Raw genomic sequence first — 114,409 nt, 5'->3', positions numbered from 1 at the left:
CTTTCTGGTTGGCTGTGTGCATTTTCAGGGCATCTTCAGCCATTTCCTGAATTTTGCGCCGTTTGGCCTGCTTTGCGCCCAGCTTTGAAATGGTAATTTCAAAACCGTTCAGTGCGGAAACATTCTCGGAAAAGGTCGTATCGGATTCAGTCAGGGGTTCAGGCGTGGCTGCCGGTTCTGGCGCGGGGGCAGCCATGCCGGTAGCGGGAAGAAGGGTAACAGACGCACAGAGGAACCATACGGCGGATTTTTTCATATTGTCGGCTTCCTGACGTGTAACATTCGGTCTGTTTTACTGATCGCATCGGCAGTTTATCAGTTTCCTGAAGCCTTACAAAGGCGATCCCGATCTTGAATGAAGGGTGTGCGGGCGTTGGAATCGCTCATGAATTTGAGAACAAATGCAGGGATTACAATAATTATGGATTAAAATTCTCCATATAAAGTAAAAATATTATTCCTCAATGGTTTAGTGTGCTTATTTATAGTTATTGTTTTTATTTTCTTTGTGTATAGTTAATAACAAACATAAAATTATACATATTTTCGTAATTTTGTAAGTATTGTTTAATTCTGTAGTTATATCAGAACCTGACGGACCCGCCCATGCCAGCCGTATGGATGAAACGTCATGCGCGCGCATGCATGGGCGGGTTCCGTCCGGCTGACCTATACGATGGGGCGGTGCTGGGGCTAGTGTGTGGCCGCCCGCGTTCCGTGCGGCTTGTCATCATGTTTTGCGGATGCCCCGAATGCCTACTGTTGTCCGGTTTCTTTTGTGTTTTGCGGCGCTGGCTGCATTTTCTGGTGTTATGGGGGGCGCGCTGACCACTCATCTGCCCGATCATTTCTTTGCCGAGGGCGGACGTGACATGGCGCGTCAGGCAATCCAGATGCAGATGTGGCACGCCCTTGCCATTATCGGTATTTCCGTTCTCATGATCCAGCAGGGCTGCCGGGTGCTGATTTCGCTATCGGGCAGCCTTATGGCGGCGGGTACGCTGCTGTTCAGTGTGGGGGTGTCGCTTACGGCTTTCTGGGGCATCCATCCCGGTCCGATCGCGCCTACGGGCGGGACAATGCTGATGCTGGCGTGGCTGCTGCTGGCTGTGGGAGTGCTGCGGTCGTGACGCAGGTGGAAGCGACATTGCCGCCATGGCCGGTTCGTAGCGCCTATCTGGCGCCGCCGGATTTTGAATCGGTGCTGGAGCAGGAGCTCCAGCGCAAGGGGGCTGGCGATCTGTGCTGGCATGGGCGTCTGGCGCTGTCCGCCGTGCCGCCGGTGAACAGTCTGTGGGCACTGGAGACGTGGCGTGAGCCGGAAATGCACGATGTCCCCTCCATCAAGGGGGCGGCGCGCATCATGCGGGCGATCCAGCGCAACTGGGCAGGATACGTGCCCATGCTGCATCGTCGCAGCGCCCTGATAACGGATGCCCTGCCGCCGCTACGCCCCAAACCCTTTACGTTTCCCGCTGCCGCGCCGACAGCCCATCTGGGGGCATGGACGCTGCTTTGCGCTGATCGGCTGCTGCTGTCGCGGACAAAAACCTCGCCTTTCGTGAATGGTGAGGTTCCGTTCGTTGAAAACCGCACCGATCCGCCGTCGCGGGCCTATCTCAAGCTATGGGAAGCCCTGCTGCGGCTTGGTCGCTGGCCGGTGGCGGGGGAGACCTGTCTTGATCTCGGGGCCTGTCCGGGCGGATGGACATGGGTTGCCGCAGGTTCCGGGGCGCAGGTTACGGCCATCGACCGCTCACCGCTGGCGGATAATGTCGCCAGCCTGCCCAATGTAACCTGCCGGTATGAAAGTGCGTTCGGCCTTGACCCGGAAAGCTGCGCGCCGGTGGACTGGCTGTTTTCGGATATCATTGCCTATCCCGCGCGGCTGCTGGCGCTGGCGCGGCGGTGGATCGCATCGGGACGCGCCGGCCGGATCGTCATGACCATCAAATTTCAGGGCGAGACTGATCATGAAACGGCGGAAGCCTTCGCCGCCATTCCGGGTGGTCATGTGCTGCATCTGTGGCACAACAAACATGAGCTGACCTTTTTCTGGCAGCGCGACCCATCATGATTGCGGGCGCAGGCGGCTGAACAGCCGCTCGGCCACCTCCACCACCGCAATGGCCAGCAGGCAGCAGACCAGCGCCGCCGCCATCACGATCATCTGTTCCTGTGTGGTGGCGTCATTGGCGCCCGCCAGCCGGTAGACGGCCAGCCACATGCCCGTCCCGGCGATGTGGTCGACCAGGCCCGCCACGGTTGCGCTGAACCGCAGGCTGAGCAGGAACAGGGCGGTCAGCGCAAGAACGGCCAGTGTCTTGTATAGCGTGCGGGCGACGGAGGGCGTGGGACCTGCGTGTGTGGACATGGTCTCCCCTTGCGGTAATGGACAGGGCGGAATGTCAGGTGTTCAGGATGCCGCGCGCGGTACGGACCACATCGGCCAGCGTGCCCGGCTGGAACGGCGACTGAAGCCCGGCAGAACGCACCAGCCGGGTAAAAGGTTGCGCGCCACCCTGCGCGCACAGGTCGACATAGGCCGCCATCGCGCCCTGTGGGTCGGTGCGGCTGCGTATCCAGAACTGCATCGCGCAGCACAGCGCCAGAGCGTAGTCGATATAATAGAAGGGTGAGCGGTAGATATGGCCCTGCGCCTGCCACCGACCACCGGCTGTGGGGTGGGGCAGGCCGCCATAATTGCGCCACGGCAGGTAGCGCCGTTCAAGTGTGCGCCAGACTTCATGCCGCTCGGCCGGGGTCATGGTGGGGCGGGCGTAGACCTCATGCTGGAAGTGATCGACACAGACACCATAAGGCAGGAATGACAGCGAGGAGATCAGGTGCATCTGCCTGTAACGCTCGCCCTGACCCGGTTCCACCATCAGGTCGATATGCGGCCATGTCAGGAATTCCAGCGCCATGGAATTGATCTCGGCGGCATCCATGGTCGGCCACAGCAGGTCCACGGCGGGCAGGCTGCGACTTTTCCAGTTCTGGTAGGCATGCCCCATTTCGTGGGTGAACACGTTTATGTCGTGCTGCGTGCCGTTGAAGTTGGCGAAAATGAATGGCATCCCCACGGTGGGGAAGGATGTGCAGAACCCGCCGCCCGCCTTGCCCGGCCGGTTGACCAGATCAAGATAGCCGCCCTCGCGCATCTGCCGGAAAAAAGGACCAAGATCGCCATCCATGCACTCGAACAGGGTCTGGGCACGGTTCAGCAGCAGGTCATGCCCACCCGCCGGGCGCGGATTGCCGTGCGGGTCGATCAGGGGCTCGTCCCATGAATACAGGACTTCCCACCCCATCGTCTCGCACCGCCTGCGCAGGATGTCATGCACCAGCGGCACCACATGGGTCAGCACATCATTGCGAAAACGCGCGACATCCGCCGGACCGTAATCCACCCGGCGCATGCGGCGGTAGGCCAGTGGGATATAGGAATCATAGCCCAGCGTTTCGGCCATGCCATGACGCAGCCGGACCATCTGGTCGAACAGGTCGTCCAGTTGTGGGGCGTTGCGTTCAAAGAATGTCCAGCGTACCTGCTCCGCTTCGCGCCGGACGGCCCGGTCGGTGCTTTCGGCATAAGGGGCAAGGCCGGACAGGTTGACCTGTTCGCCGCCAATCTCCAGCTTCGCACCCGCCAGCAGCGCGGTATAGGTGCCGCTTAGGCGGGCTTCTTCTTCCAGTGCGCCGGTAATGCGGGGATCGAAGGTGGTGATGTCCGTGCGCCACAGTTCCAGCGTGTGCGGCGTAATCTCCTGCGCTACCGCAACGGGATCGGGATATTCCAGCAGCCTGCGTTTGAGTGCCACCTCATGCGCCGTTACGTAGGGGGTCAGGGCATCGGCATGGTCACGTTCGGCTTTGGCTGTCGGGCTGGTCGTATCCTGCGCGAAGCGCAGATCCACAAGTGCTGACCAGCTTTCGTAATCGCGGCGGATCGTATCGAACAGATGCGCCGCATCCGCTACCGCCCCCTGATCCAGCAGGGTGGAGACCTGACCAAACCGCAGGGCAAGGGCGTCGCGCGTGGGACGGGGGAAATCCAGACTGTCAAAATGGCGGAGCATGCGGGCAGGGTGCCATGGAAGGCGGCTGCTCGTCCATGCCCCTGTCCGCTATCTGTTATCTGTGGGAAGACCGGAGCTGTGTCGCGCAGAACCATACGCACAGCGCGCCGAATGCAGCCAGACCGGCAAGGTTGACCAGCAGCGCGGATGTGCCCGGCGGCAGTAGCGACAGCGGACTGTCCCGCCCGCTCAGCGCAGAAAGGCACGCCAGCGCCACTCCCATCAGGCTTTCCCCCACGATCAGCCCCGATGCGATCATGGTGCCCCGGTGGCTGGATGCGCCCGCGTTCAGGCGTGTGACGATGTGTCCCAGGATCGCCCCGACGGCCAGCGTCATGGAAATGTTCATGGGCAGATAAATGCCGATGCCCACCGCCAGCGGCGGCAGCGCACCACGGCCCGCGCGGCGCAGGGCTGCGTCAATGCCGATCAGCACGCCACCGGCTCCCGCCCCGATCAGCAGCATGGTCCAGTCAAGCTGATGAAGGAAAATGCCGGATGTAATCATCAGGATCAGTGCGGGTTGCGGGGCGGCCAGCGCCTGTGACGCGTCCATCCCCGCATGTGGCATCGCGCCAACGAAACCGTATGTCTGGTACAGCACATTCAGCACGGGCGGAATGACAATGGCCCCGCTTATGCAGCCGATCAGCAGGGCGGCTTCCTGCTTCCATGGCGTCGCGCCGACCAGCCTTCCGGTCTTGAGATCCTGAAGGTTGTCATTGGCGATGGCGGCGGATGCGGTAACGGCAGTCAGGGCGTAAAGGCAGAAGGCGATGGCGAAATGCTGCCCGTCCACCCCGGCGAACAGTCCCGTGGCGCGCAGCAGCACGAACAGGCTGGACATTCCGATCGCAGCCAGAATGACCACCCCGGAAATGGGGGAGGAGGATGACCCCACCAACCCGGCCATGTATCCACAGGCGGCCGCCACGAACAGCCCCAGCCCGGCGCACCATGCAACACCCGCCACCGTGGCGGCCAGTGCGGGCAGCGGGCCGACACGCCCGGTGGAGAAGGCGAGGAACATGCCGCCGATCAGGACCAGCACGATCCCGGCCACGGCACGTATGGCGCGTGGGGACAGGTCGGTTTCGGTACGCGGCACATGGGTACCTGTGGCACGACGCACCAGCAGCGCGCGCGCGCTCAGCATAAGCGGGCGGCCCATGCGCAGCACGGTCCATATGGCTGCAACGCCGATCAGCCCCGCCCCGATGAAGCGGGCCTTGTCCTTCCATATCTGGGCAGCGAAACTGCCCGCATCCATCCCGGCGGGATGGGGCAGGAGATGGGACATGACCGGAATGGATACTTCCCACGTCAGCAATGCGCCCAGCAGCATCGCCATCCCGCCTTCCAGCCCGACCAGATAGCCCGCCCCCAGCAGGGCGGGCGAAAACCCGACCGACAGCCGGAATGCGGTCATCCCCCATGTGGCCGTAGCCGTGATCCCATCGCCCAGCAGGCGCAGGCCGGTGGATGTGAACGTCAGCACCGCCGCCAGAATCCCACCCTGTACCAGGGCACGTACGCTGCCACGGTTTTCATGGCTGGCGCCCGCACGCAGGATTTCGGCTGCGGCAACGCCTTCAGGGAAGGGCAGGGCCGGGTCGTCCAGCATGACCCGGCGCAACGGTATGGTGAACAGCACGCCGGTCATACCCCCCGCCGCCGTCAGCACCGCCGTCTGGATGAAGGGAAAATGCTGCCATACGCCCGCCATGACCAGCGCGGGCAGGCTTGCGAACACGCATGCCAGCGTACCCGCGGCGGAGGCCTGTGTCTGGACCAGATTGTTTTCAAGGATCGTGCCACCGCCCAGTATCCGCAGCACCGCCATGGAAATGACGGCGGCGGGGATGGACGTGGCGACCGTCAGGCCGATGCGCAGGCCAAGATAGATGTTCGACGCGGTGAAAACGACCGTAATGAGCGCACCGATCACGATGCCGCGCCATGTCAGTTCCCGCACGGGTGATGGGTAATCGGCCAAGGGGCAGCCTTACATCTTGCGGAAGGTGGGCATGACCAGATGGGCGCGGTTGAAGTCAAGCTGCGCCTTGGTCAACTGGAAGCCGATCTCGATATGATACTGGTCGCTGTGGATATGCCGCGATACGGGCAGGGTGATGGGAATGTTCCGGGTATGGGTCAGGTCCTGCATGCGCCCGTCTTCAAAGGAGACGTAGGCCACGAATTCCTTCTTGCTCTTGATCTCCCCATTGAACACGACCGCGACGAAATACGGGATGTTGACGAATTCCGCCTTCGATGCCGGGCCGCGTTCCACATGCAGGCCGATCTTCATGTTCGTCATCACGCTGCGCTGGGCGCCTGCCTCGCACGATCCCACCACGCGCGTCAGGCTGGCCCGCGCCACAAGGTGCGTCACGTCATGGTCGTTGCCCGCATACTGATAATAGTCGGCGGCCTCGCTGGGGACTTCCACAACGGGGCAGGCTGGCGCGAAATCAATCGAATCGCTGGCGTTCGAGCACGCGCCAACCAGCGCAAGCATGGGCACCGTACAGAATGTCAGGGCCATGCGGCGCAGGCGTGATAGCGGATGGGCAGGAATCATGCGGCTATTCCGGGTTGGTCAGGTGTGAACAGAATCCCGCCCCGTCGGGTATGATACAGGCACGACATGCACGCGACAGGGTAACGGGGGGAGGACAGACACGGCAGAATACGTTAGGGTCAACGGGAAAATGGCTTGCGTCATTGCCACGGTTTGCGTAGGGCCGGACCATCGCACGGGATACCGGCGCCGGACTCTAGCAGATCGCGGTCCGTATCCTATACCGCTCGCCGGACGTTTGGGGAACACCATGCCCGACCAGATGATTCATACACCCGATACAACAGCCCCCGCCGAGACACTGCCCCGTGTCCTGAAAGTACTGCTCGCAGGCCCGCGCGGCTTCTGTGCGGGTGTCGATCGCGCCATCCGCGTGGTGGAAGAGGCGATCCGCCGCTATGGCGCGCCCGTTTATGTCCGCCATGAGATCGTGCATAACCGCACCGTGGTCGAGGCGCTTGAGGCGCAGGGCGCGATCTTCGTCGAGGAACTCGATGAAGTGCCCGCCGATGGTCAGGTCGTCTTTTCCGCCCATGGCGTGCCCAAGACCGTGCCCGCCGAGGCCGAACGCCGCAACCTGCTGTATCTGGATGCAACCTGCCCGCTGGTGTCCAAGGTCCACCGGGAGGCCGAACGCCACTTCGCCGATGGTGGTCCCGAAAGCCGCCATATCCTGATGATCGGCCATGCCGGCCATCCGGAGGTCGTCGGCACGATGGGCCAGCTTCCCGCGGGTGCCGTCACGCTGATCAATGATGCGGAAGAAGCGCGCACGGTCCAGCCCGCCGATCCCTCGCGGCTGGCTTTCATTACCCAGACCACGCTGTCGGTCGATGACACGGCGGAAATCGTTGACATCCTGCGCGACCGCTTCCCCCTGATCGAAGGCCCGCGGCGCGAGGACATCTGCTACGCCACGACCAACCGGCAGGAAGCCGTCAAGGCGATCGCGCCGGGCTGTGATCTGGTGATCGTGATCGGCTCGCCCAACTCGTCCAATTCGCAGCGCCTGCGTGAAGTGGCCGAACGCAGCGGTGCGCCGCGTGCCCTGCTGGTGCCGCGCCTGAATGCGCTGGACTGGTCGGCGCTGGATGGTGTCGGCACGCTGGGGATTACGGCCGGTGCTTCCGCGCCGGAATCGCTGGTGCAGGAAATGGTCGCGGCCCTTGCCAAGCGTTTCACGCTTGAGATCGAGGAAATCACCGTGAAGGAAGAAAACGTGGCCTTCCGTCTGCCGGCGCCGCTGGGCTGATCCGTATCACCGCATGGCTGTCTATACCGAAGTGCCCGAAGAAGCGCTTGCCGCGTTTCTGGAGGGCTATGACATCGGCAGGCCCGTTTCCTGCCACGGCATTGCCGAAGGGGTGGAAAACAGCAATTTCCTGCTGAAGACCACACAGGCGACCTTTATCCTGACGCTGTACGAGCGTCGGGTGAACCCTGATGAACTGCCGTGGTTTCTGGGGCTTATGCAGTATCTGGCCCAGCATGGCCTGTCGTGCCCGCTTCCCGTGGCGGACCGGCAGGGCCGGACCCTGCGCACCCTGTCGGGCAAGCCTGCCGCCATTACCACCTTCCTGCCCGGTGGGTGGTCGCGGCAGGTCGATACGGACATGTGCGCCCAGGTGGGGGGCGCCATGGCGCGGCTGCACCTGCTGGGGGAGGGGTTCGTGGCCGAACGCCCCAATTCCATGGGGCCGCAGTCATGGACCGGCCTGCTGGAAGCGTGCCGGGCGCGGGGCGATGAAGTGCGCCCCGGACTGGTGGCGGAAATCGAAACGGTGCTGGCGCGCGTGCTGCCCGCGTGGCCGGGCGTGGGGAATAACCCCAGCCTGCCGCGTGGACAGATCCATGCTGACCTGTTTCCCGATAACGTTTTTTTTCGTGACGGAAAGCTGTCGGGCCTGATCGATTTCTATTTCGCCTGCACCGACTGGTATGCCTACGATCTGGCCATTGCCATCAATGCGTGGTGTTTCGATGCAGACCGGCGGTTCATGACGGACCATGCGAAAGCAATGGTGGAAGGCTACCGCCATGTCCGCCCGCTGGAAGCAGCGGAGGAGGCCGCATTGAGTACGCTGGCCACGGGGGCTGCCATCCGCTTCACCCTGACGCGGCTGTATGACTGGATCAACACGCCGTCCGATGCGCTGGTTACGCGCAAGGACCCGCTGGATTATCTGGTGCGCATGGAATTCTGTGCCGCCCGCATGGGTGAAAGGTTCCTGCCATGAGTGACGACATCGTAACCGGGGGCGCGGTTGAGGTGGAAAATCCGTCTACCGGGACCGACCTGGTCGAGATATGGACCGATGGCGGCTGCAAGCCCAATCCCGGCCCCGGCGGCTGGGGCGCGCTGCTGTGTTTTCGCGGGCAGGAGCGCGAGCTTTCGGGCGGTGAGGCGGAAACCACCAATAACCGCATGGAACTGACCGCTGCGGCTGAAGCACTGGAAGCACTCAGGCGTCCCTGCCGCGTCGTGCTGCATACCGACAGCGAATATGTCCGCAACGGCATCATGCGCTGGAGCACGGGCTGGGTCCGCCGCAACTGGCGCAATGCTTCGGGCGATCCGGTGGCCAACATGGATCTGTGGCGCAGGCTGCTGGATATCAGCGCGAAGCATCAGGTCGAATGGAAATGGGTGCGCGGCCATTCCGGCGATGAAAATAACGAGCGTGTGGACCGTCTGGCCACCGCCGCGCGTGACGCGCTGGGCATTCCCTATCCCAAACGCGGGAAGTGATGTCTGCGCCGCCCGCCATCCGCCTTGAAGGCGTGGGGCTGGATTTTGGCAGCGCGCCCCTTTTCCGCAATCTGGACCTGCGTATCGGTGCGGGTGGCATTACCGTGCTGCTCGGGGCCAGCGGGGTAGGCAAAACTTCGCTGCTGCGCATGCTGGGCGGTCTGGAAAAGCCGGGTTATGGCCACGTCGTGGCAGATGATGGCCTGCCGCTGGCTGGCCGCGTTGCATGGATGGGCCAGCAGGACCTGCTGCTGCCATGGGCCAGTATTGCCGATAATGTCATGCTCGGCGCACGACTGCGCGGGGATGCGCCTGATCGCGCCCGTATGGCCCATCTGCTCGAAAGCGTGGGGCTTTCGGCACATGCGGGCGCACTGCCTGCCACCCTGTCCGGTGGCATGCGGCAACGTGCTGCGCTGGCGCGTGTCCTATATGAAGATCGTCCCGTGGTGCTGATGGACGAGCCGTTTTCAGCACTCGACAGCATCACGCGGGCGCGGATGCAGGATCTGGCCGCCCATATGCTGGCCCGGCGCACGGTCGTGCTGATTACCCACGATCCGCTGGAAGCGTGCAGGCTTGCCGATACCATGCTGCTGATGAGCGGTTATCCCGCCACGATAGAAGAAATGACAGTGCCCGCCGGGACGGTGCCACGCGCCGTGGACGACCCCGCCGTTCTGTCCGCGCAGTCGCGGCTGCTGCGGCGGATGCTGCAATGACGGCCACCATGCTGTCGCATGCCGGACGGGTCATCCGTCCGCTTGTTACGTTGGCGGGGCTTGTCGCCGTGTGGTGGGGACTGGCGCGCTGGGGGCATATACCGCCCTATATGTTGCCCGGCCCCGATGCGGTGGTCCATGCGCTGTGGACCCAGCGCGGGCAGCTTGGCCCCGCCGCACTGACCACGCTGGAAGAAACCCTGCTGGGTCTGCTGCTGGGGATAGGGGCAGGTAGCGCACTGGCGATCGGCATGGCGCTATGGGCGCCGCTGCGGCGATGGGTCATGCCGATGGTTCTGCTCAGTCAGGCGGTGCCTGTTTTTGCGCTCGCACCGCTGCTGGTGCTGTGGTTCGGATTCGGCATGGCGTCGAAAGTGGTGATGGCGGTTCTGGTCATCTTCTTTCCCGTAACCTCCACACTGGGCGATGGCCTGCGCCAGACCGAACCGGGGTGGATGGACCTTGCGCGCACCATGGGGGCCACGCGCCTGCGGGTGCTGCTGCATATACGCCTGCCTGCGGCCCTGCCGTCCTTTGCATCGGGTGTGCGCATGGCGACGGCCATCGCGCCGATCGGGGCGGTCGTGGGGGAATGGGTGGGGGCGTCCTCCGGGCTGGGGTTCCTCATGCAGACGGCCAATACCCGTTTCCAGACAGACCTCATGTTCGCGGCCCTTGGCGTGCTGGCGGTCATGACGGTGCTGCTGTGGTGGCTGGTGGACAGGGTGCTGGCCCATGCACTGTACTGGCAGCACCCGCATGTCGATGTTGACTGAAATGTTGTAACACGTCACCACCAACGAACCGTGCAACCCATGCAGGACAGGATGCCCATGACCCGCCCCATCATTCTTGATCTGACACCCGGCGCGCAGGCTATGGCGGCCCTGCTGGCTGCCGTGCAGGTTCCCGATCATGTGCGGGTGGTGCAGGTGCTGTTCAGCGGGGAAGCCGCAGGAGTGGAAGCCGCGATGACGCAGGCACGCGACCTGCTGGACCGGCACGGTCTTGCGGATGTCGGTGTTCATGCTGGCTGTCCGGGACCGCTGGTGCATGCGGGCGGGGCGGTAAAGTCGGTGCCGCAGGGCGAGCCGGGTCTGGCCGCGCAGTATCTGGTGCGGGCCATCCGTGCCTGTCCGCCAGATGGCGTGACGGTATGCTGCACCGGCCCGTTGACCACGCTGGCGCTGGCGATGGTGCAGGCACCTGATATTGGCGCGCATCTGCATGGGGTGATCGCAAGCGGCGGGGTCTTGTATTCGCCAGGGGATGCGACACCAGTTGCCGAACGCAACATCGCCGCCGATCCGGAAGCCGCGGCCACCGTCATGGCGGCAGGTGTGCCCCTGACCCTGATCCCGCTGGACTGCACCAGCCGACTGAACGCGGATGCGGTATGGATGGAACAGCTTGCCCCGATGGGGGCCGCGCCCGCTTCGGTCGCGGGCCATGTGCATGCGTTGCTGGCCGCCGCCCGCATGGGTCGTGGCGGCGGCAACGGGGTCGATATTTCGCTGCGTGCGACGGCCCCCCTGCTTGCGCTGCTGGCGCCGGGCCTGTTTGGCGGCCATCTGGCGCATGTGGATGTGGAATGTCGGGGCACGTTCACGCGCGGCATGACGGTGGCGCGTCGTATCGGACCGCCGGACGTGCAGCCCAACGCCCTTGTCCTTGAGCGCATGTCCATTGATGCCGGGCGTGGCCTGCTGCGCGACCTGCTGCTCGCCGCGCGGAAATGACCGGATGTGATGGCGGCAGGTTTGCGTAAAAATACAACGATCTGATGCAAACTTGGCCAACAGGTGCTCATGACGGTTGCAGAACCGGCATGCGGTCCAGTATTGGTCCGGGCATTCCGGTGTGCCTGCGGGCGCGAATGTTGTGAACTGTGATGCGTGTGCGCCACGGAGGTCTTCTGTATGGATCGGTCTGCAACGTCCCCTTCAGCCCTGACGGGGGCGGTCAAGGGTAATGGGGATGCCGTATTCGCCACCATTGTCCGTTGCGCCGCGGTCCTGATCCTGCTGGGTCTGGGTGGTATGGTGGCGGTCATGGCGTGGGGCGCGCGGGCCGCGTTTGCCCGGTTTGGCCTGGGTTTCGTGCTGGACAAGGCATGGAATCCCGTAACCCAGCATTTCGGCGCGGCCGCCCCGATGTTCGGAACGCTGGTGACATCGCTGCTGGCCATAGCACTGGCCGTGCCGCTGGCTTTTGGCATTGCGGTATGGCTGACGGAAATCGCCTCTCCGCGTATTTCCGGGGTGATCGGTACGCTGATCCAGCTTCTGGCGGCGGTGCCATCCATTATTTTCGGCATGTGGGGCTTCGCGGTGCTGGTGCCGTTCATGGCCCATTATGTCGAACCGTTTGCCAATCATACGCTGGGGCATGTGCCGGGAATTGGACAACTTTTCCATGGTGCGCCTTACGGGACCGGTTTTCTTACCGGCGGCATGATCCTTGCGGTCATGATTACCCCGTTCATTTCCGCCGTGATGCGGGATGTCTTCCTGTCCATGCCCGCCGTGCTGAAGGAAAGCGCATACGGACTGGGCATGACCCGATGGGAAGTCGTGCGGCGCATCATCCTGCCGTGGTCGCGCACATCCGTCGTGGGGGGCATCATGCTGGGTCTGGGGCGTGCACTGGGGGAGACGATGGCCATCACCTTCGTCATCGGCAACGCCAATCATATCGGCTGGTCGCTGTTTTCCCCCGGCAATACGATCGCATCCCTGATCGCGCTTGAATTTCCTGAAAGCGCGGTGGGCAGTCTTAAATTTTCATCCCTGATGGCTGTGGGTTTCCTTCTCATGCTGATTTCCCTTGCGACGCTGGTCTGTTCGCGGCTGCTGCTGCGCACGCGGGCGGCAGGCTGAACCATGGCGGGTCAGGAGAGCGTGGCGGCGACCACCGTGCTTATGGATACGGATTGCTGTTCATCGGGGCGCTGGCAGGGCAATACCCTGTCGGACATGCGCAGGCGCATGGTGGACCGGATTGCGACGGGCCTGTGCTGGGCGGCGACCGCGCTGGTGCTGCTCATGCTGTTTTCCATCCTGTTCGTGCTGATACGCAACGGGATCGGTGGCCTGCGCTGGGTGACTTTCGTGCATGTGACCCTGCCGCCGGGGCAGGCGGGTGGTCTTGCCAACGCCATCGTCGGCAGCCTGATCCAGACGGGGCTTGCGGTGCTGATCGGTGCCCCGGTGGGGCTGCTGGTCGGGATATACCTTGCCGAGTTCACATCCACGGATGGGCGACTGATCAACCTTGTCCGTTTCGTATCCGACCTGCTGCTTTCCGCCCCGTCCATTCTGGTGGGACTGTTCATTTACATGGTCGTGGTGGTGCCGACTGGCCACTTCTCGGGTCTGGCCGGGGCGCTGGCCCTGTCCATTCTGGTGGTGCCGGTCGTGGTGCGCACGACCGAGGACATGCTGCGCCTTGTGCCCCTTTCGATGCGGGAGGCTGCGATCGCACTGGGCGCGCCCCGCTGGCGGGTCATCCTTTTCGTATGCCTGCGCGCCGCGCGCGACGGCGTGGCCACCGGCATCCTGCTTGCGCTGGCCCGTGTATCGGGTGAGACGGCGCCGCTTCTGTTCACCTCGCTGGGGAACATGAACTGGTCGGTATCCCCCGCAGCCCCCATGGCCAGCCTGCCCGTGACCATTTACCAGTATGCCGGCGCGGCCTATGCAGACTGGACCGCCCTTGCATGGACGGGTGCGCTGCTGATCACGGCGGGTATTCTCATGATCAACATAACCGTGCGGCTGGGGCTGGGACGTAACAGGAAGTGAATATGACAGTCGTGGAAAAGAACCCGGCGCCAGCAGCGATTTCCGTGCGCAATCTGGATTTCTATTACGGCGCGAATCATGCGCTGAAGAATATTTCCATCGATTTCCCGCAGGGGCAGGTGACGGGCATGATCGGGCCTTCGGGATGTGGCAAGTCCACCCTGCTGCGCGTGCTGAACCGGATGTACGATCTCTACCCCGGCCAGCGGGCGACGGGGGAAGTCATTTTCGATGGCTGCAACATCCTTGGCCCCAGGGTAAACCTGAACGTGCTGCGTTCACGCGTTGGCATGGTGTTCCAGAAGCCCACGCCGTTTCCCATGTCGATTTACGACAACATCGCCTTTGGCGTCCGGCTGCATGAACGCCTTGACCGCGCGGCCATGGATGGCCGGGTGGAAGACGTGCTGCGCCGTGTCGCCCTGTGGCCGGAGGTGCGCGACAGGCTGCATGATTCGGCTGCCGCGCTGTCCGGTGGCCAGCAGCAGCGCCTGTGTATAGCGCGCACCATCGCTACCCGACCCGAAGTGGTGCTGCTGGATGAACCCACCAGTGCGCTTGATCCGGTCTCGACCGCGCGGATCGAGGAACTGCTCGATGAACTGAAGGCCGATTTCACCATCGCCATCGTCACCCACAATTTGCAGCAGGCCGCGCGCTGTGCCGATCAGGTGGCCTTTTTCTATATGGGCGAAGTGGTGGAAGTGGATGGTGCTGACCGCATGTTCACCGCGCCGCGCGAAAAGCGGACGCAGGACTATATTACCGGGCGATTCGGATAACGGGCAGGCATAGCTGCTCCTTACATTTTGTAGCAAGTTTGCCCACATTGAACGCATCGGCTGTTGTAGCGTTGTGATTGTAGACCTTGCATGGCCACTCCGTGGCAGGCAGGGTAGAGAACAAGTTATAACAGGAGTAGACTTGGTTCCCATGATGAAGAAAATGATTCTGACCGCCACCCTGATCGGTGGTCTGGCGGGCCTGTCCGGGCAGGCTCTTGCCGCACACCACGCACCCCCGCACGGGGGCTGCATGCCCGGTGGTCCGGGTGGGTTTGGCGGCATGGGCATGCCGTTCCTTGCAAATGTGCAGCTGACTTCCGCGCAGCATAAGAAGCTTCAGGCGATCCTGAAGGACGAGCATCCTGACTTCCATGCGGACATGGAACAGGAACACCAGCTCCATAAGCAGATCCAGGAACTGCTGGCGACGCCGGGCAAGGTCGATCAGGCCCGTATCGAAGGCCTGCAGCAGCAGATCGCGACCCTGCACCAGCAGCATGAAGCCGCACATCTGCAGACCGCGATCCGTATCCACGATATCCTGACGGCGGACCAGCTTAACCAGATCCGTGAGACCGAGGAGAAGGTTGACAGTCTGCACGAGCAGCTGCGCGCCTTGACCGCGCCGCCGCCGCCGGAAGATGACAAGAAGTAAGTAACCACCCCTCCGCCGCCCCGCGCGGTCAGGGTCGATACGGCTGTCCGGTACGTCCGGGCAGCCGTTTTTCATGGGAAAAGCGCACAATGCTTGACAGGGCAGGGTGCGCGGGATAAATCCGCCCGACAATCAGGCACGTCACTTCGCGAGGGTTCGCGCAGTGGCGCGTCCTCTTTTGGGGAAAAACGTTGTTCGAGACGCTCTCAGGCAAGCTTTCCGGTGTGTTCGATGGTCTCGCCAAGCGCGGGGCCCTGTCGGAAGCGGATGTTACGGAAGCCATGCGCGAAGTGCGTCTGGCCATGCTGGACGCCGACGTGGCGCTGCCTGTCGTCAAGGATTTCGTCAACAAGGTCCGTGAACGCGCCGTAGGGCACGAGGTGCTGGACAGCATCTCTCCCGGTCAGGCTGTCGCCAAGATCGTCAATGACGCGCTGATCGACGCGCTGGGTGGCGCGGGCGCGGTTCCGCTCAACCTGAACGCCGTCCCGCCCGTGCCGATCCTGATGGTCGGTTTGCAGGGATCGGGCAAGACCACCACATCGGGCAAGATCGCCCGCCGTCTGGCGCAGCGTGAGCGCAAGAAGGTCCTGCTGGCCAGCCTTGACACGCAGCGCCCCGCCGCCCAGTTGCAGCTCGCCCAGCTTGCCGAGCGCGCGGGTGTCGCCTCGCTGCCCATCATCGCGGGCCAGACCCCGGTCGAGATCGCGCAGCGCGCGATGGAAGTCGGACGGCGCGAGGGGTATGACATCGTCATCCTCGATACCGCCGGTCGTCTGTCCATCGACGAAGCCCTGATGGACGAGGTCCGCGCCATCCGCGCCGAAACCAGCCCGGCGGAAACGCTGCTGGTGGTCGATGCGATGACCGGGCAGGACGCGGTCAATACCGCCAAGGCGTTTAACGAGGCCGTTGGCGTTACCGGTGTCGTCATGACCCGTATGGATGGCGATGCCCGTGGTGGCGCGGCCCTGTCCATGCGTGCAATTACCGGCGCGCCAATCAAGCTGACCGGTTCGGGCGAAAAGCTTGACGCGCTGGAAGAATTCCACCCCGAGCGTGTTGCAGGCCGTATCCTTGGGCTGGGCGATATCGCCGGGCTGGTGGAAAAAGCTGCCGATACCCTGGATCATGAGGAGAGCGAAAAGCTCGCCCTCAAGATGATGCAGGGCAAGTTCGATCTGGACGATTACGCGGCCCAGATCCGCCAGATCAACAAGATGGGGTCCATTTCCGGTATCCTCGGCATGCTGCCGGGCATGGGCAAGCTGAAGGATGCGCTGGGGGACAAGGAGCTTGATACCTCCGTCCTGACCCGTCATCAGGCCATCATTTCATCCATGACCCGGGCGGAGCGGCGTCAGCCCTCCATCATCAAGGCGTCGCGCAAGAAGCGCATCGCCGCCGGGTCCGGTACGACCGTGCAGGAGATCAACCGTCTGCTCAAACAGTATGACGCGATGGCCTCCATGATGAAGCGGTTCAGCAAGTTGGGAGTGAAGGGACTGATGCGTCAGGGTCTGTCCGCACTCATGCCAAAGGGGGGGCGTCCCCCCGGCGGCGGCGGGCGTCCGCCTTTCGGCTGACCCTGAACGTCGTTCCCGTTTTTCTTTTGTCTTTTTACTGTCTGGAGAAGTCTTAATGAGCCTCAAGATCCGTCTCGCCCGCGCCGGTGCGAAGAAGCGTCCGTACTACCACATCGTCGTGGCTGACAGCCGTTCCCCGCGTGATGGCCGCTTCATCGAGCGCGTTGGTTCCTACAACCCGATGCTGCCGTCCGACCATGCCGAGCGCGTGCGTCTGGTTGCCGAGCGCATCACCCACTGGCTGTCCAACGGCGCGCAGCCGACCGACCGTGTCGCCCGCTTCCTGGGCAATGCCGGTCTGGCGCCGAAGCCGACCTGGAACGAGCAGCCCAAGAAGTCCGCGCCCAAGAAGCGTGCGCAGGAACGTGCCGCCGCTGCTGCCGCTGCGGCAGCCTAAGTCGCGGTAACGGTAGACAGGCAGGAAAGGCAGGGCAGTCATCCCATGAACCGCGATCATGTCCTGATGGGTGTGGTGGGTCGTCCGCATGGCGTGCGGGGGCTTGTGCACGTGCACAGCTATACCGCCGTGGCGGAAGACCTGTCCGGCTATGACGGGCTGGTTGATGATCTGGGTCGCCCGTGGCGGCTGTCGTGGCATGGCAACGGCATCGCCCGGCTGCATGACGCGGCAGGCAACGCCATTGATAGCCGCGAAGCCGCGCAGCAGATGGTCAACCGCAAGCTGTACGTGCCGCGCACCAGCCTGCCCGAACCCGAGGAGGACGAATTCTATTTCGCCGATCTGGTCGGGCTGGACGTGCGTGAGCAGGGAACGGAGCGGGTGATCGGCCGCGTGGCCGCCGTGCATGATTACGGTGCGGGCACCAGTCTCGAAATCGATGGGGCAGGGGGCAATCTCCTGCTGCCGTTCACCCGGGCCTGCGTGCCGGTGGTGAATGTGCGGGCGGGACATATCGTCGTCTGCCAGCCTGATGAGATCGAGGTTCCGGTCGAATGTTTTCCGGGCACCGATACGCACGGAGACGCGACATGACGTGGCAGGCGACGGCGCTGACGCTGTTTCCCGACATGTTTCCCGGTACGCTGGGGCAGTCGCTGGCCGGGCGGGCGCTGGAACGTGGCATCTGGTCGCTGGATGCGCGCGACATGCGTGAATACGGGCTGGGACGGCATCGGGTAGTGGACGATACGCCATTCGGCGGCGGGGCTGGCATGGTCATGCGGCCCGATGTCGTGGCGGCGGCCATTGCCGGTATCGATCTGGCCGGGCGACCGCTGGTGTATCCCACGCCACGCGGACGACCGCTGAAACAGGCGGATATCCGTCGTTATGCGGCGGGTCCGGGTGTTGTGGTGCTGTGCGGTCGCTATGAAGGGGTGGATGAGCGCGTGCTCGAAGCCTCCGGCGCGGAACAGGTCTCGATCGGGGATTATATCCTGTCGGGCGGGGAAGTGGCGGCGACGGTGCTGCTGGATGCCTGCGTGCGGCTGCTGCCGGGCGTGATGGGATCGGGCGAAAGTGCGGTCGAGGAAAGCTTTGCCGACGGTCTGCTTGAATATCCGCTTTATACCAAGCCGGCACAATGGGACGGGCGCGACGTGCCCGAGGTCCTGCTGTCCGGTCATCATGCCGCGATCGCCCGGTGGCGCCGCGCGGCATCCGAGACGGTGACGCAGGCGCGTCGGCCGGATCTGTGGGCCGCCTATCAGGCGGGCGCAGGTCAAGACATTCCCCGGGTCGCAGGCATCCGTGCCGATGCGGACCGGCTGAACTGAACATGAAATCCTATCGAACGAGGACCGGATCATGAACATTATCCAGAAGTATGAGGCGGAAGAGATCGCCCGCCTGACAGCTATCCGCGCGGTGCCGGAATTCGCGCCGGGTGACACCGTGCGCGTTGGCGTCGAGGTTGTCGAAGGCACCCGCAAGCGCGTTCAGGCCTATGAGGGCGTTGTGATCGCACGCTCCAACAAGGGCCTGAACAGCAACTTCACCGTGCGCAAGATTTCCAACGGTGAAGGCGTGGAGCGTGTGTTCCCGCTGTATTCCCCCACCATCGCGGAAATCCACGTCGTGCGTCGTGGCGTCGTCCGTCGCGCGAAGCTGTATTACCTGCGCGGCCGTCGCGGCAAGTCCGCCCGTATTGCCGAGCGCAAGCGTGAGGTTGCAGCACCCGCCGCGACCGCCGCTGCCGAGTAATATGCCGACCCTTCGCCCGTTTCATGCCTTATGGCGGAAGCGGGCGAAGCTTTTTGCCTGAGAATTTGCGGCTGCCTGTTGCGTGCGTATCGCGTGCGTGATGGCGGCCTGTTTCCGTCCGGGAGAGGAAAATAAAATGGCCCCGCGTACATTGTTCGACAAGATATGGGACAGCCATGTGGTCGAAACGCTCCCGGACAGGACGGCCATTCTTTATATCGACCGTCATCTCCTGCACGAGGTCACAAGTCCGCAGGCATTCGAGGGATTGCGCCTGAGCGGCCGCAGGCTGCGTCACCCCGAGGCGACGATTGCGGTTGTGGATCATAATGTTCCCACATCTGACCGGACCCTGCCGATTGCCGAAGCCGACAGCCGCAACCAGATCGAAACGCTGGAGCGCAACGTAAAGGAATTCGGCGTACCGTATTTCCCGCTGCTGTCCGCGCGGCAGGGGATCGTGCATGTGGTCGGACCGGAGCAGGGCATTTCCCTGCCGGGCATGACCATCGTGTGCGGTGACAGCCATACATCCACCCATGGCGCGCTGGGGGCGCTGGCATTCGGTATCGGCACGTCCGAAGTCGAACATGTGATGGCGACCCAGACCATCCTGCAGAAGCCTGCGAAGAACATGAAGGTGGTGGTCGAGGGGCAGGTTGGCCCCGGTGTGACCGCCAAGGACATCATGCTCGCCATCATCGGGCATATTGGCACTGCGGGCGGTACGGGGCATGTGATCGAATTCGCGGGTTCCGCCATCCGCGACCTCGACATGGCGGGCCGCATGACGGTGTGCAACATGTCCATCGAGGCCGGTGCGCGCGCGGGTCTGGTGGCGCCCGACGAAACCACGTTTGAATATGTGCGTGGCCGTCCCTTCGCGCCGAAGGGTGAAGCGTTTGATGAGGCGGTCGCCTACTGGAAGACGTTGGCTGCCGACGAAGGCGCGCATTACGACCGCGTGGTCGAACTGCGGGCCGAGGACATCACGCCGGTCCTGACCTGGGGCACCAGCCCTGAAACGGTTATTTCAGTCACCGGCAACGTGCCCGACCCGGCGGCGGAAGCCGATCCGTCACGTCGCGCGCAGATGCAGCGCATGCTGGACTATATGGGGCTTGAGGCCGGCCAGAAGATCGCGGGCACGCCCGTCGATGTCGTGTTCATCGGGTCATGCACCAACAGCCGGATCGAGGACCTGCGTGCCGCGGCGGTAATCGCGTCGGGTCGCAAGGTGGCTGACGGCGTGCGTGCGATGATCGTGCCCGGTTCGGGCATCGTGAAGGCGCAGGCGGAAGAAGAAGGGCTGGATAAGATCTTCCTCGATGCCGGATTTGAATGGCGTGAGGCGGGATGTTCGATGTGCCTTGGCATGAACCCCGACCGGCTGACGCCGGGGCAGCGTTGCGCGGCCACATCCAATCGTAATTTTGAGGGCAGGCAGGGCCCCGGTGGACGGACGCATCTGCTCTCGCCCGCCATGGCCGCGGCGGCAGCCGTGACCGGGTGCCTGACCGATGTGCGGGAGCTGATCTGACATGGATAAATTTACGGTTCTGACCGGTATCGCGGCGCCTCTGCCCGAAGAGAATATCGATACCGACAAGATCATTCCGGCGCGCTTTCTCAAGACGACCAAGCGTTCGGGACTGGGCGAGCATGCGTTCGACAGCATGCGCTATCTGCCCGATGGATCGGAAAACCCGGATTTCGTGCTGAATCAGGAGCCGTATCGCAAGTCGGAAATCCTGATTACCCTTGATAATCTGGGCTGTGGTTCGTCGCGTGAACACGCGCCATGGGCGCTGCTGGATTTTGGCATCCGCTGCGTGATCGCGCCGTCCTTTGCCGATATTTTCCATAACAACTGTTTCAAGAACGGCATCCTTCCCATCGTGCTGCCGCGCGCGGTGTGCGAGGAACTGATGGCAGACGCCCGCATGGGCGGCAATGCCCGGATCACGATTGACCTGCCGCGTCAGGTGGTTGTCCGTCCTGATGGCAGCGAAGTGCCGTTTGAGGTTGATCCGCTGCGCAAGCACCTGCTGCTGGAAGGGCTGGATGATATCGGCCAGACCCTGCAGCATGAACAGTCTATCGAGACCTTTGAAAAACGCCGTGCGCAGGCACAGCCATGGATTCCCGGTATCGTCCTTGATTAAGGGACCGGGTGGCCGTGGCCGCCCGTATACGGGACTGATCAATTAACAGACAGATTATTCGGATGGGAAACGTCATGTCCGCACCCAAGAAGCTCCTGATCCTGCCCGGAGATGGCATCGGCCCTGAAATCATGCACGAAGTCCGGCGCATCATGGACTGGATGGCGCAGGCGCGTGGCATCCGTTTCGATGTGAGTGAGGATGTCGTGGGCGGCGCGTCGCTTGCGGTGCATGGCCAGCCCATCACGCAGGAAGTCATCGACGCGGCGCGTGCGGCGGATGCGGTGCTGTTCGGTTCGGTGGGGGACCCGAAATGGGCATCCGCCGGGTTTGACCGCAGGCCGGAGATCGCGATTCTCAAGCTGCGGCAGGAACTGGGCCTGTTCGCCAACCTGCGCCCCGCCAAGGTGTTCGATTCGCTGGTTGATGCCAGCACGCTCAAGCCCGATGTCGTGCGTGGACTGGACATCATGATCGTGCGCGAAACGGTGGGCGGCATCTATTTCGGCACGCCGCGCGGGATCGAGACCCTGCCGGATGGTTCGCGTCGCGGGATCAACACCGAAGTCTACACCACGGCGGAAATCGAGCGTGTGGCCCGCGTCGCCTTCGATCTGGCCCGCAAGCGCGACAACCGCGTGTGTTCGGTCGAGAAGTGCAACGTGATGGAAAGCGGCCTGCTGTGGAAGGAAGTCGTGACCGACCTGCATGCCCGTGAATACGCGGATGTGGAACTGACCCATATGCTGGCCGATAACTGCGCCATGCAGATGGTGCGTAACCCGCGCCAGTTCGACGTGATCGTGACGGGCAACCTGTTTGGCGACCTGCTGTCCGACCTTGCGTCCATGCTGACGGGCAGCCTTGGCATGCTGCCGTCGGCAACGCTGGGCGCGCGGGGCGAAGACGGGCGCATGCCCGCGCTGTATGAACCGATCCACGGCAGCGCGCCGGATATCGCGGGGCAGGGCAAGGCCAACCCGCTGGCGCAGATACTGTCGTTTGCGATGCTGCTGCGTTATTCCTTCGACATGCAGGAAGATGCGGCCATGATCGAGACGGCCGTCTCCAGCGTGCTGGACAAGGGGCTGCGCACGCCCGACATCATGAGTGCCGGTCGGACGGAAGTGAATACGGCAGGCATGGGTACGGCGGTAGTGGCAGAGCTTGAACGCCTGAACGCAGCCTGACACGGCTTCCTGCCACAGGGTGGAAATGAAACGGGCTGGCACGGAATACCGTGCCAGCCCGTTGTGTTTTTACAGGCCGGGCTTCAGGACGTAGCCCTTGCCCCGGACTGTCTGCAGGAAGCGGGGTTCGCGCGGGTCGGGTTCGATCCGGCGACGCAGCCGTGTTACCTGCACGTCCACGGCGCGTTCGCCAATTTCTTCCATGTCCAGCGTTGTGGCGATGTCCGTGCGGGACAGGATCTCGTTCGGGTGCCGCGCCAGAACGGACAGTAATGCCGATTCGCCGCCCGTCAGATGGACGACATTGCCCGCACTGGATAACAGGCCACGCACCGGATCGAATTCCAGATCCCCCAGCCGCACGATACGCAGGTTGCTGCTGGGTGCGGGCGGCACGAAACGGCGCAGATGCGCCTTCAGCCGCAGCAGCAGTTCACGCGGCTCGAACGGTTTGGCCAGATAATCATCAGCGCCTGCTTCCAGCCCGATGATCCTGTCTTCCGGTTCGCCACGCGCGGTCAGCAGCAGAATGGGGAAATCCAGATTCTCGCGCCGCAGTTCGCGCGTCAGTTCCAGCCCGTTTTCCCCCGGCATGGTGATGTCGAGTACAAGCGCGTCAGGCTGCATGAAGCCCAGAACCTGCCGCGCTTCCTGCGCGGAGGAGGCGGCGCTGACACGAAAACCCTGCTCGCTCAGATACCGTTGCAGCAGGCGACGCAGGCGTGGATCATCATCAACCACCACCACATGCGCATCCACGATCATGCTGTCATGGGGCAGGGACGTGTCGCACGCTGTCTGGATCATCGGGAACTCCGGTCGGGAGAAGAAAAGGAATCGGTGGATACGCCGGGCATATCCGATTCGTCTATCAGGCCACGCATGACGCGGCGAAAGCCATCAACCGCCTTGCCACCCGCCTTGCGGTATACGCGTAACAGCACTTCACGCTGCAGGGAAAACAGGTGGCTTTCAATCTCCGCCCCATGCGGGCTGAGGTAAAGCCTGCGTTTGCGCCTGTCCTCCGGCGCGGTTTCCTGCCGCAGCGCGCCCATGGCCAGAAGTTCGCCCAGCGCGCGGCTCATGCTCTGTTTGGTAATGCCCAGAACGTCCAGCAACGCGCCCACGGCTATGCCCGGTTGGAGCGCCACGGCCTGCATGATGCGGTGATGCGCATGTCCCAGCCCGTATTCCTGCAGGGCCGAATCGATCACCCCTGTAAAGGCGCGGCAGGCTACCATCAGCAGGTCCTGTGCCTGCCGCATGTCCTCATCACGCAGGAACAGGAGTTCCACCCCCGCACCCGCCTGCGTGGGGCGGGTAGGGGATGGCGGACGGGAAGGCGCCGTCACGTCAGGAACCGGTTCAGGCGATGCGACCGGTCAGGCGGTTGCGCAGGTGTGTGATACGTCCGACCTCGGCCAGGCGACGGTCTAGGAATGCCTCAACCGAAGCCGGATTGCCTCCGCGCGTAAGCCAGAACAGGAGCGTGGAGATATAGACACCGCTGAGCGTGATGCGTTTGGTCACATATGTGAAGCCGGTGGATGTATCGCCCGCTGCCTGCCATATCGCGTTCACGCTTCGCCCCAGTGTCCGCGCAAGGATGCGGCCATGGGTGGGGACCAGCAGTGTGGCCAGAGCCTGCCGTATGGCGGCGCGGTGCGGGGCTGCGTGTTCCAGCCGGAACATGATGGCCGCACGCACCCGCCGGCTGATCTTGCGGCTGCGGAAGCTGTTGGTCGCCGCCAGCATTTCCCGGTCCAGCATGTCGAAACAGGCTTCGGCCACCTGCGCCATGCCATCGGGGAAAAGGATATCCGCGTTTTCATCCACGCACTGTTTCAGCAGGATGATGGTCCATGGCTGGCTGCCCGCGCGCGGGTCCGCCAGAAACCGGCGCAGCAGCGCATCACTTTGCGGTGAGTGAGGGAGATCGGGCGGCACCAGCGACGACGTTGCGGCGGCGAGCAGGACTGAAAGATTCATGCGGGTTCTCCGTAACGCGTCATTTCCGTATCGAATCCCATCCGGCCCAGGTCGGTCATGCGCATGGGGTACAGGATACCATTCAGATGATCATATTCATGCTGGAATACATTGGCCAAAAAGCCCGATGCAATGCCATGAATTTCCTGCCCGTCCGCATCCAGCCCGCGATAGGCGATGCGCTGGTAGCGCGGCACCCACCCCCGCAGGCCCGGAATGGACAGGCAGCCCTCCATCCGGTCCACCATTTCATCGTCCACCGGCTCCAGCACCGGATTGATCAGGGCGGAAGGCGGCAGCGGCGTTTCATCCGGCCCGGTCGCGCGGCTGGCGGGCAGGTGATACACGAACAGGCGCAGGCTGTGATGGACCTGCGGGGCGGCCAGTCCCACGCCGCCCGCATCCAGCATGGTGTCGATCATGTCCGCCACCAGCGTGCGGATGGCGGGGGAGGACGGGACAGGCACGGGCTGTGCGTGCTGGAGCAGAACGGGATGGCCCATACGGGCGATCTTGAGCAGCGTCATGACGGGGTAACGCCTTTGATGTTTATGACCGGATGTGTATGACAGCCTTCCCGCCCAAAACGGAGCGTGAAATTCATTGCCGCCGCGTGCGGGAATGATTTGTGTTGCGGGAAGTGAGTGTGATATAGGTGCGGCCCGTTTGGGAATCGCACGAAGGGAATAGCCTCGGGCGGATGTTCCCCAAGTTTCAGTTTCATGCGCCGCCCATACCGGATGGCCGATCAGGAGTTGATGACCCAGTGCAGGTTCTCGTTCGTGACAACAATGTTGATCAGGCCCTCAAGGCCCTCAAGAAAAAAATGCAGCGTGAAGGCATCTTCCGCGAAATGAAGCTGCGCCGTCATTACGAAAAGCCGTCCGAGCGCAAGGCGCGTGAGGCTGCTGAAGCCGTGCGTCGCGCCCGCAAGATGGAGCGCAAGCGTCTGGAGCGTGAAGGCTTCTAAGCCTGACCGTTATCGGGATTCGGGTCTGACCCGCGAAAAAGCCGGCTTCCGCAAAGGAGCCGGTTTTTTTGTGTCCGGAGAGTACAGCCATGGGCATGGAGTTCCCCCACAGCACCGAGAATACACCCCCGCCCGGCAGGTGGCGCAGGCTGCATGAACGTCTGGTCCGGCGTATCCTGCCGCGTTCCCTGCTGGGGCGCATGCTGCTGATCGGCTTCATCCCGCTGCTGGTGACGCAGGGCATCTCGCTGGAACTGTTTTACGGCAATTATCTGCAGATCGTCTCGCGCCGCCTGTCAGGGGACATGGCAACCACCATTTCACTGACACTGGACATGCTCGAACGCTATCCGTCGCCTGCCGACCGGCGGTGGATTCTTGATGACGTGGGCAGGCGCGCAGGCCTGATCATGACGTTGCGTGAAGGCGAAAGCCTGCAACGAAGCGGCACCAACCACGTCCTGGGGCCGATTGACGACGATCTGGTGCGTGACCTGCGCGGCACAGTGCGCTGGCCGACTTTTGTGGACTGGAAGCAGCCCCATCGGCGTCTGGTAATTCTTGTACAACTGCCCGAAGGCGTGCTGCAGGTCGTGGCTCCGCGTAAAAGGCTGGACGTGGCACCGGTATGGCTGTTCGTGGCATGGGCATCAGGCAGTGCACTGCTGCTGTTCCTGATCGCGGCGGTATTCATGCGTAATCAGGTCCGCGCCATAAGGCGGCTGGCCCGGGCGGCTGAACTGTTCGGGCTGGGGCGGGATACGGTGCCCATCGTGCCCGATGGCGCGCAGGAAATCCGCAAGGCCGCCATTTCCTTCAATCGTATGCGTGACCGGATCAACCGCTTTGTGGAACAGCGCACGACTGTTCTGGCGGGCGTGTCGCATGACCTGCGCACGCCGCTTACACGCCTGCGGCTCTCACTGGCCATGTTCCCACGTACGGGCATGGTCCGGGCGGAGAGCCTTCAGCCCGATATTGCCGACATGATTGGCGATATCGTGGAAATGGAACACATGATCGAAGGCTATCTATCCTTCGCGCGGGGAGAGGGGGCGGAAATCCCCACCGTCATCCGTGTTGAGGACATGTTCGAGGAGATCGTGACCGCCATGCGCCGTGTGGGCGCGCATGTCGCCATCCGTGCGGTCAGGCCATCGGAACTGACCATCACGGGGCGCAGTAACGCCCTGCGGCGTGTATTGAGCAATGTGATCGAAAACGCGCGCAGGCACGCAGACCGCATCGAACTGTCGGCCGAACGCGGGCGCAGGCAGGTTGTCCTGTATGTCGATGATGATGGCTGCGGGGTGGAGGAATCCCGGCGCGAAAGCGTATTCCGTCCCTTTGAAAGCGGGGAGGAGGGCGGAACGGGCCTCGGTCTTGCCATCGCGCGTGACATCATTCACGCCCATGGTGGGCATATCGGGCTGGAAACAGGCCCGCTGGGCGGGGCACGGGTCAGGATCGTGCTGCCGGAATAGGCCGCCAGCGCGTCGCTACGTCAGGGCAGGCTGTTGCCCGCACCACCATGGCCCGGACCGCCATTCATGCTGTTCATCGGGCCTGTGCTGCCGCCATAGGTGCTGCTCATCTGGCTTAGCGGGTTGTAGCGGCCCACGTTGCCCAGGATCTGCTGCATGATGTTGATCTTGGTGCCCGGCGTTGGCGTGCGCCCCGATGCCATGCTGACGTAACGGGCGTCATTCTTGTGCAGCACGCGCAGGTTGCGCAGGATGCCGTCCTGATCGAAGGTCAGGACCACCGCGTCCTGCCTGCGCACGCGCGGAAAGCTGATGGGGGCCAGCACCTGCGTCATGGACGCATAGACCCAGGTATTGTCATCAAACGTGGCATGGGCGGTGGGGGAGCCAAGGGCATCCATCACGTCCGATCGCGTGGTGACGCCGGTCTTGAGCTTGTTGTAGTCATCCGCTTCAACCAGCGAACCACGCTGCACGACCCCCGGCTTGAAGAGCGCGCAGCCCGACAGTCCGATCCCAGCCCCGATGACAGCGCATGAAAACAGGCGTAATGAACGGGAGCGGGGCTGGTTGTCCTTGGGTGACCTCATGGTCGGGAAAATATCCTGCAATAAGGGCATGGCGCATGATGCGGTTCGTCTTCCGGTGCCCGATTGGGAAAATGAAGTCAATCGCAGATCGCCCTGCCGGTGGAAAAACACGGATGCAGGACAATATTTCCCCCATCACCGCATGCGGGCATGGCCCGTGAACACACGCGCAGGAGCAAGACACATGGATGCTGAATTTTCCCGCCCGGTTGCCGTGGGGCGCATCCCCGTCCGCGGCATGGAAACCGTGATCGAGGCTTCGGATGATGAATGCCGCAGGCTGGCGAAACGGCTGGGAATTCCGGCCCTGCGCAACCTGTCGTGCCGCTACCGGCTGGCACCGGGGCGCGATGGGGAGGTACTGGCCGAGGGCTGGCTGACCGCGCATGTGACCCAGGAATGCGTCGTAAGCCTGGAACCGTTCGAGGATGTGCTGGCGGAATCGTTCACCGTGCGCTGCATTCCGTCGGAACGCTTCCGTGAGGATGACGAGATCGACCCCTTTTCCGTCGATGAAGTCCCTTATGAGCGCGACAGCATCGATCTGGGTGAACTGGCGACGGAAGAACTTTCTCTCGCCCTTGATCCCTATCCCCACAAGCCGGGGAGTGCGATTCCGGAGGAATTTATGGCCGTTGAAGAAGGCGAGCCGGAAGAAACCGTGCGCAGGCAGCCTTTTTCGGCTCTGGCCGAGTTGAAAAAAAAGCAGAACTGACGCAAAGGAAGGGGCAGAAGCGGGGGGCGCCCGGCAGACTGTCTGCGCATCATGTCTTGCGTAAGGCTTAAGGGTCTGCTAGAGCGCCCCCCTCAATTATTGATAACTGACCGGTGTAACGCCACGAGGGTGTGCCTGCCGGTTGTGATCCAGATCGGAGGGGCCCGGGCCCATGGCTGTACCCAAGAGAAAAACCTCGCCGTCCCGTCGTGGCATGCGTCGCAGCCATGCTGCGCTGACTGTTCCGGCGCACGCGGAATGCTCGAACTGCGGCGAACTGAAGCGTCCGCACCACGTCTGCAGCCACTGCGGACATTATGACGGCCGCGAAGTCGCGTCCGCAGGCAAGGCGCTGAAGACGGCGGTCCGCGCCTGATACGAACGCGCCACTGGCGTCATTACCCGGTAACGGCGCGATCCATGCGGATCACGCCGGCGGGCGGTCATGATGCCGCCCATCTGGGTTGCGCGCGGGTTACGGTCATTCCAATGTGTCTGTCCCGTATCTTGCGCGTTTCTTTCTTACCCGGCACAAGACGAGCATGAGCGAGACAGGTTCCTCCTTTTCCGAGACTGGGTCCTACACCCTTGCCGTGGACGGTATGGGCGGGGATGGCGGATCGGAAGTTGTAGTGGCCGGACTGGCGATTGCGGCAGACCGACATCCTTCAGCCAGAATCCTTCTGGTCGGGGATGAGGCAAAGTTGACCGGCCTTCTGAGCCGCTACCCACGTGCGGCCGCCATCTGTACAATCCGTCCGGCCGGTTCGGCCATTTCCATGGACATGAAACCCACGGCGGCATTGCGCGTGCGCGATTCGTCCATGCGGCTTGCCATGGACGCCGTAGCCCAGGGCGAGGCGCAGGGTGTCGTATCCGCTGGCAATAGCGGGGCGATGCTGGCGCTGGCCAAGATCGTGGTCAAAACCCTTCCCGGCATCACCCGCCCTGCGATGGCGGCCATAAGCCCCACCACGCGCGGCGATGTGGTGATGCTCGATCTCGGGGCCAATGTCGCCTGCGACTGGCGCAACCTTGTCGAATTCGCCGTGATGGGTGAAGCCTTCGCCAAGGCCGTGCTTGGCCTTCCTGCCCCTACGATCGGCCTGCTCAATGTCGGCTCGGAGGAACTGAAGGGCGACGAACGGCTGCGTCAGGCCGCTGAAGTGCTGCGTGGCAGTTCGCTGGCCAAACAGTTCCACGGTTTTGTGGAAGGGCACGACATTACCGCAGGCACGACCGATGTGGTGGTGACGGACGGCTTTACCGGCAATGTGGCCCTGAAAACCGGGGAAGGGGCGCTGAAAATGGCGTTTACCCTTTTGCGGCAGGTCTTTACGTCCAGCCTCCTTGGCCGGATCGGTTATCTTCTGGTGCGTCCCGGTCTGGAACGCATGAAGGAATGGCTTGATCCGCGGCGCTATAATGGCGCGGTTTTCGTGGGTCTGAACGGGGTCGTGGTCAAGTCGCATGGCGGCACGGATGCGGAAGGTTTCGCCGCAGCCGTTGACGTGGCGATCGACATGGTCACACACCGCTTTAACGATGGCATCCGTGACCGGCTGGCCCGTATGGGAAGCCTGACCACGGTAAAGGCCAGTCCCGATCAGCCGCAGGCGGTTCCTGCATCCTGACGCTGTAGCATCCGGTGTGGCGGGCAGGTCGCAATGTCTGTTCCCACCTGTGCATGTGAGTTGATATTGGTGGAAAAACAGGCATGACGGCGAAACGCTCGCTTCTGTCCGGGTTCGGCGGTTATCTGCCTGAGCGGATCGTTACCAACGATGAACTGGCCTCCCGGCTCGATACATCCGATGACTGGATTCGCGGTCGCACCGGTATCGGTCAGCGTCATGTTGCAGGGGAAGGGGACACGGCGGTGTCCATGGCGGTGCAGGCCGCACGGCAGGCGCTGGATTACGCGGGCGCCACGCCGGACGATGTTGACGCCATAATCGTCGCCACCAGCACGCCGGATCAGGCTTTCCCCTCCACTGCGGTACGTGTGCAGGCGGAACTGGGTGCTACCTCCGGCTTCGGATTCGATCTGGCCGCCGCGTGCTCGGGTTTCATCTACGCGCTGTCGATGGCCGATTCGCTGATCCGCAGTGGACAGGCCCGTTCCGCGCTGGTGATCGGTAGCGAAGTTTATTCACGCATTCTTGACTGGTCCGACCGGGGCACCTGCGTGCTGTTCGGTGACGGGGCCGGTGCGGTGTTCCTGACCGCGACGCAAGACGCAGGTGAGGGCACGGGCATCCTGTCCACACATCTGCATTCCGACGGGCAGTATGGTGATCTGCTGTATGTAGACGGAGCGACCGGCAGGCACGACATGCCCGCCCACCTGCGCATGCAGGGGCGCGAGGTGTTCCGGCATGCCGTGGGCAAGCTGTCCGCTTCGGTTGATGAGGCGCTGGCCGCCAACAATCTGACCCATGCGGATGTCAAATGGCTGGTGCCGCATCAGGCCAACCTGCGCATTATCGATGGTGTGGCCCGCAAGCTGGCCCTGCCCGCGGAACGGGTGGTGGTTACGGTGGACCGGCATGCGAACACCTCCGCTGCGTCCATCCCGCTTGCCCTGAACGAGGCCGTGCGGGACGGGCGTATCCAGAAAGGCGACCTTGTGCTGATGGAAGCGCTGGGCGGTGGTCTGACATGGGGTTCGGCGCTGGCGCGGCTGTAATGCCATTTCGATGCAAAATTGCAACGAATAGTCGATAAAAGCCTCTATCCCCCCACGACATTCAATTGACGATAGTGGCGCGCATGCATAACGTTTGCGTATGAGCACCGTGACGCGCGCCACTCTGGCAGAACAGATATATGATCAGGTCGGCCTGTCCCGCCATGAATCCGCCGATATTCTGGAAGATATTCTGGAGCGGATGGCACGGACACTTGAAGCCGGCGACAGCTTGAAAATAAGCGGATTTGGCACGTTCTCTGTCCGGCAGAAGGGACAGCGTACGGGTCGCAATCCGAAAACGGGCGTGGAGGTGCCGATTCTCCCCCGCTCCGTTCTTGTCTTTCGCCCCAGCCAGCTACTTCGTGCCCATGTTAACGGGCAGGCCGCTGAAGCGGGTGAAGCGGAAGGAGACGAGGCATGAATACGGATGACGACCCGCAGGTGCCGGACGCGGCACATCAGGACGTAGCCGGTATCATGGACGGACTGCCGATCTATGATGTCGCCCGCGAACTCGGGCTGGCCCAGCATGTCATGCGCATGTGGGAATCCCGGTTTCCACAGCTCAACCCACTGCGTGGTCAGGGCGGTCGGCGGTATTATCGGCCGCAGGATATTGCGGTGCTGCGCGAAATTGCCGATCTGCTGTACGTCCGCAAGCTGTCGATTGCCGAGGCGCAGGACGTGCTGGCAGGTGCCGCGCCGGGCGCTGAAGAAGCCGCACTGGACGCGCCGCAGGCTGCTGCCGCATCGGAAGATTTCTCTGAACAGGCGGTATCGCCTGCCCCGGAAAACGTCGATACGCCTGCACCATCTGTGGAACCGGCATATATCGAATCCGTGGTCGTGGCCGATCAGGAAACAGTCGTCGAGGAAGTGGTCGTCGAGGAAACGGTTGCGTATGTATCCGCGCAGCCGGACGCCGATACCGCCGACGATACTGTAGCCGCGGGAAAGGACGCTGCACCGGCGGCGCAGGGGGAGGAATCTGCCGAGGCCGAAATCCCGCTGGAACAGATCGTCATGATCGAGCTTGAGCGCATGCAGGCGGAAAATACCATGCTGCGTGAAAGCCTGCGTGGCGTGCTGGTGGAACTGCAGGCCCTGCGCGCAATGGTGCCTGCCTGATTTAATCAGTTTTTTCAGTTTTGGGGCAGAACATGCCTTGCGGTCCCCCCGATGGACTGCTACACCCTGCCCATCGCAGACAGGCGGGCAGTAGCGCAGCCTGGTAGCGCATCAGTCTGGGGGACTGGGGGTCGTGGGTTCGAATCCCGCCTGCCCGATATCCCTGTCTGCGATAAAGATTCCAAGCGAAAGCTTACCGAAGCATCCTTGAAAAAGGATGCTTTTTTTGTGCCTGCAATGCTTCCGGCCGCCTATTCGCGGGCACGGCTCCAGTTCAGCCACAGCATGTGCAGCACGGCCATGATGGCAGGCCCGACGAACAGCCCCAGAATGCTCCAGCTTTCCGCGCCGCCCAGAATGCCGGTCAGCACCCAGAGGAAGGGAAGCTGCGTGGACCCGCCGATCAGGGCGGGACGGACCAGATGGTCGGCCAGAAAGATCACGGCAATACCAAACAGCACGATCGCCACGGCGGGCAGCATCGCGCCGGTATTGATAAGCAGCAGAAGGGCAACCGCGCCGATGGCAATGATGGCGCAGAAAGGTACCATGGCGGCCACGGCGGTCACGACCCCGAACAGGAAGGGATGGGGCGCACCCGCAACCAGGTAGGCCAGCCCCATCAGCATCCCTTCACCGATTCCCACCAGAACCAGCCCTGATACCGAACCGTGGACGGAGGCGATGATCTGCAGCGCGATCCGTTCCCCCCGTTTGCCAAAGGCGCGGCGGGAGACATTAAGCGACTGACGGATGACGGAATCGCCATCCTTGAGCAGGAAAAACAGGGTCAGGATGGCGAAGGCGAACAGCAGCACCCGATGCAGCACCTGCGATCCGACCTGCTGTGTCATCTTGACGCCATGCCCGATATTGAGCGAGCCAAGCAGGACCGAAACATCGGCAGGCTCCTTCAGGTGGTCATTCCACCATGCTTCCACGGCCTGCCGTCCATAGGGCAGGTGGGCAAGCCATTGTGGCGCGGGAATGCCGGAACGGCGCGCGTCATTAAGCAGCCTGAACACCCCTTCCGCTTCCCGTCCGGCTTCAAGCGCGAACAGGGCCAGTGGGCCGATGAAGATCAGCGCGATGACCAGCGTGAACACGATCGGCAGCATGATCTGATGGGCGCGTGATGGCCACCGTCGTCGCGCGCGGGCGTAAAGCGGCCATGAAGCGATGGCGAAGATGCAGCCCCAGATCAGCGATGGCAGAAAGCCCCGCACCGTGTACAGCGCCAGCAGGACAAAAAACAGCGCCAGTATGGCCCGCGCGATCCGTTGGGTGCGCTGGGTTTCATGGAATGAACGGAAGATGCGCATCGTGGATGCGGGATCGGTCCTGTTGTCCCCCACGGGGGGCTTGAGACGATCCTGATCCGCGTTGTGGGGATCCGTCATGGTCATTCCTCTGGAAAGCTGGCCGGGGCCTGTACGGGCGCGGGGTGGAACGGGAACAGACCCGCGAAGGCATTAATCCTATGTCGGGGCGGCCGTTTCAACGGCCCATAGGGAAAAAGCATGAATCAGGGCCGCTTCCTTAAGGGAATCGAAACGTCCTGTCGCGCCACGATGCCCGGCTTCCATGTTCGTGCGCAACATGACAGGGCGGTCCGAACGGTTATGGTCGCGCAGGCGCGCCACCCATTTTGCCGGTTCCCAGTAGGTCACGCGCGGATCGGTCAGCCCACCCATCGCCAGTATGGCAGGGTAGGCACGAGGGGCGACCTGTTCATAGGCCGCATAGCTGGCGATCAGGTCATAGGCCTGCGCGTCCTCCAGCGGATTGCCCCATTCGGGCCATTCCGGCGGTGTCAGCGGCAGGGAGGCATCGGACATGGTGTTCAGTTCGTCCACAAACGGCACGACAGCCACGATCCCGGCAAACAGGTCGGGACGCATGTTGGCGATCGCGCCCATCACCATGCCGCCCGCCGAACGTCCATCCGCCACGATACGGCCTGCCCTGCCGAAACCCGCGTCGATCAGGGAGAGCGCACAGGCGATGAAATCGCTGAACGTATTGGGTTTGTTACGGCCGCGGCCACCAAGGAACCAGTTCCATCCCTTTTCCGATCCGCCGCGGATATGGGCGATGGCGTAGAACCATCCCCGGTCAACCAGACTGAGGACGCGGGTGGAAAAGACCGGGTCGATGGCATGCCCGTAAGCGCCGTAGCCATACAGGAGAAGCGGGGCCGATCCATCAATGGGTGTATCGTGTCGTCCCAGCACGGTAACGGGCACCTGCTCACCATCCGGGGCGGTCGCCATCAGGCGCCAGCAGCGGTATTGCGCGGGGTCATGACCCGAAGGCACGGCCTGCTGCTTGAGCAGCCGGTCATTGCCCGTAACCATGTCGCGTGCATGCCATGCGCGTGGGGTGGTTGGGGACTGGTAGACGTAGCGCAGTTCGGTGGTGTCGTATTCGTAGCCCCCTGCGAAGGTCAGGTCGTAGGCGGCCTCATCGGGTTCCAGCGCGCAGGTGGCGCCATGCAGGTCGCGGGTTACGATGCGCGTATTGGCATCGCGGCGTTCCCGCCATGCAATATGTCCCGACCACACCATGCAATCCGTAATGTAGCGACCCGGATCATGGTCGATCAGGTTACGCCAGTTATCGCGACCGGGTGCCGTATCCGGTGTGGTCATGAGCTTGAAATCATACGCACCATCGGCATTGGTCAGGATGATGAACCGCTCATCCTGATGGTACAGGCTGTACATCAGCCCGGTCTGGCGCGGGGCTGCGCAGATGGGGGAAGCGAGCGGGTCATGCCCCGGCACCAGCCAGGATTCGGACGTGTCGTGATTGCCGCTGGAAATGATGATCCACCCGCCGCTGCGCGTGGCGTCAACGCCGACGAAAAAGCCGGGATCGGCTTCCTCGTAAACAAGGGTGTCTTCCTGTGTGCCGATCCTGCGGCGGTAGACACGGGCAGGGCGGCCATGTTCATCACGCCATACCCAGAATATGAACTGGCTGTCGGGTGAAAAGACGAATGCGCCGCTACAGTTTTCCACCGGGGGCAGGGTTTCGGCCTCGTCCCCGATGCGGCGGATGCGGATGCGGTAGATTTCGGACCCCTGCGTATCTTCCGCATGGGCGAACAGGGCGTGGTCCGGGCTGTGACCGGCGGTGGCGATGGCATAATATTCATGCCCCTGCGCCGCCGCGTTGACATCCAGCAGAACCTGTTCCGCCTGCGGCTGGGCTGCGGGATGGCGTTTATAGACCGGATACTGCGCACCGGCCGTATAGGCGGTCTGGTAGAAAAACGGGCCATGCGGCATAGCGGGATAGGTATCATCCTGCTGGATGCGGCCCTTCATTTCTTCCACAAGCTGCGCCTGCAACGCCTGCGTGCCCGACAGGATGGAATCCGTATAGGCATTTTCCGCATGCAGGTGTTCAGCAATATCCGCCCGCAGCAGGGTGGGATCGCGTAGGACGTTCTGCCAGTTGTCATCCTTCATCCACGCATATTCATCCTGCCGGGTGCGGCCAAGCTGCGTGATGGTGCGGGGTATCTTGCGGGGTGTCGGGGGGATGGTCATCGCATGGTCCTTCCGCGATTGGGCCAGGTTGGAGCGGGCTGCGTGTGTGGCCAGAAAATCAGGCCAGTTCCGGCGTGGACCAGCCTGTCAGGCCACGGCGCAGGCGCTGGCCTTCCGGACTGGTGGCGTCAATCATGCCCGTGCGCAGGAACAGATCGATCAGCACAAGGTTGACATTGAACTTGAACGCATCGGTATCGCGCACCAGCATGAAGGCTTCCTGTATCGGGATCAGGCGGAATTCCTCCACCTCCCCATCCGCGGGGGTGGGTACGAAATCAGGGGGCAGTTCCAGCTCGAAACAGTGCAGCACATCGCGGCGCAACCCTTCGGGTCTATCCAGCGCGTAGCGTATTTCGGTTGTGGGGCGGGCGCGGCTTACCAGTTCCTCTGGCAGGCTGGCTTCCTCCGCCGCTTCCTTAATCAGTGCCTGCCATACCGTATGTCCCGCCGGAATGCCGCCTGCCACCAGATGATCGAGCTTGCCCGGATCAAGCCGCTTGGTCATCGAGCGTCGCGCGATCCATAGGTGCAGTCCATCCGCAAGGCGAACGACACCATTAAGGTGCACGCCCGCAGCCATAAGGCCGAACAGCGGCAGCGCCCCACGATCGATACGCGCCACGGGGGGCCGGGCCATATCGGTCCAGACATCGAACAGTTCGTGATGGGAGCGATAGACCCCTTCACGCGCCATGGTCTCGCCCACCTGTTCCAGGCGGGAGGGATCAGCCAGCGTGACGGTATCACCCGCAGCGGTCATGCCGTGGCGCAGCAGCGCGGGCAGCAGGGTGGGACTGACCCATCCCGCAGGCGTGTCGCCAAGGCGGAATTCCAGCCGTCCACCGGGCAGGACCGCCGTGTTGCAGGCGGCGATATGACGAAAAAAACCATCAAGGCTGCGTGACATGATTCATCCCTGTCCTCTGGGCCATGGCTGGCATACCGGCTGCCCGGTAGGCTGACAATCCTGCCCCCGTACTTATGGGCGCAGGGAATATGGGTTGCAAAATGCCGGGCACATGCCCCATGCCGTGCATATGGCTGCTACCGACATGACCCGGCCCAACACGCCGGAGCGTTCCGCCGCCGCGACCCTGCGCGGCCTGTTCCCCTATCTCTGGCCCCGAAACGATCCGCGCACGCGCCTGCGGGTGGTGTGCGTCTGCGTCCTGCTCGTGCTGGCCAAGATCGCGACGATCGGCGTGCCCTACGCCTACAGCCGCGTGATTGATGCGCTCCAGCCCGTAGTGGGGAAGGCGGCGATGATGCCGCTTGTGCTGATTGTCGGATATGGGCTTCTGCGCATGGCAGCGGCGGCGCTGGGTGAGTTGCGTGATGCCCTGTTCGCCCCGCTGCGCTACCGGATCAGCCGGATCGCGGCCATGCGCAGCTTTACCCACATGCACCAGCTCTCGCTGCGGTTTCATCTCAATCGCCAGTCGGGCGGTGTCACGCAGGCGATCGCGCGCGGAACGGAAGCAATCGAGACGGTGCTGCGCGTGGGCGTGTTCAACGTGGTGCCCACCATGATCGAGGCGCTCATGGTCATCGTCGTGATCTGGCGGCTGTTCGACTGGCGGTATGCCGTTGTGATGCTGGCGGCGGTGGCGGCGTATGTGGTGTTTACCATCCAGTTCACATCATGGCGGATCGGGTTGCGCCGCCGGATGAACGCCATCAACAGCGAAGCAGGCTGGAAGGCGTTGGACAGCCTGCTGAACTACGAGACGGTAAAGTATTTCGGTAACGAGGAGCACGAACGCAAACGGTATGAGGACGCACAGCGCCGTTACGAACGCGCGGCCGTCCGGACCCAGATTTCACTCAATGGGCTGAATTTCGGTCAGGCCGCGATCATCGCCATCGCCCTGATTACCGTCATGCTCATGGCCGGACATGATGTGGAAACCGGACGTATGACGGTGGGGCGCTTCGTGCTGGTCAATACCTACCTCACGCAGCTTTACCTGCCGCTGAACTTTCTGGGCAGCGTTTATTCCTCGCTACGCAATTCGCTGGTTGATCTGGAACATATGTTCGCCCTGATGGATGAGCAGGCGGACATTACCGATTCCGAAGGGGCCATCTCCCTGCCTGCCAGACTGGATGAGGCTCCTGCCGCCGATATCCGTTTCGAGGACGTGCATTTCAGTTACCACCCGGACCGCGAGATCCTGCGTGGCGTAAGCTTTCATGTGCCAGCGGGGCACCGTGTCGCCATTGTCGGTCCCACGGGGGCTGGCAAATCCACCATAAGCCGCCTGTTGTTCCGGTTTTATGACGTGACGGCAGGCCGCATCCTGATTGACGGACATGACATACGCCAGTGCAGCCAGGCGGCCCTGCGCGGTGCCGTGGGCGTGGTGCCGCAGGATACCGTCCTGTTCAACGACACCATCGGCTACAACATCGCCTATGGCCGGCTGGGCGCCACGCAGGCGGAAATCGAACAGGCGGCGAAGCTGGCCTGTATCCATGATTTCATCGTCACGCTGCCCGAAGGCTACGCCACCCGCGTGGGTGAGCGCGGGCTGAAACTGTCGGGTGGGGAGAAGCAGCGTGTGGCGATCGCGCGCACCATCCTGAAAAATCCCCGTGTGCTGCTGCTGGATGAGGCCACAAGCGCGCTTGACACCCGCACGGAACAGGAAATCCAGACCGCCCTGCACACGGTGGCGGCCAACCGGAGCACCATCATCATTGCCCACCGGCTGTCCACGATCATCGATGTTGATGAAATCCTCGTGATGGGGCAGGGGCGGATACTGGAGCGCGGCACGCATCGTGCGCTGCTTGAACGCGGTGGCCAGTATGCCCAGATGTGGGCCGCACAGGCGGAAGAGGATGCTGCCGAGCCATGAGCCGTTCCCGCGTGCTTGTTACCGCACCCATGCCGGTCCCGTACTGGTCAGGCGCGGCAAGGCAGTCCATATCAGACCGAACGCTAGAAGGAGCCGCGACATGACGGACACGAACAACCAGCCCCCCGAAGGGGACGCCATCCCCCCCGAACTGAGCCATTGCGGCGCGGTGGTGGACAAGGCCATCGAATACATGCTGGGCGAGAACCTGCCGCCGGTCGCCATCGCCTCCGCGCTGCTGGGCGGCTCGCTTGGCCTGCTGTCGCGCACCATGGGGCGCGAGACGATGCAGGCCATGCTGGAAAACGCGCTGCACAGCGTGCAGGCGGGCGAACTGCACCCCGATCACGACCGCAAGGCGGGCTGACGGATCGGCCCGGAAAGGGGTGAAACGGATCGTCCCGCCCCCTTTCCGGGACAAAAAATGCCGAATCATGCTTATGCACCTTGACTGTTGGCGACGGTTTGGCGATAAGCCGCGCCTAATCAAGATGATCCTTGCCGGGCATTTATGCCTCGGCCCAAGTTATATCCGAGGATGAAAAAATGTCTCGCCGCTGCCAGATCACAGGCAAGGGTGTGCTGACCGGAAACAACGTCAGCCACGCCAACAACAAGTCCCGCCGTCGCTTCCTGCCCAACCTGCAGGAAACATCGCTGCTGTCCGATATCCTGGGCACGGCGGTTCCCCTGCGCATGACCACGAACGGCATCCGCACGGTCGAGCACAATGGCGGTCTGGACGCGTTCCTGCTGTCCACCCCGAACCGCAAGCTGCCGCCGGAAGCCCTGACGGTGAAGCGCCGCATCCTGCGCGTTCAGGAAAAGAAGGCCGCTGTGGCCTGAAGCACTGCAGGCCGCCATGCCGCACCCCACGGGGGCGGCAGGTGGCCCGGTGCCCTGTAAGCCTGACTAAAGTCTGGCGCATTGTTCCGCTGTGCCGGTCTGCATCGTCCAGGTTGAAAAAGACTGGGGGCGGAAGCAGCTAACGGTTCCGGCAGGCGCGAAAGGGACAATTCCCGTTCGCGCCCGTGTTGTCTTGTGGAGGTAATCCCGTGTCCGCCCAGTCCGACCTTTCCCTGATTCGCAATATCGGTATTACCGCGCACATCGATGCCGGCAAGACCACCACGACCGAGCGCATCCTGTACTACACCGGCGTATCCCATAAGATCGGTGAAGTGCATGAAGGCAACACCACCACCGATTACATGGCGCAGGAGCGTGAGCGCGGCATCACCATCACCTCCGCCGCCGTGACGTGTGAGTGGGAAGGCCGCCGCATCAACATCATCGACACCCCGGGCCACATTGACTTCAACATCGAAGTCAACCGCTCGCTGCGCGTGCTCGATGGCGCGATCTTCATCATTGAAGGCGTGGCCGGTGTGCAGCCGCAGTCCGAGACCAACTGGCGTCTGGCTGACCGTTACAACGTGCCCCGCATCATCTTCATCAACAAGCTGGATCGCACCGGCGCCAACTTCTACAACGCGTTCGACACGCTGAAGGAGAAGCTGGACATCATCGCGATTCCGCTGCAGCTCCCCATCGGCGCCGAAGAAAACTTCGTTGGCGTGGTGGACCTGATCGAGATGCGCGCCATCGTCTGGGAAGGCGGTGAGCTGGGTGCGAAGTTCCATTACGAGGAAATTCCCGCCGATCTGAAGGAAAAGGCCGCCGAAGCCCGCCAGAACCTGCTCGACACCGCTCTGTCGGTTGATGATGCGGCGATGGAAGAATACTTCGACAAGGGTGACGTGGACGTTGCGACGCTGAAGCGCTGCATCAAGAAGGGCACCATTGCCGGTGACTTCCGCCCCGTCCTGTGCGGCACGGCGTTCAAGAACAAGGGTGTCCAGCCGCTGCTCGACGCCGTGATCGACTTCCTGCCCGCGCCGAACGACGTGGAAGGCATCCGCATCGCCCCGCCGGAAGACGAGGAAGTGGATGAGAACAAGCTGCCGATCATCCCGGTCGATCCGAACGGCAAGTTCGCTGGCCTGGCCTTCAAGATCATCAACGACAAGTATGGCACGCTGACCTTCGTGCGCGTCTACCGTGGCGTGCTGAAGACCGGTGACACCGTGCTGAACACGACCAAGGGCCACAAGGAGCGTATTGGCCGCATCTATCAGATGCACGCTGACAAGCGCGAGGAACTGTCCGAAGTCCATGCTGGTGACATCGCGGCATTCGTCGGCCTGAAGGACAGCCAGACGGGTGACACGCTGGCCGATCCCGCCGATCCGGTGGTTCTGGAACGCATGACCTTCCCGATCCCCGTCATCGACATCTCGGTCGAGCCGAAGACGAAGGACGGCGTCGAGAAGATGACGCTGGCGCTGCAGAAGCTGTCGGGTGAAGATCCCTCCCTGCGTCTGAAGACCGATCAGGAAACCGGCCAGACCATCCTGTCGGGCATGGGTGAACTGCACCTCGACATCATCATCGACCGTCTGCGTCGTGAATATGGCGTGGATGCGAACATCGGCGCGCCGCAGGTTGCGTATCGTGAAACTATCACGCAGACGCATGTCGAGACCTACACCCACAAGAAGCAGTCGGGTGGTTCGGGCCAGTTCGCTGAAGTGAAGATCGAGTTCGCGCCGGTCGAGCGTAACGAAGGCATCTCCTTCGAGAACAAGGTCGTCGGCGGCACCGTGCCGAAGGAATACATCCCGGCCGTGGACAAGGGCATTCAGGCGCAGGCTACGACCGGCGTGCTGGCGGGCTTCCCCACCGTGGACTTCAAGTTCACGCTGCTGGACGGCAAGTACCATGATGTCGACTCCTCGGCGCTGGCGTTCGAAATCGCGGCGAAGGCCTGCTTCCGTGAAGGCATGAAGAAGGCCGGTCCGGTCATTCTCGAGCCGATCATGGACGTGGAAGTGACCACCCCGAACGATCACGTTGGTGACGTAGTGGGTGACCTCAACCGCCGCCGTGGCATGATCCAGAGTCAGGAAACCGCCGGTTCCACCGTCATGGTCCGTGCAGCGGTGCCGCTGAAGGAAATGTTCGGCTACATCTCGCACCTGCGTTCGATGACCAAGGGCCGTGCATCCTTCACGATGCAGTTCCACCACTACGATCCGGTGCCCCGCAACGTTGCGGAAGAGATCATGGCGCAGTCCGCCTGATCTTTCCGAAAGGAAGCATCAAATGGAAACCGGCTCCCGAAAGGGGGCCGGTTTTTTTGTGGCATCAGGCAGCGGGTGCTGGATGAATACGCATCAACGATACCTGGTGTATTGGCCCGTCACTGCCGCTGGTATGGTCGGAAAGAGGGTCTTTTGTTTGTGAAGCTTTGTGCCTGCGTCATTCCACCGCATGGCAGGGGCGACGGGTATGGCATCCTGTCATTAAAGAATTTCTGGAACGTCCCCTGACGGCGGACTCATTCTAAAATGATGAATTAACTCTTATCGGGGCGTAACTCTGGCCCACTGGTTTTCCAGTAACGTGATCTTCCCGTCTTCCAGCAGCTTTTCCAGATGGGCATGCAGGTTAAGCCGGGCCGCGCGGCGCAGGCCGGGCCGCAGGTTATGGTACATGCTGTCCACGATCTCATCGAGTGTGCGCGGACTGTCCGGCAGAAGGGCCAGAATGCTTTCCTCGCGCGCGATCCTGTGGGCAATCAGGCCTTCAATGCATGTTTTTACATGCGGTATGGCGGGGCCATGGGCAGGCAGAAGCAGGTGGCTCTCGCGCCGCAGCAGATAGTCCATGCTGTCCAGAAACTGCCGGACCGAGCCATAGGGGGCGGGGGGCACCATGGTGGTGGACCACCCCATGACGTGATCGCCGGTGAAGATAATCCCGTCCGCCGTTTCCAGACAGATATGGTCGGTGGCGTGCCCCGGTGTGTGCAGCACGCGCAGGCCGGCTATCCGGTCGCCATCATGCAGGCCGATGTCGGGTGTGAATTCCGGTTCGGCGCTCAGATGAAAACCACACACGGGCACGCCCAGCCTCGCGCCTAGGGGGCGGGCGCCATCAAGGTGGTCGTGATGGGTGTGGGTCAGGATAATGTGGGTTACGCGGCGGTCGCCTGCAGCCCGGACCAGAGCATCCAGATGGGCGGGGGCATTGCTGCCGGGATCGATGATCGCGCAGCCTGCGTCATGATCCACCAGCCAGCTATTGGTGCCATTTCCCGTCATCGGGCCGGGGTTATGCGCGACAACCCGCCTTATGGTGGCTGATTGCGGCAGCGCCACGCCATAAGGGGGCGGCGGTTCACTGATCCGCCACCCGTTGCGTGATGCGACGCGGTCCTCAGCCAAAGGCGCCGACATGGTGCATGACGCCGTTGCTGATTTCCCGTGTCATCTGGAACAGTCGCTGCATGGGTTCAAAAACCTCGGTGTATTCACGACTATAGGTACCTTCCTGCCGGGGGCCGTGCGGTTCGTGGAAATCGAGGTCAAAACTGCCATCGGACCGGTAGGGGAATATCTGTTCCAGTTCGGTCAGCACGTTTGGCACTTCAAGGCAAAGTACCTTCATGGTCAGCACATCACGGGTAAAGGCATGCCGGGGCGAGAAATAGGGTATCCGTGTTGAAAGCAGCCAGATCTGTTCGATGATGGCGATACGGATGGCATGCAGCAGCAGTTCATCGGGCTGCATGCGCGGTGCTTCGGGCCATGCACGGCGCAGCGCCAGATGGTCGGACTGGATGCGGCGGAACATGGCCTGTGTGCTGGCCCAGAAATCAAGGTTTTCCAGACCGTGCATAAGCGACAGGCATGATTCCTGACGTGCCGGGTCTTTCTGCGCGGTGGCGCGTTCCAGCCACAGATCGGGGTCCAGCAGGCGGATGACACCGCGCAGCACGCCATGGTCGGAATGGGCCAGCGCATGGGCGGCAAAATCCATGGCGCGGCGGAAGCGCGGGCTTTCGGCCAGGTATTTTTCAAATGTTTCAGGATGACGGGCCGCCGCCGTGCCCAGCCCCTGCAGCGTGTTCGCGCACCACGCAAGCTGTTGCAGGATGGCGTTATTGGGGATGGCCCGCAACTGGCTGGGATGCTTGATGCGGGTGATGGTGGAGGCGGCATCGCTCTGCCGCGCGGAAGGACGCGAACCGGTCTTGTCGATCAGCGATGGCCCGAACGCCCCCAGCAGCGCGGCATAGCCGGGGTCTTCCACCAGCGCGGTCATGCCATTGGCGATGGTGGAGAAGAAATCGGCCGAGAAGTCAGGTTCGTCATAAACCGGGTCGCGGTCGAGCGACGTGGTGGCAAAGGCGTGTTCGGCAATGATGCTGACCGTCGCATCCGCAAGCGCCTGCGTGCCGAACAGCAGGTAGCCGTCACCCCCCTGAAAGGCTGTTTCCTCGCGCATCTGGATGCCTGCGCGGATATAGCGGGCGCGGGCGTGCGGCGGGGAAAGATAGTCGAAACGGTCCGCCAGCCGGTAGGGATGCGCGCCGCGACCGATGCTTTCGCCATGCGTGTCGAACAGGATCACCTCTACAAAGGCGAGATCCCATTTGCGCAGCAGGTCGCACACCTTGATGCGCAGCCGTTCGATCAGATAGGTGGCCGCGAGCTGGCCGACATAACGCCCCGAATCGGAAAAGCCGAACTGAAGGCTGAGCTTGCGCGTGCGGTGCAGGTAGGCGCGCCAGTGGGGGGAGCGCAGGGCTTCCTCAATGATCTGTTCGCCATTTTCCAATGCCTCCTGCGTTTCAAACAGGGGCGAAATCTCGATCATGTCGTCCACGCCATACAGGCGGGCAAGCCACAGCGCGGTCAGAAGCGTGTAGCCGGTTTCGGTTTCGGCGATCAGGAAACGGATGGGGCTGGTACGGTCGATATGGCGCAGGATCTGGCGCACCGTCATCATGAGCCGCCCGGCGCTGGCCTGTTCCATGAGCAGGGAGCCGAAATCGATCTCGATGGGGGTGACGCTATCCAGCGCTTCGTTCATGCGGCTGATCAGGGCGCGCCGCTGGGCGGGAATATCGGGGTTGTCGGTAATGTTCAGCCGCTGGCGGGCGATATTGTGCAGTTGTGTCGCGTTCAGGCGGGTATGGGTGTGCGCCGCAGCCAGCCCATGCGCCATGAAGCCCGCGCGCGCGACGGCAAGGGTCATCTTGTCTTCAGGTGTTGCGGCGTCGATGGCTTCACCAAAGGCGGCGCTCAGGTCGTTGCTGCTGGTCAGCGCTTCCGCGCTGCGGTTGATCAGCACATCGGCAAAGCGCGATACGGCTTCTGGATCCGCATCGGTGGGGCAGGCGGCGATCTGGTCGGCAACGGCGTCGAGTGCCGTGCGCACGCGCTGCTGCAGGTCATTGGCGCAGGATGTAACGGGTTCGATCTGGTCATGCAGGCGCGAAAGCTGAAGCTGCTTCATGCGCAGGCGCAGGCGCAGCGTGTCCCACCAGCCGATATCGGTCCGGCCATCGGTGTCGTAACCAACCCAGCTTGTCATGATGACGGGACGCGGGGCCAGGGTAAACCACAGTTGCGGCCAATGGCTGCGCGCTTCGGACAGCAGGATCGTGTTCAGCCGGTCCAGTGCGTTGCGTCCTCGCAGGATGGCCTGCGTGGCAAGGCTGAATTCCTCATCCAGCGTGGGTGGCCCGGCGCGGCGATGGGTCAGGAAGGCCGGGACATGCGCGGGCGGCGCGTCAGGATTGGCGGAGGCGAGTTCGGCCAGTGCCTCATAGACCGGATTGGCCAGCGCGAAGGTAGGGTGGGCGGTAAAGACGGCGGCGAAGCGGCTGCGTTCGATCGCGGCGCGGAAGCGGGCGATGGGCACCGGGCTGTCATCGGGGTCGGGCTGCACGATGTGCTGCGCGACCGTGTGCATGCGGGTGTTGACCGTCTGGTCGTCCGGGCTGTCCAGATAGGTGGCGATATGGTGCGCGCGCCCGGCAAAGGCGCGGTCACGCAGCAGGCGCACGATTTCTTCCACCTGTCCTACCGGCAGGTCGCCACTGGCCATCTGCCGGCTGATCTGGCGCGCAAGCGCCATGACCGGGCTGCCCGATGCGGTTTCGTCATGGCTGGCGATCAGTCGATCGGCCTGCGCGAGCAGATCGGACACATTCCGGGCAGCGGCTTCGGTCATGGTGTTGTCCTGTCATGGAAGTTCGTCATGGTTTTCACCAAATCCCATGTTCGGATGCGCGCTGCAATGTCTGGCGTATCATATTCACGTCTATTTGGCGTGTTGTGACGAGTGTTGCTTGGGCTGGAGGGAAGACAATGGTATCAGTAACTTCATGAACGGTATTCCACAGTCGGACCAGGATGCGCGGCGGATACTGCAGCGCTACAAACGGTCCGCCACCGGCCTGCTGGCTGGCATGGCCGCGTTGACGGTGGCGGGTTACGCCCTGCCGCAGATGGGCTGGCTGGCTGAACGGCCATGGCTTGAAATCCTGCGCTCCGGCACGAAGGCGGGGGTGGTGGGTGGTCTGGCCGACTGGTTCGCCGTGACGGCCCTGTTCCGCAGGCCCATGGGGCTGCCGATTCCGCATACCGCCATCCTGCCCGCGCAGAAGGAACGGCTGGCGCAGGCGCTGGGGCGGTTCGTATCCACCAATGTCTTTACGGAAAAGGAAGTTGCCGCCGCCTTCGCGCGGATCGACCTGCCATCCCTGATCGGGACCATCCTGCAGGAGCCGGAAACGGCGGAGATGGTCAACCGCGCCGTGCTGGGTTCCGTGCCGCATATGCTGGACCGGTTGGAAGACGGGCGCGCAAGCCTTGCCATCGCCCGGATGCTGCCGGTGCTGCTGGGGGGGGAGGAAATCGCCCCCATCATTACCCGCAGCCTGCGCGCCATGGTGGAAGGCGACTGCCATCAGGAAGTGCTGTCCTTCCTGCTTTTGCGGCTGAAGGAAGGGCTAAAGGCCAAGGAACCCGCCCTGCGCGCCATGATCGAGGATCGTGTGCGTGAGCAGGGGGGCAGGGTGCTGGGCTGGGCGATTGGCGGTTCGATTGCCACCAAGGTCCTGCTGGCCGCCAGTCAGGAACTGGACCGCGTCGACCCGCAGAATTCGGAACTGCGTGAGGGTTTCACCACATGGGTCCGCACGGAAATCGACCGGATCGAGCAGGATGCGGAACGGCGGCGCGAAATCACGGACGCCGTGCTGGGCGTGCTGACGCATGACAGCGTGCGCGGCTGGAGCGGCGATGTCTGGCGCCGCCTGCGTCGCATGATCGAGGAGGATATGCGCAAGGGGGAAACAAGCTGGGTTGCCTCCCTCGTGCGCGATGCACTGCACCGGCTGTCGGAGCAGATGTATCATGACCCCGGCATGCGCAAGCGCATCAATGATGGCGCGCGGGGCATGATCATGGGCAGCCTGCCCTTCCTGCGGGACAGGATGTCGCGTTTTATTTACTCGGTGGTTAACGGCTGGGATGCCGACAGCCTGAGCGAGCGGCTGGAGCTCAGGGTAGGCAAGGATCTCCAGTATATCCGGCTGAATGGCACGCTGGTGGGTTTTCTGGCCGGGTGTGGCCTGTCCGTGCTATTGGAACTGATATTCGGAACCGGGATCGGGTAAGGCATGGCCGTAGTGTACGATAGGACTTGACGACGCACGGCTGGTGGCCCATCTGAGACTTCATGAAACAGTACTGTTTCGGTCCAAATAGAAACCCGGGCCAGACGTACGGGAGAATGGAATGCTGAAACTGTCGAAACTGACCGATTATGCCGTGGTGGCGCTGGTCCGGCTGGGGCAGAAGGACGAAGTCACGACTTCGCCTGTCCTGTCGCGTTCGACGGGCATTCCCGAACCGACGGTGGCCAAGGTACTCAAGATTCTGGCAACGCAGGGCATCGTGATCTCGCAGCGCGGCGCACGCGGCGGCTACAGGCTGGCCTACCCGCTGGAGGAAATCTCCATCGCGGCGGTGATCCAGGCCATTGACGGCCCCATTTCCCTGACTACCTGCGTGGACGGGGGGGAATGTGATGCGCGCTCCACCTGTGGGCTGGGCGGGCAGTGGGACATGGTCAACGCCGCCATCCGCAACGCGCTATCAGCCATCACGCTGGCCGATATGAAGAACCATACAGTCCTCGACAGGCTGGGCGGACTGGGCAATCCCGCGCCATCCATGCTTGTCGGACCCGAGGCCACGGCCTGAAACAAGGGGGAGAGGAAAGAGACATGCCGGCAGTAGCCGAAACCCGCAAGGCGGTCGAAACCCTGGGACAGAGCACCTATAAATGGGGGTTCGAAACCGATATCGAAATGGATATCGCGCCCAAGGGCCTGAACGAAGATACGATTCGCCTGATTTCCAGCCGCAAGCAGGAACCGCAGTGGCTGCTGGAATGGCGGCTGAAGGCGTACCGGTCATGGCTGGAAATGCGCGAGCCGACATGGGCGAAGGTCCATCATCCCCCCATCGACTATCAGGACGTGCATTACTACGCCGCACCGCGCAAGAAACCCGGCCCCAAATCGCTGGAGGAGGTCGATCCGGAACTGCTGCGCACATATGAAAAGCTCGGCATCCCGCTGCATGAACAGGCGATGCTGGCTGGTGTGGAAGTGCCCGAAGGTCAGGAAGCCCGCGCCCCCGTGGCGGTCGATGCTGTGTTCGACAGTGTTTCGGTCGCCACCACCTTCCGCAAGACGCTGCAGGAAGCCGGCGTGATCTTCTGCCCGATTTCAGAAGCGGTGCGCGAGCATCCCGAACTGGTGCGCCAGTATCTGGGCAGCGTGGTGCCGGTGACGGACAATTTCTACGCGGCATTGAATGCGGCAGTATTTACAGACGGTTCATTCGTCTACGTGCCCAAGGGCGTGCGCTGCCCGATGGAACTGTCCACCTATTTCCGTATCAATGCGCGTAATACCGGGCAGTTCGAACGCACCCTGATCGTGGTGGAGGACGGTGCGTCCGTCTCCTACCTTGAAGGATGCACCGCGCCGATGCGCGATGAAAACCAGCTTCATGCCGCCGTGGTCGAACTGGTGGCGATGGATGATGCCTCCATCAAGTATTCCACCGTGCAGAACTGGTATCCCGGTGATGAAAACGGGAAGGGCGGCATCTACAATTTCGTGACCAAGCGCGGCGCATGCCGTGGCGCGCGGTCCAAGATTTCATGGACGCAGGTGGAAACCGGCTCGGCCATCACGTGGAAATATCCGTCGTGCATCCTGCAGGGCGAGGGATCGGTGGGCGAGTTCTATTCCGTTGCTGTGACCAACAACCACCAGCAGGCCGATACCGGGACCAAGATGATCCATATCGGGCGCAACACGCGTTCGACCATCATCGCCAAGACCATCAGCGCGGGCCAGTCCGACAGCACCTATCGCGGGCTGGTGCGGATGATGCCCAAGGCATCGGGCAGCCGCAACTTCACCCAGTGCGACAGCCTGCTGATCGGTGATCGCTGCGGGGCGCATACCGTGCCCTATATCGAAAGCCGCAACATGTCCGCGCGCGTGGAGCATGAGGCGACCACTTCCAAGATATCGGAAGACCAGTTGTTCTATTGCCGCCAGCGCGGCCTGTCGGAAGAAGACGCGGTCGGGTTGATCGTGAACGGGTTCTGCAAGGACGTTCTGAAGGAACTGCCCATGGAATTCGCGGTGGAAGCCCAGAAGCTTCTGCAGATCAGCCTTGAAGGCAGCGTGGGCTAACAGGGATTGAAAGACGTGAGCAAGCAATTCGTAAGCATTGATGGCCTGTGCGCCCGCATTTCGGACGGTGGGACCCATAAGGAAATCCTGCGCGGTGTCGACCTGCAGATTCCGGCGGGTGAGGTCCATGCCATCATGGGCCCCAACGGGTCGGGCAAGTCGACCCTGTCCTATGTACTGGCGGGCCGTGAGGACTACGAAGTCACGGGCGGCGGCGCCACGTTCAAGGGGCAGGACCTGCTGGCCCTTGAGCCGGAGGAGCGCGCAGCCCTTGGCCTGTTCCTCGCCTTTCAGTCCCCTGTGGAACTGCCGGGTGTGAACAACGCCAATTTCCTGCGTACTGCCGTCAATGCGGTCCGCCGCGCGCGCGGGCAGGAAGAACTGGATGCGGTGGCTTTCCTCAAGGCGGTGCGCAAGGAAACCAAGCATCTGTCCATGTCGGACGAGATGCTCAAGCGCAATGTGAATGTCGGCTTTTCGGGCGGTGAGAAGAAGCGCAACGAAGTGCTGCAGATGCGCATGCTCCAGCCTTCCTTCGCCATTCTGGACGAAACGGATAGCGGACTGGACATCGACGCGCTGCGGATCGTGGCCGAAGGCGTGAATTCCCTGCGCGCACCGGATTTTTCCGCCCTTGTCATCACCCATCACCAGCGCCTGCTGGACTATATCGTCCCGGACCGCATCCATGTGATGGCCAGGGGCCGCATCATTCATAGCGGTGGCCCGGAACTGGCCAAGCAGCTTGAGGCGCAGGGCTACGCGCGCTTCCTGGCGGAGGCAGCGTGAACGCCATCACACCGGTCGGGGTCAATGCCTCAGCCTTCCTTGACCGGGGTGCGGTGGATGCCGGGGTAAAGCAGCGCACGGCAGCGGATTTCCTGCGCCATGCGGGGCTGCCCCGCGCGGGTGTGGAGGCATGGAAATACACCAGCCTGCGCGCGCTGGCGGATGTGCCTTTCGCAACCGCTCAGCGGGATGTGGATGGCGCCACGGTTGATACCCTGCTGGCGGAGGTGGAGACGATCTCCGGCCTCGGTGCCGGTGCTGACCGGGTTGTGTTCGTAAACGGCTATTTCGATGCAGCCCGCTCACGTCTGCCCAAGGGTGTGAAGGTATCAACGCTTGCTCAGTCGGGCGCGGTTCAGGACGATATCGACCCGGCAGGCGATGTTACGACGGCGCTGAATACCGTCATGGCGCGCGACGGTCTGGTGCTGGTCGTGCCCGAAGGGGTTGATGCAGGCTGCCTGCTTCTGGCCAGCATCGGGCTGACGGCGGAAGATGCGCCGGTATCCTTCCACCCGCGCCATCATATCCGTGTGGAAAAGGGCGGCAGGCTGGCGGTGCTGGATGCGGCGGTGGGGCAGGGATATTACCTGCACAATCCGCTTTATGACATCGTGGTTGCGGATGACGCCTATCTGTCCCATGCGCGGATTCAGGCTGAAGACCGGCAGGCGTTGCATCTGGCCGTCAGTCATGCGCGCATTGCGGCGGCGGGCGTATATGACAGTTTTACCCTCACGCTGGGGGGCAGCCTGTCGCGGCATGAAGTGCATGCGGCGCTGACGCAGGCCGGGGGAAGCGTGCATGTCAATGGCGCACAGTTGCTGATGGGCCGCCAGCATGGCGACCTGAGCAGTGTGATTACCCATGCGGCCCCTGAGTGCATATCCCGGCAGACGGTCAAGAATGTCCTGTCGGATCAGGCGCGCGGTGTGTTTCAGGGCAAGATCCTGGTGGACCGGATCGCCCAGAAAACCGATGGCTACCAGATGAATCAGGCGCTGCTTCTGTCGGAGGGTGCTGAAATCGACGCCAAGCCCGAGCTTGAAATCTATGCCGACGATGTAAAATGCAGTCATGGCGCTACCGTGGGGGCGCTGGATGACGACCAGATTTTCTACCTGCGCAGCCGTGGCATTTCAGGCGAGGCTGCGCGTTCCATCCTGATCCGCGCCTTCCTGCACGATGTGGTGGACCAGATTGATGACCAGCGGCTGAAAGACAGTCTCAACCTTGCAGTGGAAGCTTGGTGGAAGCGGGAAGCGGCATGATGGACCAGATGGTGACCGGTAAGACCGATGCGGGTAACAGCCTGCGGCATGTCCGGGCGGATTTTCCCATCCTGTCACAGAAAGTGCATGGCAAGGACCTTGTATTTCTGGACAGCGCCGCGTCCGCGCAGAAACCCCGGCAGGTCATCGATAGCATGGCCGACACCATGCGCACCCAGTATGCCAATATCCATCGTGGCCTGTACTGGATGAGCGAACGGACCACTGAAGCGTATGAAGCCGTGCGCGATCAGGTTGCGGTGTTTCTGGGTGCTGGCGCGCGGGAAGAAATCGTTTTCACCCGCAACAGCACCGAGGCCATCAATCTGGTGGCCCATTCCTATGGTTCGCTGCTCCGGCCGGGGCAGGTGGTGCTGGTGTCCGAGATGGAGCATCACGCCAACCTCGTGCCATGGCAGATGCTGCGTGAGCGCATGGGCATCGAACTGCGCGTTACCCCGGTAACGGATGATGGTGCGCTGGATATGGATGCGCTTGGCCGCAACCTGTCCGATGGGCGGGTGGCGCTGGTTGCGATCACCCATATGTCCAACGTGCTGGGCACGATTACCGACGCCCGCGCCATTTCGGACATGGCGCATGCCGCAGGCGCGAAGGTGCTGTTCGATGGCAGCCAGCTTGCGGTCCATCGCCGGGTGAACGTGCGCGAACTGGATGCCGATTTCTATGTCGTGACCGGGCACAAGCTGTATGGTCCGACAGGGATTGGCGTGCTGTGGGCACGGCGCGAGATACTGGAGGAAATGCCCCCCTTCCTTGGTGGTGGCGACATGATTGCCAGCGTCTCGTTCGAGCGTTCGACATGGGCACACGTGCCGCACAAGTTCGAGGCCGGGACACCCGCCATTATCGAGACCATTGGACTGGGCGCCGCCCTTTCCTATATCGAATCCATCGGGTTCGACCGGATCGGTGCGCATGAAGATGCGCTGACGGCCCATGCGCTGAAGGTGCTGGGGCAGATCAGCGGCCTGAAGGTGGTCGGGACCGCGCCGCAGCGCGGGGGTGTGATTTCATTTACCATGGCGGACGTTCATCCGCATGATATCGCCACCCTGCTGGACCGGAACGGGATCGCCGTGCGGGCGGGTCATCATTGTGCCGAACCCCTCATGCGCAGGCTGGGCCTGTCGGCTACGGCGCGGGCCAGTTTCGGCATTTACACCACGCCCGAGGAAATCGACATGCTGGCCGCGACGCTGGAACAGATACGCGGCTTTTTTGTCTGACGTGTGATGGCGCAGGACGATCTGTATCGCACCGTTGTGCTGGAACGGGCCAAAACGCCCCGCCATGCCGGTAAACTGGATATCGCCAGCCTGCATGCGCAGGGGGTGAACCCGCTTTGTGGGGATCGCGTGAACCTGCATGCGCAGGTCGATACCCATGGCCGTATCGGGCAGGTGCGGCATGAAACACGGGGATGCGCCATCTGTGCCGCATCCGCTGACCTTATGGCCGAACGGGTCATGGGGCAGGACACGGCACAGGTAAAACGGATTCACGCCGCGCTGGCCACGGCGGTCGAAACGGGCGAGGCCCCGGATGGACTGGGTGAGCTTTCGGTTTTTGCACCGCTGCACCGGCATCGTTCGCGCATCCGTTGTGCGATGCTGCCGTGGTCGGCCCTGATTGATATGCTCAATGACGATAAAGACAGGTGAAGGTCTCATGGACGAGAAAAATCAGGTAGAGCCCGCCATCGGCATGGCTGAGGGAGCCGGGCATTTCTCCCTTGAGGCCAATGATGACGCATCGCTGGAAAAGACCGACCCCGTCTCGGCCTGGACGCCCGATGGGGAACAGGCGGTCACCCCCGCTACTGGCGGTTCGCCCGATGAAGATAGCGTCATTGCGGCGATTGCTACGGTGTATGACCCGGAAATCCCGGTCAACATATATGAACTGGGCCTGATCTACGCCATCGACCTGCATGATGATGGTTCGGTCAAGGTTGAAATGACCCTTACGGCCCCGAACTGCCCCAGCGCGCAGGAACTGCCCCTGCAGGTGAAGGAAGCCGTGGAGAAGATCGATACGGTCACCAGCGCAACAGTTGAAATCGTATGGGAACCGCCGTGGGACATGTCGCGTATGAGCGAAGATGCCCGCCTTGCCCTGAACATGTTCTGAACCCAGCAAGGGGAACGTGCCATGACCGAACAAAGCACCACCACGACCACTGCCCCCCGCCGCCGTGCGCTACCGCCGCTTATGTCCCTGACCGAGCGGGCGGCACAGCGGCTGGAAAAACTGTACCAGACCAACCATGCCGGACATCTGCTGCGCATCGCGGTTTCCACCAAGGGCTGTTCTGGCCATGCCTACGACATGACCTTTGTGGAACAGGCCGGTCCCGGTGATGAGGTGGTTGTGGACAAGGGCGTTACCCTGCTGGTCGACCGCAAGGCGACGCTGTTCCTGATCGGCTCGGTGATGGATTATGAGGTCAGGCAGCTCGAATCCGGTTTCACCTTCAGCAACCCCAACGAAAAGGGCCGCTGCGGCTGCGGCGAGAGCTTCCACGTCTGAGGCGCGCCCTTATAGGGGCAGCCACAGGCAATCCGCACGCGCATGTGGATGATGGACTGAATGCTGGTTCAGAAACATTGTGGGGATCGGTCGGGGAGAAACATTTCCCCGGCCTTGCCCAGCCTGATCTAACGGCGGTTCGCTCTTGTCGTGCCAGACAGGGTCAGTACGCATACGGATTCGACTTCCGCTGACCACAGGAACTGGTCGATGACCGTCAGGCTTTCCAGCCGGTAGCCCATCTGCTGCAACGGCGTCAGGTCGCGTTGCAGGGCAGCGGGATTGCAACTGACATAGATGATGTGGCGCGGTTTCCCTGCCACGATCTGCGCCATCTGTGCACCGGCCCCCGCATGCGGGGGGTCCAGCACCACAGCTCCAGCACGGCCCAGTTCGGTGGCCATGACAGGCTGACGGTTGAGATCACGCAGGGCAGGCAGCACCCGCGTGCCGCCACTGGCCTGTTTCAGGCAGGCAAATGCCGCCCGATCGCCTTCATAGGCCAGAACCTTGGCGTGCTGCGCCAGCGCAAAGGACAGCGTGCCGCAGCCAGCGTAAAGCTCGATAATCCCGGCTTTCAGGCCCTTGCGGGGCAGCCCGGCCAGAACGGCAGCCTTGATGGCGTCCTCTCCCTCGCGGGAGGGTTGCAGGAACGCACCCGGCGGCGGCACGACACGCGCCGTATCAAAATGATGAAAGACCGGGCCGGTAAGGGCGAGCGTTTCCGGCGGCTGGGTGCGCAGGGAAATACGCGGTATGCCATGTGTCTTGCTGAACTGCGCCAGAATACGGCGGTCATTGGCGTCCGGCGTGCCATCCATGGCAATCAGCAGGTCAGGGCCGCTATCCAGCAGGTTGATCTGGATATCCCCACCCGCATGCACCGCAGGCAGGGAATGGAGCATCTGACGCAGCGGGTCGAGCAGCGCGAAAATCGTCGGGTCCAGCAGGGCGCATTCCGTCATGTCCACCACATCGCCCCGGCGGCGGTGCAGGCCCAGCACGATCTGTCTGTCCATCCGGCGGAACGCCAGATCGACGCGCCGCCTGCCATGGGGGCTGACCTGTCGGGTAGCGGGGGCGGGAAGGGTGGTGAAACCGGCACGTTTCAGTGCTTCGGTTACACGTGCCGCTTTCCATGCCATCATGGCAGGTAGCGCCATGTGCTGAAGGCGGCAGCCACCACAGGTCCCGAATAGTGAACATACCGGCGTTACGCGGTCGGGCCCCGGCGTCACGACCTGTTCCAGCACACCCTGCGTACCGGTCTGGCTGGCCAGCACGATTTCGTCGCCCGGCATGGTGCCGGGCACGAATACCCGCCCCTGTGGGGTCTGGGCTATGCCATCCCCATCATTGCCAAGCGCCACCACCCGGATGGCCTCGGCTCCTGAATTTTCCATTACTCTTGTTGCCTGAACGCGCTGGCTGATTATTCGTCAGTCGGGATCACGGGCTTCTCACGGCGCGGAAGCTGCATGAAGGCCGGGATGTCATCACCGAATCCGGTAACCGCCATGTCCGGTGCGGCAGGCAGCAGGCCGGAATCGCGTCGGTTGGGCGCGGACGAAGCCGTATTGGCCGCGGCATCAGGCTTGCGGCCCCTGCCACGCGGCGCAACCGGCGCTTCGGTTGCCGGTGGTGCAACCGGTGCGGCTGCCGGGGCCTGCTGCTGGGCGGCAGGTGCTGCAGCCTTGCGACGGCCCGTGCCCTCGTTACGGGGCTTGCGCCGTCCATTGGCGGGACGCGGTTCGTCAGACCATTCGAGATTATCCACGCCTTTGACCTCGATTCGGGGGATGGGCTTACCCGTCAGCTTCTCGATGGCCTGTACCAGACCTTCTTCATCCGGGGTGGCCAGACTGTAGGCGTGTCCGGTGCGGCCCGCACGCCCGGTGCGGCCGATCCGGTGCACATAATCTTCGGCATGGAAGGGCACGTCGAAATTGAACACGTGCGACAGACCGCCAATGTCGATTCCGCGCGCCGCGATATCCGAACAGACCAGTATCTTCAGCTCGCCGTTCTTGAAGGATTCAAGGGTGGAAAAGCGGACCGACTGCGGCAGGTCGCCATGCAGGGCACCTGCCGAAAAGCCGTGCTTGATCAGCGATTTGCACAGGATATCCACGTCGCGCTTGCGGTTGCAGAACACGATGGCGTTCTGCATGTCCGCTTCCCGCAGCAGCTTGCGCAGGGCGCGGCGCTTGTCCTGGGTATCGACAATGGCAAGGCCGGTTTCGATGGTGGTGGCGACGGAAGAGGGACGGCTGACGGTGATTTCCTTCGGGTTGCTCAGGAACATGTCAGCCAGACGGCGGATTTCCGGCGCCATCGTGGCGGAGAAGAACAGCGTCTGCCGCATGGGCGAGAGCATGCTTACGATCTTCTCGATATCGGGAATGAACCCCATGTCCAGCATGCGGTCCGCTTCGTCGATCACCAGCAGCTTCGTCTGGGTCAGCAGCAGCCCGCCGCGTTCGAACAGGTCAATCAGGCGACCCGGCGTCGCGATCAGCACATCCACGCCACGGTTGAGCACTTCTTTCTGCTCGGCCATGCTTTCGCCACCGATCAGCAGCGCGTGGGTCAGCTTGAGGTGCTTGCCGTAATTGACAAAATTCTCTGCGACCTGAAGGGCAAGTTCACGCGTCGGTTCCAGAATCAGCGAACGCGGCATCCGCGCCCGGGCACGGGAGCCGGACAGGATTTCAAGCATCGGCAGCGTGAACGATGCGGTCTTGCCCGTGCCGGTCTGGGCTACGCCCAGCACGTCACGCCCCATCAGTACATAGGGGATGGCCTGTGCCTGAATGGGAGTGGGATGACGGTATCCCATCTCATCAATGGCGCGCTGGATGGGTTCGGACAGGCCGAGTTCGGAAAACAGGGGCTGGTCCTGCTCCGCGGCGGCTGTTTCTGCTGGCGTATCAATGGGATCAGCCCCGTCGGTGCTGGCGGCGGGGGCCGTGGCTGCCGCCGTCTTTGCGGAACGTGTCGGGGCGGGGGAAGTTTTTTTGGCGCTCAAATTACTCTCGAACGTATCAGCAGATGAATATGGCCCCGTCCGATTGCCACCGTGTCGCGCTGTATCAGGCTGCCGTCCCTGATGTACCTGCAGCAATGCAGGGAAGGGGAGTGTAACACGGCGGGGACAGGCCCCTCACGCGCCACATTCCCCGTGCCTATCTACCTTTGCAACGGAAATCAAGGGGGCGTGATGGTGGCGCCCCCGTAATTTCAGAAAGGATGGGCAAGGCAGGCGGCTACGATGGTCAGCACGCCCAGTCCGGTATTGAGGATGACAAGGGAGCGGATCGAATCGAACATGCCCTGCTGCGGGCGAATGGCGCGACGGGCCTTCTGGAAGGGACCGAAATAGATGCGCGCGAACACGCCCGCCATGATCAGGCCCAGAAGCTGCATGAGGTTGATCTGCCATGGGACGACTGCAAACCCGCCATCATGAAAAATCAGGAGCCACCCCGTAATCAGTACCGTAGGCATGGTATGCCAGACGATGCGGAAGAAGCGGTTCAGCGTCTGCAGATGGATGGAGGCGCGCTGGGTGGCGTCAAGCAGGCCAAGGCTGGGTTTGAGCACAAAGGCCGCATAGATCATGCCACCGATCCATGCCGCCATGCCGGTGATGTGGAGTGCGAGCACAAGGCTCCAGACTATGGAGTGGGACACGGGGCCTCCTTGCCGGGGTCGGGGAATAACGAAAACGGCGCATCATGCGCGGGCACGATGCGCAGCGCTTGTTTCCCCATTCCTGTAACATGTGCAAGGGCGGTTTCGCAGTCAAAGTTGTTGGGAAGGGGGATGCAATGCCCACAGACGAACGTAAGCAGGCCGCGGTTCGCGCCCGCCTGCTCCTGCCTGATCCGACGGAAATGGGCCATGTCGATGTCGCCGCCGCGCGCAGCGTGCCCGTGGCGGTGCTGATGGAAAATGCGGGCCGCGCCGTCGCGCGCGCCATCCGCCAGCATGTGCGGCCATGCCGGGTACTGGTGCTGTGTGGGCCGGGCAATAATGGCGGGGATGGTTACGTTGCTGCGCGCAGGCTGGCGGAACAGGGCTGGCCGGTGGCCGTAGCATGCCTTGCCCCGCCGCATGCAGGCGGGGATGCCGCCCACGCCGCCGCGCAATGGGGCGGGCCGGTCGTGGCCTTCACGCCCGAAAACGCCGCGCGCTTTGATCTGGTGGTTGATGCCATATTCGGTGCCGGGCTGAGCCGCGATGTGGAGCCGGATGTGGCCCGTGTGCTGGCTGCGGCACCGCGTATCGTCGCCATTGACACCCCGACCGGGGTGGATGGGGCCACCGGGGCCGTTCGTGGCTATGCGCCACAGGCGGAAATGACGGTTACGTTCTGTCGCCTCAAGCCGGGGCATCTGCTGCTGCCGGGGCGCACGCTGTGCGGTCGCACCGTGCTGGCCGATATCGCCATCCCGGAGACGGCGCTGGACTCCGTGCCGATTCGGACATGGCGCAACGAACCCGGCCTGTGGCGCACGCCCGTCTGTACGGTGGACAGCTATAAATACAGCCGTGGCGTTGTGAGCATCTGCGGCGGGCGCGACATGCCGGGGGCTGCCCGCCTGTCGGCGGCTGGTGCGCGGGCAGCCGGGGCGGGGCTGGTGCGGCTGGCCGTGGGGGACAGCGCCCCCGTCTACCGTATGACCGCGCCGCCGGGGCTGATTGTCGATTCCGGCCCGCTGGCGGAGTTGCTGGAGGATTCGCGCCGTCATGTATGGGTATGTGGTCCCGGCCTGTCCGTGGATGAGGTGGCTACGACCTTTTCCGTGCTGACGGATGCCGGGCGGGAAGTGATCGCCGATGCCGGAGCCTTCGCCATGGCGGCGGGGCAGCCCGATCGCCTGCGCGGCGCCGCGATCATAACCCCGCATATCGGTGAGTTCACCCGCGTGTTCGGCAGGCCGGGGGCAGACCGTATCGCGGCCGCCCGGCAGGCGGCGGACCTGACCGGGGCGGTTACGGTGCTCAAGGGGCCTGACACCATTATCGCGGCACCCGATGGTCGCGTTGCGATCAACGCCCATGCCACCCCGATGCTGGGCACGGCCGGGTCGGGCGATACGCTGACGGGAATCATCGCAGCCCTGCTTGCGGCGGGCATGCCACGATGGGAAGCGGCATGCGCGGGCGTATGGATACATGGCGACGCGGCCCTGCATGCGGGTGAATGGCCCGTGGCCGAGGCGTTTGATGCCCATGTAGGGGCTGCGCGGGCGCGGGCGGAAAAACTTTTCGGCTGAAAACGCCATTCCTTTTCCCTTGGGATCTTGCCCGATGTCCGATGGTGCGCTAAAGCCGCGCGCTTACAGCCTGGGCACAGTGCGGGCGTGGTGGAATTGGCAGACACGCCAGATTTAGGTTCTGGTGACGCAAGTCGTGGGGGTTCAAGTCCCTCCGCCCGTACCAAGATCCCGGCAAGTCGCGTTATGCGAACAGACGTGGTGGCCCGAGCGGCCTCTTGCGTTCTTTGACACGTTCTGACCGAGAGGATGGCCTGGCAGATGCAGGTTACTGAAACGCTTTCCGAAGGCCTGAAGCGCGGGTTCACCGTTACGGTGCCGGCAGCGGGAATCGAGAGCAAGCGCACCGCGCGCCTGAAAGAAGTTGGACAGTCCATGAAGCTGCCGGGCTTCCGCCCCGGAAAGGTGCCGATGAGCATCCTTCAGCAGCGTTTTGGCGAATCTGTTCAGGGCGAGGTTCTGGAGCAGGTCGTAAGCGAAGCGACCCGCACCCTGCTGGACGAGCGCGGCCTGCGTCCCGCCATGCAGCCGAAGGTTGACGTGGTGTCCGGCGATGCGCCCGGCAGCACGGACGACCTGAAGTTCACGGTCGAATTCGAGGTTCTGCCCGAAATCACCATTCCCGACCTGTCCACCCTGTCGCTGGAACGCCTCAAGTCCGAGGTGAATGCCGAGACCGTGGACAAGGCCCTGAAGGAAATCGCCGGTCGCCAGCGTGAGTTCGAGAAGGTCGAGGAAGACCGTCCCGCCGCCAGCGGTGATGTGGTGTCGGTTGACTTCGTCGGCAAGATCGACGGCGTGGCGTTCGATGGCGGTTCCGCCGATGACGTGAATGTCGAGATCGGCGGCGCGGGTTTCATCCCCGGTTTCGCCGAGCAGATCGAAGGCATGAAGGCCGGTGACGAAAAGGTGATCACCGTGACGTTCCCCGCCGATTATGGCGCGGAGCACCTTGCAGGCAAGGAAGCGACCTTCGACATCAAAGTGCGTGAACTCAAGCGCCCGATCGAAGCGAAGATTGACGATGATCTGGCCAAGAAGCTCGGCTTCGAAGGTCTGGAACAGGTCCGTGACCTGATCAGCAAGCAGGTCGGTCAGGAATACGAACAGCTTTCCCGCCTGCGCCTGAAGCGCGAGCTGCTGGACAAGCTGGCTGAAAAGACCGATTTTCAGGCGCCCCCCGCCATGGTCGATGCCGAGTTCGACCAGATCTGGTCCCGTATCGAGGAAGACCGCAAGGCGGGCCGTCTCGATGAGGAAGACAAGGACAAGGACGAGGACACGCTGCGCGCCGACTATCGCAAGATTGCCGAACGTCGCGTGAAGCTGGGCCTGCTGCTGGCTGAAATCGGGCGTGTGAACAACATCACCGTCACGCCGGACGAGATGATGCAGGCCGTCCGTGCGGAAGCTTCGCGCTACCCCGGTCAGGAACAGGCCGTGTTCGAGTTCTTCAGCAAGAACCCGCAGGCGGCTGATGGGCTGCGTGGCCCGATCTTCGAAAACAAGGTCATCGACTACATCGTCGAGCTGGCCAAGGTCGAAGACAAGGTCGTGACGCCGGAAGAACTGGCTGAAATGCCGGAAGCTGACGTCTGATCCGCTTCCGCGTCATAGATGGCCCATACGGCGCACGGAAGGTCACTTCCGTGCGCCGTATGTGTTTGCAGGCAGGTGATCGCGCGCAGATTGTGGAACCCGTTTCCGGCAAAAAGACAGGAATGGGGTGGTATCTGGCGTGTTTGTCTCTATTTTGTCATAAGCAACCGGGAAGGAGCCGACTGCATCCATAATGTCCGTGCGCCCATGCGGCGGGCAGGAAACGCGGATCGACTCCTTGCTTTTCAGGATCGGGAATATGGCTATGAGGGATCGGGATCCCGTAGAGATCTTCAATAATGCTCTGGTGCCGATGGTGGTGGAGCAGACCTCCCGCGGGGAACGGGCATTCGACATCTATTCCCGCCTTCTGCAGGAACGGATCATCTTTCTGACCGGACCGGTCTACGATCAGGTGTCGGCGCTGGTGTCCGCCCAGCTGCTTTATTTGGAAAGCGTGAACCCCGGCAAGGAAATCTCGTTCTATATCAACAGCCCCGGCGGCGTTGTGTCGGCCGGGCTCGCGATTTACGACACCATGCAGTACATCCGCTGCCCCGTCAGCACGGTGTGTATCGGACAGGCTGCGTCCATGGGGTCGCTGCTGCTGGCAGGTGGCGAGAAGGGGCGGCGATTCGCCCTGCCCAACGCCCGCGTCATGGTGCACCAGCCTTCTGGCGGGGCGCAGGGACAGGCCAGCGACATCGAGATCCAGGCCCAGGAAATCCTGACCATCCGCAAGCGCCTGAACGAGATTTACAACGAGCATACCGGCCGTACGCTTGAGGAAATCGAGCAGAAGCTGGAACGCGACAGCTACATGTCGGCGGAAGAAGCGCAGGCATTCGGTATCGTGGATGAAGTCGTCCGCCGTAACACGGCCCCAAAAACGGCGGAATAACCGGCAATCAGGGGAAGCGTGCACGCAGGCGCGCTTCCCGCCCGCAAGGGTTCGGGTCACCTGCGGCGTGCCGGGATGTTGCAGTCCGGCTGCAAGGTATGGAGAAGTTCCCCTCTGTGGGAATAGGAGCGGTTATGAATAACAAATCCGGCGATTCCAAAAATACGCTTTACTGCTCGTTCTGCGGCAAGTCGCAGCACGAGGTCCGCAAACTGATCGCCGGTCCCACCGTGTTCATTTGCGATGAATGCGTCGAGCTGTGCATGGACATCATCCGTGAGGAGCACAAGACGCATCTGGTCAAATCGCGCGATGGCGTGCCCACCCCGCGGGAAATCTGCAAGATCCTTGATGATTACGTCATCGGGCAGGGTCATGCGAAAAAGGTTCTCTCGGTCGCGGTGCATAACCACTACAAGCGGCTGGCCCATGCCCAGAAGAACAACGATGTCGAGATTGCAAAATCCAACATCATGCTGATCGGGCCGACCGGTTCGGGCAAGACGCTTCTGGCCCAGACCCTTGCGCGTATCCTTGACGTGCCGTTCACCATGGCTGACGCCACCACCCTGACCGAAGCCGGTTACGTTGGTGAGGATGTGGAGAACATCATCCTCAAGCTGCTGCAGGCCGCGGATTACAATGTGGAGAAAGCCCAGCGCGGCATCGTCTACATTGACGAAATTGACAAGATTTCCCGCAAGTCGGACAATCCCTCCATCACGCGTGACGTGAGCGGTGAGGGCGTACAGCAGGCGCTGCTTAAGATCATGGAAGGCACCGTCGCCTCCGTGCCGCCGCAGGGCGGGCGCAAGCATCCGCAGCAGGAATTCCTGCAGGTCGATACCACCAACATGCTGTTCATCTGCGGTGGCGCGTTTGCTGGTCTGGACAAGATCATCAGCGCGCGCGGCAAGGGATCGGGCATCGGGTTCGGGGCGGATGTGCAGTCCCCCGACGAACGCCGGATGGGTGCCGTGCTGCGCGATGTCGAGCCGGAGGATCTGCTGAAATTCGGTCTGATTCCCGAATTCATCGGTCGTCTGCCGGTCGTGGCGACGCTGGAGGATCTGGACGAAGCCGCCCTGATCGAGATCCTGACCAAGCCCAAGAACGCGCTGGTCAAGCAGTATGCCCGCCTGTTCCAGATGGAAGACGTGCAGCTTACCTTCACCGAGGACGCGCTGCGTCAGGTGGCCCAGCGCGCCATTGCCCGGCGCACCGGCGCCCGTGGCCTGCGCGCCATTCTGGAAAGCATCCTGCTGTCGACCATGTTCGACCTGCCCGGCCTGAAGAATGTCGAGGAAGTTGTCGTCAACAAGGAAGTGGCGGAAGGCAAGGCGCAGCCGGTCTACGTGTATGGCAAGAACCAGCCGACCGAACAGTCGGCCTGAGGCCCCCGGCGCGGCCTGGTCTCTCCGCTGAAATGGCACCACCGGGGTTGTGGTGGTGCGGCGTCGTGACAACATGAAGCTTTAAGGTTGTCGCATATGCGGCGCAACGGATGGGCAGGCCGCCAGGGCGGGTGTCCATCCGGGATCGTCCATCAGGAGGTCGAACATAATATGTCTGAAACTGACAGACTGAATCCCGTCCCCGAAGGGACGGACCCCATCGAAAACAAGGCAGCAGCGCAGGTACCCGCAACGCGCGAGCCCGAGGAAGTCGAAAACGGGCACGACACGATGGCCGTGCTGCCGCTGCGTGATATTGTCGTTTTCCCGCACATGATCGTGCCGCTGTTCGTCGGGCGTGAGAAATCCGTCCGCGCGCTGGAAGCCGTAACGCGCAGCGACAAGCAGATCCTGCTGGTCGCGCAGAAGAACGCCGCGCAGGATGATCCCACGCCGGATGACATCTATCGTTACGGTACGGTCTCCACCATCCTGCAGTTGCTCAAGCTGCCTGACGGCACGGTGAAGGTGCTGGTCGAAGGTGGCCGCCGCGCCCACATTACGGCGCTGCATGAAATCGATGGTCATTTCGAGGCCGAGATCGAGGACGTGCCGGAGCAGGAAAGCGACGGCAAGGAAGCCGAAGCGATCGGCCGTACTCTGATTGGTCAGTTCGAGCAGTATATCAAGCTGAACAAGAAGATCGCGCCCGAGGTGCTGGTCTCCCTTAACCAGATTGATGATCTGTCCAAGCTGGCGGATACCATTGCCAGCCATCTGAACCTGAAGATTCCCGAAAAGCAGGAAATCCTTGAAATTCAGGACGTGAACGCACGTCTGGAACGGGTTTTTGCGCATATCGAAGCCGAAATCGGCGTGCTGCAGGTGGAAAAGCGCATCCGTAACCGCGTGAAGCGGCAGATGGAAAAGACGCAGCGCGAGTACTACCTGAACGAGCAGCTCAAGGCGATCCAGAAGGAACTGGGCGAAGGTGAGGACGGCAAGGACGAGACCGCCGAGCTTGAGGAAAAGATCGCCAAGACAAAGCTGAGCAAGGAAGCGCGCGAAAAGGCGGTGGCCGAGCTGAAGAAGCTGCGGAGCATGAGCCCGATGTCCGCCGAATCGACGGTGGTGCGCAACTATCTCGACTGGATTCTGGGCATCCCGTGGAAGAAGCGTTCCAAGGTCCGTCATGACCTGTCGGAAGCCCAGCAGGTCCTTGATACGGATCATTATGGTCTGGAAAAGGTCAAGGAACGCATCATCGAGTATCTGGCCGTGCAGAGTCGCGCGCAGAAGCTCAAGGGGCCGATCCTGTGCCTCGTGGGGCCGCCGGGTGTTGGCAAGACCTCGCTGGCAAAGTCCATCGCCAAGGCGACGGGACGGCAGTATGTCCGCATGTCACTGGGCGGCATGCGTGACGAAGCCGAAATCCGGGGTCACCGTCGTACCTATATCGGCTCCATGCCCGGCAAGATCATTCAGGGCATGAAGAAGGCCAAGACCTCCAACCCGCTGTTCCTGCTGGACGAGATCGACAAGCTGGGCGCTGACTGGCGTGGTGATCCGTCCTCCGCATTGCTCGAAGTGCTGGACCCCGAACAGAACGCCACTTTTGGCGATCACTATCTGGAGGTCGATTACGACCTGTCGGATGTGATGTTCATTACCACGGCCAACAGCCTGAACATGCCCCAGCCCCTGCTGGACCGCATGGAGATCATCCGCCTGTCCGGTTACACGGAAGACGAAAAGGTCGAGATCGCGAAGCGTCACCTGCTGTCCAAGCAGACGGCGGCGAACAATCTCAAGCCGGGCGAATGGTCTGTTTCTGATGATGCGCTGCGGGAACTGATCCGCAGCTACACGCGTGAAGCGGGCGTGCGTAACCTTGAGCGCGAAATTGCGACACTGGCCCGCAAGGCAGTGACCGAAATCGTGACGGGCAAGGCGAAGACCGTGGCGATCACGGCTGAAAACCTTGAGAAATACGCAGGGGTGAAGCGGTTCCTGCACGGGGAGACCGAGTCGGAAGACATGGTCGGAGTCGTGACCGGACTGGCCTGGACCGAGGTGGGGGGAGAAATCCTGACCATCGAAAGTGTGATGGTGCCGGGCAAGGGCAACATCAAGCTGACCGGCAAGCTGGGCGATGTGATGAAGGAAAGCGTAGCTGCGGCCCTTTCCTACGTCCGCAGCCGCGCTGTTACGTTCGGGATCAGCCCGGACCTGTTTGAAAAGCGTGACCTGCATGTGCATGTGCCCGAAGGGGCTACGCCGAAGGATGGCCCGTCGGCGGGTATCGCCATGGCGACATCGCTGGTCAGCGTGATGACGGGCATTCCCGTGCGCCGGGAAGTGGGCATGACGGGTGAAATCACCCTGCGTGGCCGCGTGCTGGCCATTGGCGGGCTTAAGGAAAAGCTGCTGGCGGCCCATCGTGCGGGGCTGACGACCATCTTCATCCCCAAGGATAACGAGAAGGACCTGATCGACATTCCCGATGTCGTGAAGACCGCGCTGACCATCCTGCCGGTTTCCCATGTGGATGAGGTGATTGGTCAGGCGCTGGTGCACAAGCCCGAGCCGATCGAGTGGACGGAACCGGTAACACCGGCTGATACCGCAAGCACGGCAGCGCCTGCGTTGACGCATTAGTCAATATCGGGCAGAGGCTACGGCGCAGAATTGTCGTGCAGAAGGAGAATGACGGATTTCTCTGTCATTCCTCCAATTCTGTTGGTTGACGTGAGACAAAACAGCGGCATAGTGCGTGCAGAAATGCGGCGCGACTTTTGAATGATTGCGTAGGCGCACAGTACAAAGAAAGGCGTAAAATGGAGAAGCCACTTAACAAGCAGGAACTCGTTGCTGCGGTAGCCGAGGAAGCCGATCTGGCGAAGGCAAAAGCCAGCGAAGTGGTTGATGCGGTTTTCGGTGCGATCGAAAAGGCGCTGGCAAACAAGCAGGAAGTCCGTCTGGTCGGTTTCGGCACGTTCGTGACGGCTACCCGCAAGGCAGCCAAGGGGCGTAACCCCCGCACGGGTGAGCCGCTGGACATTCCGGCTTCCACTTCCGTCCGTTTCAAGCCGGGCAAGAACCTGAAGGAAGCTGTCAGCAAGTAAGGCTGACTGATTTTTCAGGAAAAAAAGAAGGGGCAATCCATTTTTTGGGTTGCCCCTTTTTTTGCAATCGCTTAGTAGGGTCGCGGGCGATTAGCTTAGCGGTAGAGCATCTCGTTTACACCGAGAGGGTCGGCGGTTCGATCCCGTCATCGCCCACCATATTCCCTCGTTCCGCATTGCGGGGCAGGGGCATACACCATGCGGGTGTAGCTCAGTTGGTTAGAGCGCCGGCCTGTCACGCCGGAGGTCGCGGGTTCGAGCCCCGTCACTCGCGCCACATGGTTATCCGGTTTTCCCGGCAGACACGCCAGACGCTTCAGCGCTGGCGTTTTTTTGTGCCTTCAATCAGGCGGTACACGGGAAAATGAGAACAATAAACCGTGCGTAAACAAATATTCACGCAATATTGACGTATCTGGTCCTGTATCTATCCTCACAGTAATGTTCCTGAAAGAACACGGTTAAGTAACTGTTCCCTGCACCACGTTGGGTCTAGCATCCCCGAAGCCACACATAAGTCGATAAAGACACGCAGATGGCTTCTTAACAGGTTGGGAACACGGAACATGCATCCCGTTATCACTGATTATTTGCCCGTGCTGATATTCGGGTGCATTGCGGTGGTCATCGCTGGCGCGATGCTGGGCAGTTCGCTGCTGTTTGGCCACCAGAAACCCTATGCCGAAAAAACGTCGGCTTACGAATGCGGTTTCGAGGCTTTTGATGATGCGCGCCACCGCTTTGATGTGCGGTTCTATCTGGTCGCGATCCTGTTCATCATTTTCGACCTTGAGGTCGCATTCCTCTTCCCATGGGCAATGAGTCTATCGCGGATCGGGTGGTTTGGTTTCCTGTCCATGATGGGTTTTCTGGGCGTTCTGGTGGTTGGCTTCATCTATGAATGGAGCAAGGGCGCGCTGGACTGGGATTGAGCATGACAAGCGGAGGCGCACCAATGGGCAACGATACATCCGGGCCTGGTCGGCCTGCGGACAGCATCGCCTGGAACCGTGAAATGCTGCCGCCGGGGGCGGAGCAGGACGCCGTAATCAAGGGCATCACGGGCGAGATTACCGAAAAGGGCTTCGTGGTCGCGAATCTCGACAAACTGGTGAACTGGGGCCGGACGGGCAGCCTGTGGCCCATGTCCTTCGGGCTGGCCTGCTGCGCGGTGGAAATGATCCACGCCTACATGCCGCGCTACGATCTGGATCGCATGGGCATCATCCCGCGCGGTTCGCCCCGCCAGTCGGATGTGATGATCGTAGCGGGTACTCTGACCAACAAGATGGCTCCCGCACTGCGCCGGGTTTACGACCAGATGGCCGAACCGCGCTGGGTCATCTCCATGGGGTCATGCGCCAACGGGGGCGGGTATTACCACTATTCCTACTCCGTCGTGCGGGGCTGTGACCGGATCGTGCCGGTTGATGTGTATGTGCCCGGCTGCCCGCCCACGGCGGAAGCGCTGATCTACGGCATCATGCAGCTTCAGAAGAAAATTCGCAGGACAGGGACAATACGCCGTGGCTGAACCAGCAAACACGTCCCCATCGGCGGTGGTGCCGTACGCAGTGTCGGGTGGGCTGGGGGCCATCACCTTCCATCTGTCCACACGGGTTCCAGGCATCATTTCCGCCGGTCTGGAAAAAGGCGAACTGGTGGTACGCACCACACGCGACCGGCTGCTGGCGCTCATGCTCATGCTGCGTGACGATCCGCAATTTGCCTGCCAGCAGGTGATGGACATTTGCGGCGTGGACTTTCCCGACCGGCCCGAACGGTTCGATGTAGTCTACAACCTGCTGTCCGTTACTCATAACCACCGTATCCGCGTGATCGTGACCACTGACGAGACGGCTCCCGTCCCGTCAGTGCACCAGATATGGCCCGCCGCGACATGGTGGGAGCGCGAGGCCTACGACCTGTTCGGTATCCTGTTTACCGATCAGCCCGACCTGCGGCGTATCCTGACCGATTACGGCTTCGAAGGGCATCCGCTGCGCAAGGACTTCCCGCTGACCGGATATGTGGAGATGCGGTACGACAGCGAACGGCGTCAGGTCGTCTATGAACCCGTCGATCTGGTGCAGGACTTCCGCAATTTCGATTTTGAATCGCCATGGGAGGGAATCCTGACCCTGCCGGGCGATGAAAAGGCGCATGCCAGCCGCCAGAACATGAAACGACAGGGGTAGGCGACAGATGAGCGACGTAACCCTTCGTAGCGATGCCGCTGTTCCCGACTCACTCCTGCCGGAGGACGATACCGGCGAAGTGCGGCGGCATGTGGTGGAAATTGATTCCCACGCGCTTAATTTCGGTCCCCAGCATCCATCCGCGCATGGCGTGCTGCGGCTTGTGCTGGAAATGGAGGGCGAGGTTGTCGCCCGTGCCATTCCGCATGTCGGCCTGCTGCATCGCGGCACGGAAAAGCTGATCGAATACAAGACCTATCCCAAGGCGCTGCCGTATTTCGACCGGCTCGACTACGTCTCGCCCATGTGTGAGGAGCAGGCTTTCGCGCTGGCGGTTGAAAAGCTGCTGGGGATCGAGGCCCCGGACCGCGCGCGCTGGATACGCGTCATGTTTGCCGAGATCACGCGCATCCTGAATCATATCCTCAACCTGACCTCCTTCGGGCTGGACTGTGGCGCACTGACGCCTGCGCTGTGGGGGTATGAGGAACGTGAAAAGCTGCTCGAGTTTTATGAGGCAGCGTCCGGCGCGCGTTTCCACGCCAACTATGTCCGTCCCGGCGGTGTCTCGCGTGACCTGCCCGCCGGGCTGGAAGAGCGCATCGCGGACTGGGCCACGACCTTCCCGCGCTGGATCGACGATCTGGAATCGCTGCTGACCAACAACCGAATCTGGAAACAGCGCACGGTTGGCATTGGCGTGTTCACGACCGAACAGGCGTTGGCCTGGGGGTTCAGTGGCCCATGCCTGCGGGCTTCGGGCGTGCCGTGGGATCTGCGGCGCAGCCAGCCCTATGACAATTACGCCAAGGTGGAATTCAACGTGCCGGTCGGCAGGCAGGGTGACTGCTACGACCGCTACCTGATCCGCGTGGCGGAAATGCGCGAAAGCGTCAGCATCATCAGGCAGTGTCTGGAACAGATCCGTCCCGGCCCGGTCAAGGTGCAGGACCACAAGATCACGCCCCCGCCACGGCGCGAGATGAAGCGGTCCATGGAAGCGCTGATCCATCATTTCAAGCTGTTTACCGAAGGCTATCACGTGCCGCCGGGCGCTACTTACACCGTAACCGAAACCCCCAAGGGGGAATTCGGCGTGTATCTGGTGGCCGATGGCAGCAACCGGCCGTATCGCTGCAAGATCCGGCCCACGGGTTTTTCCCATCTCCAGGCAATCGACGAGATGTCGCGGCGGCACATGCTGGCTGATGCCGTGGCCATTATCGGATCGCTGGATCTGGTTTTTGGCGAGATTGACAGGTGACCGACATGTCCGTCCAATCCGACGCGCCACAGGGCGCGGAACCGACCCATTTCGCATTTGATGAGGACAGTGAGCGCCAGATCGCCACGGTCCTTGCCAAATATCCGCCCGAGCGCAAGGCAAGCGGGGTGCTGCCGCTACTGTATATCGTGCAGAAACAGATGGGCCGCGCGACCGGCAGCGCGTGGATACCCCGCGTGGCCATGGATGTGGTGGCCGAACGGCTGGAAATGGCGCCGATCCGGGTTTACGAGGTCGCGACCTTTTACCTCATGTTCAACACCGCCCCGATCGGTCGGTATCACCTGCAGGTCTGCACCACCACGTCATGCTGGCTGCGTGGTTCGGATGATGTAACGGCGGCGTGCAAGGCGGCTACGGGCATCACCAGTTTTGGCGAAACCAGCAAGGACGGCCTGTTCACCCTGACCGAGGTCGAATGTCTGGGGGCATGCTCCAACGCCCCGATCCTGCAGGTTGACGATGATTATTACGAGGATCTGGACGGCCCGCGCACGCTTGAACTGATCGAGGCCCTGCGCCGGGGCGAACGGCCCACGCCCGGCCCGACCATCGCGCGCATGGCCTGCGCCCCGGCGGGTGGACGCAAGGTCCTGCGCGAAGATGCGGTGCAGAAGCCGCAGGGGCAGGAGTAAGGTCATGCTTCAGGACAAGGACCGCATCTTTACCAACCTGTATGGCCAGAATGACTGGAAGCTGGCAGGTGCCCGTGCCCGCGGCGACTGGGACAATACGGGCGCGATACTGGCGCGCGGGCGCGATGCCATCATTAACGAAATGAAGGCGTCCGGCCTGCGCGGCCGGGGCGGGGCGGGTTTCCCTACCGGTGTCAAATGGTCGTTCATGCCCAAAAAGAATGACGGGCGACCGCATTATCTGGTCATCAATGGCGATGAGTCGGAACCCGGCACCTGCAAGGACCGCGAAATCCTGCGCCATGACCCGCACAAGCTGGTGGAAAGCGCGCTGATCGCCTCTTTCGCCATGGGTGCGCATACGGCTTACATCTATATCCGTGGCGAATTCTATAACGAGGCCCGCCATCTCCAGCACGCCATTGACGAGGCATATGAAGCCGGACTGATCGGGAAGAACGCCTGCGGGTCGGGCTGGAATTTCGACTTTTATATCCATCGCGGCGCGGGCGCCTATATCTGCGGGGAAGAAACCGCCCTGCTGGAAAGTCTTGAGGGCAAGAAAGGCCAGCCGCGCATGAAGCCGCCTTTCCCGGCGGCGATGGGGCTGTATGGCTGCCCCACTACGGTCAACAATGTCGAAAGCATCGCGGTTTCAGCCACGATCCTGCGTCGTGGCGCGGCATGGTTCGCCGGGCTGGGGCGGCCCAACAACGCGGGTACCAAGCTCATGGCCATATCGGGCCACGTCAACACGCCCTGCGTGTTTGAGGAGGAGCTGGGTGTTCCGATGAAGGACATCATCGAAAAGCATGGCGGTGGCGTGCGCGGCGGGTGGGATAACCTGCTGGCGGTCATACCTGGCGGCTGTTCGGTACCCATGCTGCCGCGTGACGTGTGTGAAAACGTGCTGATGGATTACGACAGCCTGCGCGCCGAGGGGTCCGGCCTTGGTACCGGCTGCATGATCGTGATGGATAAATCCACCGATATCATCGCGGCCATCGCGCGGTTCTCCAAATTCTTCAAGCATGAAAGCTGTGGCCAGTGCACGCCGTGCCGCGAGGGCACGGGCTGGATGATGCGCATCATGGACCGCATGGTGCAGGGTCGCGCGGAAATCGAGGAAATCGACATGCTGGAGCAGGTCACCCGGCAGGTGGAAGGACATACCATCTGCGCGCTGGGCGATGCGGCGGCATGGCCGATCCAGGGGCTGATCCGCCGTTTCCGCCCGGTGATGGAAGAACGTATCCACGCCTACAAGGCGGCGCATGGCGGTAGCCGGACCGTACAGGTTCCGGCTGGCATGAATGAAGCGGCGGAGTAGGAACAATGGTGAAAGTAACCGTTGACGGTATCCCCGTCGAGGTCGCGGCAGGTTCCAGCGCCCTTCAGGCGTGTGAGGCGGCGGGCAAGGAAATCCCGCGTTTCTGTTATCACGAACGCCTGTCTGTGGCGGGCAACTGCCGTATGTGCATGGTCGAGGTCTCGGGCGGGCGCAAGCCGGTCGCCTCCTGCGGGTTTCCGATAAACGAAGGCATGCAGATCTTCACCGATACGGAGGTGGTGCGTCGCGCCCGCCGCGCGGTGATGGAGTTCCTGCTGATCAATCACCCGCTTGACTGTCCGATCTGCGATCAGGGCGGCGAATGCGACCTGCAGGATCAGGCATTCGGTTATGGCGCGGACCATACCCGTTACCATGAAAACAAGCGCGCGGTGACCGACAAGTATCTTGGCCCGCTGGTCAAGACGGTCATGACACGGTGCATCCAGTGTACGCGCTGCATCCGTTTTTCCACCGAAATCGCGGGCGTTCCGGAACTGGGCGGCATTTCGCGCGGGGAAAATCTGGAAATCACCAATTATGTTGAAAAGGCCCTGACATCCGAACTGTCGGGTAACCTGATCGATATCTGCCCCGTCGGTGCGCTGACTTCGCAGCCTTACGCATTTACCGCGCGGTCGTGGGAACTCAAGCGCACGGATTCAATCGATGTGTGCGACGCGGTAGGCACCAATATCGTCATGCAGGCCCGTGGGGCCGCCGTGCTGCGCATCGTGCCGCGCATCAATGACGAAGTGAACGAGGAATGGCTGGCGGACAAGGGGCGCTTTGTTGTGGACGGGTTCCGCCGCCGCCGTCTGGACCGGCCTTGGGTGCGGGTGGATGGCAGGCTCCAGCCCGCAAGCTGGCAGGATGCGTTCGCCACCATCGCCACACGGCTGAAGGATGTGCCGGGCCAGCGTATCGGCGCGATCGCGGGCGACATGTGCGATGCGGAAAGCATGATGGCGCTGAAGGATCTGATGGAAACATTGGGTTCGCCCAATATTGACTGCCGTCAGGACGGGGCGAAATACGATACTTCACGCCGGGACTTCTATACTTTCAACACAGGTATCGCCGGGATCGAGGATGCGGATGCCCTGCTGATCGTAGGCTCCATTCCCCGGCAGGAAGCGCCCGTGCTGAATGCGCGTATCCGTAAACGCTACCTTGCGGCAGGCCGGGGTGGTTTTCCCATCGGCATGATCGGCGCGCCCAATGCCGATCCGACATACGCAGTGGATGTGCTGGGGCAGGGGCCGGACGCGCTGGCGGCCCTTGCCGACGGCACGCATCCGTTTGCCGATGTGCTGGCGGGCGCAAAAAAACCGATGATCATTGTCGGCCATGGTGCGCTGACCCGCCCGGACGGGCAGGCGATTGCGCGTGCATGCTGGGATCTGGCGGCGAAGGTCGGGGCGATCAGCCCGGACTGGCACGGGTTCAATGTCCTGCATACGGCGGCAAGCCGGGTCGCGGGGCTGGATCTTGGTTTCCTGCCCGGCCCGCAGGGACGCGATGTGGCGGGCATGCTGGATGGCGGCGTTGACGTGCTGTGGCTGCTGGGCGCGGACGAGTTCCCGACCGATCGTATCGGGCCGGAAACCTTCGTCGTCTATCAGGGGCATCATGGCGATGCGGGTGCCGCGCGGGCGGATGTGATCCTGCCGGGCACGCTTTATGCGGAAAAGCCGGGCACCTACACCAATACCGAAGGGCGCGTGCAGGAAGCGTTCCGCGCGGTCATGCCGCCGGGTGATGCGCGTGAAGACTGGCGCATCCTGCGGGCCTTTTCCGAAGTGGCGGGCCACAAACTGCCCTACGATACGCTGGAAGCCCTGCGTGCGCGCATGGTGCAGGCCAGCCCGGTATTCGGGCACGCGGTATGGAGCCGCCATGGCACATCGGACACCACGGCACCCGATGCGGGGACGGTTCCGGTGTCGGATGCGCCGCTTCGGCCGGTCATATCCGATTATTACCTGACCCACGCCGTGTGCCGCGCCAGCCCGACCATGGAAACCTGTTCGGGGATTTACCTGCACCCCGCCATCGAGGCTGCGGAGTAGGGACATGGCTGATTTCTTCTTTCATACCGTCATCGGCCAGATCCTGCTGATCGTGCTGGAATCCCTGGCGGTGCTGGTGCCGCTGCTGCTGGGCGTGGCGTATCTGACCCTGGCCGAACGTAAGGTCATGGCCGCGATGCAGTTGCGCAAGGGGCCGAATGTAAACGGCCCGTTCGGCGTGCTGCAGGCTTTCGCCGATGCGATCAAGATGCTGACGAAGGAGACGGTCATTCCGTCTAGTGCTAACAGGATGCTGTTCCTGTTCGCGCCGTTCCTGACCTTCTCGCTGGCCATGGTGGCGTGGGCGGTGATTCCCACGGGGAACGGGCTGGCCATCGCCAACATCAATGTGGGTGTCCTGTACCTGCTGGCGATTTCCTCGCTGGGTGTTTACGGCATCCTGATCGCGGGCTGGGCGTCCAATTCCAAATACGCGTTTCTTGGCGGGCTGCGTTCTGCGGCGCAGATGGTGTCGTATGAAGTGTCCATCGGGCTGGTGATCGTATCGGTCCTGCTGGCGGTGGGCAGCCTCAACCTCAATGACATCGTGCTGGCGCAGCGCCATGTCTGGTTCTGCCTGCCGATGTTCCCGATGTTCATCGTGTTTTTCATCTCGGCGCTGGCCGAGACCAACCGTGCGCCCTTTGACCTGCCGGAAGGCGAGAGCGAACTGGTGGCGGGCTTCTTCGTCGAATATTCAGCCTTGGCATTCGGCCTGTTCTTTCTGGGCGAATACGCGAACATGTTCCTCATGTCCGGCATGGTCAGCATCCTGTTTCTTGGTGGCTGGCTGCCGCCGCTGGGCATCGCGCCCTTTACATGGATACCGGGGCCGCTGTGGCTGATCGCCAAGATCCTGTTCTGCCTGTTCGTGTTCATCTGGGTGCGCGCGACATTCCCCCGCTATCGCTACGACCAGCTCATGCGGCTGGGGTGGAAGGTGTTCCTGCCATTCTCGCTGGCGTGGATGGTGCTGAGCGCGGGATTCCTGATGGTAACGGGCCTTCTGCCCGGAGGAGCAGGCTAATGGGTACATTAAGCAAGGCCGCCCGCTCCATGCTGCTGTCCGAACTGGTGGCGGGCATGAGCGTGACGCTGAAGGCGTTTTTCAAGCCGAAGGCCACGATCAACTACCCTTATGAAAAGGGCGTGCTTTCGCCACGCTTTCGTGGCGAACACGCATTGCGCCGCTACCCCAACGGGGAAGAACGCTGCATTGCGTGCAAGCTGTGCGAGGCGACATGCCCTGCGGAAGCCATCACCATCGAGGCCGAACCGCGCGATGACGGCTCCCGCCGCACCACGCGCTACGACATTGATATGACCAAGTGCATCTATTGCGGCCTGTGCGAGGAAGCCTGCCCGGTCGATGCGATTGTCGAAGGGCCGAATTATGAGTTCGCGACCGAAACCCGCGAAGAACTTATGTACAACAAGGACAAGCTTCTGGCCAATGGCGACCGCTGGGAAAGCGTTCTCGCCCGCAGGCTCGAGCTTGATGCCCCGTACCGCTGATACCGCACGGCGGACCGCGCGCAGGCCGTGGCCGCCATGCCAGCAGGAGGAAACATCCATGCGGCAGGAAGCTCACCCATGATGACCCAAATCGTCTTTTACGTTTTCGCGGCGGTTCTGGTCCTGTCCGCCACCATGGTGGTGTGCGCCCGTAACCCCGTGCATTCGGTGCTGTTCCTGATTCTGGCGTTCTTCAACGCAGCGGGGCTGTTCCTGATCGCGGGGGCCGAATTCCTGGCGATGACGCTGGTTATTGTCTATGTCGGCGCGGTCGCGGTGCTGTTCCTGTTCGTGGTCATGATGCTTGATGTCCGCTTTGCGCAGATGCGTGAAGGCGTGCAGCGTTACGCCCCGATCGGGGCTGCGGTTGGTGGCGTGCTGCTGGTGGAACTCATCATGGCGTTCACCCACTGGCGCGTGGCGGGCAATATCGGGCAGATCACGCATCTGGTTCCGTCCTCGCCCAACCGGACCAACACGGCGGCGCTGGGGGATGTGCTCTACACCCACTATATTTTCCTGTTCCAGACCTGCGCGCTGGTGCTGCTGGTGGCCATGATCGGCGCGATCGTGCTGACCCTGCGCGACCGCCCGACGGGCCGCAGGCAGAACATCGACCGCCAGCACGACCGCGTGCCCCAGGAATCGCTTGAAATGCTTCAGGTGCCGCTGGGGGCCGGGGTCGCGGCACAGGGCGGCTTCCTGCGCCCGCATGACAGCTACGATGTCGCCGCCGTGCCCGGCACCTACGGGACGGAAGCATGGCGTGCGCGCGAGGCCGCGGAACAGACACAAACCGCGCTGGTGGTCATTACCCCGGCGCAAGGCGCGAAAGGACAGGACGATGAATAGCGCGATTGAGGGGATCGGCCTTGCGCCCTACCTGAGTGTTGGCGCGATCCTGCTGGTTCTGGGCGTGTTCGGCATTTTCCTGAACCGCAAGAACGTCATCATCATCCTGATGTCGATCGAGCTGATCCTGCTTTCGGCCAATATCAATTTCGTGGCGTTTTCAGCGGCTACCGGCGATCTGTCGGGGCAGGTGATGACCCTGTTCGTGCTGACCATCGCCGCGGCGGAATCCGCCATCGGTCTGGCCATTGTCACGGTGTATTTCCGTAATCGCGGCTCGATCGAAGTCGACGATATCACGATGATGAAGGGGTAAGGAAAATGCAGACAGCATCCTTCCTTTTTGAAGTGGCGGTGTTCGCGCCCCTGATCGGGTTTCTTGTCGCCGGGTGCTTCGGTCACCTTATGGGGGACGGGGCCGCGCGTTTCACGACCATCGCCTTCATGACGTGTGCGGCACTTGCCGCGATCGGCGTGCTGGGGTTCGAGATGGGCGGCGGCATGAACACGGTTATCGTGCCCGTGGCCGACTGGGTCCAGGCGGCGGGTTTCCGGGCGGACTGGCAACTGCGCATGGATGCGCTGTCGGTCAGCGTGGTGGCCATGGTCACGGTGGTCTCCCTGCTGGTGCATGTGTACAGCGTGGGTTACATGGCGCATGAGAGCAGGCCGGTTTTCCGCTTCTTCTCCTATCTGTCGCTGTTTACGTTTGCCATGCTCATGCTGGTTACGTCCGACAACCTGCTCCAGCTCTTCTTCGGCTGGGAAGGGGTGGGGCTGGCGAGTTACCTGCTGATTGGCTACTGGTACGACCGTCCGTCCGCCTGTGCCGCCGCCATCAAGGCATTTGTGGTCAACCGCGTGGCGGACCTGTTCTTTCTTGTCGGCATCTCGCTCATCTTCATCCGTCTGGGCAGCGTGTCCTATGATGACATCTTTGCCGCCCTGCCTGCGCATGTGAACGACACGTTCCAGCTTTTCGGCACGCACCCGCTGCTGGAAGTCATCGCGACGCTGCTGTTCATCGGCGCGATGGGCAAGTCGGCGCAGTTGTTCCTGCACACATGGCTGCCTGACGCGATGGAGGGACCGACCCCGGTTTCCGCCCTGATCCATGCCGCGACCATGGTGACGGCGGGCATCTTCCTCATGGTGCGGATGTCGCCGCTGGTGGAACTTGCCCCCGTCACGCGCGACCTGATCGTGCTGATCGGTGGAACAACCAGCTTCTTTGCCGCGACGGTAGGGCTGGTGCAGCCTGACATCAAGCGCACGATCGCCTATTCCACCTGTTCGCAGCTTGGCTACATGTTCGTGGCGGTGGGTGTAGGGGCCTATCAGGCATCCATGTTCCACCTGACCACACATGCGTTCTTCAAGGCGCTGCTGTTCCTTGGCGCGGGCTGTGTGATCCATGCCGTTCACGATGAACAGGACATGTTCCGCATGGGCGGGCTGTGGCGCAAGATCCCGTTGACTTACATCGCCATGTGGATCGGTAGCCTTGCGCTGGCGGGTATCTTCCCCTTTGCCGGATACTGGTCCAAGGATGCGATCCTTGAGGCCGCATGGATGTCGGGTAATGGCATGGGCCATTATGGCTGGCTTATGGGCTGCATCACCGCGTTCCTGACCGCACTGTATAGCTGGCGCCTGATCTTTCTGGTGTTTCATGGCCGGCCGCGTGACGGGCATCTGTATGAAGGCGCGCATGAAAGTCCGCCATCCATGATGCTGCCGGTCGTGCTGCTGTCCTTCGGTGCCGTGGTGGCCGGTCTGGCGCTGGAACCGCTGTATATCGGCGCGCGTCATGCGGCATTCTGGAATGGGGCGATTGCCGGTGTGCCCGGTCAGTCCGTGATCGACCGTCTGGAGCAGACGCCGGGCTTCATCGCGCTGGTGCCGACATTCGCAGCCGTGCTGGGCATTGCGGTCGCCTATGTCTGCTACGTGGCAAGCCCCGGTATTCCGGCGGCACTCGCCCGCAGCCTGCGGCCGCTTTACCTGTTCCTGCTGAACAAATGGTATTTCGACGAACTGTACGATGTGGCGATCATCCGCCCGTACCGCGCCCTTGCGCGCCTGTTGTGGAAGGGCGCGGATGAAGGTGTGATCGAGGCCATTCCCGAAGGACTGGCCCGCCTGACATCCGGCAGTGCGGGACAGACGGTGCGGGTCCAGACCGGCTCCATCGCGGTTTACGCCTTTTCCATGCTGATCGGCCTGGTGGTGCTACTGTCCACCATGCTGTTTTACCGCTAACCCCAAGGATGTCAGGGCCAATACCGATGAACTGGACACTTGCTCTGCCTGAAATCGTGCTGGCCCTGTCGGGGCTGGCCATCCTCCTGGCCGGGGTGATGCAGAAGCGTGGGCAGGCTTTCTTTTCCTGCGCGATGATGACGCTGCTGGCCTTTGTCGTGACGGGGGTGCTTGTCGTAATTTCGCCCGATGGCACGGGCTACAGCCATGTTTTTATCAATGACGGCTTTGCCCGCTTCATGAAGGTGCTGAGCCTGACGGGCGCGGCACTGTCACTGGTGCTGAGCGTGGGTTATGCGCGCGAAATGGAAATCGACAAGTTCGAATTCCCGGTGCTGATCCTGTTTTCCACGCTGGGGGCCATGATCATGGCGTCCTCTGGCAATCTCATGACGCTGTTTGTGGGGCTGGAGCTTTCGTCCCTGTCCATCTACATCCTGTGCGCCTTCGCGCGTGACCGGGTTGGGGCGGCTGAAGCGGGGCTGAAGTATTTTGTGCTTGGTTCGCTCGCGTCGGGCATCCTGCTCTATGGCATTTCACTGGCTTACGGCTTTGCCGGGACGCTGGAATATGCGGGTCTGCAACAGGCCGTGCGTGGCAGCGCCGTGCTGCCTGCGGGCCTTATGGTGGGCATCGTGTTCGTGCTGGTGGGGCTGTGCTTCAAGCTGTCGATGGTGCCGTTCCATATGTGGACGCCGGATGTATATCAGGGTGCTCCTACATCGGTGACCGCCTATATGGCCGGCGCGCCCAAGATCGCGGCCTTCGCCGTGCTGCTGCGTGTCATGGCCGGTCCCTTCGGCAGCATGACGCCGCAATGGCAGTTGCTGATCGAAGTGGTATCCGCCCTTTCCATGGTATTTGGTTCGCTGGCGGCGATCCCGCAGGGGAACATCAAGCGGCTGATGGCCTATTCCTCCATCGGGCATATGGGTTACGCCATGATCGGCATGGCCGCCGGTACGGCGGAAGGCACGCGTGGCACGCTGGTCTATCTGGTGACATACCTGTTCATGAATGTCGGCGCATTTGCGGGCATTGTCGCCATGCGCCGCAATGGCCGCGCCGTAACCCGCATCAGCGATCTGGCCGGTCTGGGCCGTACGGACCCCGGCATGGCGCTGGCGATGGCGATATTCATGTTCTCCATGGCCGGGGCGCCGCCGCTGGCCGGGTTCTTTGGCAAGCTCATGGTGTTCTATGCCGCGATCAACGCGCATCTTTACGCGCTGGCTGCAATCGGTATCGTAAGCAGCGTGATCGGGGCGTACTACTATATCCGCATCGTCAAGGTCATGTTCTTTGATACCGCCGTCCCGGCGCTGGACCGGTCACCTGTTTCCGTCTCGTTCGTGTCAGTGGGAATGGGGCTGGTGACGGTGTTCTTCGTGGTGGGGCTTGGTCCCGTCGCCACGGCGGCACAGGCGGCGGCTTCCGCATTGTTCAGGTAAAGCATGACCCATATCCCGGCCTGTCCTTCCATCAGTTCCATTCCCCGCACGGGTGGTGGGGCGTGGCTGCTGGAGGTGCATGACCGGCTGGGATCGACATCGGATCTGTGCCGGGAGCGGCTGGATGCGGGGCAGGGCGCCAACGGTGTCGCGATCCTGGCCCTGAAGCAGACTGCGGGGCGTGGCAGCCGGGGGCGGGAATGGTCCGATCCCGGTGGCAATCTGGCCCTGTCCGTCATGCTGATGGGGCAGGGGGCGGATGATGTGCCTGTGGGGTTGTGGCCATTCATCGCGGGGCTTGCGCTGTATGACGCGGTTGCGGATTTTCTGCCCGCCGGGCACCGGCTGGAACTGAAATGGCCCAATGACCTGCTGCTGGATGGCCGCAAGATGGCGGGTATCCTGATCGAGACCGGCAGCGCCGGAGGTATTGCCTGGCAGGTTATCGGAATGGGGGCGAACCTGCGCTGTGCGCCTGTTATCGCCGGTCGGGATGTGGCCTGTCTGGCTGAATGCGGGGGGGATGTGCCGACTGCCCCCGACATGGCGCAGGTTCTGCTGCGCAGGCTGGATGGCTGGCTTGCCTGTCATGCGGCGCAGGGGTTTGGGGCAATCCGTACGGCATGGCTTGAACGCGGGCATCCGGTAGGCACAAAGGTTGATGTAAAGGCGGGAAACCGGCAGTTCAGCGGCACTTTTGCAGGTCTGGCCGATGATGGAATCCTGCTTTTGCATACGGCGTCCGGCCCGGTCCGGGTCGTAACGGGCGAGGTGCTTCTGGCGCCCCGCGGATGATAATAATCCAGCCCGACCACCGAAAGAGATTTGAGTCAGCGGCATTACATGATAATCCCATACAGGATTTGTTAGCGTAGGTCCGCAAACCTGCGTCGGTGTCGAGCACCATTTTCAGCCATCCGGTCCCCTTGGGGCAAGGAATGGGAAGATGGACAGGTTCCACCACGCAGCGCGGCGCGCATACCGGCCTGAGGCTGGTGACTAACGGCATTCTTGGCCCTGAACGGGCTGACAACAGGACAACCAATCCGGCACGGAACAGACGTTCCAGGCCCGTTTTCTCGAACCCATCGCAAACCGTATTAACAGAAACAGGATTTCTTGATGAATGAAGTAACAGGCGTTTCATTCCTGCCCTTGGGCGGGACAGGTGAAATTGGCATGAACCTCAACCTGTACCGTCAGGGCGAGGCATGGCTTGCAGTCGATTGTGGTATCGGCTTCAGCGGCAACGATACGCCGGAAGCCGAGATCCTGCTGCCCGATCCGGTTTTCATCGCCGAACGCAAGAAGGCGCTGACCGGCCTTGTGGTCACCCACGCGCATGAAGACCATCTGGGTGCGATCGCCCATCTGTGGCCGCAGCTTGGCTGTCCGGTCTATGTCACCCCGTTTGCCGCCGCCGTGCTGCGCCGCAAGCTGGGTGAGGCCGGACTGCTCCAGCAGGTGCCGATCCATGTCGTGGCGCCGGGCAGCGCGTTTACGGTCGGGCCGTTTGACCTGCGTTTCGTCTCGGTCACCCATTCGGTGCCGGAATCGCAGTCGCTCGTGCTGCGTACGCCGCAGGGCATCATCGTCCATACCGGCGACTGGAAGATTGATCCCGACCCGCAGGTCGGCCCCCCGACCGACCTTGAGACCTTTGCCGCCCTGGGGCGTGAAGGCGTGCTGGCGATGGTGTGTGACAGCACCAATGTCCGCACCGAAGGTCCCTCCGCCTCCGAAGCGGATGTGCGGCGCGAGATGACGCGGCTGATCGCCTCGCTTGAAGGGCGGATTGCCGTTACCTGCTTCGCCAGTAACGTGGCGCGCGTGGAAACACTGGCCAAGGCCGCGCAGGCGGCGGGCCGCCGTGTGGCGGTGGTGGGCCGCAGCCTGCGCAACCTTGAGGTCGCGGCGCGTGAATGTGGCTATCTGTCCGACGTGCCGGCCTTCCTTTCGGAACAGGATGCCAACTCGGTTCCCGATGGCGAAATCCTGCTTATCGTAACGGGCAGCCAGGGCGAGCCGCGTTCGGCCCTGTCGCGCATTGCAGGTGATACGCACCCCAATATCGCGCTGGGCGAGAATGACACCGTCATCTACAGCAGCCGGATGATCCCCGGTAACGAGCAGGCGGTGATTCAGGTGCAGGACAGCCTGACCCGTCGTGGCGTGCATGTGATTACGGACAAGGATCACCTTGTTCACGTATCGGGCCATGCAACGGGTGGCGACGTGCGCATGCTGTATGATCTCGTGCGACCGCGCTTCCTTATTCCCGTACATGGCGAATGGCGGCACCTGACCGCCAACGCGGCCATTGCGCAGGAACTCGATATCGAGCCGGTCCTGCTGGAAGATGGTGATATCCTCGATATCCGCGCTGATGGCGTTGAAGTCGGGGATACGGCGCCTACCGGGCGTCTGGTGCTTGATGGCGGGCGGATTCTGCCCATGAACGGTGGCGTCCTGTCGGCACGCCGTCGCATGCTGTTCAATGGCATGGTTCTGGGTAGCTTCGCGGTGGATGATGAAGGCTACCTGATCGGTGACCCGAAGGTGAGCGCGCCGGGCCTGCTGGATGCGGAAGACCCGGAAACCCAGCGGATCACGGAAGAGTTCAGCAATGCGCTGGATGAGATTCCCGATGAGCTGCGTGCAAGCGACGCCACCTTCCGCGAGGCGGCGAAAACCGCCCTGCGCCGCGCACTGGGCCGCAAGCTGCAGAAGCGCCCGCTGGTGGATGTGCATCTGCTGCGCGTCTGACCGGACAGGCCAAGGCCGGAAATGATTATGGCAGGAAGCGGTTGATCCGTTTCCTGCCATTTTTTTTGGTACGTTTTCCCTAAACCCGGCGTCGTTTCTGCAACCAGATTTGCCCGCGCACCTTAGCCCCGCACGGGGGCAGCGGCTACACCCCCTCACGCGGATGTTTACGTCCGGGGGATGGCGGGGCATCACGCTTCGGTGTGGTATCGGGCGGGCGGCTGCACATGCCCCATTCCACGGGCGTTGCTATTGGTTTAGGGTCCGTCGCGTTATTGGCTCCCATACTTCAAGGTTCATACGGATATGCGTCTGTCCCGCAGTTTTCTGCCGACCCTCAAGGAAAATCCGACCGAGGCCCAGATCACCTCGCACCGGCTCATGCTGCGTGCGGGCCTGATTCGCCAGACGGCGGCAGGCATCTACGCCTGGCTGCCAGCCGGATTGCGGGTACTGCGCAATATCGCGAACATCGTGCGTCATGAACAGGATGCCATCGGCGCGCAGGAAATGCTGATGCCCACCATCCAGTCCGCCGACCTGTGGAAGCGTTCGGGCCGGTATGACGCCTATGGGCCGGAAATGCTGCGCATCCGTGACCGCCATGAACGTGACATGCTGTTTGGGCCGACCAATGAGGAAATGATCACCGACCTGTTCGGTCAGGTGGTCAAGTCCTACAAGGAACTGCCGCAGGTGCTTTACCACATCCAGTGGAAGTTCCGTGACGAGGTGCGTCCCCGCTTTGGCGTGATGCGCGGGCGTGAGTTCTACATGAAGGACGCCTACAGCTTCGATACGGACTACGCTTCGGCTGTCGATACCTATCGCCGCATGATGCTGGCTTACCTGCGCACGTTCCAGCGTCTGGGCGTGCGGGCGATCCCGATGCTGGCCGATACGGGGCCGATCGGGGGCGAACTGAGCCATGAATTCCTGATCCTTGCCCCCACCGGCGAAAGCGGCGTGTTCTTCGACAGCGCACTGGAGGAGCAGGACTGGCTGGCGGAAGATGTCGATATCACCGATCGCCAGTCGCTGGAGAAATTCTTCACGCGCATGACCTCCTTCTACGCCGCGACCGACGAGAAGCATGACGAAGCCGCATGGGCGCAGGTACCTGCCGGGCGCCGCCGCGAGGGTCGTGGCATCGAGGTCGGGCACATCTTCCACTTCGGGCGCAAATACACCGAATCCATGGATATCGCGATCAGCGGGCCGGATGGCGCGCCGCTGTATCCGGAAATGGGGTCGTATGGCATTGGCGTCTCGCGTCTGGTTGCCGCGATTATTGAAGCCAGCCACGATGAAAACGGCATCATCTGGCCGGAATCCGTGGCCCCCTTCAAGGCCGCGATCATCAACCTCAAGTCGGGCGACGCCGTGTGTGACGGCATCTGCGAAAAACTGTACGCGGCCGCGCCGGACCTGCTGCTGTATGATGACCGCAGCGAACGCGCGGGCGCGAAGTTTGCCGATGCTGACCTGATGGGGCATCCGTGGCAGCTTATCGTCGGCCCGCGTGGGGCGAAGGAGGGCAAGGTCGAGATCAAGAACCGCCGCACGGGTGAACGCACCGAGGATACGGTTGAAGGTGCGCTGGCCCTTGTCCTGAAAAACCACGGCTGATGTTCGGTCCCTTCGAGCGGATGGTCGCCGGGCGCTACCTGCATGCCCGGCGCGGGGAACGGTTCGTTTCCGTCATTGCGATCTTCTCGCTTGTGGGGATCGCCCTTGGCGTTGCGACGCTCATCATCGTCATGTCGGTCATGAACGGGTTCAAGGCCGACCTGCTGGGCCGCATCCTCGGCCTGAACGGAGATCTGAGCGTATACGGCGTTACGCGCACGATCAGCGATTACGATGATGTCGCAGGTCGCGTGCGTCAGGTGCCGGGTGTGGTTTCGGCAGCGCCGCTGGTGGAATCGCAGGTACTGCTCAATTCGGGTAACTACAATGCGGGCGGTCTGGTGCGTGGCATGACCCGCAATGACCTGATCGCCCTGCACGAAGTCAGTGACAATCTGGTCGCCGGAACGCTGGATGACTTTGGAGATGATGACACCATCATCGTCGGCACCACGCTGGCCGAACGCGCCGGGCTGACCGTAGGCGGCAGGCTTACCCTTGTTTCCCCGCAGGGCGCCGCAACGGCGTTTGGCACCATGCCACGCGTGCGGGCCTATCGCGTGGTGGCGATTTTTGATGCAGGGGTGAATGATTACAACGCCAGCTACGTATTTCTGCCCCTGCATGCCGCACAAGTCTATTTCCAGCTACCCGGTCAGGTGACGCAGGTGCAGGTCATGACACGCGATGCGGAAAACGTGGCCCCGGTGCGTCAGGGCATTGAAAAGGCCATGGATGGCACCGTGCGCGTCATGGACTGGACGCAGAGCAACAACGCCTTTTTCGGTGCCGTGCAGGTGGAGCAGAATGTCATGTTCCTGATCCTGACGCTGATCATCCTTGTCGCCGCGTTCAACGTGATTTCATCGCTGATCATGATGGTCAAGGACAAGAGCGCCGATATCGCCGTGCTGCGTACGCTGGGGGCGACACGGGGTGCGATCATGCGCATCTTCCTCATGTGCGGGGCGTCGGTCGGGGTGACCGGCACGATAGCGGGCACGGTGCTGGGTATCGTGTTCTGTCTCAACATCGAACATATCCGCCAGCTTCTGCAGCGTATCACCGGCACCGACCTGTTCAATGCGGAGGTCTATTATCTGGAACATCTGCCCGCCAGGCTGATCTGGTCGCAGGTGATCGAGGTTATCGTCATGGCGCTGGTCCTGTCGCTTCTGGCGACGCTGTATCCCTCATGGCGGGCGGCGCGGACCGATCCGGTGGAGGCCCTGCGCCATGAATGAGAACCCCAATCCGTCCACACCCGCGCTGCGCATGGACGCGGTTGCCCGCCGTTATATCAGCGGGGAAGAAGTGCTGGACGTGCTGCGTGGCGCGGACCTGACCCTCTACCCCGGTGAGATCGTGGCCCTTGTGGCCCCGTCGGGCACGGGCAAATCGACCCTGCTGCACCTTGCGGGCCTGCTGGAAAAACCCGATGCGGGCTGTATCCTGCTGGCGGGACAGGACGCGGGTGCGCTGCCGGACCGGGACCGGACGGAACTCCGGCGGGACCGGATCGGTTTCGTGTATCAGTTCCATCACCTTCTGGCGGAATTCAGCGCGCGGGAAAACGTCATGCTGCCGCAGATGATCGCAGGCGTTCCGCGCAGGCAGGCACGCGAACGGGCCGAAGAACTGCTGGCGGCGTTCGGGCTGGGGCACCGCCTGGAACATCTGCCCGGCAAGCTTTCGGGGGGGGAGAAGCAGCGTGTGGCCATCGCCCGTGCCCTTGCCAACCGCCCGCAGGTGCTGCTGGCGGATGAACCGACCGGCAATCTGGATGTCCATACATCTGATGCGGTATTCGACGCGCTGCTTGAAACCGTGCGGGCGCATGGCGTGGCCGCCCTGATCGCCACCCATAACATGGACCTTGCACGGCGCATGGACCGCGTTGTTACCCTGCGTGACGGGAAGATCATCCCGCTGAAGGAAACGTCGGGCGAGACGGACGCCTAGATTTTTTTTCGGGATGGCGTGCTTTCCGTTCCTGCGTGAACGCCGCCCCGTCTGATCCGACCAGTCTGCATTATCCCATGCCGGGACCTTCGGGTTCCGGCATTTCTTTTTTCAGGCCCCCGCTCACAACCGATGCCGTAATCTGGCCGGGCATGTGCGCGGGGCCGCGTCCTGTCTGCCGTTGCCCCTGCAGCACCCGTGCGGGCAGGTCGGCCAGGTCTCGGAGGTAGTGCAAATCGGGTGGCCAGTAGGGTAGAGTGTCGCCATGTCCCATGCCGATTTCATTCACCTGCGTGTCCATTCCGCCTATTCCCTCAGTCAGGGGGCCATCCGCGTGCCCGAACTGGTGGCGCTGGCGCATGACATGAACATGCCCGCCGTCGCCATTACCGATACGGGAAACATGTTCGGCGCGCTGGAGTTTTCGCAGTACTGCGGCAAGAAGGGCGTGCAGCCCATCATCGGCTGCCAGCTTGCCCTGCCATCACGTAGCGACAAGCCGGGCATGCCGGCCGAACCGCTGGCGCTGCTGGCGCGCAATGCGGAAGGGCTGGCCAATCTCCAGTTCCTGTCCTCGGCGGGGTTCCTCCAGAATGAAACGGATGAGGCGACCGTAACCCTCGACCTGCTGTGTGAACGGGCAGGGGGGCTGTTCCTTATGACTGGCGGTAGCCGTGGCCCGCTGTTTCACATGCTGGCGGAAGGGCAGGAACGCGAAGCCGCAACCTTCATGGCCCGCCTGCATGAAGCCTATGGCACCAACATGGCCGTGGAACTGCACCGGCATGGACAGGCGGCGGAACGCGCGGTGGAGCCGGGCATGATCGCCATGGCCGACCGCATGGGCATACCGCTGGTCGCCACCAATGAATGTTTCTTCCCCCGCCCCGATATGTATGAAGCCCATGACGCGCTGCTGTGTATCGCGCAGGGGCGCACGATGGCGGAGCGTGACCGCTGGCGGGTCACGCCCGAACACTGGTTCAAGCCGCCCGAGGTAATGCGCGAACTGTTCGCCGACCTGCCCGAAGCCTGTGACAATACGCTGGAAATCGCGCGTTGCTGTGCCATTCAGGTGGAAACGCGCAAGCCCCTGCTGCCGGTCTGTCCCAAGGTGGAAGAAGGCCAGACCGAGGAACAGACCCTGCGCCACATGGCCATTAGCGGCCTTGCGAACCGTCTGTCGCGCATGAAAATCGATGACGAGACGCGCCAGAAATATGAAGAACGGCTGGCGTTTGAACTCGACATCATCGCCCAGATGGGTTTCCCCGGCTATTTCATGATCGTTGCCGACTTCATCCAGTGGGCGAAGGCGCATGACATCCCCGTGGGGCCGGGGCGTGGGTCGGGGGCGGGTTCGCTGGCGGCGTGGGCGCTGACCATTACCGATATCGATCCCATCCCGTTCAACCTGCTGTTCGAACGTTTCCTCAATCCCGAACGCGTGTCGATGCCGGATTTCGATATCGATTTCTGTCAGGACCGGCGTGATGAAGTCATCCGCTACGTCCGGCATGAATACGGGCCGGATCGCGTAGCCCAGATCATCACCTTTGGTAAGCTGCAGGCCCGCGCCGCCGTGCGTGACGTGGGGCGTGTGCTGGGCCTGCCGTTTGGCATGGTCAACCGGGTGGCGGAACTGATTCCCAACAATCCTGCCCAGCCAGTCACCCTGAAACAGGCGATAGAAGGCGAGCCGCGCCTGCAGGAAATGCGCGACGAGGATGAAGCCATCCGCCGCCTGCTGGAAATCGGCCAGCAGCTTGAGGGGCTGTTCCGCCATGCCAGTACCCACGCTGCCGGTGTGGTGATCGGGGACCGCGAACTGGTGGAACTGGTGCCGCTGTACCGCGACCCCAAGAGCGATATGCTGGTCACGCAGTACAACATGAAGTTTGTCGAGCAGGCGGGGCTGGTCAAATTCGACTTCCTTGGTCTCACCACGCTGACGATCCTGCAACGCGCGGTGAAATTCCTGCATGGCATGGGGGTTGAGGTCGACCTGTCGGCCCTGCCGCTGGATGACGGGCTGACATATGACATGCTGGCGCGCGGTGACACCGGCGGCGTGTTCCAGTTCGAAGGCGCGGGCATGCGTGACGTGCTCAAGCAGATGCGCCCGACCCGTCTGGAAGACCTGATCGCCGCCGTGGCGCTGTACCGTCCCGGCCCGATGGCGAATATTCCCGATTACTGTCGCCGCAAGCACGGGGAGGCATGGGAACCCCCGCACGAGGAAATACGCGACATCCTGGAAGAGACCTACGGCATCATGGTCTATCAGGAACAGGTCATGCAGATCGCGCAGAAGATGGCGGGCTACAGCCTGGGTGGCGCTGACCTGTTGCGGCGTGCGATGGGCAAGAAGATCCGCGCTGAAATGGACCGTCAGCGTGAAATCTTTACCGAAGGGGCGATGAAGCGCGGCATCGAACGCGAAAAGGCGGCGGAGGTGTTCGACCTCATGGCCAAATTCGCCGATTACGGGTTTAACAAATCCCATGCCGCAGCCTATGCGCTGGTTTCGTACCAGACCGCATGGATGAAAGCGAACCACCCCGTCGCCTTCATCGCTGCGTGTATGTCCCTTGCGCGTGAAAAAACCGACAAGCTGGCGGGACTGCGGCAGGAAGCCGACCGGCTGGGCATTCCGCTGCTACCGCCCGACATCAATGCGTCCGGCGCGGATTTCACGGTGGAAAAAATGCCCGACGGCCAGACCTACGGCATCCGCTACGCGCTGGCGGCGGTGAAGAAAGTCGGACTGAGCGCCATGCAGTCGCTGGTGGCGGTACGTGGCGACAGACCTTTCAAAGATCTTGAGGATCTGGCCGCGCGTCTGGACCCCAGGCAGGTCAACAAGATGCAGCTTGAAAACCTGGCCCGCGCCGGGGCGTTCGACACCATCCTGCCCAACCGCGCGCAGGCCTGTGGTGCGGCGGAAACCGTGATGCGCCGCGCGCAGGCCAATGCGCATGAAGCGGCCAGTGGGCAGATCGGCCTGTTTGGTGGGGGCGGCAGCGGTCCCGCCCAGCGTGAACCGCTGCGCCTGCCGCGTTGTACCGACTGGCCTGAATTCGAACGCCTGAACATGGAAGCCGATGCCATTGGCTTTCACCTGACCGGGCACCCGCTTGATTCTTACGGTCCCCTCATGCGCAGGCTGGGTGCCATCCGGGCCACCGGGCTGGAAGCGGCGGCACAGGCGGGCATTGGCCGGGTCAAGATCGCGGGCTGCGTGGTGGACCGCAAGGAACGCCCCACGCGCACCGGTAACAAGATGGCATGGGTGCGCATGTCAGACGCCAGCGGCGGGTGCGAAGTGACCTTCTTCTCCGAAGTGCTGTCGCGGTCGCGTGAGATCCTGACGGCAGGTAATGCCGTGGTCGTAACCGCCGACCTGAAGCTGGAAGGCGAGGCACTGCGCATTACCGCGTCGGACGTGATGGAACTGGAACAGGCTGCGGCGGAGGCTGCGGCTGAGCTGCGCATATGGTTCGACCGCGCCGATGCGCTGGAACCGATCCGCGATGTGCTGCATGGCAATGGCGGTGGCCGGGGGCGGGTGATCCTGCTGCCATCGGTTGCGGAAACGCGAGACGTTGAACTGACCCTGGCCGAGCGGTATCGCGTAACGCCGCGCGTGGCGCAGATGATCAAGGCGATAGAAGGGGTTGGCAGGGTGGAGCAGTTCTGAACCCGTAAAACCCGTGATATGGTCATGAACCTTGCAACCGCCGGGTTGTAATGTCATACGCTGTGAAGCATGTATCCCCCGCATGCGCGGGCGAGCGCGTGCCTGCCGCCTTTTATCGTCCCTGTCGACGCAATGCCGGATACAGAATGGACCAGACCGTCCCAGCCCCCAGCCTGTCGCACCAGCATGTCACCTTTCCGGACGGATTACGTCTGGATTGCGGTTTCCACCTTGCACCGGTGGACGTGGCCTATCGCACCTATGGCACGCTGTCGCCCGCGCGTGACAACGCCATCCTTGTCTGCCATGCCCTGACGGGCGACCAGTATGTAGCCGATCCGCACCCGCTGACCGGCAAGCCCGGCTGGTGGAGCCGCATGGTCGGACCCGGCCTGCCGATTGATACGGACCGTTTTTTTGTCATCTGCATCAATGTGCTGGGCGGCTGCATGGGCACGACCGGCCCGCGTAGCCCGCGTAGGGGCGAAGATGGCAGGCAGGAGCCGTGGGGCACCGAATTTCCCGCCATTACCATCCGCGACATGGTGCGCGCGCAGAAACTGCTGATCGACCATATGGGCATAAGCCGCCTGCTGGCCGTGGTGGGGGGGTCAATGGGCGGGATGCAGGTGCTGGAATGGGCCGCAACCTATCCCGACCATGTGTTCGCCGCGATGCCGATTGCAACATCGCCGTTTCATTCCGCGCAGAACATCGCGTTTAACGAAGTCAGCCGACAGGCCATTTTCGCTGATCCGCAATGGCATGGCGGGCGGTACTGGGAATGTAACGAGATCCCGGCGCGGGGGCTGGCGGTTGCGCGGATGATGGCGCACATCACCTACCTGTCGGAAGCCGCGCTGACCCGCAAATTCGGTCGCCGCGTGCGCCATGAACCGGGACGGGGCGGGGTGCCCGGTTCCCTGTTCGGGGAGATGTTCGAGGTGGAAAGCTATCTGCGCCATCAGGGGTCATCCTTCGTGCGGCGCTTTGATGCCAATTCCTATCTGACCATTACGCGGGCCATGGACTATTTCGATCTGGGCGCCGAGCATGATGGCGATATGTCGCACCCGTTCGCGGGCACGCGTACGCGCTTCTGCATCATTTCCTTTTCCTCGGACTGGCTGTTCCCCACATCGCAGGCGCGACTGCTGGCGCGGGCGCTCAACCGGGTTGCCGCCAACGTATCCTTTGTCGAAATCGATAGTGACAAGGGCCATGATGCCTTCCTGCTGGATGAACCGGATTTTGACCGGACCATACGCGGCTTTCTGGCCGGTACCGCCGAACATGCCGGGATTGCCTGACCATGCGCCTTGACCAGCGGCTGATCGCCGGAATGATCCGGCCCGGAACACGGGTGCTTGATGTGGGTAGTGGCGATGGCGCGCTGCTGGACCATCTGTTCCGCAATAGCGGGTGCGATGCGCGTGGCATCGAGATCGACATGAAGGAAGTGACCCGTTCGGTCGCGCACGGACTGCCGGTCATGCATGGCGACGCCGACCATGACCTTGCGCATTATCCTGACAACGCCTTCGATTACGTCGTGCTGCAACGCACGTTGCAGGCCGTGGAACGTCCGCGCGAAGTGTTGCGCCAGATGCTGCGTATCGGTCGCCATGCCATCGTATCCTTTCCCAATTTCGGGCACTGGCGGCTGCGCGTGCAGATGCTGACCCGTGGGCGCATGCCCATGACCAGCGTGTGGAGCACGCCATGGTATGATACCCCGAATATCCACCCATGCACGATCCTCGACTTTTTGACGCTGTGCGAAGATGAAGGTTATGTTGTCCAGCAATGGATGGCGGTTGATGAGGATGGCGAACGCGCCCCATGGCGGCGTTCGATCCGGCTGGCCAACCTGTTTGGTGAACAGGCGCTGTTTCTGCTGCGGCGCAAGGACACCCCACGCACATAAAAGCGGCACAAGGGGAAGACGCGATAATGGATACACTTGAGGCAATCCGCACCCGCCGGGCCATACGGACCTACGATCCCGATCACACGATCAGCGAGGCCGAACTGCGGACCATGCTTTCGGCGGCACGGATGGCGCCTTCGGCCTTCAACATCCAGCATTGCCGCTTCGTGGTGGTCCGGGACCCCGCCCTGCGCCGTGAACTGCGCGCGGTGGCGTGGGATCAGGCGCATGTAACCGACGCATCGGTGCTGATTGTCGTGTGTGCCGACCGTGATGCATGGAAGAAAAATCCGGCCCGCTACTTCAATGGCGCGCCGCAAGACGTGCAGCAGATGATGGCGGAGAAGATCCTAGCCTATTACGAAGGCCGCGAATGGGTCCAGCAGGACGAGACCATGCGCAGCAGCGGTCTGGCCGCGCAGACCCTGATGCTGGCGGCGGCCGACATGGGTTATCAGTCCTGTCCCATGGATGGTTTTGATTACGAAGCGGTGGGCAGGCTGATCAACCTGCCGCCCAACCATGTGGTGGCGATGTTCGTGGTGATTGGCAAGGGTCTGGCCCCGGCCCTGCCGCGGGTTGGTAAACTGCCCGATAGCGAAGTCATCCTGACCGACCGTTTCCCTTCCGCCTGAATATCCTGTAAACATATGGCAGGGCATGCGGGCGTGAAAAAGCTTGCGCCCGCATCCACAACGCGATACAGCATCGCGCTTGGGAACGGACCGCGCCTGTTCCTCGTGCTGGTTTGATTGCGCGTGTCCTTGACGCGGGGGACACGCAGAAACGCAGACTGGACCGGCCTTTATTCCTCACATGATATCCCTGCGACGCCAGAATACGCGCCCCTGTGCCACCAAGGGACAGGGACGGGCATATCTGTCGGTTCGCCATCCGGGTCCGCCGCCAGCCTTACGGCCTGCGGCCCCGATTTTTTGCGCCAGGAGGCGCCATTCATGACAACGTTTGCCGATCTTCATCTTGCAGAGCCGCTGTTGCGGGCACTGGACGAGGAAGGCTACGCCACCCCGACCCCCATTCAGGCCGGCGCCATCCCCTACCTGCTGGAAGGGCGCGACCTGCTTGGTCTGGCGCAGACCGGCACGGGCAAGACCGCGGCTTTCGCGCTGCCCATCCTTGACCGCCTGTTCCGTGAAAAGGGCCGTGCACACCCCAAGGGCGCCCGTGCGCTGGTGCTGGCGCCCACGCGTGAACTGGCTTCCCAGATCGGGGAAAGCTTTGCATCCTATGCCCGCCACATGCGCTTCAGCTACGCTGTCGTGTTCGGTGGCGTGGGGCAGGGGCGTCAGATCGAAGCCCTGCGCCGTGGCGTGGACGTGCTGGTTGCAGCCCCCGGTCGCCTGCTGGACCTGATGGGTCAGGGGCATGTGGACCTGTCCGGCCTTGAAGTGCTGGTGCTGGATGAAGCCGACCGCATGCTCGACATGGGTTTCGTCCGCGACATCCGCAAGATCGTCGCGGCCCTGCCGACCGACCGCCAGACGCTGCTGTTCTCGGCCACGATGCCCAAGAGCATTTCCGACCTGGCCCATGGTCTGCTGCGCGACCCGGCCACCGTGCAGGTGACGCCGCCGTCCAGCACGGTTGACCGTATCCGTCAGGCCGTGATGTTCGTCGATACGGGCAATAAGCGCGAGGCGCTGAAGTTGCTGGTGGACTCGCCCAAGGTCGAGCGCGCCGTGGTGTTCACGCTCATGAAGCATGAAGCCAACAAGGTCGCAGCCTTCCTGAGTGATCATGGCATCACCGCCGAAGCCATCCATGGCAACAAGTCGCAGGGTGCGCGTGAACGCGCCATGTCGGGCTTCCGTTCCGGTAACGTCAAGGTGCTGGTGGCGACCGACATAGCGGCCCGTGGCATCGACGTGGATGACGTGACCCACGTGTTCAACTATGACCTGCCGAATGTGCCGGAAAGCTACGTGCACCGCATCGGTCGTACGGCGCGCGCCGGGCGTGAAGGCTGGGCCGTGTCACTGTGCGATGCGGAACAGCGTGCATGGCTGCGGGATATTGAAAAGAATATCGGCAAGGCCATCCCGGTTGTGTCCGAACATCCCTACCATTCGGAAGCGGCCGAGAACTCGACCATGCGTCCGCCCGTTCTGGGTGGCGGCGGCGGTCGTGGCCGTGGCGGCGGACGTCCCGGTGGTGGACGCCCCGGCGGCGGCGGTCGTCCTGCTGGTGGCGGTGGCCGTCCTCCCGCAGGTGGCCGTGGGGGCCGCCCCGGTGGCGGTCAGCGTTCAGGTGGTGCAGGCCGCCGCGCGGTCTGACCCTGCCGCTTTCGGCCCGTCTCGGCGGGCGTAAGCGCGCAAAGCCTTTCATAAGGAAAGCACCCGACCATGCCGGTCGGGTGCTTTTTTTATTTATGAACGGGCATATTGCCTTATGCCTCATTCCTTCTGTTTCTGAATGATTGTAACTGTCGTTTAAGGAGTAATTACTTTTAAAAAAGCATAAATTCAAAAATATTATCTATATAAGATATTTTTTTAAAGTAATGTTTTATAAAAGGAGGCGTAATTTTTAAGTGTCGCCTTTTTGCGAAAAAGCTACGTCAAAAACTACTTTATGATTTCTGGATGTTTGCCGGACAGACTGTTTCAAACAGTCTTTAAGGAAATCAAACTGCGCGCCGTAAGATGCAGTTGGACCATAACGGACCAACGCCTAACGGGTAAGTTGAAATGAGATGGCGGAGAGGGTGGGATTCGAACCCACGGTACGCTCACACGCACGGCGGTTTTCAAGACCGCTGCCTTCAACCGCTCGGCCACCTCTCCATAGGAACTGTTTAGCTACGTCTGTCGCGCTCGTCCAGATACTACCCTGACAAAACTGTCGCGTTCATGCGCATGGATAATGATCTTTTCTGGCCTGCGCCCGGAAGGATGCGAAATGCATCCCTCCGGGCTGTCACGGCCTGGCTGGTCGGTGGCCTTCTTCAGTTATCGAGGGTGGGGCAGCACCGTCATGGTCGATAAGACTGATTATATTCCTTCATTCTTGGGACAAGCACAGGCCGTCATCCCTTGACACTCCGCATAAGTTCTCATCCCGCATGATCCCGTCGCCTGAAGGCTATGTAATCGTATCAGGCAGGCACTGCCGATGTTACGCGACCTGCCATGATCTGGATGGTGCGAATGTCGGTCAGATTTAGTCAGACAGGCGCTGGATACGGCGGGCTTCGCGTGTATGGGCGCGCAGGATGTCGTTGAGGCTGGACATGAGTGGCACGCCGTCCTCAACCAGTATCCGACCGTTGACAATGGTGGTGCCAGCCACGGCGGGCGCACAGCGTAACCATGCTTCGACAGGGTCCGTCAGGGCACCGGCAAGGGCGATGTCCGACATTTTCCAGATCACCAGATCGGCGCAGGCACCGGGGCGCAGGTGGCCGAGTTCGTCTTCCCGGCCAAGGCAGGCAGCCCCGCCCCGTGTCGCCATGTCGAGCGCATCGCGCGCGGACATGGAGTGCGGACCATGACGAAAACGCCCAAGCAGAAGCGCCATGCGGGTTTCAAGCCACATGGACGCATGATCGGTCGATGCCGAGCCGTCACAGCCAAGCCCCACCCGCATGCCGCGTCGGCGCAGGTCCATCGCATCGGCGGAACCGCCGCCGATCATCATGTTTGAACACGGACACTGGGCCGTACAGACACCCGCATGGGCCAGCCGGTCTATTTCCGCACTGGAGGGATAGATGTAATGCGCGACCCATGATCGGGGAGAGGCCCAGCCGACGCGCTCGAAATATTCCGTGGGGGTGCAGCCATATATTTCCGCGCAATACGCATCTTCGTCGGGGTCTTCGGCAAGATGGGTATGCAGGCGCAGGTCGTGCTTGTCCGCAAGCATGGCGGACTCCCGCATGATCCGTTCGGAAACGCTGAACAGCGAACATGGCGCCAGAGCGACGCGATCCATGGCACCCGGCGACGCATCATGGAATTTGGCCACAAGACGTTCGCTATCCGCCAGAATGGTATCTTCGTCCTGCACTACCGATGCGGGGGGAAGGCCGCCATCCTCGACAGAGCGGGTCATGGAACCCCGCGTTGCATGAAAACGGAAGCCGATCTCGCGCGCCGCCCGGAACTGCGCGTCGATCAGAAACGGTTTGGGGTGGACATACATATGGTCCATCGATGTCGTGCAGCCACCCATCAGCAGTTCGACCATGGCAATGAAAGTGGAAAGATAGACGGATTCTTCATCCAGTCCTGCCCACAGGGGATAGAGACCCTGCAACCATTCAAACAGGGTTCCGTTCGTAACGGGCGCGTAGGACCGGGTCAGGTTCTGGTACATGTGGTGATGGGCGTTTATCAGGCCGGGTGTCACAAGCTGGCCATGGGCCGATATGGTCCTGTGTGCCTGTGGCGCGGCTTGCGCATCCTGTCCATGGGAATGGATGCGTCCGTCCTTTATGGCAATCCAGCCGCCTGCAATTTCATGGCCATGGTCAACATAGATATAGGCGTCAGTTATCAGGAGATCGACAGTCATGTCGGGCCCTTCGGTATACCGGTTGCGGGACAGAAACTGTCCCGTCGCGATGAAGCCCTGTACCGGAGGTGCGAGGTCCGGATCGTCATCGTAAAAGGTATCGAACGGGCGCTACTGAACAGAAATCTAGCATGGCCGGTGCCCTAAAGGCAACGGACGGGATGGGAAGGTCATGAACTGTCCCATTGGTAATGCTCTATTCAGCATCTGGTATTTCACAGAACACGGCGGACCATCGCAGCGTGATGGAAAGACGGTGGATGCTGTCAGGTCATGTGGGGAGAAAAATTTCCGTTTTCCCGGAAGCTGATCCAAGAAATTATGACAATAAGTATCAATAAATACCAGAAATCCGGATTATTTTCCTCTGTTACTGGTGTGATATGCTGTCAACGCAGGTGTACATGTCGAACTGAAGGCATGTTCATGCGCTATCTCACGAAATAATATGGCCTGATCCTGCCTGTGTTCTGAGAAAGTAAAAATGTCGACAAGGAAATCGATCTATCATTTGACCAAAGGCATCCGGGACCGGCTTGATGCTTTCATCATGCGGTTTTCCCTGCTTCCCGATCTGGCGGTCTTTGACCCGCACGTCATGTTCTGGGTCAAGGAACTGGAACAGAACTGGGAAAGGATACGCGATGAGGCCATCCGGCTTGGGGGGGAGGACATCCCCTCCCTTGGGGACATATCACCCGACCATGGCCGCATCGCAGCCGACCGACGCTGGCGGTCCTTCTTTCTTGAGGGGTATGGCTACCAGCGACAGGAAAACCGTGCGCGCGTTCCTGTCACCAGCGCCCTGATCGACCGGATTCCCAATCTGTGCACGGCGACGTTTTCCGTGCTGGAACCGGGCTGTCATATCCCCCGGCACAGGGGCATGACGAAGGCCATGCTGACCTACCATCTGGCCCTACATGTTCCGCGTGACCGGAAAAAATGCTGGATACAGATTGAAGATCACGGACAGATGCACGTCCATCCATGGAGCGCGGGCAAGTCGATCCTGTTTGACGATACCTATAACCATGAAGTCTGGAACAATACGGACGATACCCGCTATGTCCTGCTGATTCAGGTCAGGCGTCCATGCAGATGGCCTGCCCGTGTCCTGATGGATATCTTCTTCACGGCAGTCAGATATTCGCGTTTCGTGCAGGATGTGCGTCGTAATCTCGATGATCGCGCGGTGCAATCGCCCCAGACTGCCTGACCCCTGCGTTTTCTCCAGCCTGAAGCTGCGCGGTGTCAGTGATCCGTATGCGGCCCCCGGCTCCAGTGCTGGTCGGGGTTTCTGTACGGGTCCTGATTTTCATGCCAGTAGACAGGGCGGTTATGCGATGGGTGGTGGCAGCCTGTGGCACAAAGGCTTAGGGCAAGGATGGTGAGGAACTGTAAGGTATGGCGCATGGCAGCCTCCTGCGGGTGAAGGCTCAACGTGGATCATGCGTAGCGGTTTACGGGTGCTGCTCCCGGTTTCTGTCCTGCTGCCCTTTTTCGATGCAGGCCCGCTATAACGTCCCGCAACGGGCGAGGGTAGCACGCGGGCCAGTTCATATGTTTCAGGGTATCCGAAGCCCTTCAGGGACGGATAATGGGGTGGTTCAGCGTTGAGATGACGGGCGACAGGAAACGCCCGTAAGATGTATGTGCTATCGGCGGCAAGGGTGTGACGCAGGAAGAAAAGTACGGGCAGTCACTCTGTTGCCGCGATTATATGGCTCCCGTTCATCCAGACTTTTTACACATTACATCCCGGTTCGTTCCGCCCACAAGGCCTCATGACGGCCTGAGTTATGGGAGGCCCCGCCGATGAATGAACGGGACGACAAACATACACGAGGCCGCGTAGGGGCGGTGACAGCTATCGGGACTCTTCCTGGACATTACACTTTTCATGGGGACGGGCTGCGTATCATATGTGGTGCATGATGGCATGTGGGACACAGGATTGATGCAGCGGGTGGAGCACTGGATGCGGCGGGGTGTAACCGGCCTTGTCATTCCCATGCCGCTGTTGCTTCTGTACGCGCTGGCTCCGGCGGAAGTCGTCATGACGGTGGTGGCCGTGCTGTTTGTCGTGCATTGCCTGCTATGTCGGGACTGGGGCTGGTTACGGCAGGCATGGGTTGTGGTGGCGGCACTGCTGTGCGGTGACATTGTTGTTGCATCCGGCGTAATGGGGGGCATTCATGCGGGTGTGCAGGCCCTGTGTTTCGTGCGCTATTTCCTGTTCGTTGTGGCCCTGCAGGTATGGATATTGCCTGATGCCCGCACGCGGCGGATGCTGGGGCAGGCTTATGCTGCGGTGGCCGTGTGGCTGGTGGCCGGGTGCTGGCAGCAGTATCTGTGTGGGCGTAACTTCATGGGGTATGGCCGGTGGGCTGATGGCGCGCTGCTTGGTCCATTATGGGCACCACGCGCGGGGCATGCGTTGGTCATGACAGCACTTCCCACCCTGTTCCCGCTGGCCATGACGTTATCCATGCGAGAAGGCAGGCGGGGGCGCACCATGGCGGCGGCCATATTGATGGGCCTGATGCTGACCATGGTGCTGGTGGCCCAGCGCATGCCGCTGCTGCACTTTTTGATGGCGATGGGGATAGTGGGCGTTCTGATCCCGCGTCTGCGGGGCGGGATGCTGGTGACTGCCGGATTGGGGGCAGTGGGCGTTGTGCTGTCACCCCTGCTGGCGCCGCAGGCGTATCAGAAGCTGGTCGTGAACTTCATCGCACATCTGCACGGTTTTGCCGACAGTCCTTACGGAATGCTGTTTATCCGCGCGGGTGTCATGATCTGGCATCATCCATGGCTGGGGCTGGGATTTGACGGATTTCGCCATGCCTGTCCCGATCCGGCCTATTTCCACGGCTTGCCATGGCTTGGCGTGGCGGAAGGTGCCCATGGCGGGGCGGCGGGCTGTAATCTGCACCCCCATAACTACTATCTGCTGATCGGGACCATGGGCGGGCTGCCTGCCATCGGTCTGTATGTGGCGCTGGTGCTATGCTGGTTGCGGGTGGCCTGCACGGACCTGTCTCCCGCACGCGATCCGGGCCGGATGATGTTGGCCATTACCTGTTTTCTGGTTTTCTGGCCTATTCAGTCATCCAGCTCGTTCCTGACCCAGCCCACGGCGGGGTGGCTGTTCATGGCGGTTGGCTGGGCGCTGGCGGCATCGCCGGTTACGAATCGTTTGCAACGCGTGGGGGCAGGGGGCTAGCGGCAACCGGCCCGGCGCATTAAAGTATGAAGCCATGGGCATTGATGCCAGATATCGCGGACGACAGCCTGCTGGCCATAACCCGCGCCTGAGTTCAGCCAGGGGGGCTTGCGCTATCGTTTTCGCCGGTGGTCTAGAGGGAACGTGTCCGGGTTTTTGCCGTGCGCGGGCTTTGGTACGTGTGAGCGCCCATGTCCAGTGAGGAACGGGATGCGCTCAGGCGTATTTTTGGCAATACCGGTTTCCTGATCGCCGGGCGGGCGACGAATGCGGTGTGCAGCTTTGTCTACGTCGCGTGGGCCGTGCGTGCACTCGGATTGCAGCAGTTCGGTGTGCTGATGCTGGTGACGACATTCGGCGCCGCCGTATCCGCCGCAACGCATCTGCAGTCATGGCAACCATTGCTGCATTTCGGGACTGATCCCTTTACCCGTGGCAGGCGGGCGCAGTTCGCCCGCGTGCTGGCATTCTGTATGCGGGCCGATTATATCAGCGGGAGTGTGGGCTGGCTTGTCGGCTCGTTGGGGGTGGTGCTTTTCGGCACTTATATGGGCTGGCCTGCCGCCGATCAGACGGCGGCGCTGATCTATATGGTGACGATTTCCTATACCAATACAAGCTGGTCGGCGGGTGTGTTCCGGCTGTGCAATTCCTTCTGGCTGACAACGCTGACCGATCTGTCGGGCGTGCTGGTTCGCACGGTGGGGTCAGGTCTTGGCTTCATGTGGCATATGGGTCTGGATTACTACCTGCTGGTGTGGAGCGGGACGCAGCTTGTCATGTTCATGAGCAGCACCACGCTGGGCTGGCTGCAGATAAGGCGGGCAGGGGGGCTGGCAGGTTTCAGCCTGTTCAGTCGCCTCAAGTCCGGCGATGCGCCGGGTATCTGGCGCTTCACGCTTTCCACCAGTTGCAATCATGTGCTGGGATCGGTTTTCAACCAGTTCGGCACGCTGCTGGTGGGGGGGCTGCTGGGGCCGGCCGATGCCGCCGTCTATCGCGTGTCCCGCCAGATTGGTGAAGGGATCGCCAAGCCCGCGCAGCTTATGATGCCGGCACTCTACCCCGAATTCATCCGCCTGCGCGAAAAGCAGGACTGGTACGGCATCAAACGTGTCACGACCAAGCTGTTCCTTATGATCGGCGGATTTTCCATCCTGCTCATGGGCGTGGCGATGGCGATCGGCAATATCCTGCTGACATGGATGCTGCATGTTCACTGGCAGGGGGGGCGGCATCTGATCATGCTGATGCTGGGCAGTGCGATACTGGGCCTTGGCGTCGTGCCGCTTGAGCCGCTGCTGACCGTTATCGGGCAGGTCTCGCAGGTGCTGAAGGGGCGTATCATCGTAACGCTGACCTACCTGCCACTGGTCTATGGCATGACAACGTTGTGGCATCTGGAGGGGGCTGCTGCGGCCGCCGATGTCGCGGCGCTGATCATGCTGTGCATCTGCCTGCGCCCTGTTGTGATGTGGTTCCGCCGCGTCGCCCCCGGTCGCAGGCCGGTTGAAGATATATCCCCCGTCGTAGCTACGGTTCCGTCGGGTGCGAAGGAAAGAACGGGTTAGGGCGTGTCGTCAGTTAAGCGGGAGGATTATGCCGCTTGTACTCCTGCCTGATCTGTGATGTTTTCTCCCTGTTTTTCGGGGAGAGTATGAATGCGACGGTATGGTCTGAGCGACGGTCAGTGGGAGCGGATAAAGGACCTTCTCCCGGGTCGCAAAGGTCATGTCGGTGGGACGGCTGCGGATAACCGTCTGTTTATCGAAGCCGTGCTGTATCGTTATCGCGCAGGCATTCCCTGGCGTGACCTGCCTGTCCGCTTTGGGAACTGGAAGAACGTGCACCGGCGGCTGCGTCGCTGGTGTGAAAGCGGTGTGATCGAACGGATTTTCCGGCATCTGGCTGCTGACCATGACAACGAATACATGATGATCGACAGCACGATTGTCCGCGCTCACCAGCATAGCGCAGGCGCCTGTAAAAAGGGGGTGGATCAGGCCATCGGTCGATCCCGTGGCGGACTGACTACCAAAATGCATGCCATTGTCGATGCTGCGGGAAAGGCTGTGGCTCTTTCCCTGACACCCGGGCAAAGGGCGGACATCATTGAACGGTTCTTCGCCAGACTGAAGCAGTTCAGAGGCATAGCGACACGCTACGGCAAGCTGAAGTCAACTTTCCTCATAGCCGTGCAATTCGTCTTCGCCATCATTGGAATTAACTGACGACACGCCCGTTGCCTGTCTGTTCAGTGAACATCCAGCAGACAGGCGGTAGTCGCCTCATTTTAGGCGCTCAACGGATTATCCTGCCAACCCGAAACCGGATATTCCCGTTTCGAATTTCAAACGAACTGCAACGCATTAGCCGCTATTTTGGCCACGTCACGACTTGTGTGCCCTTACAACCAACGTATCGAGTTCCGAGAGGAAGCGAGATCGATCAGCTTTCCCAAACGCAGTCCCGGTCGAGGTCATAACGCCCACCGAGCGCAGATCTGTCATCAGATTGCGCATCGCCAACGCCATGCCAATCGCATCACGGTCCAGACGGCGCCCCTTCGGTTCGAGAACGTACGAGCCTTTTTCAATGCAGCGCGCCGCCAGTGGAATATCCGCCGTAATGACGATGTCCCTGTCCAAGGTGCGCTCGGCAATCCAGTCATCTGCGACGTCAGGTCCTGAATCTACCACTACGCGCTCGATTAACGGCGATTCCGGCACCGCAATCATCCGGTTGGAGACAACGAAAACATGCAAGCCATAGCGCCCGGCCACACGATAGACTTCGTCTTTCACGGGGCAGGCATCAGAATCGATGAAAATACGGACCATGCCCCAATCTGCCGCAGCATCGCATGAACCGCAAACCTCGGGTCACTCGACCACGGACGCAGATGACAGGTTTCGCCTCATCTCAGTCATCCGGTCAGCAAGACCTTATGCTGCAAAGCAGACAATAGATATTTGGTGCTCGCAGCTACATTGAGCGTTGGCCTTATTAGACTAATTTTAAGGATAACACTTCAAAGCCTCAGCTTCGATGCGTTTGATCAGTGCACTCTTGCAGTCGGAATAGGTATGGCTGTCTGTGGGATGGCGGCCAGCGCATCGGAGTTTCTCGCGCTCGTAATGTTGCGCCATTTCAGGTGAACTGCGCAGATAGTCTCGGAAGGCGAGGTGGCGGCGGAGATTTTGGTCACCATTAGCGAAGCAATGCAGTTGAATTAATCGTTGGCCGGTTTCTGGATCATCCAAGGTGCAGTAACGCCGCCCCTCGATGCCGCACGCACCATGCCACTGATAACCAAGTGCTTCAATCGCTGCACGTTGTAAGTCCAGAGCATCCAATGACGAAACCACTGGCATCAGGTCGAGTATGGGCTTTGCGACAATCCCTGGGATTGATGTCGATCCGATGTGGTGGACAGCGTGGATTGCTGAGACGTTCTCCTGAAGGCGCCGCGCTTCGCGTGAGGCGCTTTCTGCCCACCTTGGATCGTGAGGTACAAGTCTTACTGTGATCGGCGGCGGCATATTAACTCCATGAGGAGGTCCGTTATGATAGCAGTTTATACCTTATCTCTGGGAAGGGCCGGTGGGTAAAAATCTCACCAAGATTGCGAAGCGGTTCAGCGTTCCAGAAGCAGACAGGCGACTGCCGCCTCATGTCGGTTATTCGCTCTCATCTGTTACTTTTCGTAAAGCAAATATCGGCTCAGACAATCCCGCACACAGGATGCATCGTTGACACTGCGCGCAGAATGTGGAACAAATGAAGAACAAGGCGGTTTTTATACCTTCAAAGGCATAAGGCCTCGGAAGGTAAGGTGGTCGTATTTTTGCGCCGCTTCCAGACAACTTGTTATTTTTGTACATTTTTACAAAAATACACATTTTTTTGTTCATTGAAGCGGCATAATTTCTTACCTAGAGAGAATATCTCCATGCCTCGTTCAAAATATTCACTCAAGCAACCCACTATGACAACGTATTCATACAACGGTCTTTATGGTCTAAATGCAGAGCGTTTGTTCATGTGGATTGTCATTGATACTACAAAAGAACAATTGGGTATTGATGATATTGTAGGGGCTATTGCGATTATAAGTGGGCAGCCAGTAATCTCGACACGGGGGAAGCCCTCGGGCGCTACCAAAGGGACGTCAGTCGCATCTTTGGCTTCTAGGCGAGCTATTGACGTTCAGCTACCTTTTCGTCTTCCGATGTTTACCGGAAAATCGTTATTCACTCTTCGTATTGCTATGACAAGACATTTAGGAGCATGGGTAGGGCGAACCATCCCATTTGTTGGCTATGTCGTCATGACGAAGGACGTTACTGAAATCATCTTGAAATCAGTTCGACGCTATAACGCTTTAGTCAAGCCGGAGGACAAAATGGCATGGTAAAATCTTACGAAGACGCGCTATCTGAAATCTTGTCATTTATTTCTGAACAAGTTCCGGGCCCGAAACCACGCGAATTGACAGAAAATACGACACTGCGAGGCGATCTTCGTATGTACAACGACGATGCTAAGAACCTAATGCACCGTTACTTTGAGCACTTTGATGTCAGTGCTCAAAATTTTGATTTCGAAAAATATTTCCCAGAAGAGGGTGAAGGAATCATAGGTGCACTGCTGTTCGGCTTTGTGAATAGAAAACGTTCTCGGCTAGATCCTAAGCCCCTAACCATAGCCATGTTAGCGCACGCTGCCTCTGTTGGTGCTTGGGTCTAGGTTCTGTTGACAAAAGACAGTAGCCACAATTTCACGGCTGCGAGGTTAAGAAAGGCGAGGAACGATTTTCTTGTCTTGTCATATCGTGTGGCGATACGTCGGAACTGCTTCAGTTTGTTGAACATCCGCTCGATACGGTTTCGATCCCGATAACGACGGAAGTCGCAGGGAATATCCGCTGTGCGATTTGAACGCGGTGGGATTACGGGAAGAATGCCTCGAAAAAGCAGGTTCTCCCGTATCCTGTCACTATCATACCCCTTATCGGCCAGAAATCGGCGCGGTGTCACGATCGGCAGGTCCATCAGGGCATCAGCGCCGGAATAATCAGAAACTTCACCCCCGTCAGGTCGAAGCCAAGAGGGCGTCCCTGACCATCCGCACGGGCGTGGATCTTGCTCGTAAAGCCACCGCGGCTTCGACCAAAGCCTTCCTTATGCGTCCCCCTTTTGCGCCAGCCGCCTGGCTGTGAGCCCGAACGACCGTGCTGTCGATCATGTGCTGCCAGTCATCGGTCAGGCCAAGTTCGACCAGCGTTTCCAGCAGAGCGTCCCAGACACCTTGCTCTGCCCACCGACGGAACCGCACATAGACCGAGTTCCATTTTCCGTAGCGCTCATGCATGTCCCGCCATGGGCAACCAACACGCAGGACATAAAGCATTCCATTGAGAAACAGACGGTTATCCTGTGCCGGTCGTGACCAACGCCCACGTTCAGGCGGCAGCAGGCCGCCAATGATCGCCCATTCCTCGTCCGTCAGGTCGCCACGCATCCATCGGTCTCCGCAAAGACCAACGTTGAATCACGTCCAAGCCAGTCTAAAAAGACCTTTTGTCAACAGAACCTAGGCAGCTTTTTCGGGAAGGTTTCTCGAAAGAAGAAGTCCGGGAGCAACTTGCCGAAAGTCATCGACAGCGCCGCGACCTTCGTCGGACGGGTATCGTAAGGTTGGCCGCGGCTGTGCCACAACGCTGCAAATTGCATCTATCAGCGGGCACGGTATCGATTATTGTCAACGGATCATCGACACCTATCTGGCCCGCCGCACGGAAGTCGCCGTGGCTGGTGTGCAATTGTGGGAAAAACATCAGGATCGAGAGACCAGAAAGGTCGTCTCGATCGCTGCCACGCGCGGCCGTCTGGGGTGATTCACTTCTGCGGTGACCCATAGTGCACTGCAAACCATCTGCAAACCATGCAAACTTTGAATCTGCTAACCCATTGAAAAATGGCGCGCCCTGCTGGATTCGAACCAGCGACCCACAGCTTAGAAGGCTGTTGCTCTATCCAACTGAGCTAAGGGCGCGGGGCATGTCGTTGTGCCAGATCGAACCTAGTGCGTCCAGTTCTGGATACGGTCATGACGGAAATTATCGGCATATGCCTTTGGGCGACGCATGCGCGGCGCCGGAATTTCGATATCGAAGGCGATGCCCTGTTCCGTGGCGTAGGCCACGGCGCTGTCCTGATCGGGGAATTGCAGGCGTATCTGCGATGGGGTATCCGCGCTGCCGGTCCAGCCCATAAGGGTATCGACATGGCGGGGGCGGTTCTGCCCGTAATCCAGTATCCATGTATGGGTAGTGGCCTGACCTGACTGGCCGGCGGGTTTTGACTGCCTGTAAATCCGGGCTCGCATTACTATCCGTCTCCCTGGATATGGTCGGGGCGCCCGGACTCGAACCGGGGGCCTCGTGTACCCAAAACACGCGCGCTACCAGGCTGCGCCACGCCCCGCGACCACGAGCGGGAAACTATGTGGCAACTGCTGTTCTGGCAAGCACATTCTTGCAAAAAAAATACCGCGCCCACCGGTCCTGCGGCAAGCAGGTCTGGCGGGCGCGGCGAACAACACGTCGTGTAATGGGAAGCGGCTGGTGGATCAGACCTCTTCAGCGGACTTGCTGGCCAGCGGCGGAATGAACAGCGGCGCCGTGTCCCACGGGAACAGCACCCACGTATCCTGCGGGACTTCCACCACGAAGATATCGGTAATCGGGCGGCCTGCGGGTTTTGCGTACAGGCAGGCGAACAGGGCCTTGGGCAGCATCTTGCGCACGATCTGGGCGGTAACGCCCGAATCAACCAGATCATCAATGATCAGGAAGCCTTCGCCGTCGCCCGCAGCCTCGGGCTTCTTGACCACGCTGGACTGGCCCATCTTCTGTTCGTCATACGTCACGACGGAAACCGTCTCGATCAGGCGGCAGTCCAGTTCACGGGCGATGATCGCGGCAGGGATCATGCCGCCGCGCGTGATGGCCACAATTCCCTTGAACGGGCCCCGGGTCATCAGCGTGCTGGCCAGTTGGCGGGCATCGCGGTGAAGCTGGTCCCAGGTTACGGTTGCGTAGCTTGTAGCCATCAGAAAAGTTTTCCTCCATCGGGAACGCGGCCGTCCGGGCGTATCAGGACGACCTCTCCATTACTGTCGGGCATCCCCAGCGTCAGTACTTCACTGCGGAAGGATCCGACCTGTCGGGGGGGCATATTGATCACCGCGCAGATCTGGCGGCCAACCAGCCGGGCAGGGATATAGCGGTGATTGACCTGCACCACCGACGACCGCATCCCGATATGGGGGCCGAAATCGATGGTCAGCCGCATGGCGTGCTGCCGTGCTTCATGCACGGGGTGGGCGTCCACGACCGTACCGGCGCGGATATCAAGCCAGTCACGCGTGTCCCCTTGGGTGCTGGGCACGACGGCATGCTTTGCAGGGTCTGTCATGGAACAGCTTTTGCCCGTGTTGGTGCGGATTTGCAAACAGGGGAACGCAAATTTCAGGGACCACCATAGGATATTTTTCGTGACTGCTGTTAGGATGGCCGACCATGCCTTCCGCACCCCCATCCCCCACTACGGAAAATACGCAACTTACGCCGCAGCCGGTGTCGCTGTGGCGTCATCCGGGCCTGCTTGCCTTCCTGTGGGCGCGCACGGCGTCCTCCTTTTCCGCCTGCGTGCAGGCGGTGGCGGTGGGCTGGCAGATTTACGCCCTGACCCACAGCACCACGGCGCTGGCGCTGGTTGGGCTTGCGCAGTTCCTGCCCATGGTGGGACTGCTTCTGCCTGCGGGTCATGCGGCAGATCATTTCAACCGTCGGCTGATCGTGGTGATATGCCAGTGTATCGAGGCCGTTTCCGCCCTGCTCATGGCCATTGGCGCGTTGGGTGGGTGGACGACGCCATGGATGATCTATGCCATGGTCATCATATTCGGTGCCGCCCGCGCGTTCGAGATGCCCAGCCAGCAGACCTTCCTGCCCGCCCTTGTGCCCGCGCATATGTTCCCCCGGGCGGCGGCGGTATCCTCATCACTGTTCCAGGCGGCGGCGGTGACCGGGCCATCCGTTGGCGGCCTGCTGTACGGTGCCGGGGCAGGGGTGTGCTATCTGGTCTGCGCGGTCGGGTTCGCGGCGGCGTGCATAAGCACATTGTGCATTCCGCTGGTCTTTACGCCCCGTCCGCGCGTGCCTCTTTCCCGCGCCGCGATTATCGAGGTTGCGCAGTTCATGCGCGGGCGTCCCGACATGCTGGGGGCGATCTCGCTTGATCTGTTTGCCGTGCTGCTGGGCGGGGCGACGGCCATGCTGCCGGTTTATGCCAGCGATATCCTGCATGCCGGGCCAATGGGGCTTGGCCTGCTGCGGGCGGCACCGGCCATCGGGGCGGTGATCTGTTCCATCATACTGGTATGGCGACCGCTTAACCGCCGCTCCGGGCCGCGCATGTTCATGGCCGTGGCCATATTTGGCGTGGCGACCATCATATTTGCCGTGTCGCGTTCCATGGCGGTTTCCATTCTCGCACTGGCGGTGCTTGGGGCGGCGGACGTGGTCAGTGTCGTCATTCGTGGCGCGCTGGTGCAGTTGCGCACGCCCGACAGCATGCGTGGGCGCGTCTCGGCCGTGAACATGCTGTTCCTTGGGTCGTCCAACCAGTTGGGCGAGTTCGAAAGCGGGATGCTGGCCAGCCTGATCGGACCCGTGGGTTCCGTCGCGATGGGCGGTGTTGGCACGCTGCTCGTCACCGCCGCGTGGATACGGATGTTTCCGGCCCTGTGGCATCTGGACCGGCTGGATGACATCACGGCTGATTAGGATTGTGAACCCGATCTTTACCGTGCTGTGTCGCTTGCGCCCGTGCGGGGTGCGAACAGGCGGAAAAGCGGCCCGGTCAACGCCGTGGAAACAACGGCCAGCACCATAAGGGAGGCGAAGGCAAAGTCCGACAGCATGCCCTGTGCATGCAGGATCGTGGCCGCGACGATTTCCATAAGCCCCTTGCATTGCAGCAGCGAACCAAGGCCAAGGGCCTGCCGCCGCGTCAGGCCCGGTGCGGGTGGAAAGATGTAGACCGATCCCATTTTGGCCAGAACGGAAATGACCACCAGCATGAACGACGCCACGATTGACGGCCATGTCAGCGCATCACCATTGATGTGCAGGCCGCTATGGCCAAAGAACAGGGGGGCAAGCCAGATGAGCGAGAACGTCCCCACCTTTTCCACCGGCAGTCGCGCCACCCAACGCGGCGGCATCAGCGCCCCGGCGAAATAGGCCCCGATCAGTTCATGCAGGCCGAGCTGCATGCTCGCCCATGATCCGGCGGCCAGATATACCGGCACCGACATCCATATGACCCATGCAGGCGGATTGCGCATGTTATGGGTCGCCCAGTTGCTGGCGATCGCCAGCGCAATCAGCAGGGCCACCGCCACCAGTTCCAGACCTGTCCAGCCATGCAGGGCGGCGGGACCGCGTGCGGCGAACTGCAACATGACCAGCCCGATCCACAGGGCCGCGTCATCCACCACAGCCAGCTTGAGCGCAAGCTGCCCTATGGAACGCTGGACCGGCGGCAGTTCGCGCACGATGCCGATCAGCACGGGCAGCGCACTGACGGCGATACACAGCCCGATGGCCATGGCGCCGATAACCGGTCCGACATGGGGCGGCTGCCATCCATGCAGGGGCAGGAAGAAATAATAAACGAAGAATGACCCGATCAGGAACGGTCCACCAAGCGCCATCAACGCGCCGCCAAGCAGTCGCCCAAGGGTGGGGGCGGGAATGGTATGGGCCGAAACATGCGCATCGGGTGACTGCCACATTTCCAGTCCGGCAGTGAAGGCAAGAACCAGCACGGCCAGCCAGCCGATATTGTTACCGCAGGTCGAGGGGATGCCCAGTTCCTGCACCGGCGCATGCATTACGGCCAGCCCGATACCCAGAAGGATGGGCAGGACAACAATCGGTATTGTCCGGTTCAGCAGCCGCCATAGCCCCCATGGAAAAATAACAAAGAGGACGACATCAGGAATAAGCGCCGTAATGTCTGACAATGGTGATCCTTCCGTATTTATAGTCCGCGCATATTATATATAAAAAATCCGTATGGAAGGTTTATTTTTGTTTAGTTGCATGAAGTATATGTTATGTAAGAATATTCCTGCTCTTTGTGCCTTTTTGTTTCTGCTTCCGGCGACAAATGGCCTGCGGAGTTCTTGCGTTGGGATAGAACGCCACGCAGCAGCACTGGTTCAGATCGCGTGTTACATATTCCGCGTGGTGGATAGCTGCCGGATATTCTTGTGATATTTATTTTTTACTTCTTGTTGTTCTGGTAAAAACAAAACAGGTCAGTGCGTATGTGAAAAATTCATCATCATAAATGAATGGATAATTCTGATAATTCGATAACATGTCTTGTATTCATTCATAAATTGATTCGCATATTATTATATAAATGGCGCAAATGTATCCTATAAATATTTAATATGATTTTGTTTTTAAATATATTTGATGGGATAATCTTATATATTTATATTTTATATTCAAATGTATCTAATATTATTTGATGTCGATCATGGTTGCTCACGGCTCCGTGCGTGAGGGTCCTGTGCATCAGGGCGTCCCGTGTGGCTGCCTGTGATAAAAGAGGACTCTGTTGATTATGCCCAAAAATGTCGTAAATCCCGAATTCCTGCCAATTCTGGAAAAGATGCCTTCTTTTGATGGCCTGTCGGGGCGATCGCTGCCGGAAGTGCGCGAAATCTTCATGACATCCGTGCGGCTGATCGAAGGCAAGCCCCTGCCGGATGTGGAAGTGCAGGAAGAATACGTGCCCGGCCTGAAGGGCGCGCCGGATGTGCGCGTGCTTGTCTATCGCCCGCGCAAGCGTCAGCCGAATGCACCCGCCATGGTCTATATCCATGGTGGCGGTCTGGTTTCCGGCCATCCGGAGGTCGATGATCCCAAATGCCAGGTTCTGGCCAGCCGTATGGGCTTTGTGATCGTGTCCGTCGATTATCGTCTGGCGCCGGAGGTCAAATATCCCGGTGCGATCGAGGATTGCTATGCAGCTCTGAAATGGATGAACGATAATGCCGCCCAGCTTGGCATCAACCCTGAAAAGGTGGCCGTTGCGGGTGAAAGTGCAGGCGGCGGCCTGAGTGCCGCACTCGCCCTCATGGCGCGTGACCGCAAGGAATACAGGCTGGCCTATCAGTTGCTGATCTATCCCATGCTGGATGACCGCACGGCCACGAAAGTCGATCCCGCGCCGGATTTTGGGGAATTCGTCTGGACCCGTTCGGCCAATAAATACGCATGGGAAGCCTATCTGGGGAGTGCGGCGGGGGGTGACGATACGCCCGCCTATGCCGCCGCCGCGCGGGCAAAGGATCTGTCCGGCCTGCCGCCCACCTTTATCGGCGTAGGGTCGATGGACCTGTTCCTGTGCGAGGATCTGGAATATGCCCGCCGTCTCATGGCGTCCGGCGTCCCGACGGAGGTAATGGTCGTGCCCGGAGCCTACCATGTGTTCGACATGTTTGTGCCGGAGGCTGAACTGTCACGCCGGTTCATGGATGCCTACTGTGCGGGATTACGGCGCACGCTGGGTCTGTAAGAGCCTGAACCCGCCCCGGCTCCATTGTGCCGGGGTGGGCACTATTATGTGTACGGGCGCTTTTGCTGTTGCGGTTTTTTCTCACGGTTCTGCATCATGCTCCCTCCAGGGCAGGGAATGGGCGCATGGTGCAATCCGGTTGGCAGCTATGGTGTGCGGCGACTTTCATGGGGATGGGCATGTCGGCATCCGCCCATGCGCAGGGCCATATCGTCATTACGCCCAAGCTTGACTGGAGCACGGCTGAAAAACTGGCGGCGGAAGCTGTGCGGAGTTGCGCAGGGCAGGGGTATTCCGTCACCGCGACAGTGGTGGACACAACAGGCCATCAGCAGGCCGTCATCAAGGGGGATAGCGTACCGCTGCAGTCGCTATCCGTTTCCTATCGCAAGGCCTATACAGCTTATTCCTATGGTCTGGCCTTCAACCTGAACAGCACCAGCGAACTGATCGCCGCCAAGGCAGGTGGCCCGCCTAATGGGGCGCTCAATACAATTCCGGAAGTCCTGTTTGTGCCCGGTGGGGTCACGCTGCGCCGGGTGTCGGATAATGCCGTGCTCGGTGGGATCGGGGTTTCGGGTGCGCCGGGTGGTGACAAGGATGAAGCCTGCGCACAGGCTGCGGTAACAAAATTCAGGGCTGATTTCCGCTAGGACAGGCTGGCGACCGGCGTGGTCAGCCGCGCTGGTGCCCTGCAATGAATCTGCATTCCGATTATGTCGTGTCGGTGCGTCAGTTCGCTTGAAGTCAGGCACAGAGATGTCTTGCTCTGGAGCAGGCCGACAAGCGCCCTCGGCTATTATCGGTAAGTCATCATGTCTGTCGCACGGCGTTGTGGCGCGTCCTGAACAAACTGCAACAGTCCAACAGTATCGCCACGCATTGCGATAGCATGCAGTCGGTGCACGGACCTCGCGGCTGGCGATGTCCTTGCCGGTCCATTGCCAGCATGCGTACACGACAAAACGCACCGGTCAGATAGGGAAGTCCCTAACCGACATGCGTAAACTGATTTTAAGGAAAGGTGGCTCCCGAAGTAGGACTCGAACCTACGACCCAGCGATTAACAGTCGCTTGCTCTACCAACTGAGCTATTCGGGATCAGCGTTGAGCAGCTTATAGCCACAGTGATGGGGGGGCGTAAACCCCCCTTTTGAACTTTTTTTCAAAAAGGGAAATAAGGGAGACCATGCCGGGAAAAAGAACGGTAAGACCTTCGCAGATCAGGAGAAACCGCAGCCAATGGTAGATGGGAACACGGACGCGAAGCCGCCACGCCTGCTACGCCGCGCGGTCATGCCGTTGCTGGTCGGGGCAGGCTGCGCCGTTGTCGGGGCGCAATGGGTGCAAAGCCGCCAGCAGGCCCGTCTTGTCCGGCGCGATGACGCCCTGCTGGATGGCGAACCGCATGACCTGACCCTGTCATGGCCCAATGCCGCCGCTTCAACGCTTTATAATGTCGGGCTGAGGCAGGACTTCTTTTCGCAGTATCGGCTGAATGTCATCCTGCGTACCGGCGCGCAGACGGGGCGTGACGCCATAGCCGATCTGCAGGCGGGGCGCTGCATGGCCGCCGTCGCCCCGGTGCTGACATGGCTGCAGGCCTATCAGGCCAATGCGGACCTGCCGGCCCGGCTGGTCATGGGATTGCAGGCAGGCACGTTCCGCCTGCTGACACGGCGGCGGCTCAGGCTTGCCAAGATCGAGGATCTTGCCGGGCGCAGGATTGCGGTCCTGAACGCCGACATGGCGGACCGGCTGTTCTTTTCCGTCATCCTGCGGCGCAAGGGGCTTAATCCCGATACCGCGCCGAACTGGATCATCATGCCGCCCGACCAGATTGATGATGCATTGATGGCGGGTAGTGTTGATGCCGTGGCGGTGCATGATCCGCTGGCATGGCAGTTGCTGGGCAATCGGGCGCTGGATCTGGTCGAACTGGTCAATAGCGTCAGCGGCCTGTATGCGCGGCGCACCAATCTTGCGCTGGGTGTCGCGACGGATCTGCTGCAACAGACCCCATCTGCTGCCGTAGCCCTCGTGCTGGCGCTGTATAATGCCGCGCACTGGCTGCCCACCCATATGGCCGAGGCCGCGACCCTGCTGGATGGCCGGGTGGAAGGCATGCGCCAGGACGAAATCTTGCAGATGATGCGTCACGAAGTGTTGGGGATCAGCCCTGTCGGCAACGACCTTAAAACCCAGCTTGCGCGTTACATAGATGAACTCAAGCTACTGGCCATTTTTCCTGACAGCCTTGATTCGGCAGGTTACGCACGCCGGATTTCTGCCGATGTCCTGCACCACGGTCAGGGTACTGGCCCGTGATGCAGGCTTTATAACCGATCATGCTGTCTCCATGTGCGACCAGTGGGATCTGACGGGGCTTTTCGCCCCGTCGCGCCCTGTCGCGGATCAGGAAATCCTTCTCCGCGTGTGCTGCATGGGAACTGAAACAGCCTCTCAGCGCACGTCGCGGTAATAGGGCTGGGCCAGCGCGGCCGGGGCCGCCATGACCCGGCGCATGCGGTGCCACACCACGACAGGCACGATGATGAACGCCATCGTCCCCAGATAGGGCAGCATGTTCAGGAAGGCCGGATCAATGGGCCAGTTATGGGCCTGCCCGACAAAGGACAGGGCCGTGACCAGCCCGAATAGAAGGGCCGACAGCGTAACAATGATCGGGCGGTACCCTGCAAAGATCACCAGTGCCAGCGCGATCCATCCCCGTCCCGCCACCATGCCTTCCGACCAGACCGGCACATAGGTCAGGGTCAGGTAACCGCCTGCCATGCCTGCCATCGCACCACCCAGTGTTACGTACCAGAACCGCATGGCCATGACCGGTATGCCCGCCGCATCCGCCGCAGCCGGGTTTTCACCCACCGCGCGCATGTTCAGGCCGTGGCGCGTGCGGAACATCACAAAATGCACAAGGGCAGGCAGCAGCACATAGATGGGCACGATCAGGATATTCTGCGCAAAAAACGCAGGCCCGATCACCGGTATGGCGGATAGCAGCGGAATGGTCACATGGCCGAATGTCGCATCAACCGGCTGTCCGGCATAATTGTGCCCCAGCGCGGTGGACAGACCCAGCCCCATGAAGGTCGTGGCCAGACCACACAGTACCTGATTGGCCCGCATGACCACGGCGCCAAAGGCAAAAACCATGCCCCCCACAGCCCCCACCATTATGGCGACCAGCAGGCCCACCCACGGGGAGTGGAAGGAAAACACGGTAATGACCGCGCTGACGGCGCCAAGGGCCATCAGCCCTTCCACACCAAGGTTGGTCACGCCCACCCGTTCGGCCAGTACTTCGCCAAGGGCGGCCAGCGCCAGAACGCCACCGGCCAGA

At 61.5% G+C, this 114,409-nt stretch carries 106 protein-coding genes, 8 tRNA genes and 1 pseudogene (2 of these 115 running past the window's edge); 84 read left to right on the top strand and 31 right to left on the bottom strand.

The window, feature by feature from the left end; all coding sequences use genetic code 11:
* Positions 1 to 256, bottom strand: partial view of a DUF4142 domain-containing protein gene (locus ACBR42_RS02795; protein ID WP_102323261.1) — the start only. It extends 287 nt beyond the left edge of the window; the window shows 256 of its 543 coding nt (coding positions 1-256); its start codon is at positions 254 to 256; its stop codon lies off the left edge, out of view.
* Positions 257 to 752: 496 nt separating this feature from the next.
* Here ACBR42_RS02795 and ACBR42_RS02790 point away from each other — a divergent pair, with 496 nt between their 5' ends.
* On the top strand, positions 753 to 1,130 hold the full coding sequence (locus tag ACBR42_RS02790; RefSeq protein ID WP_102323262.1) for a DUF423 domain-containing protein: 378 nt from the start codon (positions 753 to 755) through the stop codon (positions 1,128 to 1,130).
* The gene (locus tag ACBR42_RS02785; RefSeq protein WP_102323263.1) at positions 1,127 to 2,077 is read left to right on the top strand and encodes an SAM-dependent methyltransferase; all 951 of its coding nucleotides are present in this window, start codon (positions 1,127 to 1,129) and stop codon (positions 2,075 to 2,077) included. Before ACBR42_RS02790 ends, ACBR42_RS02785 begins: the two co-directional genes overlap by 4 nt.
* Here the strand turns inward: ACBR42_RS02785 and ACBR42_RS02780 are convergent.
* From ACBR42_RS02780 to ACBR42_RS02765, 4 genes are read right to left on the bottom strand one after another with little or no spacing between them, the layout of a single operon-like run.
* The gene (locus ACBR42_RS02780) at positions 2,072 to 2,374 is read right to left on the bottom strand and encodes a hypothetical protein (RefSeq protein WP_102323264.1); all 303 of its coding nucleotides are present in this window, start codon (positions 2,372 to 2,374) and stop codon (positions 2,072 to 2,074) included. The two genes, ACBR42_RS02785 and ACBR42_RS02780, sit on opposite strands and share 6 nt — an antisense overlap.
* Positions 2,375 to 2,408: 34 nt before the next feature.
* Positions 2,409 to 4,082: a M3 family oligoendopeptidase gene (locus tag ACBR42_RS02775; RefSeq protein ID WP_282760776.1), complete on the bottom strand. Its 1,674-nt coding sequence runs from the start codon at positions 4,080 to 4,082 to the stop codon at positions 2,409 to 2,411.
* Positions 4,083 to 4,137: 55 nt separating this feature from the next.
* Positions 4,138 to 6,078, bottom strand: coding sequence for an OPT family oligopeptide transporter (locus ACBR42_RS02770; RefSeq protein ID WP_132304651.1), 1,941 nt, complete (start codon positions 6,076 to 6,078; stop codon positions 4,138 to 4,140).
* 9 nt (positions 6,079 to 6,087) lie between these two features.
* Positions 6,088 to 6,666 carry a hypothetical protein gene (locus ACBR42_RS02765; protein WP_102323267.1) on the bottom strand — a complete coding sequence of 193 codons (579 nt, stop codon included), beginning with the start codon at positions 6,664 to 6,666 and terminating at the stop codon, positions 6,088 to 6,090.
* A 262-nt stretch (positions 6,667 to 6,928) separates the two neighbouring features.
* Between ACBR42_RS02765 and ispH the strand changes: the two genes are divergently transcribed.
* The 18 genes from ispH (at position 6,929) to leuB (ending at position 22,485) form a co-directional block, all read left to right on the top strand.
* Complete coding sequence (ispH, locus tag ACBR42_RS02760; RefSeq protein WP_243705354.1) at positions 6,929 to 7,918, top strand: 4-hydroxy-3-methylbut-2-enyl diphosphate reductase; 990 nt, start codon at positions 6,929 to 6,931, stop codon at positions 7,916 to 7,918.
* Between the two features lie 13 nt (positions 7,919 to 7,931).
* Positions 7,932 to 8,903 (top strand): homoserine kinase, encoded by a 972-nt coding sequence (locus ACBR42_RS02755; protein ID WP_371207223.1) that lies wholly within the window; start codon positions 7,932 to 7,934, stop codon positions 8,901 to 8,903.
* Positions 8,900 to 9,415 (top strand): ribonuclease HI, encoded by a 516-nt coding sequence (gene rnhA, locus ACBR42_RS02750; protein ID WP_174234106.1) that lies wholly within the window; start codon positions 8,900 to 8,902, stop codon positions 9,413 to 9,415. The genes ACBR42_RS02755 and rnhA overlap by 4 nt, the downstream gene beginning before the upstream one ends.
* Complete coding sequence (locus ACBR42_RS02745; protein WP_110546412.1) at positions 9,412 to 10,137, top strand: ABC transporter ATP-binding protein; 726 nt, start codon at positions 9,412 to 9,414, stop codon at positions 10,135 to 10,137. The genes rnhA and ACBR42_RS02745 overlap by 4 nt, the downstream gene beginning before the upstream one ends.
* Positions 10,134 to 10,913, top strand: coding sequence for an ABC transporter permease (locus tag ACBR42_RS02740; RefSeq protein ID WP_371207222.1), 780 nt, complete (start codon positions 10,134 to 10,136; stop codon positions 10,911 to 10,913). Before ACBR42_RS02745 ends, ACBR42_RS02740 begins: the two co-directional genes overlap by 4 nt.
* A gap of 57 nt (positions 10,914 to 10,970) precedes the next feature.
* A complete protein-coding gene (locus ACBR42_RS02735) occupies positions 10,971 to 11,876 on the top strand; it encodes a nucleoside hydrolase (protein ID WP_371207221.1) in 906 nt (301 codons plus the stop codon).
* Positions 11,877 to 12,056: 180 nt separating this feature from the next.
* On the top strand, positions 12,057 to 13,016 hold the full coding sequence (pstC, locus tag ACBR42_RS02730; RefSeq protein ID WP_102323273.1) for a phosphate ABC transporter permease subunit PstC: 960 nt from the start codon (positions 12,057 to 12,059) through the stop codon (positions 13,014 to 13,016).
* 42 nt (positions 13,017 to 13,058) lie between these two features.
* The gene (gene pstA, locus ACBR42_RS02725; protein ID WP_371207317.1) at positions 13,059 to 13,940 is read left to right on the top strand and encodes a phosphate ABC transporter permease PstA; all 882 of its coding nucleotides are present in this window, start codon (positions 13,059 to 13,061) and stop codon (positions 13,938 to 13,940) included.
* A 2-nt stretch (positions 13,941 to 13,942) separates the two neighbouring features.
* Positions 13,943 to 14,722 carry a phosphate ABC transporter ATP-binding protein PstB gene (gene pstB, locus ACBR42_RS02720; RefSeq protein ID WP_102323275.1) on the top strand — a complete coding sequence of 260 codons (780 nt, stop codon included), beginning with the start codon at positions 13,943 to 13,945 and terminating at the stop codon, positions 14,720 to 14,722.
* Positions 14,723 to 14,873: 151 nt separating this feature from the next.
* Positions 14,874 to 15,380, top strand: a complete 507-nt coding sequence (locus ACBR42_RS02715; RefSeq protein WP_102323276.1) for a Spy/CpxP family protein refolding chaperone — start codon at positions 14,874 to 14,876, stop codon at positions 15,378 to 15,380.
* Positions 15,381 to 15,571: 191 nt separating this feature from the next.
* On the top strand, positions 15,572 to 16,966 hold the full coding sequence (gene ffh, locus ACBR42_RS02710; RefSeq protein ID WP_102324153.1) for a signal recognition particle protein: 1,395 nt from the start codon (positions 15,572 to 15,574) through the stop codon (positions 16,964 to 16,966).
* Positions 16,967 to 17,021: 55 nt separating this feature from the next.
* The gene (rpsP, locus tag ACBR42_RS02705; RefSeq protein ID WP_102323277.1) at positions 17,022 to 17,363 is read left to right on the top strand and encodes a 30S ribosomal protein S16; all 342 of its coding nucleotides are present in this window, start codon (positions 17,022 to 17,024) and stop codon (positions 17,361 to 17,363) included.
* Between the two features lie 45 nt (positions 17,364 to 17,408).
* On the top strand, positions 17,409 to 17,960 hold the full coding sequence (gene rimM / locus ACBR42_RS02700; protein ID WP_371207220.1) for a ribosome maturation factor RimM: 552 nt from the start codon (positions 17,409 to 17,411) through the stop codon (positions 17,958 to 17,960).
* Positions 17,957 to 18,703 (top strand): tRNA (guanosine(37)-N1)-methyltransferase TrmD, encoded by a 747-nt coding sequence (gene trmD / locus ACBR42_RS02695; RefSeq protein WP_102323279.1) that lies wholly within the window; start codon positions 17,957 to 17,959, stop codon positions 18,701 to 18,703. Before rimM ends, trmD begins: the two co-directional genes overlap by 4 nt.
* 31 nt (positions 18,704 to 18,734) lie before the next feature.
* Positions 18,735 to 19,130 carry a 50S ribosomal protein L19 gene (rplS, locus tag ACBR42_RS02690; RefSeq protein WP_102323280.1) on the top strand — a complete coding sequence of 132 codons (396 nt, stop codon included), beginning with the start codon at positions 18,735 to 18,737 and terminating at the stop codon, positions 19,128 to 19,130.
* A 136-nt stretch (positions 19,131 to 19,266) separates the two neighbouring features.
* The gene (leuC, locus tag ACBR42_RS02685; RefSeq protein WP_102323281.1) at positions 19,267 to 20,670 is read left to right on the top strand and encodes a 3-isopropylmalate dehydratase large subunit; all 1,404 of its coding nucleotides are present in this window, start codon (positions 19,267 to 19,269) and stop codon (positions 20,668 to 20,670) included.
* 1 nt (position 20,671) lies between these two features.
* Positions 20,672 to 21,295, top strand: a complete 624-nt coding sequence (gene leuD / locus ACBR42_RS02680; RefSeq protein ID WP_371207219.1) for a 3-isopropylmalate dehydratase small subunit — start codon at positions 20,672 to 20,674, stop codon at positions 21,293 to 21,295.
* A gap of 74 nt (positions 21,296 to 21,369) precedes the next feature.
* Entirely contained in the window at positions 21,370 to 22,485 is a 1,116-nt protein-coding gene (leuB, locus tag ACBR42_RS02675) for a 3-isopropylmalate dehydrogenase (protein WP_110546736.1), read from the top strand.
* 69 nt (positions 22,486 to 22,554) lie between these two features.
* Here leuB and ACBR42_RS02670 read toward each other — a convergent pair whose 3' ends face one another.
* From ACBR42_RS02670 to def, 4 genes are read right to left on the bottom strand one after another with little or no spacing between them, the layout of a single operon-like run.
* Positions 22,555 to 23,292: a response regulator gene (locus ACBR42_RS02670; RefSeq protein ID WP_102323283.1), complete on the bottom strand. Its 738-nt coding sequence runs from the start codon at positions 23,290 to 23,292 to the stop codon at positions 22,555 to 22,557.
* Entirely contained in the window at positions 23,289 to 23,837 is a 549-nt protein-coding gene (locus tag ACBR42_RS02665) for a MarR family winged helix-turn-helix transcriptional regulator (RefSeq protein ID WP_243705321.1), read from the bottom strand. The genes ACBR42_RS02670 and ACBR42_RS02665 overlap by 4 nt, the downstream gene beginning before the upstream one ends.
* Before the next feature lie 13 nt (positions 23,838 to 23,850).
* The gene (locus tag ACBR42_RS02660) at positions 23,851 to 24,474 is read right to left on the bottom strand and encodes a COQ9 family protein (RefSeq protein ID WP_371207218.1); all 624 of its coding nucleotides are present in this window, start codon (positions 24,472 to 24,474) and stop codon (positions 23,851 to 23,853) included.
* Positions 24,471 to 25,001, bottom strand: a complete 531-nt coding sequence (gene def, locus ACBR42_RS02655; protein ID WP_110546395.1) for a peptide deformylase — start codon at positions 24,999 to 25,001, stop codon at positions 24,471 to 24,473. The genes ACBR42_RS02660 and def overlap by 4 nt, the downstream gene beginning before the upstream one ends.
* A 239-nt stretch (positions 25,002 to 25,240) precedes the next feature.
* Here def and rpsU point away from each other — a divergent pair, with 239 nt between their 5' ends.
* Entirely contained in the window at positions 25,241 to 25,444 is a 204-nt protein-coding gene (gene rpsU, locus ACBR42_RS02650) for a 30S ribosomal protein S21 (protein ID WP_010506446.1), read from the top strand.
* Positions 25,445 to 25,539: 95 nt separating this feature from the next.
* On the top strand, positions 25,540 to 26,928 hold the full coding sequence (locus tag ACBR42_RS02645; RefSeq protein ID WP_282760904.1) for a HAMP domain-containing sensor histidine kinase: 1,389 nt from the start codon (positions 25,540 to 25,542) through the stop codon (positions 26,926 to 26,928).
* Between the two features lie 20 nt (positions 26,929 to 26,948).
* Here the strand turns inward: ACBR42_RS02645 and ACBR42_RS02640 are convergent, their stop codons facing one another.
* Positions 26,949 to 27,518: an outer membrane protein assembly factor BamE gene (locus tag ACBR42_RS02640; RefSeq protein ID WP_102323288.1), complete on the bottom strand. Its 570-nt coding sequence runs from the start codon at positions 27,516 to 27,518 to the stop codon at positions 26,949 to 26,951.
* A 184-nt stretch (positions 27,519 to 27,702) separates the two neighbouring features.
* Between ACBR42_RS02640 and ACBR42_RS02635 the strand changes: the two genes are divergently transcribed.
* The 7 genes from ACBR42_RS02635 (at position 27,703) to ACBR42_RS02605 (ending at position 32,211) form a co-directional block, all read left to right on the top strand.
* Positions 27,703 to 28,233, top strand: coding sequence for a DUF177 domain-containing protein (locus ACBR42_RS02635; RefSeq protein WP_102323289.1), 531 nt, complete (start codon positions 27,703 to 27,705; stop codon positions 28,231 to 28,233).
* 172 nt (positions 28,234 to 28,405) lie between these two features.
* Entirely contained in the window at positions 28,406 to 28,609 is a 204-nt protein-coding gene (rpmF, locus tag ACBR42_RS02630) for a 50S ribosomal protein L32 (protein ID WP_102323290.1), read from the top strand.
* Between the two features lie 166 nt (positions 28,610 to 28,775).
* Entirely contained in the window at positions 28,776 to 29,867 is a 1,092-nt protein-coding gene (plsX, locus tag ACBR42_RS02625; RefSeq protein WP_102324155.1) for a phosphate acyltransferase PlsX, read from the top strand.
* A gap of 83 nt (positions 29,868 to 29,950) precedes the next feature.
* Complete coding sequence (locus ACBR42_RS02620; protein WP_118962997.1) at positions 29,951 to 30,922, top strand: beta-ketoacyl-ACP synthase III; 972 nt, start codon at positions 29,951 to 29,953, stop codon at positions 30,920 to 30,922.
* Positions 30,923 to 31,022: 100 nt separating this feature from the next.
* Positions 31,023 to 31,346 carry an integration host factor subunit alpha gene (locus ACBR42_RS02615; protein WP_102323292.1) on the top strand — a complete coding sequence of 108 codons (324 nt, stop codon included), beginning with the start codon at positions 31,023 to 31,025 and terminating at the stop codon, positions 31,344 to 31,346.
* Positions 31,343 to 32,053 carry a MerR family transcriptional regulator gene (locus ACBR42_RS02610; protein WP_371207217.1) on the top strand — a complete coding sequence of 237 codons (711 nt, stop codon included), beginning with the start codon at positions 31,343 to 31,345 and terminating at the stop codon, positions 32,051 to 32,053. The genes ACBR42_RS02615 and ACBR42_RS02610 overlap by 4 nt, the downstream gene beginning before the upstream one ends.
* Positions 32,054 to 32,137: 84 nt before the next feature.
* A tRNA-Pro gene (locus tag ACBR42_RS02605) sits at positions 32,138 to 32,211 on the top strand.
* Positions 32,212 to 32,304: 93 nt separating this feature from the next.
* Here the strand turns inward: ACBR42_RS02605 and ACBR42_RS02600 are convergent.
* The 3 genes from ACBR42_RS02600 to ACBR42_RS02590 form a co-directional block, all read right to left on the bottom strand.
* Positions 32,305 to 33,459, bottom strand: a complete 1,155-nt coding sequence (locus ACBR42_RS02600) for an AI-2E family transporter (protein ID WP_118962999.1) — start codon at positions 33,457 to 33,459, stop codon at positions 32,305 to 32,307.
* Between the two features lie 72 nt (positions 33,460 to 33,531).
* Positions 33,532 to 35,610: a S9 family peptidase gene (locus tag ACBR42_RS02595; protein ID WP_371207216.1), complete on the bottom strand. Its 2,079-nt coding sequence runs from the start codon at positions 35,608 to 35,610 to the stop codon at positions 33,532 to 33,534.
* A gap of 58 nt (positions 35,611 to 35,668) precedes the next feature.
* A complete protein-coding gene (locus tag ACBR42_RS02590) occupies positions 35,669 to 36,520 on the bottom strand; it encodes an NUDIX domain-containing protein (protein WP_371207215.1) in 852 nt (283 codons plus the stop codon).
* Positions 36,521 to 36,632: 112 nt separating this feature from the next.
* Here ACBR42_RS02590 and ACBR42_RS02585 point away from each other — a divergent pair, with 112 nt between their 5' ends.
* The 4 genes from ACBR42_RS02585 to fusA all read left to right on the top strand — a co-directional run bounded on the left by ACBR42_RS02585 (position 36,633) and on the right by fusA (position 41,617).
* Positions 36,633 to 38,474, top strand: a complete 1,842-nt coding sequence (locus ACBR42_RS02585) for an ABC transporter ATP-binding protein/permease (protein ID WP_371207316.1) — start codon at positions 36,633 to 36,635, stop codon at positions 38,472 to 38,474.
* Between the two features lie 100 nt (positions 38,475 to 38,574).
* Complete coding sequence (locus ACBR42_RS02580; protein ID WP_102323298.1) at positions 38,575 to 38,841, top strand: hypothetical protein; 267 nt, start codon at positions 38,575 to 38,577, stop codon at positions 38,839 to 38,841.
* 179 nt (positions 38,842 to 39,020) lie between these two features.
* Entirely contained in the window at positions 39,021 to 39,320 is a 300-nt protein-coding gene (gene rpmB, locus ACBR42_RS02575) for a 50S ribosomal protein L28 (protein WP_025812517.1), read from the top strand.
* A gap of 209 nt (positions 39,321 to 39,529) precedes the next feature.
* Positions 39,530 to 41,617 (top strand): elongation factor G, encoded by a 2,088-nt coding sequence (gene fusA, locus ACBR42_RS02570; RefSeq protein WP_102323299.1) that lies wholly within the window; start codon positions 39,530 to 39,532, stop codon positions 41,615 to 41,617.
* 282 nt (positions 41,618 to 41,899) lie between these two features.
* Here the strand turns inward: fusA and ACBR42_RS02565 are convergent, their stop codons facing one another.
* Together ACBR42_RS02565 and ACBR42_RS02560 are read right to left on the bottom strand one after the other, a co-directional pair.
* Positions 41,900 to 42,775, bottom strand: a complete 876-nt coding sequence (locus ACBR42_RS02565) for an MBL fold metallo-hydrolase (protein ID WP_371207214.1) — start codon at positions 42,773 to 42,775, stop codon at positions 41,900 to 41,902.
* Positions 42,756 to 45,560 (bottom strand): phosphoenolpyruvate carboxylase, encoded by a 2,805-nt coding sequence (locus tag ACBR42_RS02560; RefSeq protein ID WP_371207213.1) that lies wholly within the window; start codon positions 45,558 to 45,560, stop codon positions 42,756 to 42,758. The genes ACBR42_RS02565 and ACBR42_RS02560 overlap by 20 nt, the downstream gene beginning before the upstream one ends.
* A gap of 154 nt (positions 45,561 to 45,714) precedes the next feature.
* Here ACBR42_RS02560 and ACBR42_RS02555 point away from each other — a divergent pair, with 154 nt between their 5' ends.
* The 9 genes from ACBR42_RS02555 (at position 45,715) to ACBR42_RS02515 (ending at position 53,726) form a co-directional block, all read left to right on the top strand.
* Positions 45,715 to 47,010, top strand: coding sequence for a DUF445 domain-containing protein (locus ACBR42_RS02555; RefSeq protein ID WP_102323302.1), 1,296 nt, complete (start codon positions 45,715 to 45,717; stop codon positions 47,008 to 47,010).
* Between the two features lie 121 nt (positions 47,011 to 47,131).
* Positions 47,132 to 47,599 (top strand): SUF system Fe-S cluster assembly regulator, encoded by a 468-nt coding sequence (locus ACBR42_RS02550; RefSeq protein WP_102323303.1) that lies wholly within the window; start codon positions 47,132 to 47,134, stop codon positions 47,597 to 47,599.
* A gap of 23 nt (positions 47,600 to 47,622) precedes the next feature.
* On the top strand, positions 47,623 to 49,113 hold the full coding sequence (gene sufB, locus ACBR42_RS02545) for a Fe-S cluster assembly protein SufB (protein ID WP_102323304.1): 1,491 nt from the start codon (positions 47,623 to 47,625) through the stop codon (positions 49,111 to 49,113).
* Positions 49,114 to 49,128: 15 nt separating this feature from the next.
* Positions 49,129 to 49,902 (top strand): Fe-S cluster assembly ATPase SufC, encoded by a 774-nt coding sequence (gene sufC, locus ACBR42_RS02540; RefSeq protein WP_102323305.1) that lies wholly within the window; start codon positions 49,129 to 49,131, stop codon positions 49,900 to 49,902.
* On the top strand, positions 49,899 to 51,173 hold the full coding sequence (sufD, locus tag ACBR42_RS02535; protein ID WP_371207211.1) for a Fe-S cluster assembly protein SufD: 1,275 nt from the start codon (positions 49,899 to 49,901) through the stop codon (positions 51,171 to 51,173). The genes sufC and sufD overlap by 4 nt, the downstream gene beginning before the upstream one ends.
* A complete protein-coding gene (locus ACBR42_RS02530; RefSeq protein ID WP_371207315.1) occupies positions 51,173 to 52,423 on the top strand; it encodes an aminotransferase class V-fold PLP-dependent enzyme in 1,251 nt (416 codons plus the stop codon). Before sufD ends, ACBR42_RS02530 begins: the two co-directional genes overlap by 1 nt.
* Positions 52,424 to 52,429: 6 nt before the next feature.
* Positions 52,430 to 52,858 (top strand): Fe-S cluster assembly sulfur transfer protein SufU, encoded by a 429-nt coding sequence (gene sufU / locus ACBR42_RS02525; protein ID WP_102323307.1) that lies wholly within the window; start codon positions 52,430 to 52,432, stop codon positions 52,856 to 52,858.
* A gap of 7 nt (positions 52,859 to 52,865) precedes the next feature.
* A complete protein-coding gene (locus tag ACBR42_RS02520) occupies positions 52,866 to 53,327 on the top strand; it encodes an SUF system Fe-S cluster assembly protein (protein WP_102323308.1) in 462 nt (153 codons plus the stop codon).
* Between the two features lie 21 nt (positions 53,328 to 53,348).
* Positions 53,349 to 53,726 carry an iron-sulfur cluster assembly accessory protein gene (locus tag ACBR42_RS02515; RefSeq protein WP_102323309.1) on the top strand — a complete coding sequence of 126 codons (378 nt, stop codon included), beginning with the start codon at positions 53,349 to 53,351 and terminating at the stop codon, positions 53,724 to 53,726.
* 128 nt (positions 53,727 to 53,854) lie between these two features.
* Here ACBR42_RS02515 and ACBR42_RS02510 read toward each other — a convergent pair whose 3' ends face one another.
* The 3 genes from ACBR42_RS02510 to ACBR42_RS02500 form a co-directional block, all read right to left on the bottom strand.
* Complete coding sequence (locus tag ACBR42_RS02510; protein ID WP_371207210.1) at positions 53,855 to 55,129, bottom strand: class I SAM-dependent RNA methyltransferase; 1,275 nt, start codon at positions 55,127 to 55,129, stop codon at positions 53,855 to 53,857.
* A gap of 29 nt (positions 55,130 to 55,158) precedes the next feature.
* Entirely contained in the window at positions 55,159 to 56,754 is a 1,596-nt protein-coding gene (locus ACBR42_RS02505; protein WP_371207209.1) for a DEAD/DEAH box helicase, read from the bottom strand.
* 212 nt (positions 56,755 to 56,966) lie between these two features.
* Positions 56,967 to 57,419 carry a CopD family protein gene (locus ACBR42_RS02500; protein WP_102323312.1) on the bottom strand — a complete coding sequence of 151 codons (453 nt, stop codon included), beginning with the start codon at positions 57,417 to 57,419 and terminating at the stop codon, positions 56,967 to 56,969.
* A gap of 137 nt (positions 57,420 to 57,556) precedes the next feature.
* On the opposite strand from ACBR42_RS02500, the gene ACBR42_RS02495 reads away from it, so the two are divergent.
* The 32 genes from ACBR42_RS02495 (at position 57,557) to ACBR42_RS02340 (ending at position 93,908) form a co-directional block, all read left to right on the top strand.
* The gene (locus tag ACBR42_RS02495; RefSeq protein ID WP_371207208.1) at positions 57,557 to 59,008 is read left to right on the top strand and encodes an NAD(P)H-hydrate dehydratase; all 1,452 of its coding nucleotides are present in this window, start codon (positions 57,557 to 57,559) and stop codon (positions 59,006 to 59,008) included.
* Between the two features lie 81 nt (positions 59,009 to 59,089).
* Positions 59,090 to 59,174, top strand: a tRNA-Leu gene (locus ACBR42_RS02490).
* A gap of 95 nt (positions 59,175 to 59,269) precedes the next feature.
* Complete coding sequence (gene tig / locus ACBR42_RS02485; RefSeq protein ID WP_102324158.1) at positions 59,270 to 60,607, top strand: trigger factor; 1,338 nt, start codon at positions 59,270 to 59,272, stop codon at positions 60,605 to 60,607.
* 265 nt (positions 60,608 to 60,872) lie between these two features.
* Positions 60,873 to 61,508 carry an ATP-dependent Clp protease proteolytic subunit gene (locus ACBR42_RS02480; protein WP_102324159.1) on the top strand — a complete coding sequence of 212 codons (636 nt, stop codon included), beginning with the start codon at positions 60,873 to 60,875 and terminating at the stop codon, positions 61,506 to 61,508.
* Between the two features lie 134 nt (positions 61,509 to 61,642).
* Positions 61,643 to 62,902 carry an ATP-dependent Clp protease ATP-binding subunit ClpX gene (gene clpX / locus ACBR42_RS02475; RefSeq protein ID WP_102323313.1) on the top strand — a complete coding sequence of 420 codons (1,260 nt, stop codon included), beginning with the start codon at positions 61,643 to 61,645 and terminating at the stop codon, positions 62,900 to 62,902.
* Positions 62,903 to 63,073: 171 nt separating this feature from the next.
* Positions 63,074 to 65,560 (top strand): endopeptidase La, encoded by a 2,487-nt coding sequence (lon, locus tag ACBR42_RS02470; protein WP_102324160.1) that lies wholly within the window; start codon positions 63,074 to 63,076, stop codon positions 65,558 to 65,560.
* Between the two features lie 179 nt (positions 65,561 to 65,739).
* Positions 65,740 to 66,027: an HU family DNA-binding protein gene (locus ACBR42_RS02465; RefSeq protein WP_102323314.1), complete on the top strand. Its 288-nt coding sequence runs from the start codon at positions 65,740 to 65,742 to the stop codon at positions 66,025 to 66,027.
* 84 nt (positions 66,028 to 66,111) lie between these two features.
* Positions 66,112 to 66,186: transfer RNA gene (locus ACBR42_RS02460), tRNA-Val, on the top strand.
* A gap of 41 nt (positions 66,187 to 66,227) precedes the next feature.
* Positions 66,228 to 66,304: transfer RNA gene (locus tag ACBR42_RS02455), tRNA-Asp, on the top strand.
* 289 nt (positions 66,305 to 66,593) lie between these two features.
* On the top strand, positions 66,594 to 66,959 hold the full coding sequence (locus ACBR42_RS02450; protein WP_102323315.1) for an NADH-quinone oxidoreductase subunit A: 366 nt from the start codon (positions 66,594 to 66,596) through the stop codon (positions 66,957 to 66,959).
* Between the two features lie 23 nt (positions 66,960 to 66,982).
* Entirely contained in the window at positions 66,983 to 67,561 is a 579-nt protein-coding gene (locus ACBR42_RS02445) for an NADH-quinone oxidoreductase subunit B family protein (protein ID WP_102323316.1), read from the top strand.
* Positions 67,554 to 68,225: an NADH-quinone oxidoreductase subunit C gene (locus ACBR42_RS02440; RefSeq protein WP_102323317.1), complete on the top strand. Its 672-nt coding sequence runs from the start codon at positions 67,554 to 67,556 to the stop codon at positions 68,223 to 68,225. Before ACBR42_RS02445 ends, ACBR42_RS02440 begins: the two co-directional genes overlap by 8 nt.
* Positions 68,226 to 68,232: 7 nt before the next feature.
* Positions 68,233 to 69,489 (top strand): NADH-quinone oxidoreductase subunit D, encoded by a 1,257-nt coding sequence (locus ACBR42_RS02435; RefSeq protein WP_102323318.1) that lies wholly within the window; start codon positions 68,233 to 68,235, stop codon positions 69,487 to 69,489.
* A 5-nt stretch (positions 69,490 to 69,494) separates the two neighbouring features.
* Entirely contained in the window at positions 69,495 to 70,145 is a 651-nt protein-coding gene (locus ACBR42_RS02430; RefSeq protein ID WP_371207207.1) for an NAD(P)H-dependent oxidoreductase subunit E, read from the top strand.
* 4 nt (positions 70,146 to 70,149) lie between these two features.
* On the top strand, positions 70,150 to 71,475 hold the full coding sequence (gene nuoF / locus ACBR42_RS02425) for an NADH-quinone oxidoreductase subunit NuoF (protein ID WP_371207206.1): 1,326 nt from the start codon (positions 70,150 to 70,152) through the stop codon (positions 71,473 to 71,475).
* A gap of 5 nt (positions 71,476 to 71,480) precedes the next feature.
* Positions 71,481 to 73,547, top strand: a complete 2,067-nt coding sequence (nuoG, locus tag ACBR42_RS02420; RefSeq protein ID WP_371207205.1) for an NADH-quinone oxidoreductase subunit NuoG — start codon at positions 71,481 to 71,483, stop codon at positions 73,545 to 73,547.
* Positions 73,548 to 73,551: 4 nt separating this feature from the next.
* A complete protein-coding gene (gene nuoH, locus ACBR42_RS02415; protein ID WP_371207204.1) occupies positions 73,552 to 74,574 on the top strand; it encodes an NADH-quinone oxidoreductase subunit NuoH in 1,023 nt (340 codons plus the stop codon).
* On the top strand, positions 74,574 to 75,062 hold the full coding sequence (gene nuoI, locus ACBR42_RS02410; RefSeq protein ID WP_102323322.1) for an NADH-quinone oxidoreductase subunit NuoI: 489 nt from the start codon (positions 74,574 to 74,576) through the stop codon (positions 75,060 to 75,062). Before nuoH ends, nuoI begins: the two co-directional genes overlap by 1 nt.
* Positions 75,063 to 75,140: 78 nt before the next feature.
* Positions 75,141 to 75,914, top strand: a complete 774-nt coding sequence (locus ACBR42_RS02405; RefSeq protein ID WP_371207203.1) for an NADH-quinone oxidoreductase subunit J — start codon at positions 75,141 to 75,143, stop codon at positions 75,912 to 75,914.
* On the top strand, positions 75,907 to 76,230 hold the full coding sequence (nuoK, locus tag ACBR42_RS02400) for an NADH-quinone oxidoreductase subunit NuoK (RefSeq protein ID WP_102323324.1): 324 nt from the start codon (positions 75,907 to 75,909) through the stop codon (positions 76,228 to 76,230). The genes ACBR42_RS02405 and nuoK overlap by 8 nt, the downstream gene beginning before the upstream one ends.
* A 5-nt stretch (positions 76,231 to 76,235) precedes the next feature.
* Complete coding sequence (gene nuoL / locus ACBR42_RS02395) at positions 76,236 to 78,176, top strand: NADH-quinone oxidoreductase subunit L (RefSeq protein WP_371207202.1); 1,941 nt, start codon at positions 76,236 to 76,238, stop codon at positions 78,174 to 78,176.
* A 26-nt stretch (positions 78,177 to 78,202) separates the two neighbouring features.
* Positions 78,203 to 79,627, top strand: coding sequence for an NADH-quinone oxidoreductase subunit NuoN (gene nuoN, locus ACBR42_RS02390; RefSeq protein WP_110546353.1), 1,425 nt, complete (start codon positions 78,203 to 78,205; stop codon positions 79,625 to 79,627).
* Positions 79,628 to 79,630: 3 nt separating this feature from the next.
* A complete protein-coding gene (locus tag ACBR42_RS02385) occupies positions 79,631 to 80,422 on the top strand; it encodes a biotin--[acetyl-CoA-carboxylase] ligase (RefSeq protein WP_371207201.1) in 792 nt (263 codons plus the stop codon).
* A 327-nt stretch (positions 80,423 to 80,749) separates the two neighbouring features.
* Positions 80,750 to 82,393: a ribonuclease J gene (locus ACBR42_RS02380; protein WP_110546349.1), complete on the top strand. Its 1,644-nt coding sequence runs from the start codon at positions 80,750 to 80,752 to the stop codon at positions 82,391 to 82,393.
* A 306-nt stretch (positions 82,394 to 82,699) separates the two neighbouring features.
* Positions 82,700 to 84,022 (top strand): proline--tRNA ligase, encoded by a 1,323-nt coding sequence (proS, locus tag ACBR42_RS02375; protein ID WP_110546347.1) that lies wholly within the window; start codon positions 82,700 to 82,702, stop codon positions 84,020 to 84,022.
* Positions 84,022 to 85,266, top strand: coding sequence for a lipoprotein-releasing ABC transporter permease subunit (locus ACBR42_RS02370; RefSeq protein ID WP_102323330.1), 1,245 nt, complete (start codon positions 84,022 to 84,024; stop codon positions 85,264 to 85,266). The genes proS and ACBR42_RS02370 overlap by 1 nt, the downstream gene beginning before the upstream one ends.
* A complete protein-coding gene (locus ACBR42_RS02365; RefSeq protein WP_371207200.1) occupies positions 85,259 to 85,984 on the top strand; it encodes an ABC transporter ATP-binding protein in 726 nt (241 codons plus the stop codon). Before ACBR42_RS02370 ends, ACBR42_RS02365 begins: the two co-directional genes overlap by 8 nt.
* Before the next feature lie 265 nt (positions 85,985 to 86,249).
* Positions 86,250 to 89,684 carry a DNA polymerase III subunit alpha gene (gene dnaE, locus ACBR42_RS02360; protein WP_371207199.1) on the top strand — a complete coding sequence of 1,145 codons (3,435 nt, stop codon included), beginning with the start codon at positions 86,250 to 86,252 and terminating at the stop codon, positions 89,682 to 89,684.
* A 146-nt stretch (positions 89,685 to 89,830) separates the two neighbouring features.
* On the top strand, positions 89,831 to 90,994 hold the full coding sequence (locus ACBR42_RS02355; protein ID WP_282760870.1) for a homoserine O-acetyltransferase: 1,164 nt from the start codon (positions 89,831 to 89,833) through the stop codon (positions 90,992 to 90,994).
* Positions 90,995 to 90,996: 2 nt separating this feature from the next.
* Positions 90,997 to 91,611, top strand: a complete 615-nt coding sequence (gene metW / locus ACBR42_RS02350; RefSeq protein ID WP_102323334.1) for a methionine biosynthesis protein MetW — start codon at positions 90,997 to 90,999, stop codon at positions 91,609 to 91,611.
* Positions 91,612 to 91,637: 26 nt separating this feature from the next.
* Positions 91,638 to 92,249, top strand: coding sequence for a nitroreductase family protein (locus ACBR42_RS02345; protein ID WP_371207198.1), 612 nt, complete (start codon positions 91,638 to 91,640; stop codon positions 92,247 to 92,249).
* 321 nt (positions 92,250 to 92,570) lie between these two features.
* Entirely contained in the window at positions 92,571 to 93,908 is a 1,338-nt protein-coding gene (locus ACBR42_RS02340) for a DEAD/DEAH box helicase (RefSeq protein WP_102323336.1), read from the top strand.
* A gap of 420 nt (positions 93,909 to 94,328) precedes the next feature.
* On the opposite strand, the gene ACBR42_RS02335 is transcribed toward ACBR42_RS02340, so the two are convergent.
* Positions 94,329 to 94,418: transfer RNA gene (locus ACBR42_RS02335), tRNA-Ser, on the bottom strand.
* A 376-nt stretch (positions 94,419 to 94,794) separates the two neighbouring features.
* Positions 94,795 to 96,150, bottom strand: coding sequence for an 8-oxoguanine deaminase (locus ACBR42_RS02330; protein WP_371207197.1), 1,356 nt, complete (start codon positions 96,148 to 96,150; stop codon positions 94,795 to 94,797).
* 484 nt (positions 96,151 to 96,634) lie between these two features.
* Here ACBR42_RS02330 and ACBR42_RS02325 point away from each other — a divergent pair, with 484 nt between their 5' ends.
* The 4 genes from ACBR42_RS02325 (at position 96,635) to ACBR42_RS02310 (ending at position 101,610) form a co-directional block, all read left to right on the top strand.
* The gene (locus ACBR42_RS02325; RefSeq protein ID WP_371207196.1) at positions 96,635 to 97,369 is read left to right on the top strand and encodes an aspartyl/asparaginyl beta-hydroxylase domain-containing protein; all 735 of its coding nucleotides are present in this window, start codon (positions 96,635 to 96,637) and stop codon (positions 97,367 to 97,369) included.
* Positions 97,370 to 98,053: 684 nt separating this feature from the next.
* Positions 98,054 to 99,379: an O-antigen ligase family protein gene (locus ACBR42_RS02320; RefSeq protein WP_371207195.1), complete on the top strand. Its 1,326-nt coding sequence runs from the start codon at positions 98,054 to 98,056 to the stop codon at positions 99,377 to 99,379.
* Positions 99,380 to 99,570: 191 nt separating this feature from the next.
* Entirely contained in the window at positions 99,571 to 100,950 is a 1,380-nt protein-coding gene (locus ACBR42_RS02315; RefSeq protein ID WP_102323340.1) for a lipopolysaccharide biosynthesis protein, read from the top strand.
* A 90-nt stretch (positions 100,951 to 101,040) separates the two neighbouring features.
* Positions 101,041 to 101,610: an IS5 family transposase gene (locus ACBR42_RS02310; RefSeq protein WP_371207194.1), complete on the top strand. Its 570-nt coding sequence runs from the start codon at positions 101,041 to 101,043 to the stop codon at positions 101,608 to 101,610.
* A gap of 159 nt (positions 101,611 to 101,769) precedes the next feature.
* Here the strand turns inward: ACBR42_RS02310 and ACBR42_RS02305 are convergent, their stop codons facing one another.
* On the bottom strand, positions 101,770 to 102,219 hold the full coding sequence (locus tag ACBR42_RS02305) for a YaiI/YqxD family protein (protein WP_371207193.1): 450 nt from the start codon (positions 102,217 to 102,219) through the stop codon (positions 101,770 to 101,772).
* A gap of 177 nt (positions 102,220 to 102,396) precedes the next feature.
* Positions 102,397 to 102,921, bottom strand: coding sequence for a GrpB family protein (locus ACBR42_RS02300; protein ID WP_371207192.1), 525 nt, complete (start codon positions 102,919 to 102,921; stop codon positions 102,397 to 102,399).
* A 293-nt stretch (positions 102,922 to 103,214) separates the two neighbouring features.
* Between ACBR42_RS02300 and ACBR42_RS02295 the strand changes: the two genes are divergently transcribed.
* Complete coding sequence (locus tag ACBR42_RS02295) at positions 103,215 to 103,796, top strand: STM2901 family protein (protein ID WP_371207191.1); 582 nt, start codon at positions 103,215 to 103,217, stop codon at positions 103,794 to 103,796.
* Positions 103,790 to 104,128: a DUF1493 family protein gene (locus tag ACBR42_RS02290; RefSeq protein WP_371207190.1), complete on the top strand. Its 339-nt coding sequence runs from the start codon at positions 103,790 to 103,792 to the stop codon at positions 104,126 to 104,128. Before ACBR42_RS02295 ends, ACBR42_RS02290 begins: the two co-directional genes overlap by 7 nt.
* Here the strand turns inward: ACBR42_RS02290 and ACBR42_RS02285 are convergent.
* The 6 genes and pseudogenes from ACBR42_RS02285 to ACBR42_RS02260 form a co-directional block, all read right to left on the bottom strand.
* Positions 104,125 to 104,902 (bottom strand): annotated as a pseudogene (locus ACBR42_RS02285) (IS5 family transposase). The gene ACBR42_RS02290 and the pseudogene ACBR42_RS02285 sit on opposite strands and share 4 nt — an antisense overlap.
* Before the next feature lie 457 nt (positions 104,903 to 105,359).
* Positions 105,360 to 105,436, bottom strand: a tRNA-Arg gene (locus tag ACBR42_RS02280).
* A 27-nt stretch (positions 105,437 to 105,463) separates the two neighbouring features.
* Positions 105,464 to 105,769: an ETC complex I subunit gene (locus ACBR42_RS02275; protein ID WP_102323347.1), complete on the bottom strand. Its 306-nt coding sequence runs from the start codon at positions 105,767 to 105,769 to the stop codon at positions 105,464 to 105,466.
* 21 nt (positions 105,770 to 105,790) lie between these two features.
* Positions 105,791 to 105,867, bottom strand: a tRNA-Pro gene (locus ACBR42_RS02270).
* 145 nt (positions 105,868 to 106,012) lie between these two features.
* Entirely contained in the window at positions 106,013 to 106,495 is a 483-nt protein-coding gene (gene gpt / locus ACBR42_RS02265) for a xanthine phosphoribosyltransferase (protein WP_102323348.1), read from the bottom strand.
* Complete coding sequence (locus tag ACBR42_RS02260) at positions 106,495 to 106,860, bottom strand: tRNA-binding protein (RefSeq protein ID WP_102324163.1); 366 nt, start codon at positions 106,858 to 106,860, stop codon at positions 106,495 to 106,497. The genes gpt and ACBR42_RS02260 overlap by 1 nt, the downstream gene beginning before the upstream one ends.
* Before the next feature lie 104 nt (positions 106,861 to 106,964).
* Between ACBR42_RS02260 and ACBR42_RS02255 the strand changes: the two genes are divergently transcribed.
* On the top strand, positions 106,965 to 108,233 hold the full coding sequence (locus tag ACBR42_RS02255; RefSeq protein WP_371207189.1) for an MFS transporter: 1,269 nt from the start codon (positions 106,965 to 106,967) through the stop codon (positions 108,231 to 108,233).
* Positions 108,234 to 108,250: 17 nt separating this feature from the next.
* Here the strand turns inward: ACBR42_RS02255 and ACBR42_RS02250 are convergent, their stop codons facing one another.
* On the bottom strand, positions 108,251 to 109,477 hold the full coding sequence (locus ACBR42_RS02250; RefSeq protein ID WP_371207188.1) for a cation:proton antiporter: 1,227 nt from the start codon (positions 109,475 to 109,477) through the stop codon (positions 108,251 to 108,253).
* A 611-nt stretch (positions 109,478 to 110,088) separates the two neighbouring features.
* Between ACBR42_RS02250 and ACBR42_RS02245 the strand changes: the two genes are divergently transcribed.
* Together ACBR42_RS02245 and ACBR42_RS02240 are read left to right on the top strand one after the other, a co-directional pair.
* The gene (locus tag ACBR42_RS02245; RefSeq protein WP_102323351.1) at positions 110,089 to 111,045 is read left to right on the top strand and encodes an alpha/beta hydrolase; all 957 of its coding nucleotides are present in this window, start codon (positions 110,089 to 110,091) and stop codon (positions 111,043 to 111,045) included.
* Between the two features lie 167 nt (positions 111,046 to 111,212).
* Complete coding sequence (locus ACBR42_RS02240) at positions 111,213 to 111,698, top strand: heme-binding protein (protein ID WP_371207314.1); 486 nt, start codon at positions 111,213 to 111,215, stop codon at positions 111,696 to 111,698.
* 372 nt (positions 111,699 to 112,070) lie between these two features.
* Here the strand turns inward: ACBR42_RS02240 and ACBR42_RS02235 are convergent.
* A tRNA-Asn gene (locus ACBR42_RS02235) sits at positions 112,071 to 112,146 on the bottom strand.
* A 141-nt stretch (positions 112,147 to 112,287) separates the two neighbouring features.
* On the opposite strand from ACBR42_RS02235, the gene ACBR42_RS02230 reads away from it, so the two are divergent.
* Positions 112,288 to 113,373 carry an ABC transporter substrate-binding protein gene (locus ACBR42_RS02230; RefSeq protein ID WP_102323353.1) on the top strand — a complete coding sequence of 362 codons (1,086 nt, stop codon included), beginning with the start codon at positions 112,288 to 112,290 and terminating at the stop codon, positions 113,371 to 113,373.
* A gap of 135 nt (positions 113,374 to 113,508) precedes the next feature.
* Here ACBR42_RS02230 and ACBR42_RS02225 read toward each other — a convergent pair whose 3' ends face one another.
* Positions 113,509 to 114,409 carry the 3' portion of an ABC transporter permease gene (locus ACBR42_RS02225; RefSeq protein ID WP_102323354.1) on the bottom strand. 38 nt of this gene lie beyond the right edge of the window, so 901 of the gene's 939 nt are visible here — the last part of the coding sequence; the start codon falls outside the window, past its right edge; its stop codon occupies positions 113,509 to 113,511.

The sequence above is a fragment of the Komagataeibacter sp. SM21 genome (assembly GCF_041402665.1).
Lineage (GTDB): Bacteria > Pseudomonadota > Alphaproteobacteria > Acetobacterales > Acetobacteraceae > Komagataeibacter > Komagataeibacter saccharivorans.
This window is presented reverse-complemented; position numbering and strand designations above follow the sequence as displayed.

Bases quoted from the DNA above. Each gene is read 5' to 3' on its own strand.
- ACBR42_RS02790 (WP_102323262.1), top strand. From the start codon at position 753: ATGCCTACTGTTGTCCGGTTTCTTTTGTGTTTTGCGGCGCTGGCTGCA.
- ACBR42_RS02780 (WP_102323264.1), bottom strand. From the start codon at position 2,374: ATGTCCACACACGCAGGTCCCACGCCCTCCGTCGCCCGCACGCTATAC.
- ACBR42_RS02775 (WP_282760776.1), bottom strand. From the start codon at position 4,082: ATGCTCCGCCATTTTGACAGTCTGGATTTCCCCCGTCCCACGCGCGAC.
- ACBR42_RS02765 (WP_102323267.1), bottom strand. From the start codon at position 6,666: ATGATTCCTGCCCATCCGCTATCACGCCTGCGCCGCATGGCCCTGACA.
- ispH (WP_243705354.1), top strand. From the start codon at position 6,929: ATGATTCATACACCCGATACAACAGCCCCCGCCGAGACACTGCCCCGT.
- ACBR42_RS02755 (WP_371207223.1), top strand. From the start codon at position 7,932: ATGGCTGTCTATACCGAAGTGCCCGAAGAAGCGCTTGCCGCGTTTCTG.
- rnhA (WP_174234106.1), top strand. From the start codon at position 8,900: ATGAGTGACGACATCGTAACCGGGGGCGCGGTTGAGGTGGAAAATCCG.
- ACBR42_RS02740 (WP_371207222.1), top strand. From the start codon at position 10,134: ATGACGGCCACCATGCTGTCGCATGCCGGACGGGTCATCCGTCCGCTT.
- ACBR42_RS02735 (WP_371207221.1), top strand. From the start codon at position 10,971: ATGACCCGCCCCATCATTCTTGATCTGACACCCGGCGCGCAGGCTATG.
- pstC (WP_102323273.1), top strand. From the start codon at position 12,057: ATGGATCGGTCTGCAACGTCCCCTTCAGCCCTGACGGGGGCGGTCAAG.
- pstA (WP_371207317.1), top strand. From the start codon at position 13,059: ATGGATACGGATTGCTGTTCATCGGGGCGCTGGCAGGGCAATACCCTG.
- pstB (WP_102323275.1), top strand. From the start codon at position 13,943: ATGACAGTCGTGGAAAAGAACCCGGCGCCAGCAGCGATTTCCGTGCGC.
- ACBR42_RS02715 (WP_102323276.1), top strand. From the start codon at position 14,874: ATGATGAAGAAAATGATTCTGACCGCCACCCTGATCGGTGGTCTGGCG.
- rpsP (WP_102323277.1), top strand. From the start codon at position 17,022: ATGAGCCTCAAGATCCGTCTCGCCCGCGCCGGTGCGAAGAAGCGTCCG.
- rimM (WP_371207220.1), top strand. From the start codon at position 17,409: ATGAACCGCGATCATGTCCTGATGGGTGTGGTGGGTCGTCCGCATGGC.
- trmD (WP_102323279.1), top strand. From the start codon at position 17,957: ATGACGTGGCAGGCGACGGCGCTGACGCTGTTTCCCGACATGTTTCCC.
- rplS (WP_102323280.1), top strand. From the start codon at position 18,735: ATGAACATTATCCAGAAGTATGAGGCGGAAGAGATCGCCCGCCTGACA.
- leuC (WP_102323281.1), top strand. From the start codon at position 19,267: ATGGCCCCGCGTACATTGTTCGACAAGATATGGGACAGCCATGTGGTC.
- leuD (WP_371207219.1), top strand. From the start codon at position 20,672: ATGGATAAATTTACGGTTCTGACCGGTATCGCGGCGCCTCTGCCCGAA.
- leuB (WP_110546736.1), top strand. From the start codon at position 21,370: ATGTCCGCACCCAAGAAGCTCCTGATCCTGCCCGGAGATGGCATCGGC.
- ACBR42_RS02670 (WP_102323283.1), bottom strand. From the start codon at position 23,292: ATGATCCAGACAGCGTGCGACACGTCCCTGCCCCATGACAGCATGATC.
- ACBR42_RS02660 (WP_371207218.1), bottom strand. From the start codon at position 24,474: ATGAATCTTTCAGTCCTGCTCGCCGCCGCAACGTCGTCGCTGGTGCCG.
- def (WP_110546395.1), bottom strand. From the start codon at position 25,001: ATGACGCTGCTCAAGATCGCCCGTATGGGCCATCCCGTTCTGCTCCAG.
- ACBR42_RS02645 (WP_282760904.1), top strand. From the start codon at position 25,540: ATGGAGTTCCCCCACAGCACCGAGAATACACCCCCGCCCGGCAGGTGG.
- ACBR42_RS02640 (WP_102323288.1), bottom strand. From the start codon at position 27,518: ATGAGGTCACCCAAGGACAACCAGCCCCGCTCCCGTTCATTACGCCTG.
- ACBR42_RS02635 (WP_102323289.1), top strand. From the start codon at position 27,703: ATGGATGCTGAATTTTCCCGCCCGGTTGCCGTGGGGCGCATCCCCGTC.
- rpmF (WP_102323290.1), top strand. From the start codon at position 28,406: ATGGCTGTACCCAAGAGAAAAACCTCGCCGTCCCGTCGTGGCATGCGT.
- plsX (WP_102324155.1), top strand. From the start codon at position 28,776: ATGAGCGAGACAGGTTCCTCCTTTTCCGAGACTGGGTCCTACACCCTT.
- ACBR42_RS02620 (WP_118962997.1), top strand. From the start codon at position 29,951: ATGACGGCGAAACGCTCGCTTCTGTCCGGGTTCGGCGGTTATCTGCCT.
- ACBR42_RS02615 (WP_102323292.1), top strand. From the start codon at position 31,023: ATGAGCACCGTGACGCGCGCCACTCTGGCAGAACAGATATATGATCAG.
- ACBR42_RS02610 (WP_371207217.1), top strand. From the start codon at position 31,343: ATGAATACGGATGACGACCCGCAGGTGCCGGACGCGGCACATCAGGAC.
- ACBR42_RS02600 (WP_118962999.1), bottom strand. From the start codon at position 33,459: ATGACCATGACGGATCCCCACAACGCGGATCAGGATCGTCTCAAGCCC.
- ACBR42_RS02595 (WP_371207216.1), bottom strand. From the start codon at position 35,610: ATGACCATCCCCCCGACACCCCGCAAGATACCCCGCACCATCACGCAG.
- ACBR42_RS02590 (WP_371207215.1), bottom strand. From the start codon at position 36,520: ATGTCACGCAGCCTTGATGGTTTTTTTCGTCATATCGCCGCCTGCAAC.
- ACBR42_RS02585 (WP_371207316.1), top strand. From the start codon at position 36,633: ATGCCCCATGCCGTGCATATGGCTGCTACCGACATGACCCGGCCCAAC.
- ACBR42_RS02580 (WP_102323298.1), top strand. From the start codon at position 38,575: ATGACGGACACGAACAACCAGCCCCCCGAAGGGGACGCCATCCCCCCC.
- rpmB (WP_025812517.1), top strand. From the start codon at position 39,021: ATGTCTCGCCGCTGCCAGATCACAGGCAAGGGTGTGCTGACCGGAAAC.
- ACBR42_RS02565 (WP_371207214.1), bottom strand. From the start codon at position 42,775: ATGTCGGCGCCTTTGGCTGAGGACCGCGTCGCATCACGCAACGGGTGG.
- ACBR42_RS02560 (WP_371207213.1), bottom strand. From the start codon at position 45,560: ATGACCGAAGCCGCTGCCCGGAATGTGTCCGATCTGCTCGCGCAGGCC.
- ACBR42_RS02555 (WP_102323302.1), top strand. From the start codon at position 45,715: ATGAACGGTATTCCACAGTCGGACCAGGATGCGCGGCGGATACTGCAG.
- ACBR42_RS02550 (WP_102323303.1), top strand. From the start codon at position 47,132: ATGCTGAAACTGTCGAAACTGACCGATTATGCCGTGGTGGCGCTGGTC.
- sufB (WP_102323304.1), top strand. From the start codon at position 47,623: ATGCCGGCAGTAGCCGAAACCCGCAAGGCGGTCGAAACCCTGGGACAG.
- ACBR42_RS02530 (WP_371207315.1), top strand. From the start codon at position 51,173: ATGGACCAGATGGTGACCGGTAAGACCGATGCGGGTAACAGCCTGCGG.
- sufU (WP_102323307.1), top strand. From the start codon at position 52,430: ATGGCGCAGGACGATCTGTATCGCACCGTTGTGCTGGAACGGGCCAAA.
- ACBR42_RS02520 (WP_102323308.1), top strand. From the start codon at position 52,866: ATGGACGAGAAAAATCAGGTAGAGCCCGCCATCGGCATGGCTGAGGGA.
- ACBR42_RS02515 (WP_102323309.1), top strand. From the start codon at position 53,349: ATGACCGAACAAAGCACCACCACGACCACTGCCCCCCGCCGCCGTGCG.
- ACBR42_RS02510 (WP_371207210.1), bottom strand. From the start codon at position 55,129: ATGGAAAATTCAGGAGCCGAGGCCATCCGGGTGGTGGCGCTTGGCAAT.
- ACBR42_RS02495 (WP_371207208.1), top strand. From the start codon at position 57,557: ATGCCCACAGACGAACGTAAGCAGGCCGCGGTTCGCGCCCGCCTGCTC.
- tig (WP_102324158.1), top strand. From the start codon at position 59,270: ATGCAGGTTACTGAAACGCTTTCCGAAGGCCTGAAGCGCGGGTTCACC.
- ACBR42_RS02480 (WP_102324159.1), top strand. From the start codon at position 60,873: ATGAGGGATCGGGATCCCGTAGAGATCTTCAATAATGCTCTGGTGCCG.
- clpX (WP_102323313.1), top strand. From the start codon at position 61,643: ATGAATAACAAATCCGGCGATTCCAAAAATACGCTTTACTGCTCGTTC.
- lon (WP_102324160.1), top strand. From the start codon at position 63,074: ATGTCTGAAACTGACAGACTGAATCCCGTCCCCGAAGGGACGGACCCC.
- ACBR42_RS02465 (WP_102323314.1), top strand. From the start codon at position 65,740: ATGGAGAAGCCACTTAACAAGCAGGAACTCGTTGCTGCGGTAGCCGAG.
- ACBR42_RS02450 (WP_102323315.1), top strand. From the start codon at position 66,594: ATGCATCCCGTTATCACTGATTATTTGCCCGTGCTGATATTCGGGTGC.
- ACBR42_RS02445 (WP_102323316.1), top strand. From the start codon at position 66,983: ATGGGCAACGATACATCCGGGCCTGGTCGGCCTGCGGACAGCATCGCC.
- ACBR42_RS02435 (WP_102323318.1), top strand. From the start codon at position 68,233: ATGAGCGACGTAACCCTTCGTAGCGATGCCGCTGTTCCCGACTCACTC.
- ACBR42_RS02430 (WP_371207207.1), top strand. From the start codon at position 69,495: ATGTCCGTCCAATCCGACGCGCCACAGGGCGCGGAACCGACCCATTTC.
- nuoF (WP_371207206.1), top strand. From the start codon at position 70,150: ATGCTTCAGGACAAGGACCGCATCTTTACCAACCTGTATGGCCAGAAT.
- nuoG (WP_371207205.1), top strand. From the start codon at position 71,481: ATGGTGAAAGTAACCGTTGACGGTATCCCCGTCGAGGTCGCGGCAGGT.
- nuoH (WP_371207204.1), top strand. From the start codon at position 73,552: ATGGCTGATTTCTTCTTTCATACCGTCATCGGCCAGATCCTGCTGATC.
- nuoI (WP_102323322.1), top strand. From the start codon at position 74,574: ATGGGTACATTAAGCAAGGCCGCCCGCTCCATGCTGCTGTCCGAACTG.
- ACBR42_RS02405 (WP_371207203.1), top strand. From the start codon at position 75,141: ATGATGACCCAAATCGTCTTTTACGTTTTCGCGGCGGTTCTGGTCCTG.
- nuoK (WP_102323324.1), top strand. From the start codon at position 75,907: ATGAATAGCGCGATTGAGGGGATCGGCCTTGCGCCCTACCTGAGTGTT.
- nuoL (WP_371207202.1), top strand. From the start codon at position 76,236: ATGCAGACAGCATCCTTCCTTTTTGAAGTGGCGGTGTTCGCGCCCCTG.
- nuoN (WP_110546353.1), top strand. From the start codon at position 78,203: ATGAACTGGACACTTGCTCTGCCTGAAATCGTGCTGGCCCTGTCGGGG.
- ACBR42_RS02385 (WP_371207201.1), top strand. From the start codon at position 79,631: ATGACCCATATCCCGGCCTGTCCTTCCATCAGTTCCATTCCCCGCACG.
- ACBR42_RS02380 (WP_110546349.1), top strand. From the start codon at position 80,750: ATGAATGAAGTAACAGGCGTTTCATTCCTGCCCTTGGGCGGGACAGGT.
- proS (WP_110546347.1), top strand. From the start codon at position 82,700: ATGCGTCTGTCCCGCAGTTTTCTGCCGACCCTCAAGGAAAATCCGACC.
- ACBR42_RS02370 (WP_102323330.1), top strand. From the start codon at position 84,022: ATGTTCGGTCCCTTCGAGCGGATGGTCGCCGGGCGCTACCTGCATGCC.
- ACBR42_RS02365 (WP_371207200.1), top strand. From the start codon at position 85,259: ATGAATGAGAACCCCAATCCGTCCACACCCGCGCTGCGCATGGACGCG.
- dnaE (WP_371207199.1), top strand. From the start codon at position 86,250: ATGTCCCATGCCGATTTCATTCACCTGCGTGTCCATTCCGCCTATTCC.
- ACBR42_RS02355 (WP_282760870.1), top strand. From the start codon at position 89,831: ATGGACCAGACCGTCCCAGCCCCCAGCCTGTCGCACCAGCATGTCACC.
- metW (WP_102323334.1), top strand. From the start codon at position 90,997: ATGCGCCTTGACCAGCGGCTGATCGCCGGAATGATCCGGCCCGGAACA.
- ACBR42_RS02345 (WP_371207198.1), top strand. From the start codon at position 91,638: ATGGATACACTTGAGGCAATCCGCACCCGCCGGGCCATACGGACCTAC.
- ACBR42_RS02340 (WP_102323336.1), top strand. From the start codon at position 92,571: ATGACAACGTTTGCCGATCTTCATCTTGCAGAGCCGCTGTTGCGGGCA.
- ACBR42_RS02330 (WP_371207197.1), bottom strand. From the start codon at position 96,150: ATGACTGTCGATCTCCTGATAACTGACGCCTATATCTATGTTGACCAT.
- ACBR42_RS02325 (WP_371207196.1), top strand. From the start codon at position 96,635: ATGTCGACAAGGAAATCGATCTATCATTTGACCAAAGGCATCCGGGAC.
- ACBR42_RS02320 (WP_371207195.1), top strand. From the start codon at position 98,054: ATGGGGACGGGCTGCGTATCATATGTGGTGCATGATGGCATGTGGGAC.
- ACBR42_RS02315 (WP_102323340.1), top strand. From the start codon at position 99,571: ATGTCCAGTGAGGAACGGGATGCGCTCAGGCGTATTTTTGGCAATACC.
- ACBR42_RS02310 (WP_371207194.1), top strand. From the start codon at position 101,041: ATGCGACGGTATGGTCTGAGCGACGGTCAGTGGGAGCGGATAAAGGAC.
- ACBR42_RS02305 (WP_371207193.1), bottom strand. From the start codon at position 102,219: ATGGTCCGTATTTTCATCGATTCTGATGCCTGCCCCGTGAAAGACGAA.
- ACBR42_RS02300 (WP_371207192.1), bottom strand. From the start codon at position 102,921: ATGCCGCCGCCGATCACAGTAAGACTTGTACCTCACGATCCAAGGTGG.
- ACBR42_RS02290 (WP_371207190.1), top strand. From the start codon at position 103,790: ATGGTAAAATCTTACGAAGACGCGCTATCTGAAATCTTGTCATTTATT.
- ACBR42_RS02275 (WP_102323347.1), bottom strand. From the start codon at position 105,769: ATGCGAGCCCGGATTTACAGGCAGTCAAAACCCGCCGGCCAGTCAGGT.
- gpt (WP_102323348.1), bottom strand. From the start codon at position 106,495: ATGGCTACAAGCTACGCAACCGTAACCTGGGACCAGCTTCACCGCGAT.
- ACBR42_RS02260 (WP_102324163.1), bottom strand. From the start codon at position 106,860: ATGACAGACCCTGCAAAGCATGCCGTCGTGCCCAGCACCCAAGGGGAC.
- ACBR42_RS02255 (WP_371207189.1), top strand. From the start codon at position 106,965: ATGCCTTCCGCACCCCCATCCCCCACTACGGAAAATACGCAACTTACG.
- ACBR42_RS02245 (WP_102323351.1), top strand. From the start codon at position 110,089: ATGCCCAAAAATGTCGTAAATCCCGAATTCCTGCCAATTCTGGAAAAG.
- ACBR42_RS02240 (WP_371207314.1), top strand. From the start codon at position 111,213: ATGGGGATGGGCATGTCGGCATCCGCCCATGCGCAGGGCCATATCGTC.
- ACBR42_RS02230 (WP_102323353.1), top strand. From the start codon at position 112,288: ATGGTAGATGGGAACACGGACGCGAAGCCGCCACGCCTGCTACGCCGC.